Below are 82,647 nucleotides of genomic sequence, written 5' to 3'. Positions count from 1 at the left end.
GCTCGCTGTAAACAGGTCCGTGGAATAAATGCCGCTCCCTTGCATCACGCCCAAGACCAAAAAAGCACCAGCAATAGCTGGTGCCTATGTTATAAGTTTTTCGGGACATTTTCAAAAACGCTTGACAGGGGTAATTTCATTTTTCTTCCCGGCCCAGAACCCTCACCGCCAGTTCCGTCAATTCCGGGTCGAAGAGGCTGCCTGCACCCGCCTGGATTTCCTCCAGGGCTTTCTTCCGGCCGACGCTCCGGACCAGGTTGTCGTAGGCTTCCGCGATGGCGATGATCCTGGACAGCTGGGGAATCTCCTCCCCTGCCAGGCCTTTCGGGTAACCCGTCCCGTCCCAGCGCTCGTGGTGGGACAGGACGGCTTCCGCCAGGTCCATGGTGCCGTCGAAAGCGTTCAGGATCCGGTAGCCCACCACCGGGTGCTGTTCCATCTCCAATCCGACCTTCCCTATGTCATGGAGCCTGGCGGCCGTCCCCAGTCTCCTGAGTTCCGAAGGATGCAGGTCCAGCGCCTGGCCGATGGCCCTGGCAAACCTGCAGGTCCTCTCCCCATGCCCCTTCTCCCGAGGGATGGCCTCATGGAGGGTCTTCAGGATGCCGTCCAACATGTCCTCCTGGGAATTTTTCCTGTCCAAGGCCTTCTGCAGGTACATGGCGTCCTCCGCGTCGTCCATGACGTTTTCGATCTTTTCTTCCATGTGTTCCTTGGAGCGCCATCCCATGGAGACACCGCAGCGGATGGCCTGCATCTGCTCCCTGGCGGCCTCCACCTGGATCCTCCGGACGATGTCCCCGGCGGCTTCGCTGGTGGTACGGGGCAGCAACAGGATGAACTCATCCCCTCCCCAGCGGGCGATGATGTCGTCCGCCCTGCAGGACCGCTTAAAAATTTCCGCCATCCGTTTCAGCAGGGTATCTCCCGCATCGTGCCCGAAGACGTCGTTGGTCAGCTTCAAGCCGTTCACATCTCCGATGACCACTGTCAGGGGCAGGTTCCTCTTCGTGTCCAGCCGACGGACCTCCTCCTGGAAGAACCTGCGGTTGTAGAGGTCCGTCAAGGGGTCATGGAAGCTCAAGTATTCGATTTCCTGCCTCTGCTCCTTCTTTTCCGTCACGTCCCTAAAAACCAGGACCACCCCTGTGATTTCACCGTCCTTGCCGTGGATGGGGGCGGCACTATCCTCGATGTGGTGCCGCTTCCCTTCCCGGGAGGTGATGACCGCATGGCTGGCAAGCTCCCGGACGCTGTCCGTCTCGAACACTTCCTGGACGGGGTCGTTGATCTCTTCCGCCAGGGATGCATGGGAGAGGGCGAACACCTCTCTGTAGGACTTCCCTCGGGCTTCCCCGCTCTGCCACCCCGTCAGCTTCTCGGCCACGGCGTTGAGCATCTCCACCCGGCCTTCCCCATCCGTCACCAGGACGCCGTCCCCGATGGAGAGCAGGGTCTTCAGGTACTTTTCCCTTTCGGACGCCAGTTTGAGTTCTGCTTCCTTCTTGTCCCTGGCGTTCCAGACCCCCTTCATGAGGGCGGACATCTGGTACACGTCGTTCTCGTTGTAGTCCTCCGGCTTGTTGGCCAGACCGGCTACCGCCACAATCCTTCCTTCCACCAGAACCGGAACGCTCATGAACCGCCGGATGTCCGGATGCCCTGCTCCAGGTTTCCCGCCCTGTCCCTCGGGTTCCGGCATCCGGTTCATGATCACCGGACCTGGTTGGTGCACCGCATTCTCCCAAATGTCTGTCTTGTCCAGCGCTTCCATGGAGGCCTGGGCCGCCTTGCGGCAGTCCCCCAACACTTCCTTTGACCAGGAATGTATGCTAAAGGCCTGCTGCCGGTCGTCGTAAAGGAAGAGGTAGCCGAACCGGCTTTCCGTCATCCGCACGGCCTCCTGGAGGGCATAGTCCAGCTGCTCCTGGGTGGAGGCGAATTCCCTTCCGAAAACCTGGGCGAGGATCTTGTTGCGCTTCAGGGATTTTTCCCGCTCCAGCCTGTGCTGGACCTCTTCGGTCACGTCCTTGATGTAGGCCCCCACGCCCACTTTCCCGTTCGCCAGGTCCACCGGGAATTTGGTCGTCTTGTAGACCTTGCCTTCCCACCGGACCTCGTCCACCACCAGCACCTTCTTCTCCAGCGCCGCCTGGTCGGTCTGCCTGCGCTTGTCCGCAAACTCCCTGCTGGTCAGGTCGTAGTCGTCCCTTCCGATGATTTCCTCCGCCTCCCGCTGGTAGAACCTTTCCATGGCCTTGTTCACGAACACGTATCTTCCGTTTTCGTCCTTCAGGTAGATCAGGCCGTTGTCCGCGTCCATGAAGGTCTGCCGAAGGACCCTGGCGTTGTCGATCTTCTTCCTGCTGCGGTACAGGGCCAGGCTGAAGGCTCCCAGGAGCAGGATGATCCCCACCAGCATGCACTGGCGGAACCGGGCATCCCTTTTTGCCTCCTCTTCCAGCAGGGTTTTGGCCGTGACGTCGTGGATGATGGAAAAAAGCATGGGATGATCCCCGTACAGGTAGGGGTAGGAATAGACCTCCACTGTCCTGACCGAACCGTCGGCGACCTGGTGCTGGAAGACGAAGTGGTTCCGCTTCTCCTGGACCGCCAGCTGCATCTCCGCAGCCGTCTTCTCCGGTCCCAGGGTGTTGATGTCGGAAATCCGCATGTTCTGGAGGGTCTCCCTGCCATAGCCGTAGAAATCCGCCGCCGCCTGGTTCGCATAGGCGATTTCCCCTGTGTCCGAATTGATCAGCAGCATGATGCTGCCATGGTTGTCGAACATTTCATAGAAATCGGGCTCCATGGACCGGGCATGCACAGGAGAAGGGACGCTCCACAGAAGGAGGACCGACCACCAGATGAATAGGGCTCGTTTCATCAATCGCTCCCCCCCTTTGCGTCCTCCTCCGGAAGCACATGGTCGACCAGTGCCCGGACCACGGCCGGATCGAACTGGGTTCCTGCGTTCCTCTCCAATTCCCTAAGTGCCTCTTCCCGGGACAGGGCTTTCCGGTAGACCCGGTCCTCCGTCATGGCGTCGTAGGCGTCCACCACGGACAGGATCCTGGCAAGCAGGGGGATATCCTCCCCCGCCAGCCCTCTGGGATACCCTTTCCCGTCCCATCGTTCGTGGTGGGAGAGGATCAGTTCCGCCACCGGCGCCAGCTCCGCTATGGAAACGGCGATGCGCCAGCCGATTTCGGGATGCCTCCGCATCTCCACCCACTCCTCTTCCGTCAGCTTCCCGGGCTTCTTCAGGATCCTGTCGTCCACCCCGATCTTGCCGATGTCATGGAGGGTGCAGAAGAGCTCCAGGTCGTCCATCTGGGTCTGGGAGAAGCCGAAGCGGCGGCCCAGACGGAGGCAAAGTTTCGAGAGCCTCCCCGCATGTTCCTTGGTCTCCTGGCTTCGCTCCAGCATGGTGGCCTGGATGGAAGCGATGGTGGCGCTGTAGACGCTTTTCTGCTCCAGAAGCTTCCTCTTGTACAGGTTTTCCTCCGCCTGCTTCCTGATGTCCCTGAAGGACTCGGTCCAGAAGGTCTTGGTCCCGTAGCCTAGGGAGAGGTTGATGACGCTGGTGCCGGCGGGACGCTGTCCGTTGTAGCCGGCACAGGCCTCCTGGATCCTTCGCAGGACTTCGCGGGCTTCTTCGCCGTCTGTCCGGGGGAGCAGGATGCTGAACTCATCCCCTCCGGTCCTGGCCACCCATCCTGGAGGCACGCAACATTCCAGCAGGATCCGGGAGACCTCCCCCAGGAGACGGTCCCCTTCCCCATGCCCAAGGGCATTGTTCACCAACTTCAGTCCATTGAAGTCGCCGATCAGGATGGAAAGGGGAAGCTGCTCCGGCTTGTCCGCCTGCTCCACGATTTCCTCGAAATACGGACGGTTGTAGAGCCCGGTGAGCATGTCGTGCCGGCTGGCGAACCGGGCCTCCTTTTCCTGCCGTACCCGGTCCGTGATGTCGATGACCAGCCCTTCCAGGGCCTCCACTTCCCCCTGGGGGCTGTAGACCGCCTGTCCGTGCTCCAGCACCCAGCGGATTTCTCCCGAGGCGGTGATGATGGGGTATTCCCCTTGGAATACCTGCCGGGTCTCCACGGCCCTGCTCCAGGAATCCCACTGCGCGTCCCGATGGTCGGGATGGATGATGTCCGCATAGGAAAGATTCCTGTTCTGCAGGAACACCTCCGGCCTGTGGCCCGTCAAATTCCTGCATCCTTCGGACACGAACTCCATGGTCCAGGAAGGGTCCAAGCGGCAGCGGTAGGCCATGCCGGGAAGGTTGTCCAGCAGCACGGACTTGCTCCTCTCGCTCTCCCGAAGACGCTGGTAGAGGACGGAAAACTGCTCCTGGTCCTGGCGCAGCAGGTGGGTCTTCACCCGCAGCCCATGGAGCAGGAAAAGGAGGTAGGTTGCGAACAGCAGCAGAAGCAGGGCCTCCGCCCAGTGGGGAACCCTACCGGGCAGCAACATGCTGGCCCGCCAGTTGTCCTGGATGTGGAACACGCCTCCCATGCCCAGGATCGTCAATGGGATCAGATACCAGGGCTTGATCGCATGCCTTCCGTTGCTTCCGTTGATGATTCTGTTCGTCCTACCGTCCATGTGTGTGCTCCTTGGGGTTGTCTTTGTCGCCTAGGCCAGGATCTGGTTCCTGTGGTTGCAAAGTGTCCTATATCCGAAATGCAGGGAAGAGAAGACCGTCATGCAGGCCGCCGTGGTGATGGCGATCATGATGGCAATCTGGTAGAGGATGGCGGTCATGGGAAGGGTCCCCGAGAGGATCTGTCCGGTCATCATCCCCGGCAGGGATATGACGCCCATCCCCAGCATGTTGTTCAAGGTGGGAAGCAGCGCTGTCTCCAGGGCGTTGTTCACCATGGGCAGCAGGATCCGCTTGGGTTCCACGCCCAGATTCAGGAGCGCCTCGATCCTGGGTCTTTGGGCGACCAGGCTTTCATCGAAGGTTTTCAATCCCAAGGTCACCCCGGTCATGGAGTTGCCGATGATCATCCCGCTGATGGGGATCATGTACTGGGGATTGAAGACGTCCATCCCCACCACCACCCCGACGAAAAAGAGGATGATGGATAGGCCGCAGAAGGCGATGGACAAGGCCACCGCCCTCTTGAACCGGCTGTTCAAACCCGGATTCCTGGACAGCACCCTGCGGATGGAAAAGAAGACCATCACCGCCACATATGCCGCGGTGAACATAGGGTGGGGATTCTTGAATATGTAGGTCAACAGCAGGCCCGCCAGGACCAGCTGCACGGTCATCCGGGCACTGGCCACCACCAGCAGGCGGGTCTGGTTGATTTTCGATTTCTTCATGATGGCCAGCACCAGCAACAGCAGCAGATAGATCAGGCTGAATTGGGCCAAGTTCAATTTTACCACATCTTCCATATCTTGTGCACCTCCAAGGAGAATTTATATCAGGATCCTATGGAGGGCAAACGCCTCCACCAGGCTGTTGTCATGGCTTACGATGATGGCGGCGATCCCTTCCCTGGCGCAGTGCGCCAGAATGTCCTTCACCACGCCGTGGCTGTTTTTGGCGTCCAGGGCCGAGGTGGGTTCGTCCAGCAGGAGCACCCTGGGGCCGAAGGAAAGGAAGATGGCCATATAGACCCGCTGCCTTTCCCCTCCGGACATTGTCCTGCAGTCCTTGTCCAGGGGAAAGGGGGCGCTGCAGATTCCAAGGAAGGTTTCCATCCGCTCCCGGGAAGGTGCCGGCAGGTTCCGGTATCCGTAGAACTCCCGGAAATTCCCTTCGATGGTCCCGTCGAAGAGGAAGACCGACTGGCCCACCAGCAACACCTCCCTCCTCAGTTCCAGGGTATCCCAGGTCTCCAGGTCCCGGCCCTGGTACCGGATGCTTCCGCTGCTGGGACTCAGCGTCCCGTTGAGCAGCCGGAGCAGGGTGCTCTTGCCGCTGCCGCTGGGACCGGTCAGGAACACTCCCGGCGCCTCGGGGATCTCCATGTCCGGATAGTGGATGAAATTTCCGAACTCCAGTTTTTCCGTGGTGAAAACCGATTTTTCCATGGTCCATGCCTCCTGCCAAGAATGGCTTGCGCTTTGTCTTCGTTGTTGCTATACTTTAGGAAAGACGCCATAGCATTTCGTTATAGCATCTCAATATCGTATTTCGATATCAATTGTAGCATAGGAGGTCCCCACTTGCAAGAACCTATCCTGAGAAAACTGTTTTTGGGCTTTGTCAACATCCACATCCTGCACCATGCCCACAAGGAACCCTTCTTCGGGGCCTGGATGATCGAGGAGCTGAAAGGGCACGGCTACGAAATCAGCGCCGGCACCCTCTATCCCATCCTCCACAACATGGAGAAGCTGGGTCTCCTGCAAGTGGAGAGCCGGAAGGTGAAGGGCAAGATCCGCAAATACTATTCCATCACGGAGGAGGGCGGGCTGGTGCTGGAACAGGCCCGGATGCAGGCACGGGAACTCCTGGGAGAGATCGAGAAGGCCGGCGGATCCGCCGGCTCCACCTGAGGAAGGAGGCTTCCCATGAACATGTTTTCCATCATCCTGGAGAATCTGCGGGGCTACGACCTGCTGATCTTCTTTCTGGCCCTGTTCAACTTCCTCTACATCCTTCCCCGTGTGAAGCAGACGGCCCTGGCTCTGGAGCAGCGGCTCCAGCCCACCATCTACGCCCCCATCGAATCCATCCTGCGAATGATTCGGGAGCCCGGGACGGAAAAGGGCTTCGACCTCCATCTCCTCCGGGACTTGCGGGACCGGCAGAACCATTTCTTCCACCTGCACCTGACCATCAACAGCCTGTTTCCCCTGCTGGGGATCCTGGGGACGGTCATCGCCCTGCTGCGTCTTACGGACCTGGATGATGCCGTCATCCTCCTGAACTTCACCCGGGCCCTGACCTCAACCTTCTGGGGGCTTATTTTCGCCATCCTTTTCAAATCCATCGACGGCTTCATTTTCGCCAAGGTGGACGAGAACGAGGCGGATTTCAACCTCCTGATCAACCGGATCGACATGAAGACCAAGGGGGAATACGATGAGGCGTGAACAGACCATCGAACTGACCCCCCTGCTGGACGTCATCCTGATCCTTCTGTTCGGCTTCATGATCAACATGTCCTCCACTCTGGTGGCAAAGGACGCCGTCCTCCAAGAAGCCTTGGAGGAAAACCAGCGGATTCTGGAAGTTTCCAGGGAGCGGCGGGAGGCCACGGGAAGGACCCTGGACCTGGTGGCGGACTGGTTCGGCTTGGAGGAGGCGCTCCTGGAGGTCCTGGAGCCGGAGACCCTGGCTGCCCTTGCGGACCCCAGCCTGGTGGCGGACCAGCTGCAGAAGTACCAGAGCCTGGGCCGGCACTACGTCTTCCTGGACATCCGCCTGCACACTTCCCTGGGCAAGGTCTATCTGAACGGGGAGGACACCGGCGTCCACCTCCTCCCCCAGGAGCTTTCCACCGCCCAGGGCCGGGCCGCCAAACGCCAGCAGCTGGAGGAGCTGCTGGCAGAAACCTTGGCCGCACAGCCCGGAGGGTTCACCTTCGTCCTCCTCTCCCTGGGGGAGGACGGACAAGTCCTGCGGGTCCAGTACAACCTGGCCTGGGAGGCCATGCGGTCCATCCAGGCCAGACACAGCATGGACCGGGTGTTCCTAACCCGGCTGCAAAACATCACACCCTGATTCATAAGGAGGTCCTCGATGGCCAACAAGAAAAAACACAGCCGTTTGAAATGGCTGCTCCCCCTCCCCCTGCTTCTGCTGCTGTTCTTGGGCAACCGTTTCGGCTTGGGCCTTCCGGGCTGGGATTTTGGAACCGGAACCGAACCCGGGCAGGTGCAGGAAACCGGTACGGATGCTGAAGACAGCGGCTCTACGGATCCTCTTCCCGAGGCCGTGGAGCCGGAGGAGATTGAAGAACCGGTGGAGACCGACGGCGGCGGAGGAACCGCTCCTTCGGAAGGGGACGCCGAAGCCACGGAGCGTTCCGTGGACCTGACGATTTCCGAGGGGACCATGACCCTGGACGGCCGGGAAGTCCTGCTGGAGGACCTTGCCGGAGCCCTGGAGGCCTTCCCACAGGAAGAGTACATCGTCTACCTGGTGGACGACTGGGCGCTGAACTCCCTCTTCGTGGAGGTGGATGCCCTGCTCCAGGAGAAGGGCTACCGGGTCATCATCCGCCAGATGGCGGAATGAAAAAAAGAAAGGGGGCATATCAACTGATATGCCCCCTTTCTTTTCCTATTACTCCGTCTGGTCCTGGTGGGCCAGTTCCTTCACCTCGAAGACGATTTCCTCCGCGGTCTTCTTCAGCCAGGAGGCATCCTCCGCCTCTTCCCCGGGGATTTCCGCAGGTTGGCCTTTGGGGACGGTTTTCAGCCTCTTCTTGCTTTGCTTTTTCATCATGACGGCCAGGTAGCCGCCCTTGAACCGGGTCGGCTCGTAGGAAATCACGAACGCCGTCGGCTCGTACAGGTCGATCAGTTCCAGCAGCTCAAGCTCCCGGTTCCTTTTCGTCAGGATGTCCAGGCGGTAGCGGGTACTGTCCTTGCCCTCCCCTTCGAAGACGGTGACGCCGAACCCCTTCTCCCGCAGGGCGGCGATCATTTCCGCGTTCTTGTTCCGGATGTTGACCAGCACGGAGGTGTAACCGATGGCGATCCTGTTCTCGATATGGATGCCCACGATCAGTCCCATGGCGAAGCCGAAAGCGTACACCAGCATGGCCAGGATGCTCTGCTCCCCCGTCAGCACGATAGCCAGCCCGAAAACATAGACCAGGCTTTCCAGGAAGCCGAAGAACGCGGTGAGCAGGCTCAGCTTCTTGACCATGCTGATGGTCCGCAGGGCGAGCATGGGGACATACAGCAACTGCAGGATAAGTATCAAAACGATGTCTTTCATTTCTACCCCTCATTTCCCAATCATGGACAAAACCCTTTGAACTTTCGGTTCAAAGGGTTTTGCGGTTTTATATCCCTGCCGTTTCCATCTTGGCCGCTCCCGCTTTGGCGGGAGAGAACCAGTGCCTGGTGTTGTTGGCGAACTTCACCAACAGGAGCATGACCGGAACCTCCACCAGCACCCCTACGATGGTGGCCAGTGCCACCGGACTGGTTGTCCCGTACAGGGTGATGGCCACCGCCACCGCCAGCTCGAAGAAGTTGGACGCCCCGATCATGCCCGCCGGCGCCGCCACATCGTGGGGCAGCTTCAGTGCCTTGCTGGCGCCGTAGGCGATGAAAAATACCAAGAGGATCTGCAGGATGAGCGGTATGGCGATCAGCAGGATGTGCAGCGGGTTTTCCAGGATCACATGCCCCTGGAAAGAGAAGATGATCACTAGGGTCAGCAGCAGCCCGGAAATGGTGATGTTGTTGAACTTGGGAAGGAAGCTGTCCTGGAAATGCGCCAGTCCCCTCCGTTTGACCACCGTGTTCCGGGTGAACACCCCGCCTGCCAGCGGGATGACCACGAAGAGCACCACGGACAGCAGGAGGGTATCCCAGGGGATGGCCACGCCGCCGACCCCCAGAAGGAAGGCCACGATGGGCGTGAAGGCCACCAGGATGATCAGGTCGTTGCTGGCGACCTGGACCACCGTGTACGCAGGGTTCCCTTTGGTGAGATGGCTCCACACGAAGACCATGGCCGTGCAGGGAGCCGCCCCCAGCAGGATGGCGCCCGCCAGATAGTCCCGTGCCAATGCTTCGGGGATCCAGGCGCCGAAAACCCCATGGAAGAAGAAGTAGGCGATGCCGAACATGGTGAAGGGCTTCACCAGCCAGTTCACGACCCATGTCACGTAGAGTCCCTTGGGATTCTTGCCCACATGCAGCACGCTCTTGAAGTCCACCTTCATCATCATGGGGTAGATCATCAGCCAGATCAGGATGGCGATGGGGATGGAAACCCTTGCGTATTCGAACTTGCCCAGGAACCGGGGAACCGCCGGCAGGTACCTCCCGATCAGGATTCCCGCCACCATGCAGAGGGCTACCCAGACCGTCAGATATTTTTCAAAGAAACCGATGCCTTCGAGTTTTTGTTTGCTCATTCCTATTCTCCTTGCTTATCGTCTTCCTTGCAGCCCACATAGAATTTGTGACCTCCGGACAAGTTGTATACTTCCTTGAATCCCCTTCCCAGCAGGATGTTCTGGGCCGCGTTCCCTGTGACCCCCTTGTTGCAGTAGGTCACCGTGGGCTTGTCCTTGTCCAGGGAATCCAGCATTGTCCGCAGCTTGGCATGGGGGATGTTCACCGCCCGGTCGACGCAGCCTTTCTTCCCATAGTCTTCGGCGCTCCGGGCGTCGATGATCTGGTAGCCCTCCGGATTGCTCCGGAGCTTGTCTGCGGTCACCAGGGGTCTTCCCCGGCCGATGGCATTCTCCAGGATCATGCCCGTGTAATGGACCGGATCCTTGGTGGTGGAGAAGGGAGGTGCGTAGGCCAGGTCCAGATGGAAGAGCTGGTCCACCGTCGCCCCGTAGGTGATCAGGGTGGCGAACACGTCCAGCCGCTTGTCCACCCCCGTGGTGCCGATGACCTGCACGCCCAGGAGGCGCTTCGACTTCCGGTCCGCCACCGCCTTGATCAGCATCTCTTCCCCGTGGAAATACTCCGGCTTGTCCGGCTTGATGTTGTGGACCACCTCCACGTCATAGCCTTCCCCCAGGGCCTCCCGTTCGGTAAGTCCTGTGGAACCGATGGCCAGGTCCAGGCACTTGAAGATTCCCGTGCCCAGGTTCCCCCTGTATTCCATGTCGCCTCCGGTCAGCACGTCCCCCGCAATCCTTCCTGTCTTGTTGGCCGTGGACCCCAAGGGGCGGTAGGCCGGCTTCCCGGTGATGGCGCTGTAGGTCTCGACGCAGTCTCCACAGGCGTATACGTCCTCCCGGCTGGTGTGCATTCCCTTGTCCACCCGGATGGCACCGGTTGTCCCAAGCTCCAGTCCCATGGCCTGGGCCAGTGCCGTGTTGGGACGGACGCCGGTGGCCATCAGGACCAGTTCGGCCGGAAGCCGGCTCCCGTCGTCCAGGACCACTTCCCTTTCCTCGATCCGGGCGATGCTTTTGGACTTCCTGACCCGGACACCCCTCTTTTCCAGCTGCTTTTCCAGATAGGCGGAGACGTCCCTGTCAAGACCTGGCATCACCTGGTCCGCAACCTCCACCACCGAGACGGAAAGGCCCATTTCCAGAAGGTTCTCCAGCATCTCCAGTCCGATGAAGCCAGTGCCTGCGATCACCCCATGGGAGGGCTTCCTTTCCAGGAGATGGCTGCGGATGTCCCTGGCGTTCTGCACGTTCCGCAGGAAGAACACGTGCCCCTGCCCGATTCCTTCCACCGGCGGGACGAAAGGTGCTGCTCCTGTGGCCAGCACCAGCTTGTCGTAGGTGTCCCCGTAGACATTCCCTGTGGACAGGTCACGCACCTGCAGCGTCCTGTTCTCCGTGTCCACCGAAAGGACTTCCTGTCCCACCTTCACGTCGATGTCGTATTTTTTCTTGAAAAAAGCCGGGTCCCGGGGAGTCAGGGACTCCAGGGACTGGATTTTGCCGCCGATATAGTAGGGCAGGCCGCATCCCGAATAGGAAATGTCCTGGTCCTTTTCATAAATCACGATCTGGGCTTCATCGTCGTTCCTTCTAGCTTTGGCCGCTGCGGAAGTTCCCGCCGCCACAGCACCGATCACAACAATCCTCATGGTATTCCTCCTTGACATAGAAGTTTATGAATATAGTATAACGCACACATCGACGGTTATCAATATGTTTTTTATTTAACAATAATTTTACCCAAAGCGAAAGGGACAACCCTTCCGGATTGTCCCTTTCGCTTTCATGTCTCCTAGGCGCTTTTCGCCCGCATGTTTCTCGTTTTCACGTCGAAGACGACCGCTGCAGCCAGAACCAGGCCGCGGATGATGTACTGGTAGGACACGCCCACGTTCATCAGGTCCATGCCCTTGCTGAGGGATGCCATGACCAGGGCGCCGATGATGGATCCTGTCACTTTACCCACGCCACCGGATGCGGAGGTGCCGCCCACGAAGGCTCCAGCGATGGCATCCAGCTCGAATCCCATGCCTGCGGTGGGGGTTGCCGACTGTAGCCTGGCGGTGAACAGAAGGCCGGAAAGTCCTGCCAGCATGCCCATGGAACCGAAGACCACCAGGGTGATGAACTTCACGCTGATGCCGGACAGCTCCGCCGCTTCCGGGTTGCCTCCCACCGCATAGATGTGCCTGCCAAGGGTGGTGTTCTTGGTCACGAAGTTGTAGACGACCACGACCACCCCAACGATGACCGCCGTATAGGAGAACCCCTTGAAGCTGGCCAGCTTCCATACGAAGTACATGACCACGACAGCCACGAACGCCAGCTTCGCCAGGAATGCCGGCAGGGCGCTCACGAACAGGCCGAACTCCTGCTGCTTCCTGCGGTTCTTGACCTCCAGGACGAAGTAAAGGGCGATGGCCACCATACCCAACAGGAGGCTTGTCAGATGAAGGCCCTGTCCCTGGAAGATGTCTGGAATATAGCCGTTGCCGATGGCGTTGAAGGCGTCGTTGTTGGTGAAAATGGTCTCGCTTTTGGTGATCTGGATCAGGAATCCCCTGAAGATGGTCATTGCGGCCAAAGTGGCCACAAAAGCAGGGATTTTAACATGGGCCACCAGGATGCCCGTCCACAGAAGACCAACGGTCGCTCCCAAAAGGAGCACCAGGACGATGATCAGCGGCAAGGGCATGTTGAACCTGGAACTCAGGATGGCCGCCACCGCCCCCAGGAAACCGGAAACATAGCCCACGGAGAGGTCGATGTGCCGGATGATGATGACCAGGGTGACCCCTACGGACAGCACGGCGATGTAGCCGGTCATGTCGATCAGGTCCGAAATCACCCGGGGGTTCATGAAAAGCCCGTCTGTCAAGGTCGTGAATATGAACATGATCAGGGCAAGGGCGATGTACATCCCGTAATCCCTAATGTTTTCTTTGATTGCACCAGTAATGTTCTTGAACATGTTTCTCTCCTCCTAAATGGTCGCCATTTCCATGATTTTTTCCTGCGTGGCGTTTTCGATCGCCAGTTCTCCCGTCATTCTGCCTTCCGCCATGACATAGACCCTGTCGCTCATGCCCAGTACTTCCGGAAGTTCGGAGGAGATCATGATTACGCTGAGTCCCTGTGCCACCAGCTTGTTCATGATGGTGTAGATTTCAAACTTGGCGCCTACATCGATGCCTCGGGTTGGTTCATCCAGGATCAGGATGTTGGGTTCCACGAACAGCCACTTCCCTATGGCCACCTTCTGCTGGTTTCCTCCGCTCAGGTTGCCCACCTTCTGTTCGATGGACGGAGTCTTGATGTTCAAGGAGGTCTTGTAGCCTTCTGCGACCTGTATTTCCATATTCCTGTCGATCACATGGTTCTTGGCGATTCCCGCCAGGTTGGCCATGGAGATGTTCTCCTTCACGTCCTGGATGAGGATCAGCCCGTTCCCCTTCCGGTCTTCGGACACATAGGCCAGTCCATGGTCGATGGCCTTCTTGGGGCTGGCGAGCTGGACCTTGCTCCCTTTGATGTAGATGTCCCCCTCGATCTGGTAGTTCCTGGAATTTCCGAAGATGCTGAGGGCGAACTCCGTCCTTCCGGCTCCCATGAGTCCAGCAATCCCTACGATTTCCCCCTTCCGGATGTTGAAGTCCACACCCTTGACGACCTTCCTGCCCAGCTTGTGGTCATAGGCGGACCAGTTCTTGACCTCCAGCTGCACTTCCCCGATCTGTTTCTTGTCCCTCTTGGGGAAAATGTCGTTGATTTCCCTGCCCACCATGTGCTTGATGATGTCCCGTTCGTTGATTTCCCCCTTGTCAGCATGCAGGGAGCAGATGGTCTGCCCGTCCCGCAGGACCGTCACCGTGTCCGCCACATGGATGACTTCCTTCAGCTTGTGGGAAATCATGATGCAGGTGACCCCCTGCTTCTTGAGGTCCAGCATCAGCTCCAGGAGGTTGTCGCTGTCGTCCTCGTTCAAGGCCGCCGTGGGCTCGTCCAGAATCATCAGCTTCACTTCCTTGCTGAGGGCCTTTGCGATTTCCACCAGCTGTTGCACCCCTACGCCCAGGTCGATGACCTTCGAGGCAGGATGCACGTTCAGCTTGACTTTCTTCAGCATCCTGTCCGCCTCGATCTTGGTGCTGTTCCAGTTCACCACGCCGTTCTTCTTGATTTCATGCCCCAGGAAAATGTTCTCGTAAACCGTCATGTCCGGCACCAGTGCCAGTTCCTGGTAGATGATGGCGATTCCCTTCTTTTCGCTGTCGGCGATCCTGCCGAACTTCTGCACCTCATCCTTGTACACGATGTCACCGGCGTATTCGCCGTAGGGATACACCCCGCTCAAGACTTTCATCAACGTGGACTTCCCGGCTCCGTTTTCCCCAACCAAGCAATGAATCTCTCCTTCCTTGACCTGGAAATTCACATTGCTCAAGGCCTTGACACCGGGGAATTCTTTAGTGATGTTCCTCATTTCCAATATATTGCCCATACTGCCTGCTCCTATCCCATCTTGCTTTTTTCCTTTGATTTGATTGTGGCAGACCCCGTAAGGGTCCGCCACAATGGATGCATCCTGCTTGCCGTATGTCTTTTAGAGTCCTGTGAACTCGGAGGCTTCGTAGTAGCCCGAACCGATGATGGTGTCCTGCACGTTGTCCTGGGTCACCGTGATGACTTTGATGTCTTTGGCTTTGACTTCCACCTTGCCGTTGTCATAGAGGCCGTTGGTTTCCACTTCCTTGCCTTCCAGGACATCGGTGGCCGTCTGGATGGCGCCAAGCACCAGGTCCCTTACGTCCTTCAGCACGGTCATGCTCTGTTTTCCGTCGATGACGTACTGGATGGAGGGAACTTCCGCATCCTGTCCGGTGATGAATATTTCGATGCCGCTTTCCTTGGCGAACTGGTCGTAGATGGCTCTGGACGTTCCGTCGTTGGGAGCCAGGATGTAGGTCTTGCCTTGGGGAGGCGCCGCCGTGATATGGGATTCCGATTTGGACTTGGCCACTTCCGGTTTCCAGTCTGTGGTCACCTGCTCGATGATCTGTCCCATCTCTTCTCTGGTGAGTGTGGCTTTGTCCTTCAGTTCAACCGCTTTTGTGGAGTTCTTTACGACAAAGGTTCCGTCCGCAATCTTGGGCTGCAGCACGTTCCAGGCGCCTTCGAAGAAGAGGAAGGCGTTGTTGTCCGTTGCCGCTCCAGCGTACAGGTACAGGTTGTTGCCTGTGGATCCGCTTTCCAGCTGGTCCACCAGGTATTGTCCCTGGGCTTCCCCTACGGAAACGGAGTTGAAGGTGATGTAGTAGTCCACTGCGTCGGTGTTGGTCACCAGACGGTCGTAGGAGATGACGGTGATCCCTTCCTCTTTGGCCGCTTCCACCGCAGCCGCAGCCGCTCCGCCGTCATGGGGCGTGATGATAAGGACTTTGATTCCCTTTGCGATCAAGGTTTCCACGTTTTGCTTTTCCCTGGCCGAATCGCCCTGGCTGAAGAGGATTTCCGCGCTGTAGCCGGTGCCTTCCAACGCTGCCTTGAACCGGGCTTCATCCTGTACCCAACGGGGCTCTTCTTTTGTGGGAAGGACGATGCCGATGGCCAACCCGCTACCCCCTGCAGGCTGCTCCGTTCCGCTTCCCGTATCTGTGGATCCCGAAGTGCCTGTATCCTTGCTGCCGCAACCGGCGAACAAGCTGAGGGACAAGGAAAGGACCAATGCCGCTGTTAACAATCTTTTCATAACCATACCTCCATTGCATATTCTCTGTTTGTACTGCTGCAACTTCAGTATACTGAAAACGGCCTGATCCTTCCATAGTCCGCATCCGCGGTCTTCTTCACTTTTTTATCCATCCAGGGGCCTGCCTTCCAGGCCGATAGCACTTTTTTAAGCAGGTCGTTCCTTAAGATTGTCCTGCTCCTACTGCCGGTAGATGTCCTCCTCCCGGTGGAAGCCGTCGGCGATGACGGTTTCCCGCATGTTCTCCTTTGTCACCAGGACCACATCCAGCTTCACATAGGGGACTTCCTTCCTGCCGTTGAAGATCGTCTCCTCCTGTGGGGCGGCGCCACCCCTTGCCAGGTCCACCGCCAGAAGCGCGGCCCTCTCCGCCAGGGCTGGAATGGGTTTGTAGACGGTGGCCAGCTGGGTGCCTTCCACAATCCTCTGGCATGCGGACACGTCCGCATCGTGTCCCACCACAGGCACCTTCCCCGCCATGCCCCGTTCCGCCAGGGCGCGGATGGCGGCCTCCGCCAGCCTGTCGTTGGCGCCGACCACGCCATGGATGGAAAGGCCTGCATCCAGCAGGCCCGACACAAGGGCATAGGCATGCTCTTCCCTCCAGTCCCTGGCCCAGGTCTCCCCGATGATCCGGAGGCTGCCCCGATCCACCAGGGGCTGGAGGACTTCCATGTACCCTTGCCGGAACAGGTTCGTGTTGTTGTCCTCCGGCGAACCGTTGGCCACGGCAATGTTCCCCTCCGGAACCGCCGCCACCAACGCCTGAGCCATCAGTCGGCCCACCTTCACCTGGTCGAAGGAGACATAGGCGTCCAAGTCCGCATTGTTCACCAGCCGGTCGTAGGCGACGACTTTGATTCCCGCCTTTTTCGCGTCGTTCACGGCCTCCGCGACACCGTCCTTGTCGTAGGGGATCACCACAATCACATCCACCTTCTGCCGGACCAGCGTCCGGATCTGTGCCACCTGGACCTCGTTGTCCTCATTGGCGTTGTGGACGATCACGGAGGCTCCCAGGTCGGTCGCCTTCTGGAGGAAAATCTCTTGGTCCCGCTGCCACCGCTCGATCACCTGGCTGTCCGCGGAAAGGCCGATCAGGATTTTGCCGTCGTCCCTGCCGCTTCCGGATTCCGGAAACAAAAGGACCGCCAGGGGGACCAGCAGCACCAGCGCTGCCGCTCCTATCTTGTAAAGATGCCTTCTTCTTTTTTCCACTGTCCCTTACCCCTTTGGTCACTTGTAGTCCGTTGGCGAAACACCCACCAGTTTCTTGAACAGGCGGCTGAAGTAGTTCGGGTCGTTGTATCCGATCCGGTAGCAGATTTCCTTGACGGAATACTGCTGGGACCGGAGCATGTCCTTGGCCACGTCGATCCGGATCTTGCGCACATATTCCACATAGCTGAGTCCGATCTCTTCCTTGAAGATCTTGCTGAAATACTGGGGGCTTACGCTGACCCGCTTGGATACCTCCTGGAGGCTCAGGTCCTGGTTGTAGTGGGCGTCTATGAATTCCTTTGCCTCCAGGACCACTTTGGACACATGCTGGTGCTTGCTCCCCTGTACCATACCTGCAATCTTTCGGATCTTCTGCAGGCACCAGTTCTCCAGCTCCACCAGGCTTTCCAGCCGCTTGAACTCCCCCAGATAGGTGGAGTAGCCCACGTCCGCTTCCTGCAGATTGTGCCTGTAGGACAAGCCCAGGGCCATCACCATCAGCTCCAGCAGGATGTTCTGCACGTCCACACTGGATCCCTTGAATTTCTTTTCCACCCGGTTGAAGAAATGCCTGGCCTGGCGCACCAGCTCTTCCTCGGGTGCCGTTTCCATCATCTGGATCAGCTCCACTTCGTCCGCCTTGATGTCCACGAAGCTGTACCCATCCTCCCGGTCCTCCCAGAAGGCGATGTCCCCGAAGTGCAGGATCTGCTCGTCGGACATCCGGTTGAGGGCATAGTTGGCCTCCTCCAGGGAGTTCTTTATCTTCTCCAGCGGATGGCAGCCGCCGATACCCACATAGACGTTGGTGTCCGCGACCTCCTGGATTTTCTGGTGGAGGGCTTCCCCCAGCTCCATGGCGGACAGCCGCTGTTCGTATTCATTTTCACATCTGTCCTCGTAGACCAGTACCGTCATGCGGTTGATGATCATGGGACCAACGATGCATTTGCACTTGTACTTCAGGATGCTCTGGACCAGGGGATAGAAGGACTGGCTTTTCACTCCGGTGCCGATCCGGTTCCGAAGCTTTCCGTGGACCCCTTCCCCGAATTCGAAGACCAGGACGAACCCCGATTCCTTCTGGATTTCGAAGAGTTCCCTGTATTGGCCCAGCTCTTCCCGGTAGTCCTCCCCCAGCAGCAGGGAATAGATGAAGCCGTGTTCCAGCACGGGCAGGATCCTCTCCAGCTTTTCCCTGTTCTCCATCTCCTGGGTCCGCCGTTCCTGCTCCTCCTTGATCTCCCGGACGGCCTTCTGCAGCACTTCTGTCAGTTTGGCCGGATTCACCGGCTTAAGGATGTACTCCCTGACCCCCAATTCCACCGCCTGCTGGGCGTACTCGAATTGCTCGTAGGCGGATATGATGATGAACCGGATCTCCTGGTGTTGCTTCCGGATGGTCTCGATTGCTTCGATGCCGCTGATTCCGGGCATCTTGATGTCCATCAGGACCAGGTCGGGAACCAGGGTCCTGCAGGCTTCCACGGCCTCCCGTCCGGACCGGAGGGTCGCCACGATTTGGATGTCCTCGAACCTGTCTTCAATCAGGAACCTGAGCCCGTCCAGCACAATCTGTTCATCATCCACGATCATCAGTCTGATCATCCGTCCCACCTCCATTCCAGATTCCTCCGGAGGGGATTCGGATGGTGATGGAAAGCCCTCCCTCCTGCAGGTTTTCCATGAAAAAGACGTCCTTCGCATGGTAGAAGAGTTCCAGCCGGTCCCGGACGTTCCGCATGCCGATTCCGTGCCCGGATCCGGAGGGCTCCTTCCCGTTTTTCTCCATGACCTCCCTGATGGACTCCGGATCCATGCCTTTACCCGTATCCTCCACGGTGACCAGGGTGTCTTCCCCCTCCCTCCTCGTCCGCACGATGATTGTGCCTCCCTCCTCCAGGCCGCTCAGGCCGTGGATATAGGCGTTTTCCACCAAGGGCTGGAGGATCAGGGGAGGCACCTGCGCTTCCAGGCTCTTCGGGTCGATGTCGAAGTCGAAGCGGATCAAGTCGCCGAACCGAACTTTCAGCAAGTCATGGTAGTCCCGGATGTTGTCGACCTCCTCCTGCAGGGTGCAAACAGAATCCATCTTCTGGATGTTGTACCTGAAGAGCCTGGCCATGCTTTCCAGGAAGGCTCCCGTCCTGTCCGCCCGCTCCATGATGGACATCTGGACGCCGGCGTTGATGGTGTTGAAGAGGAAATGGGGATTGATCTGGGACTGGAGGGCATACAGCCTGGCGTTGTCCAGAAGATGCTCCATCTTCAGGTTCTTCAGCTGCTGGTCCTTCAGCTGGGCCTCCGTCTCCGCCTTCTCCTTGATCTGTACGATGTAGCGGCCGATGCTGTTCTTCATGTTGTTGAATGCGTCCGCCAGGATATGCAGCTCGTCCTCGGACTCCACCCGGATGTCCTCCGTGTCGAAATTCCCCCGGGCGATCTCTTCCGCGGCATGGGAGAGGTGGGTCAGGGGATTCACCATGCCCGACGTGATCAGGTAGACGATCAGCAGGGACAGCAGGACCGCCGTCGCTGTAATGCTGTAGGTTATATTCTGCAACAAACGGATCTGCTCCACCAAATCCAGGTAAGTCTTCGAATTCCTTCCCAACTGGATCCGGTTCAGGGAATCGACATAACCCACCACCATCCCCCTGATCCTGTCGCTGGTTTCATAGGCGGCGAAGTATTTCCCCACATTCCGCATCCGCTTGGCGCTGATGGCTTCTTCCGCATGCAGCAGGTATTCCTCCAGCAGATGATGTATGTTCTTGAGCATCATGTCCTCTGTATTGTAGATTTCTTCCGGCCAATCCACCATCTGTTCCTCCAGCCGGGCCTTGTTGATGTTGAACCGGTTGAGGCGGGTGGAGCTCTTCGAGCTCAGGAACCCCAGCAGGTCGGCATCCATGTCCGTCACCAGCTGTTGGATTTCCGACAGCTGGATATGCCTTTCGAACATGTTCTGGATCTGGTCCTTGTAACGGTCCAGGATTCCAAGGGTGTAGACCGTCAGGATGGTCATGAGAAGGATCACCGCCATCATGTAGGTGGTCATGTTCTGCTTGATGGACCGGAACCTATTGATTTTCCCCATTGGCATCCTCCATTTCCCTGATTTGGGCCTGAATGTTCTCCCCGTCCACCACCTGGATTTCCGTTGTGTAGTAGTTGTAGGTCTTGGGGTCTGTCTTCTGCTCGTAGTAGGCCAGTACGGCGTTCCAACCGATGGCGCTGTAGTCCGTCCGGATGGCGGCATCCACGATCCTACCCTTTTCGATGTACTCCAGGATCTCCTGGTCGTTGCCGAAACCCACCAGGGATACGCCACCCACCAGGTTCCTGTCCACAAGGAACTGGACCACGCCCAAGGTCGTCTGTCCGTCCGTACAGAAAATCCCGTTGATTTCCGGATTCTCCCGAAAAATCTCGGCCGCGGCGGTCTCCGCCCCCAGAACCCCTTTGTCCGAATACTTCACCAGGGAGAGACCGATTTGCGGGTTCTCCCGCAGGACATCCCGCAGACCCAGAAGCAGCGGATTTTCCGCCTCCGACCGGCTCCCCTGGCTCTTCTGCTCGATGACGGCCACCTTTCCCACACCTTCCATGGACCGGACCAGACTCTCCCCCGCAGCCTGCCCTACGCTGTAGCGGTTCACCCCCACATGGGCCGCCCTGCGGCTTTCCGGCATGTCCTCCAGCAGGGTGACCACAGGAATCCCTTCCTCCTGGAGCAGGGCGACCTTGTCCACCACGCTCTCCACCCGGATCCCGTGGAGCAGCACGCCGTCCACCTTGGCGAAAAGGGCCCGCTCCAGGGCGGAAACCGCTTCGGCCTCATAGTTTCCTCCGTCCAGCTGCATGACTTCCACCGCCACCCTGTACTCCGCCGCTGCCGCCTCCAGCCCCTGGAAGAACTCCTCCCCATAGGCCTGGTTCTCGTCATCCAGCAGGACCAGCACATGATGCTCCGCCTTCTCCCTGGAATCCCAAAAGGATTCCCCTCCCGCCTGGGAAATCCTGTTGGACAGGTGCAAACCCGCTCCCAGGGATACCAGCAGCACCAGGGAAAGAAAAACAGCCACCCCTACAATGATTCTCTTTCGCATCCCTTGCCTCCTCCCCCTTGCGTTTTCCTTCATTGTACATGGGATTGGAACCATGTGGAAGGGGTTGGAAGGAAAATTGTGTTTTTTTCCCTTTCCATGTCTGCTATACTAAAAGCGGAAACAGAGGCGTTTCCACCCGACAATCCGACCGTGGAGGTTTTCATGCATAGACGTTTATTGGAGCTTATCGAGAATGGAAATTACAATGAAGCGCGGCAGATGCTCCTGGATCTGAACGTAGTCGACATCGCACAACTCCTGGAGGAAATCAAGGGGGAAAAACTGGTGGTCGTCTTCCGCCTCCTTCCCAAGGAACTGGTGGCGGACATCTTCTCCTACATGCCCCAGGAGCAGAAGCAGTACCTGATTGAAACCATCACGGACCAGGAAGTCACCCGCATCATGGAGGACCTTTTCCTGGACGATACGGTGGACATGCTGGAGGAGCTTCCCGCCAATATGGTCAAGAAAATCCTGAAGAATACCGACGACGACCGTAGGCGTCTGATCAACCGCTTCCTCCAGTATCCGGAGAATTCCGCAGGCAGTATCATGACCATCGAGTATGTGGACCTGAAAGAGGAGATGAGCGTCGCCCAGGCTCTGGCCTACATCCGAAGGACCGGTGTGGACAAGGAGACCATCAACAACTGCTACGTCATGGACAAGAACCGGAAGCTGGTGGGCATCGTCTCCCTCCGCCGCCTGATCCTGGCCGGAGAGGCCACCCCGATCCGGAACGTCATGGAGAAAAAGATCGTCCATATCGACACTTCCATGGACCAGGAGGAGATTGCCCATCTCTTCCGGAAATACGACCTGACCACCATGCCTGTTGTGGACAAGGAAAAGAGGCTGGTGGGCATCATCACCATCGACGACATCGTGGACATCATCGAGCAGGAAAACACCGAGGACTTCCAGAAGATGGCAGCCATGGAACCCTCCGACGAGGCCTACCTGAAGACCAGCTCCTTTGTCCTGGCAAGGCACCGGATCGTCTGGCTGCTGGTCCTGATGGTTTCCGCCACCCTGACCGGCTCCATCATCCGCAGCTTCGAGGAGGTCCTCCAGTCGGTGGTCATCCTGGCCGCCTTCATCCCCCGGCTCATGGACACGGGCGGCAACGCCGGTTCCCAGTCCGCCACCCTGGTCATCCGCGGCCTCGCCCTGGAGGAGATCCGCCTGAAGGATGCCTTCAAGGTCATGGGAAAGGAACTGCGGGTCAGCCTTCTCGTGGGGGCGGCCCTTTCCTCCATAAATTTCCTGCTGATCCACTTCCTGGAGGGGACCGACATCCGGATCGCCTTCACCGTGGCGGTCAGCCTCTTCCTGACCGTGGTGTTGGCAAAGGTCCTGGGAGGGGCCCTTCCCATCATCGCCAAGAAGCTGCGGTTGGACCCTGCCATCATGGCGGGCCCCCTCATCACCACCGTTGTGGATGCGGTGGCCCTGCTGGCCTTCTTCAGCCTCTCCAAGGCCATCCTGGGACTCTAGCGGTCCATGTCCTCTCCTCCTTTTCCATCCCCTGGCCACACCAGGATCCCAAAGCCCCAGGGATCCAGGGAAATGGCCTTGCCGTCCACTTCCACCTCGTGTTTCCTGTCGGAAAGGTTGAACACGGCCGTCACCCGGTTGGAGCCTTTTGTCCTTTGGAATGCGAAAACATCCTTCCCGCTGCAGTCCAGGACCTCCATGTCCCCCCCGTATTGGCCGTTCCAAAGGGCCTGGTTCCCCCTTTTCAGCTGCAGCAACCCCTTGTAGAATTCCGCATGCTCGTAGTCCTTCCAGTCGATGGGGTCCTTCTCGAAGAAGGAAATCCGCTTGTCCAGACCCGACTCCTGTCCTCCGTAAATCAGGGGCATGCCCGGAAGGACCGCCGCCAGGGCCGCAAATGTTCTGAACCTGTCGCCGTACATTTCCAGGTCGGAGTCCTCCCAGGCGTTCTTGTCGTGGTTGCTGGTGAAGACCATCCGGTAGGCGTCTTCCGGATAAGCCGCCAAGGCCTTCTCCGTGTACGCCTTCAGGTCCAGGGCGGTCGCTTCCCCCTTGGCTATTTCCCCCATCCGGTCGTAGATTCCCCAATCGTAGGTCATGTCGAAGGCCTTCTCGTGAAGCTCCACCGTGGACCACTCAGCCAGCAGGAAGACCTTCTTGATTTCCTCCATTTTTTCCCGAGCCCTTTCCCAGAATCCGGTGGGCAGCAGACCGGCCACATCACACCGGTATCCGTCGATGTCCGTTTCCCGGATCCAGTACTGCAGCGCGTCCTCCATGGCGTCCCAGACCTCCGGATTCCCGTAGTCCAGACCCACCACGTCGGTCCAGTACTCCAGCTCCTTTCCATTGTCGTAGACATAGGAATGGATTTCCCCCTTATCATCCTTCAGGTACCATTCGGGATGCAGGGTGGTCCAGACATGGTCCCAGGCCGTATGGTTGGCCACCCAGTCCAGGAGGATCCGCATGCCCATGCCATGGGCCGCATCCACCAGCGCCTTGAATTCCTCCAGCGTCCCGAACTCCGGATTGCATGCCTTGTAGTCCATGACGGAATAGTTGCTGCCCAAGGTTCCCTTCCTGTTCTTCCTGCCGATGGGCTGGATGGGCATGAGCCACAGGATGTCCACGCCCATCTCCTTCAGCCTGGGCAGGTGTTCCTGGAAGGCCCGGAAGGTTCCCTCCGGGGTGTATTGCCGGATGTTCACTTCGTAGATGTTGGCGTTCCAGGTCCAGTGGGCGTGCTCGAATCTTGGCTTGTCCTTGACCCAGCGCAGCAGCCGGCTGCCCCCGGCGGGAAGATGCAGGTGCAGGGTTTCGCCGGAAGGGTCCCAAGCCATGTCCACCGGCTTGCCCAGGACTTCAGACCAGGTCCAGCCGTCGTCCACACCGATGTCCCCCAGGGGGATGGCTGCAGTTTGGGCTTCCGCCTCCATGGAGGCCGCCAGCACCAGGGCTTCCGTGGGTGTGAACCGGGCCCATACCACCGTCCTCCCCCGGGCCAGCAGGAATTTGAATCCGCCCTCGTGGAGGCAGGGGTTTTCCCGCTTCAGCCTTGCCAATGTCCTGTAAAGACGGACGGTTTCCTTGTTCCATTTCTCCGGATTCCACTCCATGGGATGGCGGCATCCCTCCACGGTTTCCATTCCGCCGGAAAGGCCCACCTCGTCCCCGTAGTAGACGCTGGGCACCCCCGGAAGGGTGAAGAGCATCTGGACGGCGATGGCGACGGCGCCGGGGGCGATTTCCGGATTGTTGTGCAACCTGGGGGTGTCATGGCTGTCCAGCAGGTTGAACTGGTTCAGGGCAAGCTGGTGGGGCATCCTCCCGAAGTGCTGGAGGATCCTCTTCCGCAGCTGCTCCGCCCCCATGGGGGCCTTCACCTCCCGCAGGTCCGGATCCCGGCCGATGAACAGGTCCTGTTCCCCCACGAACTGGCGGATGGGACGGGCGCAGCCGAAGTAGTTCATGGGGCTGTCCCACATGTCCCCCTGGAGGTATTCCGCGCAGTCCATCCATTGTTCCGCCAGCACATAGGCCTGGGGGGCCACCCCCTTGATGTGGGTGAAAATCTCCCGCCAGACTTCCTGGGACAGGTCGATGGCGTCGTTCCGCGCCATGTCGTTGGCCACGTCGAAGCGCCAGCCGTCGATGGCGTAGGGCGGCTTCAGCCACTTCTTCACCATAGAGTCCTCCCTCCGGTACAGGATGTCCCGGAGCCTTCCGGAGGTGTAGTTCAGGGTGGGCAGGGTTTCCACCCCATACCATTTGTGGTAGTCGTTATCCTCCAGGAAGAAGTAGTAATCCCTCTCCGGGGCTCCGGGATTCTGGAAGGCGCCCACCTCCGGAGGGAAGAAGACGTTCTCCTTGTTGAACCATTTGTGGGCGGTGCCGGTGTGGTTGATGGAAACATCCACCACCACCTTCATCCCCTCCCGCCGGAGGGCACCGGTGAGGGAAGACAGGGCAGTGTCCCCTCCCAGATGGGGATCCACCCGGAAGTAGTCCAGGCAGTCGTACCGATGGGAGGTGGCGGAATGGAAGATGGGGTTGAGGTAGAGGGCGTTGAAGCCCATCTCCTGAAAATAGGGGATCTTCTGCTCCACCCCTTCCAGGTCCCCTCCGTAGAAGTCCAGGCAGAAGACATCCTGGTACTCCCTAGGCGGCTCGTTCCAGTCCATCTTCACGGTGGGGTGTCCGTCGAAGGTGTATTCCCCGTCCCGGACGTCGTTCTCCGGATTCCCGTTGCAGAACCGGTCCGGAAAAATCTGGTAGAACACGGAGCTGCGGACCCAGTCGGGCCCCTGGTATCCCGCCACCAGCTTGAAGTCCCCGTCTTCCGTGGGCATGGTGTCGGATAGCTCCAGCTGGTTGTAGAAGAGGATCTCCCTTTCCGTGTAAATGTAGAAGTGGTAGCGGATCCGGGGCTGGTTCATGGGGATGGAAAGGCGAAAGACCAGCCATTTCCCACCCTCCTCCAAGCGCTCCATGGACTGCAGGGATTCGCTTCCGTTCAGCACCCTGCGCAGCTTCACGCCCTTCACCTCCTCGTTCTTCCGCATCCGCAGACGGATCTCCACCAGTTCCCCCAGCCTGGGGGCCTGGGGACGCACAAAATAGGAGGAGCCGTCGGAATACACGCTTGCTTTCCAACCCATCATCCACACCTCTTTCCCGGTTGCCCGCGCAACCGATTTCATTGATTTGATTTGTGGCGCAACGCGAACCGGGTTCCTCCGGTGCCGCCCGGACCCGCCTCCACCTCCAGACCATGGGCGTCCGCAATCTTGCGCACGATGGCCAAACCGATGCCTGCACCGCCGGTCAGGCGGCTTCTGGAAGGGTCCACCCGGTAGAACCGGTCGAAGATGTAGGGCAGGTCCTTCTCCGGAATCCCGATGCCCGTGTCCTCCACCGTGAGGGTCCACGCCTGTTCCGTTCCTTCCAGCCGGACCCGGGCAAACCCTGCGTCCGTGTACTTGCAGCTGTTGGAAAGCAGGTTGTTCAGGACCTGGGCCATCCGGTCCGGATCCCCATGGAAGAACAGCCCCGGCCTGATTTCCTTCCGCAGCTCCAGCCCCTTGGATTCGTACATGGGGCCGAAGCGCTCCACGCTCTCCTCCACCAGGCCGGACAGGTCGAAGCGTGTCCGGTGGAGGGTGTAGAGCTCGTTCTCCACGATGGAAAGCTCGTTCAGGTCCTCCAGCAGCTTCGTCAGGCGCATGATTTCCCCGTCCAGGCGGGCGAACCGCTCGTGATCCACTTCCAGGACCCCGTCCATCATGGCCTCGATCTGGCTGCGCACCACCGCCAGGGGGCTCCGCATCTCGTGGGCGATGTCCGTGGTCATCCGTTTTCGGATCTCCTCCTGTTTTGCCAGCTGACGGGCCAGCTCCTGGATGGCCCCGGACAGGTTGTGCAGCTCCAGTGTGGAGTCCTCCGCAAGCTCCACCCCGCTGTAATCCCCCCTCCGGATCTTCTCTGTGGCCTGCTGGATGGCGGTGACGGGACGGGAAAGCTGTCTGGAAACCTTCCGCCCCGTCACCGCCACCACACCCAGCGCCAACAGGAAAACCCCCAGATACAGCAGGTTCATCCCGAGGATGAAGGACTGTTCCGTCACCGACAGGAACCACCCCTGGGTCCGTCCCACCTTGAGCACAAGACCTTCCAGGCCGGGGACCTTCAGGCTGTACTCCTTGTAGACAAGGACCGCCTGCTCCAGCCGGGCCGTACGGTTCCCCATCATGCCGTGCCCCCTTCCCTGGAGGGAGTCCAGCACCACCGCATCCTCAAGTTGCAGCTGCACATGCACGCCCAACTGGTTGGCCGCCTGCATCAGTCCGGATCGCTCCGTGTTCTCCAGACGTCCGTCGGCCATCACGGCCTCCACCGTCCGCACCAGCTCCAGGTCCTCCTCCTTCCTGCTCTCCCGGAGATAGCCTCCGAAGGCCCACAGCATGCCCGCGTTGCTCAGCAGCGCCACCAGCGCAAGGATCAGGACCGACAGCTTCAGCAGCTTCCTCCGGATCACCTCTTCCATGCTCCTCATAGGTCCCTCTCCCCCTTGAATTTGTAGCCCACCCCGTACACCGTAAGGATGTAAACGGGGGATTTGATGTCATCCTCGATCTTCTTCCGTAGGTTCTTCACGTACACGTCGATGGTCCTGTCATAGGCCAGGTAGTCGTAGCCGAAGGAAGATTCGATGAGCTGCTCCCGGGTGAAGGTCCGCTGCACGTTCTCCGCAAAGGTGGTCAGCAGCTGGTATTCGTTTCTGGTCAGGTCCAACACCTGCCCCGCTTTGCGGACCACCCGCTCCACCTTCTCGATCACCAGGTCCCCGTGGTTGAAGGAAAGCTCGTCCCGCTCCACGTAGGTTTCCGGGCCTGTCCTGCGGAGGATGGCCTTCACGCGCATGACCAGCTCCTTGGGGCTGAAGGGTTTGGTCAGATAGTCGTCCGCCCCCAACTCAAGCCCCCTGATCCGGTCCTCCTCCTCCTTCTTGGCCGTAAGCATAAGGATGGGGACATCGGACCGCTCCCGGATCCTCCTGCAGATTTCCTCCCCGGAAAGGTCCGGAAGCATCAGGTCCAGGACCACGAAGTCCGGACGGATCCCTTCGAACAGCCCCAGGGCCTCGTTGCCCGCCGTGGCCGTATAGACCTCGTACCCTTCCTTCCGCAGATAGGCCTGGACCACTTCCAGGATCCCAAATTCATCGTCGACCACCAGTATCTTCTTCACCCTGCATCCCTCCTGACCTTTTGGCGGGACGGTTTTTTACCGTCTTCCCCTGGCTTCAGTATAGCATGGGATCCATGAAAATCCTGTGAAAAATTTGCTTCCCTGCCTTTTTTTTGGATGGGACTCCAGGATGGAATGTGGTAGAATTGGTTTGTGGCGGTACTGCGAACCGACGGCATTCGTGCTTTGCACACATTGCCGTCAGGGAGGTCGGGGAACAAGCGGGCTTGCCCCCCGACCTCCCTGACGGCACACACTGCTTCTGTCCTGCGAAAGAGGTGTCCCATGCTTCTGGATCTTCTAGGTAGTCTTTTCAACAAACTGGGGGTGCTTGTCCTTGTGGCCTTCGTCCTGTCGCGCACGCGCTTCATGAAGGACTACCTCCTGAAGGACAAGCTGGAGCGACGCGACATCCTCCTTTTCTCCCTCATCTTCGGGGGCTTGGGCATCGTCGGGACCTATACGGGCGTCCAGGTGGACGATGCCATCGCCAACTCCCGTTCCATCGGGGTGGTGGTGGCGGGCCTGTTCGGGGGGCCTTGGGTGGGCACCCTGGCGGGGGTTCTGGCAGGGGTGCACCGGATGCTGCTGCCGGAGGGAAGGTTCACCGCCATCGCCTGCGGCATCTCCACCATCATCGGCGGCGTCATCGCCGGAAATGCCAAACGGGTCATCGACCGCCAGACGAACCGCTGGCTGTGGGGCGGCCTCCTGACCATCCTCATAGAGGCGATCCAGATGGGCATCATCCTGCTGATCGCCAGGCCCTTCGAATCCGCCCTCCACCTGGTCAAGCTCATCTTCCTGCCCATGAGCGTCATCAATTCCGCAGGGACGGCCGCCTTCATCCTGCTCATCGAGCAGATCCACGAGGAGAACGAGCGGGCGGCGGCCGTCAAGGCGCAGCTGGCCCTGAACATCGCCACCAAGACGCTCCCCATCCTGCGCAACGGACTCGACAAGGCCTCCGCCCAAGAGACTGCGGACATCATCCTGGCCTCCACCGGCGTCAGCGCCGTCTCCATCACCGACAGGACCCACATCCTGGCCCATGCGGGGGTGGGCAGCGACCACCATCGCCCCGACCAGCCGATCCACACGGAAATCACAAGGAAAGCCATCGAAACCGGCCAGGTCTTCGTGGCGCACAACCGGGAAGGCATCGAGTGCAGGAATCCCGGCTGCAGGCTCCAGTCCGCCATCGTCGTCCCCCTCCTGATGCGGGACCAGCTGATCGGGACCCTGAAGCTGTACCAGTCCCGGGCCAACGGCATATCCTCCTCCGAAACCGAGTTGGCGAAAGGCCTCGGCCACCTGTTTTCAACCCAGCTGGAACTGAGCCAGCTGACCCATCAAAGGGAACTTCTTGCCAGGACGGAGCTGAAGATGCTGCAGGCCCAGATCCATCCCCACTTCCTCTTCAACGCCCTGAATACGATCATCGCCTTCTGCCGCACGGATGCGCCCCGGGCCAGGGAACTGCTGACCAAACTGAGCTTCTACCTCCGGACCGGATTCAAGACAACGGAGGAGTTCGTCCCTTTCGAACAGGAACTCCAGCATGTGGACAGCTACCTGAGCATCGAGGAGGCGCGCTTCTCCGACCGTTTGAAGGTCTTCTATGAAATCGAAGACGACATCAAGTGCATGGTCCCGCCCCTCCTGCTGCAGCCCATTGTGGAAAACGCCCTGAAGCATGGCCTGAGCACCCTGCGGATGGATGGGGAGCTCCGGATTTCCGCCAAAAAAGAGGGGGACGAGGTCCTCATCCGAATTTCGGACAACGGCAAAGGCATGTCCCCGGAGCAAGTAAGGCGGCTGCTGGATCCGGACGGGGAGGCTCCGAAAGCCGCTGTGGCTGGGAACGGCGGCCATACGGGAATCGGCTTGCGGAACGTCCAGGCCAGGCTGCAGGGCATCTACCACACCGGCCTGACCATCGAATCGGAGGAGGGTGCCGGAACCAACATCAGCTTCCGCCTGCCCCTGAAAGGAGGATACCCATGGCCATCAAAGTGATGTTGGTCGACGACGAATTGCCGGCTTTGGAAGAGCTGGCGTACATGCTGGAGACCTACAGCGGACTGGAGGTCATCGGGAAGTGGACCAATCCCCTGAAGGCGCTGCAGCAGATCATCCTGGAGGAGCCGGATGCGGTGTTTCTAGATGTCAACATGCCGGAGATGGACGGCTTCCTGTTGGCGGAGCAGTTGCTGAAGCTGCGGCAGAAGCCCCTGGTGGTGTTCGTCACCGCCTACGACCAGTACGCCGTCAACGCGTTCGAGCTGAATGCGGTGGACTACGTCCTGAAACCCGTCATGGAGGACCGGCTGGCCAAGACCATCGGCAGGCTGACCGAACAGTACCGGCTCCGCAAGAAGGAGGAGGTTCCGGACCCCGCCCTGGAGAAGTTGCTGCGGTCCCACCGGTCCGCGCACCCCGTCCCCAAACTGCCCTTGTGGAAGGGCGACCGCATCCATCTGGTGAATCCGTCGAAAATCATCTGTTGTGTGGCCGGCGTAGGCGGCACGCTCATCCATACCGCCAAGGAGACCTACACCACCCAGGACACCCTCAGCCAGCTGGAGGCGGTCCTGGGCACCGCCAAATTCTTCCGCTGCCACCGCAGCTACCTGATTAATGTGGATGCGGTCGAAACGGTCATCCCCTGGTTCAACAACACCTACGCCGTCCGCATGCCCCAGGTGGACGAGGACATTCCCGTCAGCAGGCGGAACCTCAAGGCGTTCAAACAGATTTTCCACCTATGAAACCGTCTGCCTACCATTCACGTCCGAAAAGCATCCGCTCAGGATGCTTTTTTTGCATTTCAACCGGAAATAGGAACAAACCTTGCGCAATCGGATATAATGGTGCCAACAACCGGTTGGGGAACAACCGCAACGACCGAAGGAGGATACAAAATGATTTCATTCCTATTGTCCGTAACAGCGCTGGTATTGGGATATCTGGTCTATGGAAAGTTCGTGGAGCGCGTCTTTGGAGCCGACGCCGGCCGCAAGACCCCGGCCGCAAGATTGAACGACGGCGTGGACTACATGCCCCTGGACTGGAAGAAGGGCTTTCTGATCCAATTTCTCAACATCGCCGGCCTGGGCCCCATCTTCGGCGCCGTCGCCGGTGCCTACTGGGGTCCTGCCGCTTTCCTCTGGATCGTGCTGGGCTCGATCTTCGCCGGCGCCACCCATGACTACTTCGCCGGTATGCTTTCCGTCCGTCACGACGGCGAGACGATGGCTGAAATCGTGGGGAGGTACCTGGGCACATCCGCCAAAAACGCCATGCGCATCTTCTCCGTCATCCTTCTGGTCCTAGTGGGCGTCGTTTTCGTCACCGGTCCGGCCGGCATCCTGGAAAGCATGACCGGCATCAGCAAGTACATCTGGGTCGGAGGCATCGTCGTCTACTACATGCTGGCGACCATCCTGCCCATCGACAAGATCATCGGGAAGATCTATCCCATCTTTGGCGCTGCCCTGCTGGTCATGGGCGTCGGCATCATCGCCGGAATCATCCTCAATGGCTACACGATTCCTGAAATCCAGTTGGCCAATTTCCATCCGGGCGGCAAGGCGATCTTCCCCTACCTTTTCATCACCATCGCCTGCGGGGCCATCAGCGGATTCCATGCGACCCAGTCGCCCATCATGGCCCGGTGCCTGAAGGACGAGGCTGAAGGCCGCCGCATCTTCTACGGCGCCATGATCACGGAAGGCATCATCGCCCTGATCTGGGCTGCGGCAGCCATGGCCTTCTTCGGCGACACCAAAGCCCTGGCAGAAGCCGGCACAGCCGCCGTTGTCGTCAACACCATCTCCGTGGGCGTCCTGGGCACCTTCGGAGGCGCCCTGGCCCTCCTGGGTGTGGTGGCCTGTCCCATCACCTCGGGGGACACGGCCTTCAGAAGCGCCCGCCTGGCCATCGCCGACGCCATCCATCTGAAGCAGGGGAAGATCGCCAACCGCTTCTACATCGCCATCCCCCTGTTTGCCGTCGGCGTCGCCTTGACCTTCATGGACTTCGGCATCATCTGGAGGTACTTCGCCTGGTCCAACCAGACCCTGGCCACAATCATGCTCTGGGCCTCCGCATCCTATCTGGTCAAAAACGGCAAGCTTCATTTCATCACTTCTTTGCCCGCCTCCTTCATGACCATGGTCGTCGTGACCTACATCCTAGCCGCGCCGGAAGGCCTTAAACTGGCCGCCGGCATCGCGAACCCCATCGGCATCATCGCCGGCATCGCCGCCTTCGGCTGGTTCCTGGTCACCGCCGGCAGGACTGCAAAAGGCGTGTTGGAGACCACATGAACCCTCCCGATCAAAGAGCACCGGTGCAGCCGGTGCTCTTTTCGCGTACCCATTGACACACCCCATTTGATTGTATATAATTAAATCAAGCACTTTTACATCAGTCGGCAAATACGGAAAGAAGGATGCACCATGGACTACAACCCCTTGAAATTGGAAAACCAGATTTGCTTCCCTCTCTACGCCGCCTCCCGCAAGATCATCAAACTCTACACCCCCTTGCTGGAGCCCCTGGGAATCACATACACCCAGTACATCACCCTGTTGGCCCTCTGGGAACGGGACGGGGAAACCGTCAAGGCCCTGGGGGAAAGGCTTTTCCTGGATTCCGGCACCCTCACCCCCCTCCTGAAGAAGCTGGAAAGCCAGGGTCTGGTGGACCGCAGGCGAAGCCACGAGGACGAGCGCCAGGTCTTCATCCATCTGACGGAGAAGGGGAAGGCCCTTCGGGAGCTGGCGTTGGAGGTGCCGCATAAAATCGTCTCCTGCGTGGACATGTCCATGGAGGATGCCATGGAGCTCTACCGGCTCCTCTACCTTCTGCTGAAGGAGGAGGGGGAGTCCGGGGTCTGCAGCATCGAGCAATAAGGGAAATGGGAAGGGGAGGCCGCAAACGGCCTCCCCTTCCCATTTCCCTTATTGCTCCTGCTTCCCGGGACCCGGCTTTGCCTCTTCCGGCCGGACCCACTGTCCCCCCATGCCGCCTCTGCCGCCACCCATGCCTCCTTGGCCATAGGTGGAGACGGTTCCCGCTGCTACCAGGCTGGCGGTTTCCTGGCCGTCCACCAGGACCCTGTAGGTTCCTCCCTGGACGATTTCCGGGGTGGAGACCACCAGGGAACCGGATTCCCTGACGGTTTCCATGCCCGCCAGGACATTGCCCGCTTCATCCAGCACCTCCACCGTCGCCCCCTCCTTCTGGGTTCCCAGATAGAACAGCAGGGAATTCTGTGTGGAGGCTTCCGACGGTGCCTGGACCATGCCGGCGCTTCCCGCCGCCACCAGGACGCCCCCTTCCATGGTGAAGCTGCCGTTGTAGTCGATGGCTCCGTTGGCGTCCATCGCCGGCCCGTTGACCGTCACGCTTCCTCCCGTCATCAGGATGTCCCCGTTGGCGTCGATACCGTCCCCTTGTGCGTCCACCACAAGGGTTCCGCCACGGATTTCCAACCTGCTGCCGTCATTGGCGTCCATCCGGGGCCTGCCTGCGGCTGTGGTCAGGCCGGCTGTTGCGGATGGATCCGTTTCCTCCGCGTCCAGCGCCGTGTTGATTCCGTCATCCGCCGACCGGACGCGGATGTCGCCGGCGTTCACCACCACCAGGGCGCCCTCCAGTCCTTCCTGGCTTTCCTCCACCGCCAGGACGCCTCCGTCCACCACCAGGGCGCCGTCGGAATGGATGCCGTCGTCTCCCGCCGTGATGGCCAGGCTTCCCTCCTTCAGGGCGAAAAGGTCGTTCACGTTGATTCCGTCCTTCACCGCCGTGATTTCCAGGTCGGCGCCGGTCACCAGGACCGCGTCATCCCCTTCCACCCCATGCTTGTAGTTCCCCTGGACCGTCAGGCTACCGGTTCCGTTGATGGTCAGGTCGTCGTTGCTGAAGATGGCCCCGCCTGCGGTTTCCATCTCTTCCGTCTCTTCCGGCCTGGTCGTTCCGTCCTCCACCCGGTTCAAGGTCCCTTCCTCCAGGGTGAGGATGGCCTTCTCCGCGTTTTTCACGTAGATGGGGGCGTCGGACGCGCTTTTCAGTTCCGCACCGTTCAGGACGATCCGCACGGTGGCTGCGTCCTCCGCGTCAACCAGCAGCATGCCGTCCTCCATCACACCGGAAACCACGTAGGTGCCTCCGGCAACGATGACCGCCTGGCTGTCCCTCAGCTCGACGCCGCTGCCCTCCACTTCCCAGGACGTCCCCGTCCCGGCGATGGACGTTGCCGCTTCCGGACTCCAGCCGGACTCCAGGTCCTCCAGGCTGTAGCCCACCTGGGCCTCAAGGTTTGCCGCCGCCTTTATGACGGAGGCGCCTGAAGCGTACGCGGCGGCCACCTCCTGCTGGGGGGTTGCGGCTTCCTGCCCCTGGGCGCATCCCCCCAGCAACAGCAGGGCCATGGCCAGTCCCAAAAACCGTTTCTTGTATGGTTTCATTTTTCCATTCTCCTTTCAGCGCCTCCTATGCGGCGTATTCTCCATTGTAGCTGACCAGGGTGGTGTTCTTCACCCCATGCAGGCCGGACAGCTCGTTCATGAATCCCGTGTCTCCGTTTTTCAGCCGCACTTCATAGATCAGCTCGATTTCCCCTCCGCTGATGGTCTTGGACTTCAGCCTGCATTTGGGATAGCGTTTCCGCACCAGGTCTCCGGCCCGGACTTCCGCATGCTCCCCTTCCAGGTCCATCATGAGGATGTAGGGCATTTCCCGGACCTCCCTTGTCTGCAACAGGAGCAGCACCGTCCCGACGAGGAACGACCCTAGGAAGGCCAGGGGAAGCATCCCCGCTCCCAGGATGATGCCCGCACCGATGGCCCAGAACAGGAACACCAGGTCCAAGGGGTCCTTGATGGCCGTCCTGAACCGGACGATGGACAGGGCGCCCACCATGCCCAGGGACAGGATCACGTTGGTGGTCACCGCCAGGATCACGAAGGTGGTCAGCATGGTCAGCAGCACCAGGGAGGTGTTGAATGGCCTGGAGTACATGACCCCGGCGAAGGTCTTGCGGTATGTGAAGTAGATGAACATGCCCAGCAGGAGGGCTCCTCCCAGCGCCAGGGTTGCATCCAGCACGGAAAAGGAAGAGACCTTTTCCATAAAGTTGGATTTGAAGATGTCGTTGAATGTCATGGTGTTTCCCTCCATTTTTCCCCGGGCCTATGCGTACAGCATCCGGCCCAGCACATATTTCGAATTGGCGGCGCTTCCGGTTTCCCCCACCTGGACCAGGTCCCGGACCAGGTCCGGCAGATACCGGTCGAATTTCACTTCCAGCACGCAACGGTCCATCCCCACAGGCACCAGCGCCTGTTCCTTCCGGAAGAAGTCCCTCCAGTTGCTGCTGGTGCGGATCCTGGAGTCCAGGGTCACCCGGGTGTTTCCCGGCCGGTAGGCGTAGGCCCTCCGGTCGTAAACGACCGTCACCGTCGGCCTGAGCAGCTTGATCCTGGACTTGGCGTAGAATTCCTGCAACAGGGGGGCCGAACCTTCCCCGATGAATTCCAGGTCGCCGGCCGCCAGCCGCCGGGCCTCCTCCAGTGTCACCCTGCAGCTCTCCTTGTATCCCTTCCGGTACTCCTTCACCTTTTTCTCGAACTTCAGATGGCTGTAGTCGTCGTTGTAGCAGCGCAACCGGAACTTCTCCCGCAGAGGCTGCCCATCCAGCTTCTCCTTCAGCGCCTCGTCGTACAGGGTGTCGAAGTACAGGCTCTTCACCAGGTATCCTTTCCCCTGGGCGTTCCCGTCCAGGTCCAGGACCTTGTCCAGCCTATTCACAAGGGCAACCTTCGCGCTCCAGGAGATCAGGTGCTTGATTTCATTGCGGTAGCATCTTTCCTCCATGATGGTCCGCCTCCTTTCCTGACTACAGCATACCCCAGTTCCCGTCGGACTTCTCCGAAAAATGGGGGACATCCTGCCGCAAACCTGCGGCAAAAGGGGACGTGGAAAAGACGCAAAAAAAAGAAGCCTTGTCTCCAAAGCTTCCTTTGTCAGCAGGCTTCTTCCCCCTGGAACAGTATGGTGAAAACCGTGCCTCCAGGGCCCGTGGACACCTCCACCCTGCCTCCGTGGGATTGCACGATGGCCTTCACGATGGACAGGCCCAGTCCGTGCTTCCCTCCCGCACCCTTGTAGAAACGCTCGAAGATGTGGGGCAGTTCGGCGTCCTGGATTCCCGGCCCATTGTCTTCCACCGCCACCAGGATCCTTTCCTCCATCCGCCTGCAGCTGATCCGGATCCTGTCCCTCGTATGCCGGACCGCATTGGATAGCAGGTTCTGGAAGGCCCTTTCCATGGATCTTTCCTCGCAAAGGTACCATACGGGGTCCTCCTGGAAATCATACTCCACCTGGATCCCCTTTTTCCGCAGGATGGGGCCGTACCGCTCCACCGTGTAGGATAGGATTTCCCGCAGGTCGTTCCTTTTGTAGACCATGTCGTTGGAATTTCCTTCCAGACGGGCCAGGTACAGGATGTCTTCCACCAGCCCTCCCAACCGGTCCGTCTCCTCCCGGACCACCGCCGCCGCTTTGGCGCCCTCCAGGATCCCATACTCGATCCCCTCCGCGTTGCTCTTGATGATCTGCAGGGGTGTCCGGAGCTCGTGGGAGACGTTCTGGAAGAAGGTCCTTTGCTCCGTATCGTAGGTTTCCAGCTTAATCATGGATTCGTTCATCGCCTGCTTCAGCCGGTCCAGCTCCAGGTCCTGGAACTCTTCGGTGATGGGTTCGTAGACTCCCTCTCCCATGCGCACGGCGGAATCCATCAGGTGGCGGATCGGCCCTGCTATCCGGGAAGCGATTCCCCAGGCGATGGCCGTCCCGGCCAGCAGGGCACCCAGCATGGCCACCCCAAGGAACATCAGGATGGTCTGCTGCAGGCTGTAGAGGTCCGACATGTTGATGAAGAACACCACGTAGGTTCCGGGAATCTCCTGCCGTTCCACCGAGGTGAAATAGTAGAGGCTGTTCCCCGTCTCCATCTTCCGCACACCTCCCGTACCCAGCACCGCCAGCTGCTCCTCCAGCCCCTGGACGAAGGCGGCCTGCTCTTCCCCCCTCTGGTCCAGCCCGTGCTCCGCCCAAGGGGACTCTATCCCATAATCCCGGGAGACCAGCACCATTTCCGCCCGGCCTGTGGGGGGGCGGTCCATCTTCGGCGGCCGGTCCTCCCTCCGGTCCTGGAGGATGTCCTGCCGGGAGACGGAAAGGGCTTGGGTGGCGCTTTTTTCCATATAGCTGGACATGAGGACCTGGAACACCAGGGCCACCAGCAGGAAAACGCCCAGGACCAGGCTTCCCACCAGCAGCATCATCCGGGAACGGATTCCCTTCTTTCTCCCATTCATCAGGGGTGCGCCTCCTTCAGTATGAACCCGAAACCCCAGACCGTCTCCACACGCACCTGGGTGTCCTCCAGTTTTTTCCGTAGCCTGCGCACCGTGTCGTCGCAGGCCCTGGTTTCCACATCCTTGCCGTATCCCCAGACCTTGTCCAGCAGCTCGTCCCTGGAGACGGCCCTGTCCCTGTTCTCCAGCAGATACAGCAGTACGTTGTATTCCGTGGGGGTCAGGGGAAGCGCTTCCCCCCTTCCCGTCCAGACCTCTTTTGTCCTCCGGTTGACGCGCAGGTCTCCGAAAAGAAGTTCCCCGCCTTCCCCTTTCCGGCCTTCCTGCAGCTCCTGCCGGTCCAGGCGCACCCGGCGGAACAGGGCCTTGACCCGCATGACCAGGGACATGGCGCTGAAGGGCTTGGTGAAATAATCGTCGCTGCCCAGGTTGATTCCCGTGGCATAGTCCAGTTCGCTGTCCCTGGCCGTCAGGATGATGATCGGAACCGTGCTGATTTCCCTTATTTTTTTCGTAATCTGGAATCCAGTGGATCCCGGCATGAGCACGTCCAGGATCACCAGGTCGCATGGCTCCTCAAGGAAGGCCGCAAACAGCGCGTCCCCGTTGTCGAAACCCCGGACCCGGTAGCCCTCGCTTTCCAGAAAGGTTTGCACCGTCTCCAGGATCTTTTCTTCATCTTCCGCAATATAAATGCTGTTCTCCATCTTCACACCTCAAGGACATCATACCAGATTTTTTCGGAGGGGATCCCCGCAATCCTGCGGCGGAAAGGCCGCAGGTTCACGTCAAAACCTTGGCCCTCCCATGCTTCCGGGTCCTGTAGATGCCCGACGCGCAAAGCAGCAGCACCAGGAGGAACAAGGGCCTCAGGTCATGGAGGAGGTCCACAAGCATGCCGGAGGCCAGGACCCCCAGGATGGCGCCGATGCCGTAGGCCGTGAAGACGATGCCGTAGTTCCTGCTGTAATTCCTGGCCCCGAACATCCTGCCGGTGACGCTGGGCGCGATGGCAAGCCATCCTCCCAAGTTCATCCAGAAAAGGGAAAAGGCCAGGGCGAACAGCAGGATCCGGCCAGGTTCGGCCACCAGCATGAGGACCGATCCCAAAGCCATGAGGGCGAAGGACAGGCGCATGACCCGCCTGGCCTTGTACCGGTCCGCCAGCCATCCGAACAGGGGCCTTCCTGCCCCGTTGCTGAGAGCGAACAAGGGGATCAGCCCGTCCACCTGTCTGGAGGACAGGCCCATCGCATCCATCCCCACATGCCCCGTCATCCCGATGAAAGTCAGGCCGATCATGGCCCCGGTGAGGAAATTCCAGTACAGGACCCTGAATTGCCTGGTCTTCACTATGTCGGCAACCTCAACCTCCCCAACCTCCCCAGCGGAGGCTTTCGGAAGGGGAAGCCCCAGGACCTCTTCCTGGGTCGGATGGCGGAAAAAGAGGGAAAGCACGGGCAGAAGGATCCCGTAGGCGACCCCCAGGATTCCGAAGGTCCTTGCCAAGCCGAATTCCATGATCAGCGCACTGGCCAGCGGCGCCGTCACCACAGGCGACAGCCCGAATCCCCCCAGCACCAGACCGATGGCCAGGCCCTTCTTCTCCGGAAACCACCGGGAAACCACCACCATGGGAACCCCATAGGTGATTCCCACACCGGTTCCGATGACCACCCCGTAGGCAAGGGTCAGCGTCCAGATTCCCGTGGCATAGGCGGAAAGGAGCCACCCCAGCGCCACCAGGACCGTGCCTGCAACCATCAGCCGCCGGGGGGAATGGCGGTCCAGCACCCTGCCGGACAGCAGCATCATCACCGCGTAGAAGGCAAGGGAAGTCATATAGGGCAAGCCGCTCAGGGTGGCTCCCACCCCGAATCCCCGTTCCACGTGCAGCCGGAATACGCTCCAGGAATATACCGTTCCCAGACAAATCATCACCAGACCCCCCAGCAGGACGAACCTCCAACGGAACCCATAGCCAATCTTTTCCACTTCAATTCCCATCGCATGCACCACCCTTTTCCCTGATGTCCAAATTCTAGCTATTGTACCACGAAAACGGTCCGGCCTCAAGCCTTTTCAAGCCTCCGGCAGGTGCTTTTCCAAGGCCCGGGCAACCCCGTCCATGCTGTTGGAGGCGGTGACGTCCCCGGCCTGGCGCTTCACCTCCTCCGGGGCGTTCCCCATGGCGACTCCCATGCCTGCATGGGTCAGCATGTCCAGGTCGTTGAAGTTGTCCCCGATGGCCAGCACCTCCTGCATGGAAATCCCCAAACGGCGGCACAGGAACTCCACCGCGGAACGCTTGGAAGCCTCCCGGGGCATGATTTCCAGATATTCCGGCTTGGAGGGGTGGATCTGGAGCCGGTCCCGGTAGTCGGGCTCCAGATCCTTCCATAGGCGGAGCACCACCTCCGGTTCCCCCATGCAAAGGATCTTGTTGGGGGAAGTCCCTGTCCTTTCCCAGCGGTCGAACACCTCCTCCATGGGGGCCACCTGGGGACGGCTGCGGACGATGCGCCCCTCCTGTCCGGTCCATTCGTCTTCCCCGGATGCCATCCAGTCCCGGCCATGGTAGAGGTTTACGGAGACCCCCTCCCCACGGACACGTTCCCAGATTTCCCTGGCCACATCCAGCGGGATGGTCCGGTCCACCAGGACCTCCTCCCCCTCCAGCACCTGCGCCCCATTGTAGCAGGCCATGGGCCCCTGGATGCCCAGTTCCTCCAAAAGGAACCCCACCCCCTGGGGCGGTCTGGCGGTGACAGGCACCACGGGAATCCCTCGGGCCGCAACCTTCCGGACCGCCTCCACGGTTGGGGTCGTCAGCCGCTCCGTCGCATCCAGCAGCGTCCCGTCGATGTCCAGGCACACCAGCTTGTACCGGTCCATGGCCTCCATGCGGTCGTGGAGCAGGTACCAGGCTTGTACCGTGTTCTCCAACAGACGGTAGTGACGCAGGTATCCCAGCAAGAGCACAAGGGACAGCAGCCCCAGCAGGCCCGGCGTCCACCCTCCCTCCAGGAAGATGACCATTCCCGCGGCGAAAAGGAAGGCCGCCGCCGCGAACAGGGTCACCAGCAGATGGACCAGCCGCTCGTGCTGGATCCATCCGATCATCCTTCGGTGGGATGCGCGCAAGCCCTCCAAATTCCCCGGCGCCTCCAGCCGCCGCCTCAAACCCTCTTCGTATTCCCTGACATATCGCTCCATGGGGACACCGCCCCCGCTTCGTTTCTTCCTCTCCATCCCGTATTCTCCCTTTCTTTCCCCCAACGGATGAAAAAAAAAGGCCCCTTCCATTACAGGGGGCCGGCAGCCTTTCTTTGAATCGTTCTATTCGCTCTCTTCCTTCTTCTTGTTGCGGTAGGCTGTCTCCAGGAGACGGTCCGTGTTCACCACGGCCCTTTCATAAGTACCCTGGCAGGCAACCCCTTCCGAATCGCTGGCCGAGAATTCCAGAAGGACGTCGTCCTCCTTCACCGCCTTGACATTGATGGCCAGCACCACTTTTTCGAATACAGGGGTTGGCTTGTTGTGGACCAATTCCAGCTTCTTCCCTACGGTGATGTATCCTTCCGGCACCAGGGGATCCAGCAATTTTGCGGATGCATCGATGATCATCGTCACCACCGCTGGTGTGGACATGAGGAAATCCAATGCACCGGATCCATAGGTGGCTGCGGTGTCGGACGTGGACACCACTTTTTCCACAGTTATTCCCATGCCTTCCTTGATTTTGTGTTCTGCCATACGTATGCCCTCCTTCGATTGTCGATGTTCTTGTCTTGATTATACATCATCGCTGCCTTTAATTCCAGTATCTCCCGTTTTTTTTGCTTCTCGCCTGGATTTCTGGGGTCCTGGGGAAAAAGAAGGAAGGGGGCGCGCGCCAATCGATTGGCGCACGCCCCCTTCCTTCTTTTCCTTCTTAGCGAGCTGAAAATGGGAATCGAACCCACGACCTCATCATTACGAGTGATGCGCTCTACCGACTGAGCTATTTCAGCGTTTGACACCACTCTATTTTAAGGCAAAACTTGAAATTACTCAAGCACTTTTTTTATTTTTTTTCCTCAACGGATTCTTTGCGCAGGAGATGGAACATCCACTTCCCCGTTTCCGTCCGGATGTACTTCTGGTTGATGGTCTGGCGGGCATGCTTGTCCATGTCCATCTCCTCCGCATTCACCATGAAATCCGCCTCTACGAGCATCTGGAAAACCGCGTCGTCCACCTTCTTGTAGCTGTGGTGGTGGCCGATCAGATAGCAGACCCTGTCCAGCACCGCTTCCTCCAGGATGCCGTCCTTCAGCAGCTTCCTGGCCACAATGGGACCCTCCAGCTCCTGGTATCTGCCCGCATCCGAGTTGTACTGCCTTTGGGCCTCGTGGATCCCGATGTCGTGGAGCACAGCGGCCGCTTCCAGCACCAGCTGCCCCTCCTCCTGCAGTCCCTCCAACAGTCCCAATGTCTTGGCGTAGGCGTAGACCTTCAGTGCATGGTTGATCCGTTTCGGGTCCTGCCTGTTGTATTCCATCATCCGGCGGATGATTTCCGCTACGGTCCTTTCCCTGTCCATCAGCCTTCTCCTCCTTCCGACCTCCGCACCAACGTCTCACCCAGCAGCATGTTTCCATTTTCCAGACCGACGCAGACCACCTGCAGCTTCCGGTCTCCTGACTGTACGGCCTCCCTGTCCAGCTCCTTGCGCGTCTCCCTCGGTATGAAAATCAAGGTGCCTTTCACCTCCCCCTTCTCCTGGGCAAAAACGCCATCCTCACCGCCCTGGAATCCCTGCAGGACAGCCTTGCCCATGGAGGTGCCCTGGGGGCCTTCCGCCATGGTTTCCGGAAGGAAAAAGGAAGTGCTTTCCATCCTTTGGACCATCCGTTCCAGATCGCTCCTGTATCCTACGCCGAAACCATGGATGGTGTCCCTGGCGTCCAGCATCCCGTGGTATTCCAGGACAAGACGTCCCATCATGGCCTTGAAGTCGGGGGAAAAATCAGGTTCCCTTTCCAGGAAGAGGTCCAGCCCTCCATGAAGAAACACTTCCAATATTTCCATCTGCAGGTCCATTTCGTCATAGCTGTCCTCCGGCAACCCCATCCTTGTGCAAAAGGCCAGGGTTTTGGCCAAAGGTGCCGCCACCCAGGGGTATTCCCCGGAGAGATGGAACTTCATCAGGATGGCGGCCCCCCGGAAGGTGGGCATGAGGCAATACTCCATCCTGGCCTCCTCCGGCACATTGAAGCTGTCCAACAAGGCAAAGGAGCCCTTTTCGTCCTGCATGCGGACCAGCGACTGTACATACTCCTCCCAGTAGAAATGCTCCATGGGGTTGGAGAAAAAGAGGACTTTCTCCAGGTCCGCTGCAATTCTGTTCATTTCACGAAAATCAGCCTCGTTGGCGTCAAACCTTCTGAAATAGGATTTCATGGCAATGCACCCCCTGGTCTTTGCGGTATCGGGTTCTGATTCCATTATACCATAATTCCCGCATCTTATGTCCTATTTCTGCCAGAAACCAGGCGGGCATCAGGAAGGACGGCCCCCTATGCCGCAACCTGATGCCGAACCAGACCTTCTCCCAGCCGGATGCCCTACAACCCTTGCGGCGCTTCCAGTTCTTCCATATACCGCTTGAAGGCGGAGGGAATGGAATAGCGTTCCCGGACCTCCTCCAACGCAACCCAGGAAAAGTCTCCGCTCCCTTCCGCAGCCACCTGCACCTTCCAGCCGTGCATGTGCCACTCCACATGGGTGAACACGCTCTTCGCAGGCCCCAATGCGGAAATGGAGTAGAACTGGAGCCCCCAGGACTCCAGCAAGGACCGCCGCTGCCTTTCCCCAAGGTCCCCTTCCACGTTGGGCGGTTCCCAAAGCCCGGGCAGGAGCCCCTTGGCCGGCCGCTTCCGCAAGGCCAACCGGCCGTCTCCGGACAGGAGCAGGAACACTGTCCTCTTCTCCATCCTACGGGGAGACTTTGGCGCCTTGCGCGGCAGTTCCGCCACCATGCCGGCCCCATGGGCCAGGCAGTTCCCCTGCCAGGGACACGCGCCGCAACGGGCTCTAGATCCCTGGAGGCAGACCATGGCCCCCAGTTCCATCAGGGCCTGGTTGAAGTCCCCCACCCTTTCGAAGGGCAGGATGCCCTCCACCATGCCGGCGATTTCCCTCTTTGCCGGTTCCTTGCCGACGTCTTTCCCATACCCCCGGAGCCTGGACATCACCCGGAGGACGTTGGCGTCCACCGCAGGTACCCGCTCTCCGAAGGAGATGGAAGCAACCGCACCCGCCGTGTACTTTCCGATGCCCGGCAACCTTTCCAGTTCCCCGCTTGTCCCGGGGAAACTTCCTCCCGCCTCCCGGACGAGGATGCCGGCCGCCTTCTTCAAATTCCTGGCCCGGTTGTAGTACCCCAACCCCTGCCAAAGCTTCATCAGCCGGTCGTCCTCCACCCCTGCCAGGGCCTCCAGCGTGGGCAAGGCCTTCAGGAACCTTTCGAAATAGGGGATGACAGCCTCCACCCTGGTCTGCTGCAACATGATTTCCGAAACCCACACCCGGTAGGGGGAAGGGTCGTCCCTCCAGGGCAGCATCCGCTGGTGCCGGTCGTACCAGGCCAGCAGGGCCCTCTGCAATTCCAGGGCGTCGTCCGCCCCTTTGGTTTCCACTTCCAAACGCTCCATCTCCTTCCATGGAAAGGGGGTTGCCGCACAACCGACGGTTGTGCGGCAACCCCCATATGCTAGAATACTGGTACCACTGCGCCTTGATATTTTTCTTCCAGAAAGGCCCGAACCTCTTCGGACTGCAAGACCTCCTTCAGGATCCGGATTTCCTCCCGCTGATCTCCCGTACGCACGGCCACTATATTGGCGAAGGTCTGGGCCGCAAGGGAGTCCTTGTCCTCGGATGCCAGTGCGTCCGTGGCTGCATTCAGGCCCGCCTCTATGGCATAGTTCCCGTTGATGACCGCCACGGACACGTCCTGCAGGGAGCGGGCGATCTGGGCCGCCTCCAGTTCCACGAACTGGAGGTTCTTGGGATTCTCCTCGATGTCCCGGATGGTGGCTTCCAAGCCCGCATCATCCCTGACCTTGATCAGGCCGACCTCCTCCAGGAGCAGCAGGGCCCTGGCCTCATTGGTGGTGTCGTTGGGCACGGCAACCGTGTCCCCCTCCTGCAGGTCCTCCAGGCGGGAGGCCTTCCCGGGAAAAAGCCCCAGCGGTTCGAAATGGACCTCAACCGCCGAAGAAAGCTGGGTGTTGTTCTTGACGTTGAAGTCCTCCAGGTAGGGAGCGTGCTGGAAGAAGTTTGCATCCAGCTCTTCATTCTGCAGGGCCAGGTTGGGCTGGACATAATCCGTGAACTGCACGATTTCGATTGCTACGCCCTTTTCCTCCAGGATGGGTTTCACGAAGTTCAGGATTTCTTCATGGGGTACGGGGGTTGCGCCGATCCTGAATGCAGCAGCGCTTTCTTTCTTGCCGCAGCCCGGCAGGGCGAACACCATCGCCAGGGCAAGGACCAAAAGGATTTTTCTTCTCATGGGGACTCTCCTTATATCACAGTTATTTTATATGTTTATTAATTTATTGCATTTTACAGGAAAGCCGACTTCTTGTCAATCCCTTTCCTATTGCCTGTTGATTTTTTTTGACAGCCTGGTGCCTGCAAGCTGCACCCCCTGGACGATGAGTACCAGCAGCACGATGGTGACCATCATCAGGGTCGTGTCGTACCGGTAGTAGCCGTAGCGGATGGCCAGGTCCCCCAGACCGCCTCCACCCACCGCTCCCGCCATGGCCGAATAGCCGATGAGGGTGATGGTGGTGATGGAGGCGCCCAGCACCAGGGAGGGCATGGTTTCCGGAATCATGACCTTGTAGATGATCTGGAAGGGGGAGGCCCCCATGGCCGTGGCGGCCTCAATGATCCCCTTCCGCAGCTCTTTCATGGAGGACTCCACCAGCCTGGCCACAAACGGGACCGCCCCAATGACCAGGGGCACGATGGACGCCGTCACGCCGATGGAGGTCCCCACCAGCCACCGGGTGAAGGGGATGACCGCGATGAGCAGGATGATGAAGGGCACGGAGCGGACGATGTTGACCACCGTATTCAGGATCCTGTTCACATGGGGCCTTGGCAGGATGTGGTGGGGCTCCGTGACCGCCAGGGCAACGCCTAGGGGAAGCCCCATCAGATAGGCGAAGAGGGCTGAAAGGAAGGACATGTACAAAGTGTCCCACGTCCCCTGGACCAGCATGGCCCCGTAATTCTCCAAAAACGCTCCCATCACATCACCTCCTGGAAATGTCCGATATGCTCCGCCGTGGGGCCGTCCTTCACGATCCTGGCGTTCTCGATCACGGCCACCTTGTCGCAGATGGCCTCCACCACCTTCATCTCATGGGTGATGAGGATGATGGTCACGCCGATCTTTTCGTTGATCCTCTTCAGCAGCTCCAATATGGATTTGGTGGTCAACGGATCCAGGGCGGATGTGGCTTCGTCGCACAACAGCACCTTCGGGTCATTGGCCAGGGCCCGGGCGATGGCCACCCGTTGCTTCTGCCCTCCGCTCAATTGGGCCGGATAGGCTCCCGCCTTCTCCTCCAGCCCCACCAGCCGGAGCAACTCCCTGACCTTCCCATCGGCCCCCGCCTGCTTCCCCCCTGCGATTTCGAGAGGAAAGCGGACGTTCTCCTCCACGGTTTTCTGCATGAGCAGGTTGAAATCCTGAAAAATCATCCCCAGGCTCTGGCGGATCCGCCGCAGTTCCCTGCCCCGCATGCGGGTGATGTCTTCCCCATCGATGCGGATGGATCCCGAGCTGGGTTTTTCCAGCATGTTGATGCATCGGATCAAGGTGCTCTTCCCTGCGCCGCTCAGGCCGATGACCCCGTAGATTTCCCCCTGGGCGATGGTCAGGTCCACATCGTCCAGGGCAACAAAGTCCCCGGTGGGATTGTGGTACACCTTGCACAAGTTCCTTATTTCAATCATATTTCGCTTCCTTTCCCATTCCTGATTTTTCCCAGGACCAAGAGGACAAGGAAGGCCATGCCTGCCACTGCCGCTCCTGCTATCAAAGGTTCCGGCTCCATCCCAGGAGCGGACCTTTTGCTGTAGATGCCCCAAAGGGCCCAAACCACCACCAAGGCATAATAGAAGTCCCTTTTGAACAGCACGGATGCCGCCCCCAGGAGGATTCCTGCCACCAGGACAAGGACCGTCCACCAGGACGGGGGGAGCCCCCAACCGCTCCACTCCAGGGCCACCAGAAGCACTGCGGCGTTGGCTATGGTCGCGATGGAAACCCATCCCAGATAGACGCTCATGGCGATCCGGGCAATGCCGGTGGTCTTGTCCCTCTCCACGTAGGCATGCAATTCCAGCCTGCGGTAAGCCTGGACCAGGCACAGGAGCAGCACCACCATGAGGGCCATGGTCCAAGGGATCCTGTCATGGTGCCAGGCCAGGATCCAGGCCGCGTTGGCCGCGCAGGACAGAAAGTACCAGGGCCCCAGCGCAGCAGCGACCGTTCGGGAGGTGAAATGCCTGTGCCTTTGCTCCCTCCACTGGAGGACGGCAAAGACGACCAGCAGGCTGTAGATCAGCCCCCAGATGCCGAAGGTGAATCCTGCGGGCGCGAAAAGGTTGGGGTATCTGTCCGATACCGCTCCCGTCGTCACCCCGTTGATGGGCAGGGCGTTGGCCAAACCGTTCACTGCCAGCACCGCCGCCGTGCCCGCCATATTCAAAGCCGCCCAACTCTTAACCTCCATGCCGTTCCTCCTCATGCCCAACCCAAACGGGTCAGGATCCAATAGGTGGCCAGGGAGACCGTCCCCCCCAAGACCGTTCCCCAGAGCATGTCCACTGCCGTGATCACCAGGGGCCAGTCCCTTACCGTAGCCAGATTCGTCAGGTCATAGGTGGCATAGGTCACCAGCCCGAAGAACATGCCTCCCAGCAAGGCGTAGGCAATGCTCTGCTTCTCCACTGCGGGATGGACCACAAAGAAGACCAGCCCAGCGATGTACAGCAGATAGAAAGCCATCGCCGCCACCCAGTTGGGACTGGGTGCCAGGAGGTACCCCAGATGCTTCCTGTAGAGCCCCGGGGCCACCAGCCCCAGCCAAACCAGGTCCACCGCAAAAAAGACCACAAATGCCACAAGATACATCTTCACATATGCCATATCCGTCTCCTTTCCACTCCTCTGATGTTCCCATTATACATCCGCAGGGGGCCAGTGACAAGGGACAGGCCTTGGAGTCCCCAAGGTCCTGTCCCTCATTTCCTAAAGCTTTTCGATTGTTTCCATAATATAGTCGGCGAACTGGGCGCTGGTGGCTCCCGTGTCCCGTCCGGTGGTTTCGATCTTCTTTTCGGTCTGCCCGCAGATTTCCAGGGCCTTGAAGAGCTTGTCCGCCTGGACGCCGTATCCGATGTGGGCCAGCAGCATGGCTCCCGCACGTATGACGCTGGAGGGGTCCGCGTAAATGTCCCTGCCTTCCTCCACCATCCTTGGGGCGGAACCGTGGATGGCTTCAAACATGGCGTACCGCTTGCCGATGTTGGCGCTTCCCGCAGTGCCCACGCCTCCTTGGAATTCTGCGGCCTCATCCGTCAGGATGTCTCCGTAGAGGTTGGGAAGGACGAACACCTGGAAATCCTTGCGGCGCTTCTCGTCGATCAGCTTGGCCGTCATGATGTCGATGTACCAGTCGTCGAAATCTATTTCCGGATATTCTTTGGCCATGTCCTTGCAGATGTCCAGGAATTTCCCGTCGGTGGTTTTGATGATGTTGGCCTTGGTCACGCAGGTGACCCTTTTCTTGCCGTTCTTCTTCGCGAATTCGAAGGCGGCCCGGGCAATCCGCTCGGATCCCTGGGTGGTTGTCACCGTGAAGTCCATGGCGATGTCCTCGTCGATGTGCATGCCCTTGCTTCCCAGAACATAGGAGCCTTCCGTATTCTCACGGAAGAAGGTCCAGTCGATGCCTTGCTCCGGTACGCTGACGGGACGCACGTTGGCGAACAGGTCCAGCTCTTTCCGCATGGCGACATTGGCGCTTTCGATGTTGGGCCATGGGTCGCCCTTCCGGGGGGTGGTCGTGGGGCCCTTCAGGATGACATGGCAGGTCTTGAGTTCCGCCAGCACGTCGTCCGGAATGGCCTTGTTCGCTTTCGCCCTGTTCTCGATGGTCAGTCCGTCCACCGTCTTGAAGGCCACCTTTCCACTCTTCAGCGCATCCGCCAGCAGGAATTCCAGAATCCTTTGGGCTTGTCCGGTGATGGCCGGACCGATGCCGTCGCCGCCACACACACCGATGACGACCTGGTCCAATTCCTCATATTTAACAAAGTCCCCCTGAGCCTTCATCATGGCCACACGTGCCTTCTGCTCCTTGATGATGCTTTCCATCTTTTCGATATATTCCATCTTGTCCTCCTGTTCCGATGATCGTTTATTCCTGTCAAATCCTGTATATTATAATACAATTAGGGCAACAGTGCAACTCCGGTTGCTTCCACGGCCTTGTCGATGGCTTCCAGCATCTCCTCATCGGTAATGAAGGTGACCCTTCCCTCGGCATATTCCCTGTCCACCCAGGCTTTCACTTCCTGCACCACCGGATGGTTCTTGTCCACTGCCCGGTCGTCCTTCCGTTTGAAATAGGCGTTGATCCAATGGGCCACGCCTGAAACGCCGGAGGTGTCGGAAACCGCCACCACCACCGGACGGTTCAGAAGCTTTTCCGTGTCGAAGATGTTGTAGATTTCCTCGTTCTTCAGCAGACCGTCCGCATGGATGCCCGCCCGTGTCACGTTGAAGTTCCTTCCGACGAAGGGCGTCCGCTCCGGCAGGGTTTCCCCGAAGGTCTTTTCAAAGTATTCCGCCATTTCCGTGATGATGGTGGTGTCCATGCCGTCCAAGGTTCCCCGGAACTGGGCATATTCGAATACCATGGCCTCCAGCGGGGTGTTTCCGGTCCTCTCCCCGATGCCGAACAGGGAGCAGTTCACTCCGGAGCAGCCGTACAGCCAGGCGGTGGCGGAATTGTTCACCGCCCGGTAGAAGTCGTTGTGTCCATGCCATTCCAGCAGCTCGGAAGGCACGCCGGCATGGTGGTTCAGTCCGTAGATGATTCCCGGAACGCTCCTGGGCAGCGTGGCCCCCGGATAGCTGACCCCGTACCCCATGGTGTCGCAGGCCCGGATCTTGATGGGCATCCTGGTCTCCTCCATCAGTTTCATGAGCGCGATGACGAACGGGACCACGAACCCGTAGAAGTCGGCGCGGGTGATGTCCTCCAGGTGGCAGCGGGGCCTGACCCCCGTTTCGATGCATTCCTTGATGACAGCAGTGTAGTGGTCAACCGCCTGCCGTCGGGTCATCTTCAGCTTGTGGAAGATGTGGTAGTCGGAACAGCTGACAAGGATTCCCGTCTCCTGGACCCCGATGTCCCGCACCAGTTGGAAATCCTTCTTGGATGCCCGGATCCAACTGGTGACGTGGGGGAATTCGTATCCCCTCTCCATGCATTTGCATACCGCGTCCCTGTCCTTTTTGCTGTACAGGAAAAATTCGCTCTGGCGGACAATTCCATTGGGTCCGGAAAGCCTGTGGAGGTAGTCGAACAGCGTGACGATCTGTTCTGTGGTGAAAGGTTCCCTGGACTGCTGTCCATCCCGGAAAGTGGTGTCCGTGATCCAGATGTTGTCCGGCATGTTGATGGGCACCATCCTGTGGTTGAAGGCCACCTTGGGCACCTCGTCATAGGGGAACAGATTCCTGAACATGTTGGGTTTTTCCACGTCCTGCAAGGGGTAGGTGAACTCCGTCCGTTCCAATAGATTCGTTTTTTTGCTGAATTCAAGCATTTTGGTTCCTCCTGTCCTGTCTCCCAAAAGGGCAGGGACGCAAGAGGGGTCCCCGGACCCCTTCACGTCCCTTCCGCTTTCTATTTCGCCACGATGCTGATGATCCTGCCGGGCACATAAACTTCCTTTTGGATGGCGCGTCCGTCCAGTTTCCCCTCTACGGCTCCCCTGGCCTTTGCCAACACGCTTTCCTTGTCTTCTCCGTCTTCCACCAGGATGGTGGCCTTGATTTTTCCGTTGACCTGGACAGGCATCTGGACGGAAGTTTCCTTCATCTTGCTTTCGTCATGTACGGGCCATTCGTTTTCGAATACGGACCCCTCCTGCCCAAGGGCTTCCCACAGCTCCTCCGCCATATGGGGGGCGAAGGGGGCCAGAAGCACCACCAGGGTGGACAGGGTTTCCTTGTCCACGCCCCCCTGGTTCTTGGACAGGTCCAGGAACTTGTTGTTGAACTCCATGAATGCGCTGACCGTGGTGTTCATGTTGAAGTTGTTCATCCGGTTGGTCACCTCATAGATCAGCTGGTTCCGCAGCTTCTCCAGTTCCTGGGTGACCGGGACCTCCCTGCCGATGTTCTCGTGGACCAGCTTCCAGACCCTGTTCAGGAAGCGGTAGACACCCTCGATCCCCCGGTCGTCCCACTCGGAATCCAGTTCCGGAGGCCCTACGAACAGCTCGTACATCCGCAGGGAGTCGCAGCCGTAATCCTGGACCAGGTTGTCGGGAGAAACCACGTTTCCTTTGGACTTGCTCATCTTCGCACCGTTCTTGCAGATCATCCCCTGGTTGAACAGGCGTGTGAAAGGCTCCTGGAACTCCACCACACCGATGTCATGAAGGAACTTGGTGTAGAACCTGGAGTAGAGCAGGTGCAGGACCGCATGCTCGATCCCTCCCACATACATGTCCACAGGCAGCCATTTCCTCGCCTGTTCCTTCGAAACCAGTTCCCGGCTGTTGTCCACATCCACATACCGGAGGAAGTACCAGGAAGAACCTGCCCACTGGGGCATGGTGTTGGTTTCCCTTTTGGCCGGCTTGCCGCAGGTCGGACAAGGGACGTTCACCCATTCCTCGATGGCGGCCAGCGGGGATTCCCCCGTTCCCGTGGGCTGATAGCTCTCCACTTCCGGGAGCACCACGGGAAGGTCCTCTTCCGGTACGGGAACCGTGCCGCAGTAGGGGCAATGGACGATGGGTATGGGTTCCCCCCAATACCGCTGTCTGGAAAACACCCAGTCCCGCAACTTGTAGTTTGTGGTCTTGTCGCCGATGCCCTGCTCCTCCAGGTAATCCGCAACCGCTTCCTTGGCAAGGGTGGAGCGCATGCCGTCGAAGGGCCCGGAATTCACCATGACCCCCTCTTCCGTATAGGCTTCCAGAAGCTCTTCCTCCCCGGCGCCTTCCTTCCGGATCACCTGGGTGATGGGCAGGTCGAATTGCTTGGCGAAGGCGAAATCCCGCTCGTCGTGGGCAGGCACGCACATGATGGCACCCGTCCCGTAATCGGCCAGGACATAATCGGAAATCCAGATGGGCAGCTTGGCGCCGTTCAAAGGGTTGACCGCGTAACTTCCTGTGAAGACCCCGGTCTTTTCCTTGTCCTGCATCCTGTCCACGGAGCTTTTCATGGAAGCGTGGAAAACATAGTGCTCCACCTCTTCCTTCTTCGGAGGCTGGGTGATCTTTGCCACAGCCCCATGCTCCGGTGCCAGGACCATGAAGGTGGCCCCGTACAGGGTGTCCGGACGGGTCGTGAACACCTTCAGCTTCTCCTCCATGCCCTCCACCTGGAAGTCGATTTCCGCACCATGGGATTTTCCGATCCAATCGCTCTGCATCTTTTTCACCTTGTCAGGCCAATCCAGGTCTTCCAGGTCTTTCAGCAGACGCTCCGCATAGGCGGTGATCTTCAGCATCCACTGGCGGAGGTTCTTCTTTGTGACGGGCGTTCCACAGCGGTCGCATTCCCCGTTCACCACTTCCTCGTTGGCCAGGCCGGTCTTGCATTCCGGACACCAGTTGATGGGCATCTCCTTCTCATAGGCGAGGCCCGCTTTGAACATCTGCACGAAAATCCACTGGGTCCATTTGTAGAAACCCGGATCCGTGGTGTTCACTTCTTTCGTCCAGTCATAGACGGCGCTGATCTCCTTCAATTGCCGCTTGAAGTTCTCCACGTTCTCGGCGGTCGCCTTAGCGGGGTGCACCCCCATCTTGATGGCGTAGTTCTCCGCCGGCAGTCCGAACGCATCCCATCCCATGGGGTGCAGCACATGGTATCCCTGCAGGATCTTGTAGCGGCTCCAGACATCGCTGAGCACATATCCCCTCCAGTGGCCCACATGCAGGCCGCTGCCGGAGGGATAGGGGAACATGTCCAGGCAGTAGTATTTTTCCCTGCCTTCCTCCTTGTTGACCGGACGTTCTTCCCAGATCCGGCGCCACTTCTGTTCTATTTCCTGATGCTTGTACTGTACAGACATGTTGTCCTCCTTGTGCTTCCAAAATTGTTTTTCATCACTCCTGCGCAGGGGCGGCGTTCCTATAGCTCTCCATGATCCAGCGGCCGTCCACTTTCCGGATGCCGGCCGTGATCGTCAACCGTGTCTCCCCCGACTCCGGGTCTATGATCCGAGCCTCCGCCAGATTGCTCCCATCCTCCTGGGGGGATACCCCGTCCAGGACGATTTCACTTGTCCATCCAAGGTCCATGGCCGGCATCAGGTATTCGCCGTTCACAAACTGGACGCCTGTGCCTTCCGGCTGGCTGTGGGCATGGAACTCGACCCCAAAGAACCTTTCCACCACTTCCTCCAACCTGGCATAGGGGATGCGGAGCATGAATTCGGTCGTATCGAACACCAGGTCCTGGTTCGCATGCTGGTAGATGTAGCTTACGGCGAAAAGCTGCATCGCCCGGGGACTGATGGCCCCCGTCCCGTTGTCCGGCTGGAACAGGTAGTTGAAATGGAAGTAGCCGATGAACCTACGGATCTCCCCCGCTTCCCCCAACTCTTCTTCCGGTTGCTCCAGCACCTGTTCCATCCCGGCTGTTTCCATGCCGATTCTGGTGTCCAAGGTCTGGATCCCATCCTTTCGGGCACCCTCGCCTGCGGCTGCTATCAGCAGCAAAAAAAACAGGGCGGCGGCCACCGTAATAAAGCCCCGTGTTTTCCAAAAACGTCTTCTATTTTCCACGATCCTTATGCCTCCTAGCCCGCTTGGGACCAAACTTTCCCAAATAAAAAAAATCAATTGCCACAGTATTATATCATAATCCCTGTGACAATTGAATATTTTGATGATTATTTTTTCAGATAGAAGATGCCTACAACGCCCGGACCCGTATGGGTGCCGATGGTGGCGCCCACCTCCGCAAAGATGATTTCCTTCTCCCACTGGAAGGTTTCCTTCACCGCATCCGCCAGCGCTTCCGCAAACTCCCTGTCTTGGGCATGTGCTATGGCGATGAAGCTGTTGGCTTCCGGGTCGAAGGTCTTCCGCATGTGCTCCAGGAAGAACGGAATCACCTTCTTTCTCCCCCGGACCTTCCCGATGGTTTCGGTTGTGGCGTCCACCACCCGCAATACAGGCTTGATGTTAAGCACATCCGCCACCAACGCGGCGGCCGGCTTGATCCTCCCCCCCCGCTTCAGATATTCCAGCGTGTCCACGGAGAACAGATGCTCAATCCTGTTTTGGGTCAAGGGTTCCAACTGGGCGAGGATCCGCTCCATATCCCACCCCTCCTGGATGTATCTGGCAGCCAGGACTGCCAGATATCCCTGTCCCATGCAGAGCATGTTGGAGTCCAGGATGGCGATGGCAGCCTCCGGCCTCTCCTCCTCCACCTCCGCCTTGGCGATGTTGGCCGATTGGCAGGTACCGCTGGCTTTGGAGCCGATGGTGATGCACAGCACTTCCTTCCCTGCATCCGCCGCAGCCAGGAACGCTTCCTTGAACCGTTCCGGTGTCACTTGGGAGGTCTTGGGCATCCCTTTGCCTGCGACCAGCTTTTCGTAGAACTCCTTGGGGCCAAGGTCCACCCCGTCCAAATATTCTTCTTCTCCAAAATGGACGCTCAAGGGGCATACGGTGATGCCATACCGGTCCACCAGGTTGCGTGGCACGTCTGCCGAGCTGTCGATTACAAGTTGTATTGCCATGTCTGTTTTCTCCTTGTTGGGTTTTCTTGCATTATACCACATGGGTGGGGGTTCCCCGATAGAAATTTCCAATGTTTTTTGCGACTTCCAGGACCACCTGCTGCCTGGCCTCCAGGGACGCCCAACCGATATGGGGGGTCAGCAGAAGTTTTCCCGGCTCCCGGATGTCCAGCAGGGGATCCCCCGCCTCCATCGGTTCATGCTCCAGCACATCCAGACCGGCCGCCTTGATCCAGCCTTCCCGCAGGGCCCGGACCAGCGCCTCCTCGTTGACGATGCCCCCCCTTCCCAGGTTCAGGAGCACCGCCTCCCTGGACATCCACCCCAGTTCCCTAGGCCCCACCAGGTTCCTTGTTTGCGCATTCAATGGGGCATGGATGGAAAGGATGTCCGATTCCCTGCACAGGGTTTCCAGGTCCACCCGGGGATACTTCTCCATCCGGTCGGAGCCGCTGGGGGAAAAGTAGGACACCCTGCATCCGAAGGCCGTGGCCACCTCGGCAACCCTCCGTCCGATGGCGCCCATGCCGATGATTCCCCATCTTTTCCCGCAGATTTGGTGGAACGTGTTTTCATAATGCCGGAAGGAACGGTCGTCCACATAACCTCCCCGCTTCATGTAGTTGTCGTAATAAGGCAGGTTCTCGTAAAGGTAAAAAAGCATGGCAAACGTGTGTTGCGCCACACTTTCCGTCGCATAACCCGCCACGTTGCAAACGGCGATTCCCTTGGACCTGGCATATTCCACATCGATGCCGTCCGTCCCCGTCCCTGTCATGCAGATAAGGCGGACCCCCTCCACCTGGCCCAAGTTGGAGGCATCCAGCTTCACCTTGTTGGTCACCAGGACCTCCTGGTTCCGGATCCGATCCACGACCTCCTCCCTGGAGGTGAATCCGTAGACGGTGCATACCCCCAGCGCCCGCAAAGCTCCCAGGTCCAACTCCCTGCCCAAACTGTCTCCATCCAGCACCACAATGTTCATTGGTTCTCCTTCCGTAGGTCCAGGGGCAGGTCCAGATAGAAAACGCTGCCTTCCCCTAGCTTGCTCTCCACCCGGATGCTTCCCTGGTGCCCTTCCACAATCGCCTTGGCGATCGCCAGGCCCAGACCGTGCCCTCCGGTCTGTCTCGTCCTGCTTTCATCGGACCGGTAGAACCGGTCGAAGAGGCGGGAAAGGTCCCTTTCCGGAATGCCGACCCCGTTGTCCCGGATCCAGAGGGTGCAGGCGCCGGCCCCCTCCTCCCCGTCGATGCCGACCTGGATGGTGCCCCCCTCCTGGGTATACTTGGCCGCATTGTCCAGGAACACCCGCAGGGTCTGTTTGATCATGGCCTCGTCCATATGGACGGGCACCGGTCCGCGAGGCACATGGAGGATCGTCTGGTTCTTCACGTCCAGCATCCTGCTTTCCTTCACCACTTCCCCCAGGAGCTCCTGGAGGTCGAACTCCGTCTTGTGGAACTCCAGGGTCTGGCTGTCGCTGCGCACCAGTGTCAACAGGTTCTCCACCAGGGCTTGCATGTTCCTGGTCTCCTCCAGCATGGCGTCGATGGATTCCTCCAGCACCTCTTCGTCCTGCTTCCCCCACCTTCCCAACATGCTCACATAGCCATGGAGGATGGCGATGGGCGTACGCAACTCGTGGGACACATCCGACACGAACTGTTTCTGCTTCTCGTACTCCTTGTCCAGCCTGTCCAGCATGTCGTTCAGGGTAAGGGCCAGGTCCTTGAGCTCCGCATTGGTCTTTTCCAGGGGAATCCTCTCCTGCATGCTGTCGATGGAAATCCTGCGGGCGGTGTCGGTCATGTCATCGATGGGCTTGAGCATCCTCCGGATCTGCCCCGAAACAAGGATGGCCAGAAAAAAGAACGCCGTTGCCTGGGCCAGGACCAGACTCCATAGAAGGTGAAGGAAATTCTCCAGGAACCTTTCCACCGGGTAGGCCAGGCGCACCACCAGGCGTCCGGGGTCCTTTCCGTCCTGAAATTCATAGACAGTCTCCGGATCCATCAGCACGCCGGCCCGCCGGAAAGCCTCCCACCGGGCCCACCCGTCCGTTTCATAGGGCATGTCCTCCAGCAGACCCGCCGCAAGGGAAAAAGGGGTTCCCGCTTCATCCTCCCATAGGATCTGGATGCCTGCCTCTTCCGTCGAAGCCAGATACTCCAGCTGGTCGGCCAGGCCCCCCATGGAGGAGTCGCCATCCCTCTGGTAGAGGAGCATCTGGGCGATGCGCTGGTTCAATGCATCGCCGGATTCCCCCATGCTCCGGTGCAGGAACAGGTAGGAGGACAGCCCCACAGAGACCAGGGACACCAGCAGATAGCTGAACAGGAATCCCACAAGGATCTTTTTCCGTATGGACATGCCCAGGCTTCCTACAAGGGCGATGGAGTCCTCCACAAAATCCCGCACCAGCCTTACGGGCCACAGCAGGATCCCTTTCAGGATCTGCAGGAGCACGCTAGTCATAGATTCCATAGCCCACGCCCCTGACTGTCCGTATGATTTCCACTCCCAGTTTCTGGTCTATCTTGGCACGGAGGTAACGGACGTACACGTCGATGACATTGGTGTCCCCATAGTAGTCGTATCCCCACACCTTCTCCAGGATCCGCTCCCTGGGGAGGGCCATGTTCTTGTTCTCCAGGAGATATTTCAGGAGTTCGTACTCCTTTTTCGTCAGTTCGATGGGTATTCCCCCATAGCTGGCTTGCCGCTTCCCTTCATCCAGATGCAGCTGGCCGTGGGAAAGGCCCCCGGCCTTTGCGGACGCGTTCTCCAGGCTCCTGCGTTTCAAGGCCACGCGGATCCGGGCCAGGAATTCTTCCATGGCGAAAGGCTTCGTCATGTAGTCGTCGGCTCCCATGTCCAGCCCCTTCACCTTGTCCGCCACATCGTCCTTTGCAGTCAGGAGGATGACAGGCAACTGTTCGTCCCTGGCCCGGATCCCCTGGAGCACCGCCAGCCCTCCCATTCCGGGAAGCATCAGGTCCAGGACCACCAGGTCCGCCTGGCCTCCCAAGGCCAGGGCAAGTCCTGTTTCCCCGTCCTCCGCCACCAGTGTGCCATATCCCTCATGCTGCAGTTCCAGCTCCAGGAACCTGGCGATCTTCTTCTCGTCTTCCACGATCAATATGGTCTCGCCCATGGTTTTCCTTTCAATAGTTCCTGGCCTGCACCTCGAAGTGGGCCTGGGGATGGAGGCAAACGGGACAAAGCCCCGGAGCGTTTTCTCCGGTGTAGATGTAGCCGCAGACCCGGCAAACCCATTCCACCGGCTGTTCCTTGGAGAACACCCTGCCTTCCTCCAGATTCCCGGCCAACGCCGCAAACCTGGCCCCATGGCTTTCCTCGATGACGGCCACCTGTTGGAATAGGTAGGCGATTTCCTTGAACCCTTCCGCCTCGGCCACTCCGGCGAAGCCCGGGTACAGGGTTAACCCCTCTTCCCCTTCCCCCTGGGCGGCGGACCGCAGGTTGAAGAGCGTGTCCCCGAAGGCCACCGGATAGGAGGCGCCTTCCAGGGCCACTTCTTCCCCGTTGTGATCCTCGGCAAGGAAGCGGAGGAACCTTTTTGCATGGGCCCGTTCCTGGTCCGCTGTCTGGGTGAAGATTTCGGCAATTTGGGCGTAGCCTTCCTTCTTGGCCGCCGAGGCGTACAGGGTGTAGCGGTTCATGGCCTGGGCTTCCCCCAGGTAGGCCTGCATCAGGTTGCTTGCGGTTCTGGTTCCTTTCAGTTGCATGGTGTTCCCTCCTTATCCGATGCGCGGGAGCTCATCCCAGCACATAGTTCCTTCCGTCGAAGTCGATGACGACCTTTGCTCCTTCGGCGATGTTTCCGGCAATGATTTCCTTGGCCAGGAGGGTCTCCACATTCCTCTGGAGATACCTTTTCAGGGGCCTGGCCCCATAATGGGGGTCGTATCCCTGTTCCAGGATTTCCTTGGCGGCGCTTTCCCCGAGGACCAGTTCGATCTGCCTGTCCGCCAGCCTTTCCTGGATTTCCTTGAACTGGAGGCCCACGATTTCCCGGATGTTGTCATAGCTTAAGGGTCTGTAGACCACGACCTCGTCGATCCTGTTCAGGAACTCCGGCCGGAAATAGGCGTGGAGGGAATCCAGCACTTGCTTTTCCACCCCCTCCTGCAGCTTCCCGTCCGGCCCGATGCCCTCCAGCAGCAGGGGAGCACCGATGTTGGAGGTCATGATGATGATGGTGTTCTTGAAGTCCACCGTCCTCCCTTGGCTGTCCGTCACCCTTCCGTCGTCCAGGATCTGGAGGAGGACGTTGAAGACGTCCGGATGGGCCTTTTCCACCTCATCCAGCAGCACGACCGCATAGGGCTTCCTGCGGACGGCCTCCGTGAGCTGCCCCCCTTCCTCGTAGCCCACATAGCCTGGAGGGGCCCCGATCAGTCTGGATACGGAGAACTTTTCCATGTATTCGGACATGTCGATGCGGATCATGTTGTCTTCGGAGTCGAAAAGGGCTGCCGCCACCGTTTTGGCCAGCTCCGTCTTTCCAACCCCGGTGGGGCCCAGGAAGAGGAAGGAACCGATGGGGCTCTTGGGGTTCTTGATGCCCGCCCGGGAGCGGAGGATGGCATCCACCACCCGCCGGATGGGCTCTTCCTGTCCGATGACCCTCCGCTTCAGCACCTCTTCCAGATGGAGCAGCTTTTCCCGCTCCCCGGTGACCAGCCGGTTCAGGGGGATGCCGGTCCAGCGACTGATGATTTCGGCGATCTCCTCCTCCGTCACCTGCTCCCGGACCAGGGAATTCTCGTCCTTCCCCTGCTCGATCCTGTTCTCCTCCTCCGCCAGCTTCTTCAGCAGCGCAGGCAGTTCCCCGTACTTCAGCTCGGCCGCCTTGTTCAGGTCCAGTTCCCGCTCCGCCTTCTCGATCTGGTGGTTGACCTGCTCGATGCTTTCCTTGAGCTTCTGGACGCCTTCCACCGACTGCTTTTCGTTTTCCCATTGGGTGCGCATCCGGCCGTACTCCTCCTGGAGGTCCGCCAGCTCCCTTTGCAGCTTCTCCAGACGCTGGAGGCTCAAGGGGTCCTTCTCCTTGCGCAGGGCCGTCTCCTCGATCTGGAGCTGGACCATTTTTCTGGAGACCTCGTCCATCTCCTGGGGCATGGAGTCCATTTCCGTCCGGATCATGGCGCAGGCCTCGTCCACCAGGTCGATGGCCTTGTCGGGAAGGAAGCGGTCGGTGATGTAGCGGTGGGACAGGACCGCGGATGCCACCAGGGCGCTGTCCTTGATCTGGACCCCATGGAAGACTTCGTAGCGCTCCTTCAGCCCCCGCAGGATGGAAACCGTATCCTCCACCGTGGGCTCCTCCACCAGCACCGGCTGGAACCTGCGTTCCAGGGCCGGATCCTTCTCGATGTGCTTCCGGTATTCATCCAGGGTGGTGGCGCCGATGCAGTGCAGTTCCCCTCTGGCAAGCATGGGCTTGAGCATGTTGCCCGCATCCATGGCCCCCTCCGCTTTTCCGGCGCCCACGATGGTATGGAGTTCGTCGATGAAGAGGATGATTTCCCCATTGCTCTCCTTCACTTCCTTCAGCACGGCCTTCAGCCGCTCCTCGAATTCCCCCCTGTATTTGGCGCCTGCCACCAGGGCTCCCATGTCCAGGGAGATGAGCCTCTTGTTCTTAAGGCCTTCCGGCACGTCCTGGTTCACGATCCGGTGGGCAAGCCCCTCCACGATGGCCGTCTTCCCCACCCCGGGCTCCCCAATCAGCACGGGATTGTTCTTCGTCTTCCGGGACAGGATCCGGATGGCATGGCGGATTTCGGCGTCCCTGCCGATCACCGGGTCCAGCTTGTGGTCCATGGCGTCCTGCACCAGGTCGTGCCCGTATTGTCCCAGTGCGTCATAGGTGCTTTCCGGATTGTCGGTGGTCACCTTCTGGTTCCCCCGGATGGCTTTCAAGACCCCCAGGAGTTCCGGCTTCCGGACCTCCAGCCTGTCGAAAAGCTCCCGGATTCCATGCCCCTGGGGCAGGGAGAAGAAGGAGAGGAACAGATGCTCCACCGAGACGTACTGGTCTCCAAAATTCTTCGCCTCCGTCTCCGCCTCCGAAAGCAGCTTCTCCAGCTCCCGGTTCATGACGGGGGACTGGCCGTCCCCTCCCTTGACTTGGGGGTTCTTGCGTACCAGTTCCTGGGCCCCCAGGGTCAGGGCCTTGTGCTTCTTTCCCATCTTCTCCAGTATCTTTGGGATGATGCCGTTCTCCTGGATCATGAGGGCATACAGCAGGTGTTCCGGCCGTATTTCCGGATGTCCCTGGGAGCGGGCGCTGCTTTGGGCGGACTGGAGCGCTTCCATCGATTTTTGCGTCAATTTGTTCAGGTCCACAATCTTCGCCTCCTTCAATCTGGAATTCTCTAACTACCATTTTGATTGGATTTGCGGTTTTTGTCAAGTTTCGATTGGGCTGGATATTTCCGCCGCCTTCGTCTATAATGGTTCCATGAGAAAGGGGCAAATCATGCACAAACACATAGAAGAACGGAACAAAATGATCCACCGGGTGGGTGTCCTGGGCATCTTGGGGAACATCCTGCTGCTGGTCTCCAAACTGGTGGTGGGACTCTCCAGCGGAAGCCAGGCCATGATCGGGGACGGACTGAACAGCGCCGGAGACGTGTTCTCCTCCCTCATGACCTTGATCGGGAACCGGATTGCGGGCAAACCCCACGACGAGGACCACCCCTACGGCCACGGCAAGGCGGAGTACGTCTTTTCCATGATCATCAGCTTCTCCCTGCTGCTGGTCTCCTTCGGCATCCTCCGCAACTCCCTGGACAGCATCCTGAACCGGGATACCTTCCTCTTTTCCTATGGACTGGTGGCGGTGGCTTTGGGCACCATCCTGGTCAAGATCCTCCTCTTCCTGTACTCCCACAAGGTGGGCCTCCACTACAGCAGCCTCCTGGCCCTGGCCAACGCCGAGGACCACCGCAACGACGTGTTCATCACCCTGTTCACCCTGCTGAGCATCGTGACCGGATACTTCGAAATCTATGTGGTGGACGGCGTGGTGGGCATGGGGATCTCCCTGTGGATCGCCTTCACCGGCGTCAAGATCTTTTCCAGCGCCTACGAGGTGCTGATGGACACAAACATCGACGAGAAGGTGAAGAAGGAAATCTACGAGTCGATCCTGGTCGACCCCAAGGTGGACCATGTGGATTCCATCGTCTCCAAACCTGTGGGGCTGAACTTCCTGTTGATCGTCAAGATTTCCCTGGACGGGAACATGACGGTCTACGAGGGCCACCTGGTGGCGGACGACATCAAGCACCGCCTGATGGAATTCGACCATATCGACGACGTGATCGTCCACGTGAATCCGGCCCAGTTCCATCCGGAACGGATCTAGGGCTGGGAAAGGAATCCTCATTGCCGGCAACATAATGACATTAAGCAGAAAACATTAAGCATATCAGCATACAACTGCTAGTCTGCTTAGTGTTTTCTGCTTTTTTTGTAAAACCTATAGATTTTAGCGTATTTTTGCCGAATGGCACATGCAGCATCAGGGCAGATGCTCAGACTTGCTCCGGGTGCAGCCGAGCTGCCATGCTTGTCAAGAGCACCCTATGAAACAGACCCACCAATAAGCCCTCCAACAGTATGACCAGTCCGTAGACCTGCCAACGTCCATTGGAAATGGTCAGCATCATCTGGTGCAGGGGGACCCGGAACGCCCACTCGGTCAGCCGGATGGCCAGATATAGCACACCTGACACAGCGAGCACATAGGCTGCGAATCCACCTCTTATCCCATTGCCGGCACGGAATCGGTACAGGAAGAGGCGCAGCAGGCTGCCCAGCAAAACATAACCCAGGACAAACAGGGACTGGGTGGTGAAGAAGAAGACGGTGGCGACTAGCAGGGCCGTCGCTGTGGCCAGGAACGACCGGACAGGATGCCGGTACAGGAATAGGGCCAAAAGGACAGGAATCGCGCCCGCTGAAAGAAGGCTTGTGGTTCCCCGGAAGAGAAGCAGGCTAAGGAGAGAAAGGCACACGGCCATGCCTGAAAGGGCCAGCAGCTTGTTTTGGGAGAAGGGCTTCATCGGTCATCGGTTCCTTTCCAGATAGGGTTTGGGTTCAAAGCGCCGGCAAGCATTCTTGCCTTGGCGGTTAGAGGATCCTTCACCAAACGGCTGTTCAGGTCGCGATTCAGCTGGTTAAGCTGCGCATTGGCCTTTTTCAGCTGCCGCTGGGTATTGAGCAATTCGTTGTTCAATTTCTGGATCTGCTCGAACTGGGTACGGACCATCTGATGGCCTTCTGAGGGAGAGCCTGGTTTTGGAGGACTGACTATCCGCATGAAATTGCCCACCAATTCCTTCTGGACGAGTGCCGAGTCCAGACCGAAAAAATCCGCCCCATAGACTAGGACCGTCTGTCCAGATGCCAGGAAACAGGCGGAAATTTCCGATGCAGAAGCCTGGAGGCGCAGGGGCTGTCTCCAAAATACTTTTTTCTGCTCTTTTATCGCATCCAACAGCATTGTCTCCAACACAATCTGCTCTTCCTCCACGAATAGGTCCCTAAGATTTGTCTGATAGGGGGACAACAGATATGCCGGTTCATACCAAAACCGGTGCAGGATTCTTCCCTGGCTGTCACATTGGATCAGAAAAGATGTAATTGTATGGCACATGGCAGACTCCTTAAAAAACAGATTTCACCCAAAGGTGGAGGACGCCCACTGGATCAGGGCACTTGCGGAAGAAGCATAGTGGTCGATGGGCCACTTTTCCCATAGTGCCTGAGTGGTGCGGAACGCCTGCCCGCCGACTGCAATCTTCAGCTCAGGGTATTCGGACCGGAGATTCCGCACCAGCTGTTCACAGACAGGCAGGTAAGGGGGCATGGTCACCGAAAGGGCCACAAGGTCAGGTTTCCGTTCCCGGATGGCATTCAGTATGGCCGCATCCGGCACCGAGGCGCCCATGTAGTAAGTGTCCCATCCTTGGTATTCGAACAGGTCGGATAGCATCCGCACGCCCATCTCATGGAGTTCGCTCCCAACGGAGCAGGACAGGAGGGTCAGCTGCTTGCGGGGCTGGGAGAAGATTTCATCGTAAAAACGAGACATGACCGTCTGGGTGACCGATGTAGCATAATGTTCCTTATCCACCGTCAGGATATTCCTGTGCCAGAGTTCGCCCACCTCATGCATGGTCCTGGCAAGGACCTGCTCATAGATTGCCGGCAATGGAACCCCTTGCCTTTGCGCGTTGTCAATGACACGGTAGGCTTCCTGGCCACTTTTCTAGCGTTCCTTCCATCCTTGTCCAGAAACCAGTCATGGATGGCCACTGCCAGGTCCCTGCCTCCCGGAAGCTCCCCAGCCTGTTCCAATGCGTTCCTCAAGGAAAAGCGCTGGTCCTTGTCCGTACAACGGCCGGCAAAGTATTCCGCCTTCCTCCTTTTCCGCCATTGTACACCAGTGCAGCCGGATTCCTCAACTTTTTGTCACGCTGGCTGACAAGCCCGCTAGGACCTGGAAAAGAAAAACGGGAAGAGCAGCCGGATGCTATTCCCGTTCCTCTTCCCTCTCTTCCATCCAGCGCAGCCGGTAGCAGTGGATGGCGTACTCCCCCAACTGTCCCAGCAGCCTGTTGTTCACATAGGCTCCCGCCACCGCCCCCACCACGGGGACCATCTGGATCAGCTTTGGCAGGTCCAGGTAGTCCCTGTATTCCTGCTGGAAGTGCCGCCAGTCGAAGTCCCGGGAGGAAGCCTCCTCCATGCGCCTGTTCCAGTGCCGCAGGAGGGGGAAAAGCCTGCGCCGGGTTTCCCCTGTGGAGAAGGCCAGCTGGAAGATGTGGAGCAGGAAGAGCCGTTCCCCGGGGTCCTTGCAGTCCCTGCCATAAGCCGCGGCCATTTCGTAGAGGAACTTGATCTTGATGGAAAGCAATAGGGGGAAGTCGGCCATCCCCATGACCACTCCCCCAAATCCCGTCCCCCAGCCCTCCACCACTGCCGCGGTCTTGTAGCGCTCCAGGACCTGGCGGGCCTTCCTTTCCCTCCGTTCCAGGTCCATGCCCACCAGCGGATGGGGGGTGGTGTAGCGGGAACCGGTCAGGACCGCCTCCACCATGTTCCTGACCCCCTCGGTGATGACCCGGTGGATCCTGTCCGGAACCATGCTGTTGAACCTGTTCTGCATGCCTTTGGCGATCCACTCCCTGGTCCTGGGCTCCCGCAGGAGTTCCCTCTCCCACCGGCGGGTATCCAGGACCGCCTGCAGTTCATAGGATGTCATTCCCTTGTAGCTCAGCATGCCGTCACCCCTCCCGCCGGACGCCGGCCAGAGCTTCCATCTCCAGAAGGGTTTCCTCGAATACCCGGCAGGCGGCCTCCACAGCCTCCGGCGTCTCCATGTCCACGCCGGCCTTGCGCAGGGCGTCGATGGGCTTCAGGGAGCGCCCCGCCGCCAGGAAGTCCAGGTACCGGATGACCGCCGGTCTTCCCTCCCCCAGGATCTGCCTGCTCAGTGCGGCGGCGGCGCTGTATCCCGTGGCGTACTGGTAAACGTAGTGATTGTAGTGGAAATGGGGAATCCTCGACCATTCCACGGCGATGCTGTCGTCCAGCTCCACCTCCGGGCCGTAATAGTCCCGGTTCAGATCCAGATACAGGGAGGAAAGCAGCTCCGCGGTCAGGCCTTCCCCTTCCTCCACCTTCTTGTGGATGGCATGCTCGAACTCCGCGAACAGCGTCTGCCGGAAAACCGTGTTGCGGAAGCCTTCCAGCACATGGTTGAGCAGATGCAGCTTCGTCCTTTGGTCCTGGGTCTTGGACAGCAGATGCCTGTTCAGCAGGGATTCGTTGCAGGTGGATGCCACCTCCGCCACGAAGATGGAGTAGTCACCGTAGACATAGGGCTGGCTCCTCCTGGAATACCAGCTGTGCATGGAGTGTCCCGCCTCATGGGCCAGGGTGAACAGGCTGTTCAGGTTCCCCTCGTAGTTCATCAGGATATAGGGGGGTGTCCCGTAGGCGCCGGAGGAATAGGCCCCGCTGCGCTTACCCCTGTTCTCGTAGACGTCCACCCACCGGTCCGAAAGGCCCTGGGCCAGGATGCGGTTGTAGTCCCTTCCCAAAGGCGCCAATGCGTCCAGAAGGATGCCTTTGGCTTCCCCATAGGGGATTTCCATCTCCACGTCCCCCACCAGCGGTACATGGAGGTCGTACATGTGCAAGGTGTCAAGACCCAGCATCTGCTTCCGCAGCCGCAGGTAACGGTGCAGCAGGGGCAGGTTCCTGCGGATGGTGGCCACCAGGTTGTCGTAGACCGTTTCTGGGATGTGGTTGGCCGACAAGGCCGCTTCCCTGGCGGAACGGAAGTTTCGGATCCTGGCGGTGAACACGTGCTTCTTCACGGTGTTCCCCAGGAGGGAGGCGAAGGTGTTCCTGAACTGTCCGTAGACCCCGCAGACCGATGCATAGGCGGCCTTGCGGACCTCCCGGTTCCCGCTCTGCAGGAGGGGAAGGAACCTGCTGTGGGTGACCGGGGTGGGCTGTCCGTCCTCCCCGGTGATGGGGGGGAACTTAAGGTCCGCATTGTTCAGCATCCCGAAGGTCTGCCCGCTTCCCTGCAGGACTTCCGCCGCCTGGGCCAGCAGGGATTCCCGCGCCTCGTCCAGCACATGGGGCTTTTCCTCCAGGATCTCCTCCAGATGCTGGCGGTAAGTCGCAAGGCTTTCCTCTTCCACCCAAGCGGCCATGGTCCCTTCCGGCACCGCAAGGATTTCCGGAATGAGGAAGGCGGTGTCCGCCATGACCTTGGACTGCAGTCCTTTGACCCTCTGGTCCATGCCCTGATAAAAACCGTTGGCCGTATCCTGGTCCAGACGCATGTGGGCGTAGGCATGGAGCCGCTCGAACTCCTCCAGGAGGATGTCCCTGGCCTCCAGTGCGGCACCCATGGCTTTTGCCCCTTTCCCCAGGGTCCCCTTCAACGCTTTCATCCCGTCCGATTTCCGGGCCACCTCTTGGAAAGCCTCTTCCCAAGCCTGGTCGCATTCAAAGATGTCCTCCAGCCTCCAGGTGTCCTTTTCCTCCATCTCCTGTCTAGTCCTGATCCGTTCTTCCATCGTATCTCTCCTTTCGCTCGTCGGCCCCTTTCATCCGGAAGAAGCGCGTGCCGAGGCACGCGCTTCTTCTTTAAGGACCTTATTCTTCCAGCAGGTAGCAACTGAGGATTTTTCCATAAAACATCATATGGTAATCCTTGCGGGGATAGAACTTCTCCACCAGTTCCGGATCCAGGCCTTCCTCCGTCAGGGGATGCTTGGCGACCACCTGGCACTCATAATGGAGCCTGGCGTTGGAGATGACAGGAGAATCCACTTTCTCCCCCTCCTCCAGATGCAGGTCGCATTCCTTGAATTTGTTCCTGTCCCTTCCGGAATTGCTTCCGCAATAGGCCAGAGCTTCCTCCATCCCCTGTCCCACAGGCAGGCTCACGGTGAAATGCCCCGCCTTTTCCAGGAGTTCGAAGGTCCTCCGCTGGGGACGGACCATGACAGTGAAGATGGGCCGGTTCCACATGTGGCCCACGCTGCCCCAGGATATGGTCATGGTGTTGGGGATCCCGTCCGCCTGCACGGTCAGGAAAGCTCCCTTGGCCAGCTGCTCCTCCGTCTCACGGATATGGTCCAAATGGTTCACGAACGTCTTTTTCATTGCACTTCTCCCAATCCAAGGAAAGCCGCCACAACCTGGGGCATCTCCTCTTTTTTGCATGTGTCCTTGTGCCGCACCGGAGACTCCAGGACTTCCGTGACCGCTTTAGGCACTGGAACGCCGCTGCGCTCGTTCATGCACTCCACCAGTTCGAAATCATCCTGGCCCGCATATTCCTGACCGATGGCTTCCATCGTGCTGGCGGTGAACTTATAGGGGCTTGCGGTGGACACGACCACCATGGTCCTCCTGTCACCCGTCTCTTCCTGGTATCGTCTGCAGGCATGGTAGGCGACCGCCGTATGGGGATCCAGGAGGTATCCCTCCCCCTCGAACACCTGGGCGATGGCGGCTTTTGTCTGGGCCTCGTCGGCGAAGGCTCCGAAGAAATCCTGGAGCTTCCCTTTCATGGCCGGGGTAATCTCATAATACCCCTGGCTCTGGAGGTCTTCCATCAGCCTTTTGGTCTCCCCCGGGTCCTGGCCGGCAATCTCATAGAGCAGCCGCTCCAGATTGCTGGAAATCAGGATGTCCATGGAAGGGGAAATGGTCAGCATGAACTCCCGGCGCCTGTCGTAGACCCCCGTCCGCAGGAAATCGTAGAGCACCTTGTTGTCGTTGGAGGCGCAGACCAGTTTCCCCACCGGAACGCCCATCTGCTTCGCATAGTAGGCGGCCAGGATGTTCCCGAAATTTCCGGTGGGCACGGCGAAGTTGACCGCCTCGCCGCTCCTGACCTCCCCTGCCTTGACCAGCCTGGAATAGGCGTAGACATAGTAGGCCACCTGGGGCACCAGCCTGCCGATGTTGATGGAATTGGCGGAGCTGAACTGCTTGTGGTTCGCCTTCATGCGGGCGGCGAAAGCCTCATCCGCAAAGATCCGCTTCACCCCGTTCTGGGCGTCATCGAAATTCCCCTCGATCCCCACCACATAGGTGTTCTCCCCCTGCTGGGTGACCATCTGCTGCTTCTGTATGGGACTGACCCCGTCCTTCGGATAGAAGACGACGATCCTTGTTCCCTCCACATCCGCAAATCCAGCCAAGGCGGCCTTTCCGGTATCCCCGGAAGTGGCGGCGAGTATGACAATCTCGTCTTCGATGGCCTGCTTCTTCGCGGCCGTCATCATCAGATAGGGGAGGATGGACAGCGCCATGTCCTTGAAGGCGATGGTGGCTCCATGGAACAATTCCAGATAGTGGAGGTCCCCCACTTTGACCAGGGGGGCGATTTCCTTGTGGTCAAACTTCCCGTCGTAGGCCCCCTGGATGCAACGCTTCAATTCCTCTTCCGTGAAGTCGGTGAAAAACCGCTTCAAAACTTCATAGGCCACTTCCTGATAGGTCATGTCCCCCAGCGCTTCCATGGATTGCTCCAGCGCAGGTATATGGTCAGGTACAAAAAGCCCCCCATCCTTTGCCAGCCCTTGGGTGATGGCATAAGATGCGGTGACTTTTTCCTCCATACCTCTTGTACTATTGTAAAATACCTGTTGCATTTTTCGACCTTCCTTTACAATGTGCATCAGCCGTGAAACTGGCGGTTTACCGGTGATATTATACCATATCCGCCCGTACTAGACAAATGCTTTTTGCATACACGCTACTTGAAGAACACGTGGCATCCATGGTCTTCGACGCGGGTCAAGGCCCTTTCGAACCAGTTGCCTGGATTGTCCCGCAGCACCCAGTAGGCAACAAAATAAAGGGCTCCCTTGGAGTGGTCGACTCCCGCAAGGGCCTTGTCGACCGCCGCAATGGTGCTCTTGGTGGGCTTCGCCTTTGCATAGGCTCCGTCCGCGATGGGGGAAAATTGGACTGCTCCACCAGTCACCTGGTGGATCACATCATAGGCGTTGTTGGGAAAATTGGGGCTTGCCACGCGGTTCATGATGACATTGGCTACCATGATCTTGCCTATTTCATCTTCATCCGGTGCCTCGGCCTGGACGATTTTGACGAGGGCGTCATAATCTTTCTTGGAAAGGACTTGGGAAGTGGAAGTGGACGGTGCCGGTGCGGCCGGCGCCGGTGCAGGTGTTTCTGTCGTGGGTGTTTCTGTTGCGGCCGCCTCTGCAGGTGCCGCTTCCTGGGTATCCCCAGCGGTGGTGAATATCCGTTCTTCCGTTTCCGCAGGTTCCATCAGGTCGTCTTCCCTAAGAGGGGACGCTTCCATCTGCACCGCGGGAGGTGCCTGGACATTTTCCTGCGTCTGGGCTCCTGCGGTGTCGCTGCCTGCGACCAGCAAGGCCCAGGCGAAGGCCAGGAGGAATGCCCAGCCTACGTATCGCAAGCTTCTTTTTATCCGTAACATTTTGTTGCTCCTTTCATACTCCGCCGGCGGTGCTGTTTGTCCCTGGTTGGACCGGATGTTTCCTCCGCCTGCGAACCCTTTGATTGGGGCTTTCGTTGCCATTTATCCTGCATTTTGTTTTTTAAAACCCCGTTTTTTACTGTTAGGTCGGTCTTTGCAAGACTCCTGTAATTATATTCGATATTTTAAAAACGGTCAACCTTTTTTCCTTTTATTTGTGCATGTTGCATATCTTTTATGTGTTTTGTACATGTTGCCATGTCTTTATAAACAAAAAAAGACCCATTTAACGGGCCTTTTTGTTTATAAAGCGTATTGAATTTTTATGTCAATTGATTTTCACTGTCTTTTTATTGTGTAAAACAGCACCCAAAAATGCATGATTTCTTACAAAAAATTGCATTTTGGCCACATTTCATTCTAGGATGGCCGGATGGACAGGACGACCTGTCCGTCCTCCGCGCCCACCAGCACCGCCTGCCCTTCCCGCACCTTGCCGGTCAGATAGGCTTCGGCGACCTCGTCCTCCACCAGGCGTTGGATGGTCCTGCGCAGGGGCCTGGCCCCGTATTTGGGATCCCAACCTTTGGCAAGGACCAGCTCCTTGATTTCCTGGGACAACTCCAGTTTGATCCCCTTCTCCCTGGCTGACACGACCACTTCCCGGACCATCAGCTCCAGGATCTCCACCAGCATCTCCCTGGTCATCGGCTCGAACACCACAACCTCGTCGACCCTGTTCAGGAATTCGGGCCGGAAGAACTGTTTCAAGGCGTCCAGGCTCTTGTCCTGGAGGGCCTTCTGCTCCTGGGCCGCAAATCCCAGGACAGTCCCCTTGTTGTCCGTCCCCGCATTGGAGGTCATGATGAGGACCGTGTTTTCGAAATTCACCCTGCGCCCTTGGCTGTCCGTCAGCCTGCCGTCTTCCAGGATCTGGAGAAGCAGGTTGAACACATCCCCGTGGGCCTTTTCGATCTCATCCAGCAGAAGCACGGAATAGGGTTTCCTTCTTACCTTTTCCGTAAGCTGCCCCGCCTGTTCGTAGCCCACATAACCGGGAGGGGCTCCAATCAGTTTGGAAACGGTATGCTTCTCCATGAATTCGGACATGTCGAAGCGGATCAAAGCCTCCTCGTCTCCGAAAAGCTCTTCCGCAACAGCCTTGGCCAATTCCGTCTTGCCAACGCCTGTGGGGCCGACGAAGATGAAGGAGGAGGGCTTGCGCTTTTTCTTGAAGCCCGAACGGTTCCGCCGGATGGCTTTGGAAAGCTTCCGGACAGCCTCCTCCTGGCCGACGATCCGCCGATGCAGGCGCCGTTCCAGGGACATGAGCTTTGTGGCTTCCTCTTCCCCTACGGTCCCTACCGGAATCCGGGTCCACGCCTCGATCACATAGGCGACGTCCTCCTGGGTGATCTCCACATGGGTGCACCTTTCCTCCAGGTCTCCAATCTTGTCCTCCAGACGCAGCTCCTCTATCCTGCATTCCGCAGCCCTTTCATAATGGTCCATGTCCGCGGCCTCTTCCTTCTCCTCCACAATCCTGTCCAGCTGGGCCCGAAGGGCCTCCAGCTCCACCAGACCCATGTTCAGAAGATTGGCCCTGGATCCTGCCTCGTCGATTACGTCGATGGCCTTGTCCGGCAGGAAGCGGTCTTGAATGTACCGTTCCGACAGAACCACGGCGGACTCGATGACGGAATCCGGAATCCGCACCTTGTGGAAGTCTTCATAATAATCCCGGATTCCGCGGATGATTTCGATGCTCTCCTGGATGGAGGGTTCCTCCACCAGGACGGGCTGGAACCTCCGCTCCAGAGCGGAGTCCTTCTCGATGTGTTTCCGGTACTCCTCCAGGGTTGTTGCGCCCACCACCTGGACTTCCCCTCTGGCCAAGGCCGGCTTCAGGATGTTCGCGGCATTCATGGCTCCATTGTCCGCTTCACCGGCACCTGCGATGTTGTGGATTTCATCGATGACCAGCAGGACCTTCCCGTCCGCCTTGGCCTCGTCCAGGATGGCCTTCATCCTGGCTTCGAACTGTCCCCGGAATTGGGTGCCCGCCACCACCGCGGTCAGGTCCAGCAGGTATACGTCCGTCTGCTGGAGCTTCACAGGAACCTGCTTCTGGACGATCCGCACAGCCAGGCCTTCTGCGATGGCGGTCTTCCCGACCCCCGGCTCTCCGATCAGAACCGGATTGTTCTTCTGGCGGCGGTTCAGGATCTGGATCACCCGGTCGATTTCCCGGTGCCTTCCCACAATCCTGTCCACCTGGTTGTCCCTGGCTTTGTCCGTCAGGTTGATGCCAAAAGCATCCAGATTCTTCCTTTTCCGGCGCTCCTGCCTCTCCTTCGTCCTGGTCCTGGCGCTCCCCCGGCCCGGCTCCCCTTCCTCCTCCGGTCCGGAGTCCCGGAATCCTTCCTCCAGCCCCTGCGGCTCCCCGGTGCTGCCGGGGTCGCCAAACATCTCGGGCATGGAGCCCATGAACTGCTCCACCATGCCGGCCATCTGCTCCCGCATGCCCGGATCCCCCAGAATCTCCATCATCTGCGCGTTGATGTTCTCCATGTCCTCCTGCGTGAGGCCCGTCTGCCCCAGAAGTTGCTCCATGGGTGCCACACCGTGTTTTTGCGCGCAGGGAAGGCAAATCCCCTCCCTCGTCTGCTTTCCTTCCCTATATTTGGTCACGAAGACCACAGCCGTATTTTTCCTGCACATTGCACACTTCAATCTCATCAACTCCATCACCTATATTTTGTTCTTCACTTCGCAACCACCGAAGAGGACGATCAGCTGCACCACCAGGTCCGCATCCCCCTCCTTACCGGAAGGGTCCGTCTTGTTGCTCCAACCCCCGAATAGGGGCAATCCGGAAACGCGCACCTTCCAGCCTTCGGGAACAAGGATGTCCGCACCCCCAAATCCCACAAAAGCCTGGATTTTGGCCGGCCTCTCCGCACCGATGGCCCCACCGCGCAGGTCCAGTTCCATCCCTCCGAAGAGGACCAGGAGGTCCGCCCCTTGGAAGTTCCGGGAGGCGTTCTTGACTTCAACTCCGGAAAAAAGGGCCATCTGGTTCACAAAATCCTCCGACCGAACCCGGACCCCTTTTGCCCGGGGCAGGAGCATATGCACCCCCAACAGGATCACCGCAACTGGAAGGACAAGTTCCCAGATTCTTACGGAAAGCGCCAGGACCCCCGCCTTCTCCAGCTGGAGCAGTATGCCCGCACCCAGCAATAGAATGCCGCTGAGCCGGAAGCCGGATCCGCCAGCCAGCTGGATGATGCCCACCGCAACCAGAAGCAACGGCCAGTAGCCGGCAATCAACCGCCCAAGGTCGACCCCCATGCCCAGCTGGTCCAACAGGAACAGGATTCCGAAAAACAAAACCACCAATCCCAAAACTCTTCTTTGTGCCATAGCCACGCCTCCTCGCTCTTTCCTTTGCGGATTTCAGCTCCCCATACCAGTATAGCATGCCTCCCCCTCTTTTATATGGATGTTCAGTGTAAATTAATGATATTTTAACCAAAAACGCCAGGGAAACCTTCCTCCCTGGCGCTGCATTTTGTTTGATGTGAGCAAACCGATAAGCCGAGTTCTGTTGAAGACGGTCATCTATCTAGCCTTGCCGTCACCGGCAAGTTCAAGCGACCTACCCGAAGGCACGACGGGCAGCCGTATGGCCTTCTGTACGGTCTTGCTCCGGATGGGGTTTACAGTTGCCCCCCTTGTCGCCAAAGGGGCGGTGGGCTCTTACCCCGCCTTTCCACCCTTGCCGCAGGCCCGAAAGCCCGGGCGGTTTATTTCTGTTGCACTTTCCTTGGAGTCGCCTCCACCAGACGTTATCTGGCACCCTGCCCTATGGAGCTCGGACTTTCCTCAGACTGCCGCCTGTTGCGGCAGCTGCGACCGTCTGGTTTACTCACGGTGTTAAGTTTAGCACAGGCGGGTTCCCCCGTCAACGGATTCCTTTCTCCAGTTTGAAGCCAAGCCACCAGAGCAGGGCAAAGGCCGCCACACCTCCCTGCACCCATGCCAACGGCATCGGAAACGGCATCCCTTCCCCGGTCAAGGCAAGAAACGCAATGCCAACAGCAAACAGTCCCGTCCAGATTCCTCCTAGGATCCAGGAAGTCCTCGCTCCCCACCCCAGACCCTTCACCCGGTAGAGCAGGTAAGCCAGGGTGACCGCCGCTGCGGCCGCCGTGCCCACAGCGCCCCCCACGCCGGCAGCCGTCCCGGCCAGATGCAGCAAGACGACCACTTCGAACCATACGTTCAAATATTTGCTGAAATGGAGGGTTGTGTAGGTCAGCGCCATTTGCACCAGCAGGAAGGTTCCATAGACGAAGCCCAGGACCGTCGGGGCCGACCCTAGGGCGGGCGCCCCCCAAAGCACTCCGATGGTCCAAAGGCCCACCACATATCCATGGCGCTTTGCCACAAGGGTGGACCATTTCCCCGCCCTATTCCTCCTCCCTCCCAGGACACCAAGCCTTCGAAGCTCCATCAGCAGGCAGTCCGCAAGCACTACCGGAAGCAGAAGCGTGTCCATCCCCATCTGTCGGCTTCCGGAATCCAGCCCCCCATAGACAAGACGCATAAGGACCAGGTACAGGATTCCAAAGCCGAACACCTGCAGCAGCAGCAGCTGGTTGTTCTTTTGCAGCCTGTTCACGACCCGGGGGCGTTCCCGCACATGGCGCCGGACCAGGAGCGCCGCAACGGCTGCCTGCACCAAACCGAACAGCCCCAGCCACCAGGGATCCCCCCCTGCCGGTAGTTTGTCCGCAAGCAGCAGGAACAGCGCCGCAACCACGGCATAGGCGGCGGCAACGGCATAGCCGATCTTCTTGTTTGTAGGCATCCTCATCTTCCTTTCCGGTCCTTATCGGACCCTTCCGGCATTCTCGAAGGGGAAGATCCGGAATATGACCCTTCCCTCGATGTTATCCTCCGGCACGGAACCGAAATCCCTGCTGTCCAGACTCACATCCCTGTTGTCCCCCATGGCAAAATACGTTCCCGCCGGCACCTTGTAGGGATACTCCACCTTTCCCGGCCAGGTCACATCCTGGGTGTAGGGCTCCTCCAGAACCTCCCCATTCACATAAACTTGCCCCTCCTTCACATCCAGCAGGTCGCCCGGTTCGGCCACAATCCTTTTCACCAGCCGAACCCTGCCTTCCTGTCCGCTGAATTTGTCCCGCATGTCCCCATACAACCGGAAGAGCCGGGAAAGCAGGTCGTCCTTGACTTGCCCGTCCTTGATGAAAACGACGATGTCTCCCGCCTGGGGCTTCCCGAAGGTATAGGAAATCTTCTCCACCACCAGCTGGTCCCCTTCCATGAGCGTGGTCTCCATGGAACTCTGTCGGACCTGGGACAGCGTGAACAGGGAGACGTTGATGATGTTGGTGGCAACCAGTGCGACCAGAATTATCTTTCCATATTCAGCCGCCTCCCGAAGAAGGCCGGCCTTCCATCCTTTCAAGAATCCCACCCCCATCAATCCTCCCCCTGTGCGCAGGCGGAGGTTGCAGCCTTCCTTTCGAAATCATGGATCAACATGGCGTCCCCGAAACTGAAGAACCTGTACCGCTGGCGGATGGCTTCCTGGTATGCCTCCATGATGAAATCCCTCCCGGCCAAGGCGCTGACCAGCAGCATCAGGCTGGATTCCGGAAGATGGAAGTTGGTGACGAGCGCATCCACCGTCTTGAAACGGTAGCCGGGATAGATGAAAATGTCCGTCCATCCGGACTTCGCCTCCACCAGGCCGTCCTTGTCCGCCACGGATTCCAACGTCCTGGCGCTTGTGGTCCCCACCGCCACCAACCGGTGTCCCTGGCGCTTGCAACGGTTGATCTTGTCCGCCGCTTCCTGGTCCACCCGGTACATCTCCGCATGCATTTCGTGCTCCAGCACATTCTGGACCTTGACCGGACGGAATGTCCCAAGCCCCACATGCAGCGTCACATGGGCCACCTCCACGCCTTTCGCCTCGACTTCTTCCAGCAGCTCCCTGGTGAAATGCAGGCCTGCGGTGGGGGCGGCGGCGGAGCCCTCATGCTTCGCATAGACGGTCTGGTACCGCTCCTTGTCCTCCAGCCGCTTTTGGATATAGGGGGGCAGGGGCATTTCCCCCAGCCTGTCAAGCACCTGCTCGAAAATCCCCTCATAGGAAAACCGCACGATCCTGTTTCCGTCTTCCTTCACTTCCTCCACGACCGCCTCCAGCAAACCTCCTCCAAAAAGCACCCGGTCCCCTTCCCTGGCTTTCTTGCCTGGTTTCGCCAGGACCTCCCAACGGTCGGCATCCAGCCGCTGCAATAGGAGAATCTCCACCTTTCCATGGGTATGGGGACGCTCCCCCAGGAGTCTTGCAGGCAGCACCTTGGTGTTGTTTACCACCAGGCAGTCTCCCGGCTCCAGATAATCCACGATGTCCGTAAACCTTTTGTGCTCCAATTTCCGGTTGCCATGGTCCAGGACCATCAGCCTGGAATCCGAGCGGTTGGCCAATGGTTCCTGGGCGATCAGCTCCGACGGCAGGTCAAAAGAAAATTCCTTTATTTGCATACGAACTCCTTACTTTGGTTTGCCATTTTACACAAAACTAATTTATGTTTTGTATGTACATTGGGTATTTTTTATTATAAACTGTGGATAAGGATACAACCCGACGGCCGAAGAGGAGGGAACCTATGCATTCCATCACACACCTGATCACCAACGGATTTCTGGATCTGGATACGGTCGAAGGCCTGGCCCATATCGCCAGCTACGCCCTGGGGCTCCCCATACGGGTTTATGGCAGCCATCACGAACCCTTGCTTCACTTGTCTCCCGATCCTCCCGCCGCCTTCGAAGAGGAACCGGCCGCAGAGGAACTTTTCCATTTCATGGAAGAGGCCTGGCGCAGGGAAGGCAACGGTATTTTCACCTACCGCACACAGGGGCCGGCTTATCTTCTGCTGCTCTTTTCCAATGCCCAGACCTTCTGGGGATCCCTCGTCCTTGGCCCCTTCCCCCAGGACAAACAGCGCCATCTGGCGCTGTACCGTCTGCTGGAAAGGCTTTTCCTGGCCCCTTGGATTTCAAAGACGGTGGAACGCCACGAACATGCACTCCATGACCTGCCGACATTCCCCCTCTCTCCCGCTCCCTATCCTTACGAAAGCGAGCGGCTTATCCTGACCAAAATCAGCACAGGAGATACGGACCGGGCGTTGCACCTGTTCCAGGAGCATCTGCGCCCTTACTTCCTTACCCAGTTCCTGCCCGAACAGCTGGGCAAGGCCCGCAGCCAAGCTTGCGCGGTCTGCAGCCTTTTTTCCCGCGCCGCCATGGAAGGGGGATTGGAGCCCGAAGCCGCCTACCTCCTGGAGGACCATTGCTTCACCCAACTGGAGGAAGCCTCCACCCTGGAAGATTTGCCCCCCATCCTTTCCAAGTCCATCGCCCGTTTTTCCGGAGGGGTCTTCATGGCCACCAGCGTCAACCATGTGAGTGTCATCAAGAAGGCTTCCCGCTATGTGCACAGCCACCTGTCCGAAACCATAAGGCTGGAGGATGTGGCCGAGCATGTGGAACTCTCTTCCAACTACTTTTCCTCCCTTTTCAAAAGGGAAATGCATATGGCCTTTGCCGACTATGTGAACCTCATCCGGGTGAAGGAGAGCAAGTACCTCCTCCAACGGACCAACGCCACCATCCTGGAGGTTGCATTGGCCGTGGGTTACAGCAACCAGAACTATTTTACAACCATATTCAAAAAATTCACGGGCATCACCCCCAAGCAGTACCGGATGCGCACATCCGGATGAACCGCCGGGGGCGTCCCAGGCTTACCGCACCTGGGTGCCCGTGAAATAATATGCCAGAATCTCATCATAAGGATGGCCTTCCAGGGCCATTCCCCTGGCTCCCGACTGGCTCAATCCGACGCCATGCCCATAGCCAAGGCCAGCAAAGGTGACCGTTTCGGCCCCACCCTCCATCAGGGGGTAGTTCCTGATATTGGTGGCTCCCACCACCACCAGTTGTCCCCTGTCCCCATCCAAAGGAACCGGACTGCCGGACGCCCTTTGGATATGGATGTCCGCTTGGGCCACAATCTGCGTCTCCCCATTTCCCCGGACCACCGCATAGTGGCTCCGGGGTTCGTCTTCCGGCTTGACGATGGTGAATTTCCTGCTGTCAAGTCCCAGCCAGATCCGCATGGTTTCTTTTGACAGGATATGGCTGTCCTTCTCGCCGATGACTTTCAGCTGCATCGCCCTCCCCGCATCCGACACTCCGTCCACCTGGACGTCCAGGACGGCGCCCACATCCACATCCCTTTTGGCCAAAGCCTCCCGGATTTGCCCATAGGTCAGGGTCACGGTCCACGGGTTGCGGAGGGTGTAGAGGTCGTACAGGTCAGGAACTCCACGCAGGTAGGGAACGGAAGCGGACCACACATTCTCGCTGTGCTCCGTATGCCCCCCGCTGCTGCTGAAGTAATTTGCGATGATCACCGCATTCTCATAGTACAGGAGCTTGTTCATGGTTTCATCCACCGCCCTTCGGGCATTGGGATGTTCGTTGCCGTATCCCAGGTACACCTGGCTGGTGGTGGAGTCGTCCAGGTCGAAGGGCCTCGTGGGATACTTTCTTGCCACTTCCGTATAGTAGACCGCATAATTTCTGGCCGCCACCGCCTGGGCCTTCAGTGCCTCCAGCGGCCAGGATGCGGGCATTTCCGATGGGAGCACGGAATACAGGTATTCCTCCAGGTCCAATACGTTCACCACCGTCAGGTTCGCTCCGGACCGGAGGACTTCCAGGGTGCCGCGGTATTTGCGGTTCCCCAGCTGCAGGAGCGGCACGCCCCCCTCCCCGTCCAGGGTCCAAAACACCGGTTCCAGGACGGCGCCGCCGAACACCAGGGGCCTTCCGCCCTCCCGTTCCAGCAGGATCCCTTCCGCGAGCTCCGGAAACGGCTCGAATCCGTAATCCGCCGCTTCCTCTCCTGGAAGGGTTTCCAAGCGGATCCGAAAGGTACCCGCGCTTTCAAGGAACACCTGCGGCACCAGCCCCAGTTCCTCCAGGGCCGCACATTCCGCTTCAAGCGCCGCCAGGTTCGGATAGGAGACTTGCGACAACACCCGGTCCTCCTGGACCGGAGCGGAAATGCGGAACCCGGAGGGGGACTCCACGTCCAGGACCTCCCGGAGGACTCCCCCTTCCTTTGCCCCCGCCACAAGCCGGGTGTTCCCCAAGCGGAATTCCCGGATGCCGTCATAAGCCCCCAGACCGATCCGGATCGTCTTCCCTTCGGTGCTGTAGGCCCGAGCGGACACGCTTCCCCAAAGGAGCAGCACCGCAAGCAGCACAACCCCCACCATCATCATCCATCTCTTTCTATCCACTGCCAGGCTCCTTATTGTCGGATGGTCACACCAAGCTCTTCTTCCAGTCCCTCCAGGATTTTGGACACCGTCTTGCTGATCTCCTTTTCTCCCAGGGTCCTGTCGGCCGCCCGGAAAGTCAGGGAATAGGCGATGGACTTGCATCCTTCCTGAATCTGCTTGCCCTTGTAGACGTCAAACAGCACCAGGCTTTCCAGCATCTTACCGCTCTTCTGCCGGATCAGCTTCTCGATCTGGCCCACAAGCACCTCATCTTTCGCCAGCAGCGCCAGATCCCTGTTCACCGCCGGATACTTGGGCACGGGGGTGTACTTGTGCTCCAGGTCCGCTCCGCGGACCAGGGCCTTCATGTCCAGCACACCCACATAGGGGCGTTCGCCGATTCCATAGGCGTCTGCCACCTGGGGATGGACCTCACCCACATAACCGATGCTCTTGTTCCTATAGAAGACTTCCGCCCGCCGGCCAGGATGAAGGAAATGCAGTGTCTTCTCCAATTCGAAGCTCGTTTCCTCCAGCATGCCCAAACGGTCCAGCAAAGTCTCCAGAACGCCCTTGGCGTCATAGAAGGTGCATTCCCCATACATGCCAATGGTCAGTTTCTGCTGTTCGTCGGGAAGTTCCCGGACCGGTTGGCTCTTGGGGATATATATGGAAGCGATTTCATACAGCCAAGCCTGTTCGTTCCTCCGGTTGTAGTTGGTCGCCAAGCTTCCCAGCATGCCGTTCATCGGCGTCGTCCGCATGACGCTGAAGTCCTCCCCCAAGGGATTGATGATCCTCACAGCACTCCGCAGGTCGTCTTCCGGATCCAGCAGCAGCTTGTCCATGGCTTTGGGACTCTCGAAGGAATAGGTCATCGCCTCGGAGAGTCCGCAGTCCTCCATGACCAGGCGCGCCAGGTCCTCGATCTTCTGCTTGAAGTTCTTTTTCCCCACCGTGGGGGTTCCGGCAGCCAAAGTCACAGGGATCCTGTCGTAGCCGTAGAATCTGGCCACTTCCTCCGCAAGGTCCGCCTCCCCCTCCAGGTCTGGACGGAACGTGGGCGCGGTCACCTTCCTGGCCTTCCGGTCCACTTGGCATCCGACCGCTTCGAAATACCGGACCATCTCCTCTTCCGGGATGTCCGTCCCAAGCAACCCGTTGATCCATTGGGGCGCATAGGCGATTTCAACCGGAAAACGCTTGATCGGGTAATTGTCCAGCTCCAGGTCGACCACCTGACCGGCTCCCAGCATGGTGATCAGCTCGCAGGCTCTTCCGATGGCGGCCGCCACATTGTTGGGGTCCAGGTATTTTTCGAATTTGGTGGAGGCGTCCGTCCGGAGACCCAGGCGCTTGGAGGACATCCGCACATTCGTGCCGTCGAAGTTCGCCGCCTCGAACAGGATGCTCGTCGTCGTCTCCGTCACCTTCGTGTCCTCCCCTCCGATGATGCCGGCAATCCCCACCGGCTTTGCGGCATCGGCGATGACCAGCATCCCATCATCCAGCGCGCGTTCCGCTCCGTCCAGACAAAGGATCTTTTCCCCGACCCCGGCTTTGCGGACACATATCCGTCCGCCCTCCAGCTTGTCCAGGTCATAGGCGTGCATGGGCTGTCCCATTTCCAGCATCACGAAGTTGGTGATGTCCACCACGTTGTTGATGGGGCGCAAACCTGCCGACACCAGCTTCCGCTGGAGCCATTTGGGGGAAGGACCCACCTGCACGTTCCGGACGATCCTGCCCATGAACCGGGCACAAAGGGCCGGCTCCTGGATTTCAACCTCCACCGTGTCCTCTTCCGCCTTCGGGATGACTTCAAAGGCCGGGGACGGGGGGTTGAAGGGAAGTCCGAAAGTCGCCGCCGCTTCCCTGGCGATGCCGAGGATGCTGAAGCAGTCCGGACGGTTGGAGGTGACTTCATATTCCACGACCACTTCGTCCAGGGCAAAAACGGGTTTGGCATCCGACCCCAGGGCGTAGTCCGGCTCCAGGATATAAATCCCGTGCTCGGGCGCGTCCGGGAAGTCCTCCCTGGTGAGGCCAAGTTCTTCCACGGAACACATCATTCCGTTGGACTCCACTCCGCGAAGCTTCCCTTTCTTGATTTCCAGCCCCTCCGCAAGCTTGGCTCCCGCCAAGGCCACGGGGACATGGTCTCCCACCTGGATGTTCGTGGCACCGGTCACAATCTGGAGTACCTCTGTCCCCACGTCCACTTGGGTGACCACCAGCTTGTCCGCATCTTCGTGGGGCTCGATGGACAGGATTTTTCCCACCACAACCTTCTGGATGTCCTCTCCCAGCTTCTTGCATCCTTCCACTTTGGTTCCGGACATGGTCATCCCGTCCATGTAGGACACCAGGTCGTTCTCCAAGGGCACATATTCCTTCAACCAATTCATTGGCACATGCATCTGATCTGTTCCTCTCTTTCTAAAACTGCCGCAAGAACCGGACGTCGTTTTCATAGAACAGACGCAGGTCCTCGATTCCATACCGCAACATGGTGATCCGTTCCAGACCCATGCCGAAGGCGAATCCGCTGTATTCCTCCGGATCGATGCCGCTCATGGCCAGGACTTTGGGATGGACCATGCCGCAACCCAGGATTTCAATCCAACCCGTCCCCTTGCAGACACGGCACCCCTCTCCTCCGCACATGACGCAGGAGACATCCACCTCGGCGCTGGGCTCCGTGAAGGGGAAATGGTGGGGTCTGAACTTGACTTTGACCCTCTCTCCGTAAAGCTCCTTCACGAACTCTTCCAAAGCGCCCTTCAGGTTTGCCATGGTGATTCCCTTGTCCACAACCAGCCCTTCAATCTGATGGAACACAGGCGAATGGGTGGCGTCCACCTCGTCGCTTCTGTAGACCCTGCCCGGGGCGATGACCCGGATCGGCGGCTTCTTCTTCTCCATGGTCCGCACTTGGACAGGAGAAGTCTGGGTGCGGAGCACCATCTCCTTGCTGATGTAGAAGGTGTCCTGCTCGTCTTTTGCAGGATGGTTCTCCGGAATATTCAATGCCTCGAAATTGTAGTAGTCCTTTTCGATTTCCGGTCCCTCGGCGATTTCGTATCCCATGCCGATGAAGATGTTCTTGATGTCGTCCAGCACGATGTGCATGGGGTGGCGATGACCCAACTTCTTCCGGTTGGAGGGCATGGTAACATCGATGGATTCGGACGCAAGCCGCTGTTCCATCTGCGCCTTGCCCAGCATGCCCTTTCTCTCCTCCAATGCGCCTTCAATGGCTTCCCGCACGTCATTTACCAGTTTCCCCACCAGGGGTCTGTCCTCCGGGGAGACATCCTTCATCCCCTTCAGTACGTTTGTCATTTCCCCCTTTTTACCTAAAAAGGCCACGCGGACCTCATCCAACCCCTTCAGGTCTTCCGCCTCCCGGATCCTGTCCAAGGCGTTTTTCTGTATCAACTCCAACATGTCTTTCATCAATCAGGAAGCTCCTTTCCTATTTAAACGCATGCCCTGCAGGCATTCTCGCGGCGAAGGGGTAGTGAATCCCCTTCCCTTAAAAAAGCTCCATCCTTGTCAGAATCGAGCCCAATCCCATCATTCGCATCCCGCAGGCCATTGCCCACAAGGGGTGCATCCTACTTATTTTAACATATTATCCCATATTTTCAACACTTACTTTCCCGCCCCTTGCATTCCTTCTGATTCACATATGATAATGTCCTATTGTAACGCAAATGATTATGTCCCACTTCCGGTCATGGTGTACAATGAACCTCATGCGACAAAATACAATACATCGAGGTGGCCGCTATCAGAAAGGTA

The 82,647-nt window shown here is 58.8% G+C and carries 70 protein-coding genes, 1 tRNA gene and 1 other RNA gene; 11 read left to right on the top strand and 61 right to left on the bottom strand.

The annotated features are described in order from the left end of the window. Positions 1-136 precede the first annotated feature (136 nt). From GXN74_RS05290 to GXN74_RS05275, 4 genes are read right to left on the bottom strand one after another with little or no spacing between them, the layout of a single operon-like run. Positions 137-2,887: a PAS domain-containing protein gene (locus GXN74_RS05290; protein ID WP_162369890.1), complete on the bottom strand. Its 2,751-nt coding sequence runs from the start codon at positions 2,885-2,887 to the stop codon at positions 137-139. Further along, entirely contained in the window at positions 2,887-4,617 is a 1,731-nt protein-coding gene (locus tag GXN74_RS05285) for a sensor domain-containing diguanylate cyclase/phosphohydrolase (protein WP_162369889.1), read from the bottom strand. Before GXN74_RS05285 ends, GXN74_RS05290 begins: the two co-directional genes overlap by 1 nt. Before the next feature lie 30 nt (positions 4,618-4,647). Then, entirely contained in the window at positions 4,648-5,421 is a 774-nt protein-coding gene (locus GXN74_RS05280; protein WP_162369888.1) for an ABC transporter permease, read from the bottom strand. Between the two features lie 24 nt (positions 5,422-5,445). Next, positions 5,446-6,063 carry an ABC transporter ATP-binding protein gene (locus GXN74_RS05275; RefSeq protein ID WP_162369887.1) on the bottom strand — a complete coding sequence of 206 codons (618 nt, stop codon included), beginning with the start codon at positions 6,061-6,063 and terminating at the stop codon, positions 5,446-5,448. A 135-nt stretch (positions 6,064-6,198) separates the two neighbouring features. Between GXN74_RS05275 and GXN74_RS05270 the strand changes: the two genes are divergently transcribed. The 4 genes from GXN74_RS05270 to GXN74_RS05255 are packed head-to-tail and all read left to right on the top strand — an operon-like array spanning position 6,199 to position 8,218. Further along, positions 6,199-6,531: a PadR family transcriptional regulator gene (locus tag GXN74_RS05270; protein ID WP_162369886.1), complete on the top strand. Its 333-nt coding sequence runs from the start codon at positions 6,199-6,201 to the stop codon at positions 6,529-6,531. A 15-nt stretch (positions 6,532-6,546) separates the two neighbouring features. Beyond that, a complete protein-coding gene (locus tag GXN74_RS05265) occupies positions 6,547-7,071 on the top strand; it encodes a MotA/TolQ/ExbB proton channel family protein (protein WP_162369885.1) in 525 nt (174 codons plus the stop codon). Then, complete coding sequence (locus tag GXN74_RS05260; protein ID WP_162369884.1) at positions 7,061-7,702, top strand: hypothetical protein; 642 nt, start codon at positions 7,061-7,063, stop codon at positions 7,700-7,702. Before GXN74_RS05265 ends, GXN74_RS05260 begins: the two co-directional genes overlap by 11 nt. Before the next feature lie 18 nt (positions 7,703-7,720). Continuing rightward, positions 7,721-8,218 (top strand): hypothetical protein, encoded by a 498-nt coding sequence (locus GXN74_RS05255; RefSeq protein ID WP_162369883.1) that lies wholly within the window; start codon positions 7,721-7,723, stop codon positions 8,216-8,218. A gap of 48 nt (positions 8,219-8,266) precedes the next feature. Here the strand turns inward: GXN74_RS05255 and GXN74_RS05250 are convergent, their stop codons facing one another. From GXN74_RS05250 to GXN74_RS05205, 10 genes are all read right to left on the bottom strand, one after another. Next, complete coding sequence (locus GXN74_RS05250; RefSeq protein WP_162369882.1) at positions 8,267-8,926, bottom strand: DUF2179 domain-containing protein; 660 nt, start codon at positions 8,924-8,926, stop codon at positions 8,267-8,269. 67 nt (positions 8,927-8,993) lie between these two features. Beyond that, positions 8,994-10,079: an ACR3 family arsenite efflux transporter gene (gene arsB / locus GXN74_RS05245; protein WP_162369881.1), complete on the bottom strand. Its 1,086-nt coding sequence runs from the start codon at positions 10,077-10,079 to the stop codon at positions 8,994-8,996. A gap of 2 nt (positions 10,080-10,081) precedes the next feature. After that, entirely contained in the window at positions 10,082-11,731 is a 1,650-nt protein-coding gene (locus tag GXN74_RS05240; protein ID WP_162369880.1) for an FAD-dependent oxidoreductase, read from the bottom strand. A 143-nt stretch (positions 11,732-11,874) separates the two neighbouring features. Beyond that, complete coding sequence (locus GXN74_RS05235) at positions 11,875-13,053, bottom strand: sugar ABC transporter permease (RefSeq protein ID WP_162369879.1); 1,179 nt, start codon at positions 13,051-13,053, stop codon at positions 11,875-11,877. 12 nt (positions 13,054-13,065) lie between these two features. Further along, on the bottom strand, positions 13,066-14,583 hold the full coding sequence (locus tag GXN74_RS05230; RefSeq protein WP_162369878.1) for a sugar ABC transporter ATP-binding protein: 1,518 nt from the start codon (positions 14,581-14,583) through the stop codon (positions 13,066-13,068). Positions 14,584-14,685: 102 nt separating this feature from the next. Then, positions 14,686-15,831: a sugar ABC transporter substrate-binding protein gene (locus GXN74_RS05225; protein ID WP_162369877.1), complete on the bottom strand. Its 1,146-nt coding sequence runs from the start codon at positions 15,829-15,831 to the stop codon at positions 14,686-14,688. A gap of 180 nt (positions 15,832-16,011) precedes the next feature. Beyond that, complete coding sequence (locus tag GXN74_RS05220; protein ID WP_162369876.1) at positions 16,012-17,049, bottom strand: substrate-binding domain-containing protein; 1,038 nt, start codon at positions 17,047-17,049, stop codon at positions 16,012-16,014. Between the two features lie 18 nt (positions 17,050-17,067). Then, on the bottom strand, positions 17,068-18,660 hold the full coding sequence (locus GXN74_RS05215; RefSeq protein WP_162369875.1) for a response regulator transcription factor: 1,593 nt from the start codon (positions 18,658-18,660) through the stop codon (positions 17,068-17,070). Further along, on the bottom strand, positions 18,635-20,152 hold the full coding sequence (locus GXN74_RS05210) for a sensor histidine kinase (protein WP_162369874.1): 1,518 nt from the start codon (positions 20,150-20,152) through the stop codon (positions 18,635-18,637). Before GXN74_RS05210 ends, GXN74_RS05215 begins: the two co-directional genes overlap by 26 nt. Then, positions 20,136-21,164 carry a sugar ABC transporter substrate-binding protein gene (locus GXN74_RS05205; protein ID WP_162369873.1) on the bottom strand — a complete coding sequence of 343 codons (1,029 nt, stop codon included), beginning with the start codon at positions 21,162-21,164 and terminating at the stop codon, positions 20,136-20,138. Before GXN74_RS05205 ends, GXN74_RS05210 begins: the two co-directional genes overlap by 17 nt. Positions 21,165-21,326: 162 nt before the next feature. On the opposite strand from GXN74_RS05205, the gene mgtE reads away from it, so the two are divergent. Next, positions 21,327-22,661, top strand: a complete 1,335-nt coding sequence (gene mgtE / locus GXN74_RS05200) for a magnesium transporter (RefSeq protein ID WP_162369872.1) — start codon at positions 21,327-21,329, stop codon at positions 22,659-22,661. Here the strand turns inward: mgtE and GXN74_RS05195 are convergent. Genes GXN74_RS05195 through GXN74_RS05185 form a run of 3 tightly spaced genes read right to left on the bottom strand, consistent with a single transcriptional unit; the run spans position 22,658 to position 27,911 of the window. After that, complete coding sequence (locus GXN74_RS05195) at positions 22,658-25,825, bottom strand: alpha-amylase family glycosyl hydrolase (protein WP_162369871.1); 3,168 nt, start codon at positions 25,823-25,825, stop codon at positions 22,658-22,660. The genes mgtE and GXN74_RS05195 overlap by 4 nt on opposite strands. A 35-nt stretch (positions 25,826-25,860) precedes the next feature. After that, entirely contained in the window at positions 25,861-27,216 is a 1,356-nt protein-coding gene (locus GXN74_RS05190; RefSeq protein ID WP_162369870.1) for a sensor histidine kinase, read from the bottom strand. Continuing rightward, the gene (locus GXN74_RS05185; RefSeq protein ID WP_162369869.1) at positions 27,213-27,911 is read right to left on the bottom strand and encodes a response regulator; all 699 of its coding nucleotides are present in this window, start codon (positions 27,909-27,911) and stop codon (positions 27,213-27,215) included. The genes GXN74_RS05190 and GXN74_RS05185 overlap by 4 nt, the downstream gene beginning before the upstream one ends. Before the next feature lie 285 nt (positions 27,912-28,196). On the opposite strand from GXN74_RS05185, the gene GXN74_RS05180 reads away from it, so the two are divergent. The 4 genes from GXN74_RS05180 (at position 28,197) to GXN74_RS05165 (ending at position 32,830) form a co-directional block, all read left to right on the top strand. After that, complete coding sequence (locus GXN74_RS05180) at positions 28,197-29,930, top strand: sensor histidine kinase (RefSeq protein WP_162369868.1); 1,734 nt, start codon at positions 28,197-28,199, stop codon at positions 29,928-29,930. Further along, positions 29,915-30,682, top strand: coding sequence for a LytR/AlgR family response regulator transcription factor (locus GXN74_RS05175; RefSeq protein WP_162369867.1), 768 nt, complete (start codon positions 29,915-29,917; stop codon positions 30,680-30,682). The genes GXN74_RS05180 and GXN74_RS05175 overlap by 16 nt, the downstream gene beginning before the upstream one ends. 153 nt (positions 30,683-30,835) lie before the next feature. Next, positions 30,836-32,242: a carbon starvation CstA family protein gene (locus GXN74_RS05170; protein WP_162369866.1), complete on the top strand. Its 1,407-nt coding sequence runs from the start codon at positions 30,836-30,838 to the stop codon at positions 32,240-32,242. A gap of 132 nt (positions 32,243-32,374) precedes the next feature. Then, positions 32,375-32,830: a MarR family winged helix-turn-helix transcriptional regulator gene (locus tag GXN74_RS05165; protein WP_162369865.1), complete on the top strand. Its 456-nt coding sequence runs from the start codon at positions 32,375-32,377 to the stop codon at positions 32,828-32,830. Positions 32,831-32,878: 48 nt separating this feature from the next. On the opposite strand, the gene GXN74_RS05160 is transcribed toward GXN74_RS05165, so the two are convergent. The 27 genes from GXN74_RS05160 to clpB form a co-directional block, all read right to left on the bottom strand. Further along, complete coding sequence (locus tag GXN74_RS05160; RefSeq protein ID WP_162369864.1) at positions 32,879-34,387, bottom strand: carbohydrate-binding domain-containing protein; 1,509 nt, start codon at positions 34,385-34,387, stop codon at positions 32,879-32,881. A 25-nt stretch (positions 34,388-34,412) separates the two neighbouring features. Next, entirely contained in the window at positions 34,413-35,084 is a 672-nt protein-coding gene (locus GXN74_RS05155) for a DUF4956 domain-containing protein (protein WP_162369863.1), read from the bottom strand. Between the two features lie 27 nt (positions 35,085-35,111). Next, positions 35,112-35,795, bottom strand: coding sequence for a polyphosphate polymerase domain-containing protein (locus GXN74_RS05150; RefSeq protein WP_162369862.1), 684 nt, complete (start codon positions 35,793-35,795; stop codon positions 35,112-35,114). Positions 35,796-35,944: 149 nt separating this feature from the next. Beyond that, complete coding sequence (locus GXN74_RS05145) at positions 35,945-37,303, bottom strand: sensor histidine kinase (RefSeq protein WP_162369861.1); 1,359 nt, start codon at positions 37,301-37,303, stop codon at positions 35,945-35,947. Then, the gene (locus GXN74_RS05140; protein WP_162369860.1) at positions 37,303-38,010 is read right to left on the bottom strand and encodes a response regulator transcription factor; all 708 of its coding nucleotides are present in this window, start codon (positions 38,008-38,010) and stop codon (positions 37,303-37,305) included. The genes GXN74_RS05145 and GXN74_RS05140 overlap by 1 nt, the downstream gene beginning before the upstream one ends. 76 nt (positions 38,011-38,086) lie before the next feature. Next, a complete protein-coding gene (locus GXN74_RS05135) occupies positions 38,087-39,310 on the bottom strand; it encodes an OFA family MFS transporter (protein WP_162369859.1) in 1,224 nt (407 codons plus the stop codon). Between the two features lie 75 nt (positions 39,311-39,385). Beyond that, positions 39,386-40,555 carry a Cof-type HAD-IIB family hydrolase gene (locus GXN74_RS05130; RefSeq protein WP_162369858.1) on the bottom strand — a complete coding sequence of 390 codons (1,170 nt, stop codon included), beginning with the start codon at positions 40,553-40,555 and terminating at the stop codon, positions 39,386-39,388. An 87-nt stretch (positions 40,556-40,642) separates the two neighbouring features. Further along, entirely contained in the window at positions 40,643-41,059 is a 417-nt protein-coding gene (locus tag GXN74_RS05125) for a thioesterase family protein (RefSeq protein WP_162369857.1), read from the bottom strand. Positions 41,060-41,243: 184 nt separating this feature from the next. Next, positions 41,244-41,316 (bottom strand) — tRNA-Thr (locus tag GXN74_RS05120). A gap of 53 nt (positions 41,317-41,369) precedes the next feature. After that, complete coding sequence (locus GXN74_RS05115) at positions 41,370-41,888, bottom strand: HD domain-containing protein (RefSeq protein ID WP_162369856.1); 519 nt, start codon at positions 41,886-41,888, stop codon at positions 41,370-41,372. Next, positions 41,888-42,748: a hypothetical protein gene (locus GXN74_RS05110; protein WP_162369855.1), complete on the bottom strand. Its 861-nt coding sequence runs from the start codon at positions 42,746-42,748 to the stop codon at positions 41,888-41,890. The genes GXN74_RS05115 and GXN74_RS05110 overlap by 1 nt, the downstream gene beginning before the upstream one ends. A 164-nt stretch (positions 42,749-42,912) precedes the next feature. Continuing rightward, complete coding sequence (gene mutY / locus GXN74_RS05105) at positions 42,913-44,001, bottom strand: A/G-specific adenine glycosylase (RefSeq protein ID WP_162369854.1); 1,089 nt, start codon at positions 43,999-44,001, stop codon at positions 42,913-42,915. A 59-nt stretch (positions 44,002-44,060) separates the two neighbouring features. Next, on the bottom strand, positions 44,061-44,864 hold the full coding sequence (locus tag GXN74_RS05100; RefSeq protein WP_162369853.1) for a MetQ/NlpA family ABC transporter substrate-binding protein: 804 nt from the start codon (positions 44,862-44,864) through the stop codon (positions 44,061-44,063). 87 nt (positions 44,865-44,951) lie between these two features. Continuing rightward, complete coding sequence (locus GXN74_RS05095) at positions 44,952-45,614, bottom strand: methionine ABC transporter permease (RefSeq protein ID WP_162369852.1); 663 nt, start codon at positions 45,612-45,614, stop codon at positions 44,952-44,954. Then, positions 45,614-46,324, bottom strand: a complete 711-nt coding sequence (locus GXN74_RS05090) for a methionine ABC transporter ATP-binding protein (protein ID WP_162369851.1) — start codon at positions 46,322-46,324, stop codon at positions 45,614-45,616. Before GXN74_RS05090 ends, GXN74_RS05095 begins: the two co-directional genes overlap by 1 nt. Next, the gene (locus GXN74_RS05085) at positions 46,321-47,106 is read right to left on the bottom strand and encodes a tryptophan-rich sensory protein (RefSeq protein ID WP_162369850.1); all 786 of its coding nucleotides are present in this window, start codon (positions 47,104-47,106) and stop codon (positions 46,321-46,323) included. The genes GXN74_RS05090 and GXN74_RS05085 overlap by 4 nt, the downstream gene beginning before the upstream one ends. Positions 47,107-47,117: 11 nt before the next feature. Then, a complete protein-coding gene (locus GXN74_RS05080; RefSeq protein ID WP_162369849.1) occupies positions 47,118-47,522 on the bottom strand; it encodes a DUF2177 family protein in 405 nt (134 codons plus the stop codon). A 102-nt stretch (positions 47,523-47,624) separates the two neighbouring features. Further along, positions 47,625-48,770 carry an isocitrate/isopropylmalate family dehydrogenase gene (locus tag GXN74_RS05075; protein WP_162369848.1) on the bottom strand — a complete coding sequence of 382 codons (1,146 nt, stop codon included), beginning with the start codon at positions 48,768-48,770 and terminating at the stop codon, positions 47,625-47,627. Positions 48,771-48,829: 59 nt separating this feature from the next. Continuing rightward, a complete protein-coding gene (locus GXN74_RS05070) occupies positions 48,830-50,212 on the bottom strand; it encodes a beta/alpha barrel domain-containing protein (RefSeq protein WP_162369847.1) in 1,383 nt (460 codons plus the stop codon). Positions 50,213-50,292: 80 nt separating this feature from the next. After that, the gene (leuS, locus tag GXN74_RS05065; protein ID WP_162369846.1) at positions 50,293-52,701 is read right to left on the bottom strand and encodes a leucine--tRNA ligase; all 2,409 of its coding nucleotides are present in this window, start codon (positions 52,699-52,701) and stop codon (positions 50,293-50,295) included. Positions 52,702-52,735: 34 nt separating this feature from the next. After that, complete coding sequence (locus GXN74_RS05060) at positions 52,736-53,416, bottom strand: hypothetical protein (RefSeq protein WP_162369845.1); 681 nt, start codon at positions 53,414-53,416, stop codon at positions 52,736-52,738. A 107-nt stretch (positions 53,417-53,523) separates the two neighbouring features. After that, entirely contained in the window at positions 53,524-54,384 is an 861-nt protein-coding gene (locus GXN74_RS05055) for a DegV family protein (protein WP_162369844.1), read from the bottom strand. Positions 54,385-54,415: 31 nt separating this feature from the next. Continuing rightward, positions 54,416-55,369, bottom strand: a complete 954-nt coding sequence (locus tag GXN74_RS05050; RefSeq protein WP_162369843.1) for a D-2-hydroxyacid dehydrogenase — start codon at positions 55,367-55,369, stop codon at positions 54,416-54,418. Next, the gene (locus GXN74_RS05045; protein WP_162369842.1) at positions 55,366-56,871 is read right to left on the bottom strand and encodes a sensor histidine kinase; all 1,506 of its coding nucleotides are present in this window, start codon (positions 56,869-56,871) and stop codon (positions 55,366-55,368) included. Before GXN74_RS05045 ends, GXN74_RS05050 begins: the two co-directional genes overlap by 4 nt. After that, the gene (locus GXN74_RS05040) at positions 56,855-57,541 is read right to left on the bottom strand and encodes a response regulator transcription factor (protein WP_162369841.1); all 687 of its coding nucleotides are present in this window, start codon (positions 57,539-57,541) and stop codon (positions 56,855-56,857) included. Before GXN74_RS05040 ends, GXN74_RS05045 begins: the two co-directional genes overlap by 17 nt. A 10-nt stretch (positions 57,542-57,551) precedes the next feature. Then, positions 57,552-58,136, bottom strand: coding sequence for a rubrerythrin (rbr, locus tag GXN74_RS05035; protein ID WP_162369840.1), 585 nt, complete (start codon positions 58,134-58,136; stop codon positions 57,552-57,554). Positions 58,137-58,167: 31 nt separating this feature from the next. After that, positions 58,168-60,762, bottom strand: a complete 2,595-nt coding sequence (gene clpB / locus GXN74_RS05030; protein WP_162369839.1) for an ATP-dependent chaperone ClpB — start codon at positions 60,760-60,762, stop codon at positions 58,168-58,170. 133 nt (positions 60,763-60,895) lie between these two features. On the opposite strand from clpB, the gene GXN74_RS05025 reads away from it, so the two are divergent. Then, positions 60,896-61,789, top strand: a complete 894-nt coding sequence (locus tag GXN74_RS05025) for a cation diffusion facilitator family transporter (RefSeq protein WP_162369838.1) — start codon at positions 60,896-60,898, stop codon at positions 61,787-61,789. A gap of 169 nt (positions 61,790-61,958) precedes the next feature. On the opposite strand, the gene GXN74_RS05020 is transcribed toward GXN74_RS05025, so the two are convergent. From GXN74_RS05020 to queA, 14 genes are all read right to left on the bottom strand, one after another. Continuing rightward, the gene (locus GXN74_RS05020) at positions 61,959-62,489 is read right to left on the bottom strand and encodes a hypothetical protein (protein ID WP_162369837.1); all 531 of its coding nucleotides are present in this window, start codon (positions 62,487-62,489) and stop codon (positions 61,959-61,961) included. Further along, positions 62,486-62,941: a BAR domain-containing protein gene (locus tag GXN74_RS05015; protein ID WP_162369836.1), complete on the bottom strand. Its 456-nt coding sequence runs from the start codon at positions 62,939-62,941 to the stop codon at positions 62,486-62,488. Before GXN74_RS05015 ends, GXN74_RS05020 begins: the two co-directional genes overlap by 4 nt. 165 nt (positions 62,942-63,106) lie before the next feature. Beyond that, complete coding sequence (locus GXN74_RS05010) at positions 63,107-63,670, bottom strand: cobalamin B12-binding domain-containing protein (RefSeq protein WP_425481823.1); 564 nt, start codon at positions 63,668-63,670, stop codon at positions 63,107-63,109. 291 nt (positions 63,671-63,961) lie between these two features. Next, entirely contained in the window at positions 63,962-64,711 is a 750-nt protein-coding gene (locus GXN74_RS05005) for an EcsC family protein (RefSeq protein ID WP_162369835.1), read from the bottom strand. A 4-nt stretch (positions 64,712-64,715) separates the two neighbouring features. Beyond that, the gene (gene pepF / locus GXN74_RS05000) at positions 64,716-66,527 is read right to left on the bottom strand and encodes an oligoendopeptidase F (RefSeq protein ID WP_162369834.1); all 1,812 of its coding nucleotides are present in this window, start codon (positions 66,525-66,527) and stop codon (positions 64,716-64,718) included. 79 nt (positions 66,528-66,606) lie between these two features. Continuing rightward, positions 66,607-67,119, bottom strand: a complete 513-nt coding sequence (locus GXN74_RS04995; RefSeq protein WP_162369833.1) for a flavin reductase family protein — start codon at positions 67,117-67,119, stop codon at positions 66,607-66,609. Then, positions 67,116-68,618 (bottom strand): threonine synthase, encoded by a 1,503-nt coding sequence (gene thrC, locus GXN74_RS04990; protein WP_162369832.1) that lies wholly within the window; start codon positions 68,616-68,618, stop codon positions 67,116-67,118. Before thrC ends, GXN74_RS04995 begins: the two co-directional genes overlap by 4 nt. A gap of 104 nt (positions 68,619-68,722) precedes the next feature. Then, entirely contained in the window at positions 68,723-69,433 is a 711-nt protein-coding gene (locus GXN74_RS04985; RefSeq protein ID WP_162369831.1) for a cell wall hydrolase, read from the bottom strand. Between the two features lie 420 nt (positions 69,434-69,853). Then, a complete protein-coding gene (locus GXN74_RS04980) occupies positions 69,854-72,172 on the bottom strand; it encodes an ATP-dependent Clp protease ATP-binding subunit (RefSeq protein WP_425481822.1) in 2,319 nt (772 codons plus the stop codon). Between the two features lie 12 nt (positions 72,173-72,184). Beyond that, on the bottom strand, positions 72,185-72,859 hold the full coding sequence (locus GXN74_RS04975) for a LiaF transmembrane domain-containing protein (RefSeq protein ID WP_162369829.1): 675 nt from the start codon (positions 72,857-72,859) through the stop codon (positions 72,185-72,187). Between the two features lie 154 nt (positions 72,860-73,013). Beyond that, positions 73,014-73,367, bottom strand: an RNA gene (rnpB, locus tag GXN74_RS04970) — RNase P RNA component class A. A 33-nt stretch (positions 73,368-73,400) separates the two neighbouring features. Next, a complete protein-coding gene (locus GXN74_RS04965; RefSeq protein WP_162369828.1) occupies positions 73,401-74,309 on the bottom strand; it encodes a hypothetical protein in 909 nt (302 codons plus the stop codon). 21 nt (positions 74,310-74,330) lie between these two features. Then, positions 74,331-74,951 (bottom strand): signal peptidase I, encoded by a 621-nt coding sequence (gene lepB, locus GXN74_RS04960; RefSeq protein WP_162369827.1) that lies wholly within the window; start codon positions 74,949-74,951, stop codon positions 74,331-74,333. Further along, the gene (gene queA / locus GXN74_RS04955) at positions 74,951-76,024 is read right to left on the bottom strand and encodes a tRNA preQ1(34) S-adenosylmethionine ribosyltransferase-isomerase QueA (RefSeq protein WP_162369826.1); all 1,074 of its coding nucleotides are present in this window, start codon (positions 76,022-76,024) and stop codon (positions 74,951-74,953) included. Before queA ends, lepB begins: the two co-directional genes overlap by 1 nt. A gap of 125 nt (positions 76,025-76,149) precedes the next feature. On the opposite strand from queA, the gene GXN74_RS04950 reads away from it, so the two are divergent. Beyond that, positions 76,150-77,271, top strand: coding sequence for a helix-turn-helix transcriptional regulator (locus tag GXN74_RS04950; protein WP_162369825.1), 1,122 nt, complete (start codon positions 76,150-76,152; stop codon positions 77,269-77,271). A gap of 21 nt (positions 77,272-77,292) precedes the next feature. Here GXN74_RS04950 and GXN74_RS04945 read toward each other — a convergent pair whose 3' ends face one another. The 3 genes from GXN74_RS04945 to pheS are packed head-to-tail and all read right to left on the bottom strand — an operon-like array spanning position 77,293 to position 82,299. Beyond that, the gene (locus GXN74_RS04945) at positions 77,293-78,858 is read right to left on the bottom strand and encodes a SpoIID/LytB domain-containing protein (RefSeq protein WP_162369824.1); all 1,566 of its coding nucleotides are present in this window, start codon (positions 78,856-78,858) and stop codon (positions 77,293-77,295) included. Positions 78,859-78,869: 11 nt separating this feature from the next. Next, entirely contained in the window at positions 78,870-81,260 is a 2,391-nt protein-coding gene (gene pheT, locus GXN74_RS04940) for a phenylalanine--tRNA ligase subunit beta (RefSeq protein WP_162369823.1), read from the bottom strand. A gap of 19 nt (positions 81,261-81,279) precedes the next feature. Next, on the bottom strand, positions 81,280-82,299 hold the full coding sequence (gene pheS, locus GXN74_RS04935) for a phenylalanine--tRNA ligase subunit alpha (protein ID WP_162369822.1): 1,020 nt from the start codon (positions 82,297-82,299) through the stop codon (positions 81,280-81,282). Positions 82,300-82,647: the final 348 nt, after the last annotated feature.

This window comes from Anaerotalea alkaliphila (assembly GCF_010179735.1).
Taxonomy (GTDB): domain Bacteria; phylum Bacillota; class Clostridia; order Lachnospirales; family Vallitaleaceae; genus Anaerotalea; species Anaerotalea alkaliphila.
The sequence above is the reverse complement of the archived record's forward strand: the minus strand, read 5'-3'. Positions and strand labels throughout refer to the sequence as shown.

Excerpts from the sequence above, each read along its gene's own strand:
- GXN74_RS05290 (WP_162369890.1), bottom strand. The coding sequence starts at position 2,887 with ATGAAACGAGCCCTATTCATCTGGTGGTCGGTCCTCCTTCTGTGGAGC.
- GXN74_RS05285 (WP_162369889.1), bottom strand. The coding sequence starts at position 4,617 with ATGGACGGTAGGACGAACAGAATCATCAACGGAAGCAACGGAAGGCAT.
- GXN74_RS05280 (WP_162369888.1), bottom strand. The coding sequence starts at position 5,421 with ATGGAAGATGTGGTAAAATTGAACTTGGCCCAATTCAGCCTGATCTAT.
- GXN74_RS05275 (WP_162369887.1), bottom strand. The coding sequence starts at position 6,063 with ATGGAAAAATCGGTTTTCACCACGGAAAAACTGGAGTTCGGAAATTTC.
- GXN74_RS05265 (WP_162369885.1), top strand. The coding sequence starts at position 6,547 with ATGAACATGTTTTCCATCATCCTGGAGAATCTGCGGGGCTACGACCTG.
- GXN74_RS05260 (WP_162369884.1), top strand. The coding sequence starts at position 7,061 with ATGAGGCGTGAACAGACCATCGAACTGACCCCCCTGCTGGACGTCATC.
- GXN74_RS05255 (WP_162369883.1), top strand. The coding sequence starts at position 7,721 with ATGGCCAACAAGAAAAAACACAGCCGTTTGAAATGGCTGCTCCCCCTC.
- GXN74_RS05250 (WP_162369882.1), bottom strand. The coding sequence starts at position 8,926 with ATGAAAGACATCGTTTTGATACTTATCCTGCAGTTGCTGTATGTCCCC.
- arsB (WP_162369881.1), bottom strand. The coding sequence starts at position 10,079 with ATGAGCAAACAAAAACTCGAAGGCATCGGTTTCTTTGAAAAATATCTG.
- GXN74_RS05240 (WP_162369880.1), bottom strand. The coding sequence starts at position 11,731 with ATGAGGATTGTTGTGATCGGTGCTGTGGCGGCGGGAACTTCCGCAGCG.
- GXN74_RS05235 (WP_162369879.1), bottom strand. The coding sequence starts at position 13,053 with ATGTTCAAGAACATTACTGGTGCAATCAAAGAAAACATTAGGGATTAC.
- GXN74_RS05230 (WP_162369878.1), bottom strand. The coding sequence starts at position 14,583 with ATGGGCAATATATTGGAAATGAGGAACATCACTAAAGAATTCCCCGGT.
- GXN74_RS05225 (WP_162369877.1), bottom strand. The coding sequence starts at position 15,831 with ATGAAAAGATTGTTAACAGCGGCATTGGTCCTTTCCTTGTCCCTCAGC.
- GXN74_RS05215 (WP_162369875.1), bottom strand. The coding sequence starts at position 18,660 with ATGATCAGACTGATGATCGTGGATGATGAACAGATTGTGCTGGACGGG.
- GXN74_RS05210 (WP_162369874.1), bottom strand. The coding sequence starts at position 20,152 with ATGGGGAAAATCAATAGGTTCCGGTCCATCAAGCAGAACATGACCACC.
- GXN74_RS05205 (WP_162369873.1), bottom strand. The coding sequence starts at position 21,164 with ATGCGAAAGAGAATCATTGTAGGGGTGGCTGTTTTTCTTTCCCTGGTG.
- mgtE (WP_162369872.1), top strand. The coding sequence starts at position 21,327 with ATGCATAGACGTTTATTGGAGCTTATCGAGAATGGAAATTACAATGAA.
- GXN74_RS05195 (WP_162369871.1), bottom strand. The coding sequence starts at position 25,825 with ATGATGGGTTGGAAAGCAAGCGTGTATTCCGACGGCTCCTCCTATTTT.
- GXN74_RS05190 (WP_162369870.1), bottom strand. The coding sequence starts at position 27,216 with ATGAGGAGCATGGAAGAGGTGATCCGGAGGAAGCTGCTGAAGCTGTCG.
- GXN74_RS05180 (WP_162369868.1), top strand. The coding sequence starts at position 28,197 with ATGCTTCTGGATCTTCTAGGTAGTCTTTTCAACAAACTGGGGGTGCTT.
- GXN74_RS05175 (WP_162369867.1), top strand. The coding sequence starts at position 29,915 with ATGGCCATCAAAGTGATGTTGGTCGACGACGAATTGCCGGCTTTGGAA.
- GXN74_RS05170 (WP_162369866.1), top strand. The coding sequence starts at position 30,836 with ATGATTTCATTCCTATTGTCCGTAACAGCGCTGGTATTGGGATATCTG.
- GXN74_RS05165 (WP_162369865.1), top strand. The coding sequence starts at position 32,375 with ATGGACTACAACCCCTTGAAATTGGAAAACCAGATTTGCTTCCCTCTC.
- GXN74_RS05160 (WP_162369864.1), bottom strand. The coding sequence starts at position 34,387 with ATGAAACCATACAAGAAACGGTTTTTGGGACTGGCCATGGCCCTGCTG.
- GXN74_RS05155 (WP_162369863.1), bottom strand. The coding sequence starts at position 35,084 with ATGACATTCAACGACATCTTCAAATCCAACTTTATGGAAAAGGTCTCT.
- GXN74_RS05150 (WP_162369862.1), bottom strand. The coding sequence starts at position 35,795 with ATGGAGGAAAGATGCTACCGCAATGAAATCAAGCACCTGATCTCCTGG.
- GXN74_RS05145 (WP_162369861.1), bottom strand. The coding sequence starts at position 37,303 with ATGAATGGGAGAAAGAAGGGAATCCGTTCCCGGATGATGCTGCTGGTG.
- GXN74_RS05140 (WP_162369860.1), bottom strand. The coding sequence starts at position 38,010 with ATGGAGAACAGCATTTATATTGCGGAAGATGAAGAAAAGATCCTGGAG.
- GXN74_RS05135 (WP_162369859.1), bottom strand. The coding sequence starts at position 39,310 with ATGGGAATTGAAGTGGAAAAGATTGGCTATGGGTTCCGTTGGAGGTTC.
- GXN74_RS05130 (WP_162369858.1), bottom strand. The coding sequence starts at position 40,555 with ATGGAGAGGAAGAAACGAAGCGGGGGCGGTGTCCCCATGGAGCGATAT.
- GXN74_RS05125 (WP_162369857.1), bottom strand. The coding sequence starts at position 41,059 with ATGGCAGAACACAAAATCAAGGAAGGCATGGGAATAACTGTGGAAAAA.
- GXN74_RS05115 (WP_162369856.1), bottom strand. The coding sequence starts at position 41,888 with ATGGACAGGGAAAGGACCGTAGCGGAAATCATCCGCCGGATGATGGAA.
- GXN74_RS05110 (WP_162369855.1), bottom strand. The coding sequence starts at position 42,748 with ATGAAATCCTATTTCAGAAGGTTTGACGCCAACGAGGCTGATTTTCGT.
- mutY (WP_162369854.1), bottom strand. The coding sequence starts at position 44,001 with ATGGAGCGTTTGGAAGTGGAAACCAAAGGGGCGGACGACGCCCTGGAA.
- GXN74_RS05100 (WP_162369853.1), bottom strand. The coding sequence starts at position 44,864 with ATGAGAAGAAAAATCCTTTTGGTCCTTGCCCTGGCGATGGTGTTCGCC.
- GXN74_RS05095 (WP_162369852.1), bottom strand. The coding sequence starts at position 45,614 with ATGGGAGCGTTTTTGGAGAATTACGGGGCCATGCTGGTCCAGGGGACG.
- GXN74_RS05090 (WP_162369851.1), bottom strand. The coding sequence starts at position 46,324 with ATGATTGAAATAAGGAACTTGTGCAAGGTGTACCACAATCCCACCGGG.
- GXN74_RS05085 (WP_162369850.1), bottom strand. The coding sequence starts at position 47,106 with ATGGAGGTTAAGAGTTGGGCGGCTTTGAATATGGCGGGCACGGCGGCG.
- GXN74_RS05080 (WP_162369849.1), bottom strand. The coding sequence starts at position 47,522 with ATGGCATATGTGAAGATGTATCTTGTGGCATTTGTGGTCTTTTTTGCG.
- GXN74_RS05075 (WP_162369848.1), bottom strand. The coding sequence starts at position 48,770 with ATGGAATATATCGAAAAGATGGAAAGCATCATCAAGGAGCAGAAGGCA.
- GXN74_RS05070 (WP_162369847.1), bottom strand. The coding sequence starts at position 50,212 with ATGCTTGAATTCAGCAAAAAAACGAATCTATTGGAACGGACGGAGTTC.
- leuS (WP_162369846.1), bottom strand. The coding sequence starts at position 52,701 with ATGTCTGTACAGTACAAGCATCAGGAAATAGAACAGAAGTGGCGCCGG.
- GXN74_RS05055 (WP_162369844.1), bottom strand. The coding sequence starts at position 54,384 with ATGGCAATACAACTTGTAATCGACAGCTCGGCAGACGTGCCACGCAAC.
- GXN74_RS05050 (WP_162369843.1), bottom strand. The coding sequence starts at position 55,369 with ATGAACATTGTGGTGCTGGATGGAGACAGTTTGGGCAGGGAGTTGGAC.
- GXN74_RS05045 (WP_162369842.1), bottom strand. The coding sequence starts at position 56,871 with ATGGAATCTATGACTAGCGTGCTCCTGCAGATCCTGAAAGGGATCCTG.
- GXN74_RS05040 (WP_162369841.1), bottom strand. The coding sequence starts at position 57,541 with ATGGGCGAGACCATATTGATCGTGGAAGACGAGAAGAAGATCGCCAGG.
- rbr (WP_162369840.1), bottom strand. The coding sequence starts at position 58,136 with ATGCAACTGAAAGGAACCAGAACCGCAAGCAACCTGATGCAGGCCTAC.
- GXN74_RS05025 (WP_162369838.1), top strand. The coding sequence starts at position 60,896 with ATGCACAAACACATAGAAGAACGGAACAAAATGATCCACCGGGTGGGT.
- GXN74_RS05020 (WP_162369837.1), bottom strand. The coding sequence starts at position 62,489 with ATGAAGCCCTTCTCCCAAAACAAGCTGCTGGCCCTTTCAGGCATGGCC.
- GXN74_RS05005 (WP_162369835.1), bottom strand. The coding sequence starts at position 64,711 with ATGCTGAGCTACAAGGGAATGACATCCTATGAACTGCAGGCGGTCCTG.
- pepF (WP_162369834.1), bottom strand. The coding sequence starts at position 66,527 with ATGGAAGAACGGATCAGGACTAGACAGGAGATGGAGGAAAAGGACACC.
- GXN74_RS04995 (WP_162369833.1), bottom strand. The coding sequence starts at position 67,119 with ATGAAAAAGACGTTCGTGAACCATTTGGACCATATCCGTGAGACGGAG.
- thrC (WP_162369832.1), bottom strand. The coding sequence starts at position 68,618 with ATGCAACAGGTATTTTACAATAGTACAAGAGGTATGGAGGAAAAAGTC.
- GXN74_RS04985 (WP_162369831.1), bottom strand. The coding sequence starts at position 69,433 with ATGTTACGGATAAAAAGAAGCTTGCGATACGTAGGCTGGGCATTCCTC.
- GXN74_RS04980 (WP_425481822.1), bottom strand. The coding sequence starts at position 72,172 with ATGAGATTGAAGTGTGCAATGTGCAGGAAAAATACGGCTGTGGTCTTC.
- GXN74_RS04975 (WP_162369829.1), bottom strand. The coding sequence starts at position 72,859 with ATGGCACAAAGAAGAGTTTTGGGATTGGTGGTTTTGTTTTTCGGAATC.
- GXN74_RS04965 (WP_162369828.1), bottom strand. The coding sequence starts at position 74,309 with ATGCCTACAAACAAGAAGATCGGCTATGCCGTTGCCGCCGCCTATGCC.
- lepB (WP_162369827.1), bottom strand. The coding sequence starts at position 74,951 with ATGGGGGTGGGATTCTTGAAAGGATGGAAGGCCGGCCTTCTTCGGGAG.
- queA (WP_162369826.1), bottom strand. The coding sequence starts at position 76,024 with ATGCAAATAAAGGAATTTTCTTTTGACCTGCCGTCGGAGCTGATCGCC.
- GXN74_RS04950 (WP_162369825.1), top strand. The coding sequence starts at position 76,150 with ATGCATTCCATCACACACCTGATCACCAACGGATTTCTGGATCTGGAT.
- pheT (WP_162369823.1), bottom strand. The coding sequence starts at position 81,260 with ATGCATGTGCCAATGAATTGGTTGAAGGAATATGTGCCCTTGGAGAAC.
- pheS (WP_162369822.1), bottom strand. The coding sequence starts at position 82,299 with ATGAAAGACATGTTGGAGTTGATACAGAAAAACGCCTTGGACAGGATC.